Annotated in this window: 72 protein-coding genes and 2 pseudogenes (2 of these 74 running past the window's edge); 60 read left to right on the top strand and 14 right to left on the bottom strand. The window is 50.5% G+C overall.

Features of this window, described 5'->3' with window-relative positions; translation table 11 throughout:
* The 11 genes in view from ACKKE8_RS25380 to ACKKE8_RS25330 are tightly spaced (at most 43 nt apart) and all read left to right on the top strand, a layout consistent with a single transcriptional unit that may run on beyond the window.
* Positions 1-1,705: the end of an SDR family NAD(P)-dependent oxidoreductase gene (locus ACKKE8_RS25380; protein ID WP_409175460.1), read on the top strand. It extends 13,901 nt beyond the left edge of the window; only the last 1,705 of its 15,606 coding nucleotides appear in the window; its start codon lies off the left edge, out of view; it ends in the stop codon at positions 1,703-1,705.
* Between the two features lie 24 nt (positions 1,706-1,729).
* Positions 1,730-7,255, top strand: coding sequence for an SDR family NAD(P)-dependent oxidoreductase (locus ACKKE8_RS25375; RefSeq protein WP_409175459.1), 5,526 nt, complete (start codon positions 1,730-1,732; stop codon positions 7,253-7,255).
* 18 nt (positions 7,256-7,273) lie between these two features.
* On the top strand, positions 7,274-20,629 hold the full coding sequence (locus tag ACKKE8_RS25370) for an SDR family NAD(P)-dependent oxidoreductase (RefSeq protein ID WP_409175458.1): 13,356 nt from the start codon (positions 7,274-7,276) through the stop codon (positions 20,627-20,629).
* Positions 20,626-20,868 (top strand): acyl carrier protein, encoded by a 243-nt coding sequence (locus ACKKE8_RS25365; RefSeq protein ID WP_106780905.1) that lies wholly within the window; start codon positions 20,626-20,628, stop codon positions 20,866-20,868. Before ACKKE8_RS25370 ends, ACKKE8_RS25365 begins: the two co-directional genes overlap by 4 nt.
* The gene (locus tag ACKKE8_RS25360) at positions 20,846-22,084 is read left to right on the top strand and encodes a beta-ketoacyl synthase N-terminal-like domain-containing protein (protein ID WP_409175457.1); all 1,239 of its coding nucleotides are present in this window, start codon (positions 20,846-20,848) and stop codon (positions 22,082-22,084) included. Before ACKKE8_RS25365 ends, ACKKE8_RS25360 begins: the two co-directional genes overlap by 23 nt.
* Before the next feature lie 24 nt (positions 22,085-22,108).
* Positions 22,109-23,359, top strand: coding sequence for a hydroxymethylglutaryl-CoA synthase family protein (locus ACKKE8_RS25355; RefSeq protein WP_409175456.1), 1,251 nt, complete (start codon positions 22,109-22,111; stop codon positions 23,357-23,359).
* On the top strand, positions 23,359-24,123 hold the full coding sequence (locus tag ACKKE8_RS25350; protein WP_409175455.1) for an enoyl-CoA hydratase/isomerase: 765 nt from the start codon (positions 23,359-23,361) through the stop codon (positions 24,121-24,123). Before ACKKE8_RS25355 ends, ACKKE8_RS25350 begins: the two co-directional genes overlap by 1 nt.
* Positions 24,124-24,129: 6 nt before the next feature.
* Positions 24,130-24,876 (top strand): polyketide synthase, encoded by a 747-nt coding sequence (locus ACKKE8_RS25345; protein ID WP_409175454.1) that lies wholly within the window; start codon positions 24,130-24,132, stop codon positions 24,874-24,876.
* Positions 24,877-24,898: 22 nt separating this feature from the next.
* Positions 24,899-30,748, top strand: coding sequence for an SDR family NAD(P)-dependent oxidoreductase (locus ACKKE8_RS25340; protein ID WP_409175453.1), 5,850 nt, complete (start codon positions 24,899-24,901; stop codon positions 30,746-30,748).
* Complete coding sequence (locus tag ACKKE8_RS25335) at positions 30,745-41,106, top strand: SDR family NAD(P)-dependent oxidoreductase (RefSeq protein ID WP_409175452.1); 10,362 nt, start codon at positions 30,745-30,747, stop codon at positions 41,104-41,106. The genes ACKKE8_RS25340 and ACKKE8_RS25335 overlap by 4 nt, the downstream gene beginning before the upstream one ends.
* A gap of 43 nt (positions 41,107-41,149) precedes the next feature.
* Entirely contained in the window at positions 41,150-55,492 is a 14,343-nt protein-coding gene (locus ACKKE8_RS25330; RefSeq protein WP_409175451.1) for an SDR family NAD(P)-dependent oxidoreductase, read from the top strand.
* Between the two features lie 728 nt (positions 55,493-56,220).
* Here the strand turns inward: ACKKE8_RS25330 and ACKKE8_RS25325 are convergent.
* Together ACKKE8_RS25325 and ACKKE8_RS25320 are read right to left on the bottom strand one after the other, a co-directional pair.
* Entirely contained in the window at positions 56,221-56,559 is a 339-nt protein-coding gene (locus ACKKE8_RS25325; protein ID WP_409175450.1) for a hypothetical protein, read from the bottom strand.
* Positions 56,560-56,596: 37 nt separating this feature from the next.
* A complete protein-coding gene (locus tag ACKKE8_RS25320; protein ID WP_409175449.1) occupies positions 56,597-56,836 on the bottom strand; it encodes a hypothetical protein in 240 nt (79 codons plus the stop codon).
* A 136-nt stretch (positions 56,837-56,972) separates the two neighbouring features.
* Here ACKKE8_RS25320 and ACKKE8_RS25315 point away from each other — a divergent pair, with 136 nt between their 5' ends.
* The 3 genes from ACKKE8_RS25315 to ACKKE8_RS25305 all read left to right on the top strand — a co-directional run bounded on the left by ACKKE8_RS25315 (position 56,973) and on the right by ACKKE8_RS25305 (position 59,466).
* On the top strand, positions 56,973-57,566 hold the full coding sequence (locus ACKKE8_RS25315) for a YdeI/OmpD-associated family protein (RefSeq protein ID WP_409175448.1): 594 nt from the start codon (positions 56,973-56,975) through the stop codon (positions 57,564-57,566).
* 273 nt (positions 57,567-57,839) lie between these two features.
* Positions 57,840-58,415 carry a sigma-70 family RNA polymerase sigma factor gene (locus ACKKE8_RS25310; protein ID WP_409175447.1) on the top strand — a complete coding sequence of 192 codons (576 nt, stop codon included), beginning with the start codon at positions 57,840-57,842 and terminating at the stop codon, positions 58,413-58,415.
* On the top strand, positions 58,405-59,466 hold the full coding sequence (locus ACKKE8_RS25305) for a hypothetical protein (RefSeq protein WP_409175446.1): 1,062 nt from the start codon (positions 58,405-58,407) through the stop codon (positions 59,464-59,466). The genes ACKKE8_RS25310 and ACKKE8_RS25305 overlap by 11 nt, the downstream gene beginning before the upstream one ends.
* A 158-nt stretch (positions 59,467-59,624) precedes the next feature.
* On the opposite strand, the gene hcp is transcribed toward ACKKE8_RS25305, so the two are convergent.
* Positions 59,625-60,920: a hydroxylamine reductase gene (gene hcp / locus ACKKE8_RS25300; protein WP_409175445.1), complete on the bottom strand. Its 1,296-nt coding sequence runs from the start codon at positions 60,918-60,920 to the stop codon at positions 59,625-59,627.
* Positions 60,921-61,064: 144 nt separating this feature from the next.
* Here hcp and ACKKE8_RS25295 point away from each other — a divergent pair, with 144 nt between their 5' ends.
* Positions 61,065-62,564 carry an MFS transporter gene (locus tag ACKKE8_RS25295; protein WP_409175444.1) on the top strand — a complete coding sequence of 500 codons (1,500 nt, stop codon included), beginning with the start codon at positions 61,065-61,067 and terminating at the stop codon, positions 62,562-62,564.
* Positions 62,565-62,647: 83 nt separating this feature from the next.
* Here the strand turns inward: ACKKE8_RS25295 and ACKKE8_RS25290 are convergent, their stop codons facing one another.
* Positions 62,648-63,355, bottom strand: coding sequence for a Crp/Fnr family transcriptional regulator (locus ACKKE8_RS25290; RefSeq protein WP_409175443.1), 708 nt, complete (start codon positions 63,353-63,355; stop codon positions 62,648-62,650).
* A gap of 186 nt (positions 63,356-63,541) precedes the next feature.
* Here ACKKE8_RS25290 and ACKKE8_RS25285 point away from each other — a divergent pair, with 186 nt between their 5' ends.
* The 10 genes and pseudogenes from ACKKE8_RS25285 to ACKKE8_RS25240 all read left to right on the top strand — a co-directional run.
* Positions 63,542-64,582 (top strand): hypothetical protein, encoded by a 1,041-nt coding sequence (locus tag ACKKE8_RS25285; protein WP_409175442.1) that lies wholly within the window; start codon positions 63,542-63,544, stop codon positions 64,580-64,582.
* Positions 64,569-66,743, top strand: coding sequence for a molybdopterin oxidoreductase family protein (locus ACKKE8_RS25280; protein ID WP_409175441.1), 2,175 nt, complete (start codon positions 64,569-64,571; stop codon positions 66,741-66,743). Before ACKKE8_RS25285 ends, ACKKE8_RS25280 begins: the two co-directional genes overlap by 14 nt.
* Positions 66,736-67,305, top strand: coding sequence for a 4Fe-4S dicluster domain-containing protein (locus ACKKE8_RS25275; protein ID WP_017251305.1), 570 nt, complete (start codon positions 66,736-66,738; stop codon positions 67,303-67,305). The genes ACKKE8_RS25280 and ACKKE8_RS25275 overlap by 8 nt, the downstream gene beginning before the upstream one ends.
* 16 nt (positions 67,306-67,321) lie before the next feature.
* The gene (locus tag ACKKE8_RS25270; protein WP_409175440.1) at positions 67,322-67,855 is read left to right on the top strand and encodes a Rieske 2Fe-2S domain-containing protein; all 534 of its coding nucleotides are present in this window, start codon (positions 67,322-67,324) and stop codon (positions 67,853-67,855) included.
* The gene (locus ACKKE8_RS25265) at positions 67,839-68,042 is read left to right on the top strand and encodes a hypothetical protein (RefSeq protein WP_409175439.1); all 204 of its coding nucleotides are present in this window, start codon (positions 67,839-67,841) and stop codon (positions 68,040-68,042) included. The genes ACKKE8_RS25270 and ACKKE8_RS25265 overlap by 17 nt, the downstream gene beginning before the upstream one ends.
* A 28-nt stretch (positions 68,043-68,070) precedes the next feature.
* Complete coding sequence (locus ACKKE8_RS25260) at positions 68,071-68,388, top strand: hypothetical protein (protein WP_409175438.1); 318 nt, start codon at positions 68,071-68,073, stop codon at positions 68,386-68,388.
* A gap of 57 nt (positions 68,389-68,445) precedes the next feature.
* Positions 68,446-68,958: a hemerythrin domain-containing protein gene (locus ACKKE8_RS25255; protein ID WP_409175437.1), complete on the top strand. Its 513-nt coding sequence runs from the start codon at positions 68,446-68,448 to the stop codon at positions 68,956-68,958.
* A gap of 164 nt (positions 68,959-69,122) precedes the next feature.
* A complete protein-coding gene (locus tag ACKKE8_RS25250; protein ID WP_409175436.1) occupies positions 69,123-69,407 on the top strand; it encodes a DUF4183 domain-containing protein in 285 nt (94 codons plus the stop codon).
* A 108-nt stretch (positions 69,408-69,515) separates the two neighbouring features.
* Entirely contained in the window at positions 69,516-69,917 is a 402-nt protein-coding gene (locus ACKKE8_RS25245; protein WP_409175435.1) for a DUF4183 domain-containing protein, read from the top strand.
* A 125-nt stretch (positions 69,918-70,042) separates the two neighbouring features.
* A pseudogene (locus tag ACKKE8_RS25240) lies at positions 70,043-70,162 on the top strand (SDR family oxidoreductase); the annotation flags it as partial.
* 7 nt (positions 70,163-70,169) lie between these two features.
* Here the strand turns inward: ACKKE8_RS25240 and ACKKE8_RS25235 are convergent.
* The 3 genes from ACKKE8_RS25235 to ACKKE8_RS25225 form a co-directional block, all read right to left on the bottom strand.
* On the bottom strand, positions 70,170-70,769 hold the full coding sequence (locus ACKKE8_RS25235; protein WP_409175434.1) for an undecaprenyl-diphosphatase: 600 nt from the start codon (positions 70,767-70,769) through the stop codon (positions 70,170-70,172).
* Between the two features lie 164 nt (positions 70,770-70,933).
* Entirely contained in the window at positions 70,934-71,581 is a 648-nt protein-coding gene (locus tag ACKKE8_RS25230; RefSeq protein ID WP_409175433.1) for a hypothetical protein, read from the bottom strand.
* A 15-nt stretch (positions 71,582-71,596) separates the two neighbouring features.
* The gene (locus ACKKE8_RS25225) at positions 71,597-72,220 is read right to left on the bottom strand and encodes a hypothetical protein (protein WP_409175432.1); all 624 of its coding nucleotides are present in this window, start codon (positions 72,218-72,220) and stop codon (positions 71,597-71,599) included.
* 273 nt (positions 72,221-72,493) lie between these two features.
* On the opposite strand from ACKKE8_RS25225, the gene ACKKE8_RS25220 reads away from it, so the two are divergent.
* From ACKKE8_RS25220 to murQ, 7 genes are all read left to right on the top strand, one after another.
* Positions 72,494-73,339, top strand: coding sequence for a MurR/RpiR family transcriptional regulator (locus tag ACKKE8_RS25220; RefSeq protein WP_409179198.1), 846 nt, complete (start codon positions 72,494-72,496; stop codon positions 73,337-73,339).
* 172 nt (positions 73,340-73,511) lie between these two features.
* Complete coding sequence (locus ACKKE8_RS25215) at positions 73,512-74,843, top strand: ABC transporter substrate-binding protein (protein WP_409175431.1); 1,332 nt, start codon at positions 73,512-73,514, stop codon at positions 74,841-74,843.
* Positions 74,844-74,872: 29 nt separating this feature from the next.
* Complete coding sequence (locus ACKKE8_RS25210) at positions 74,873-75,820, top strand: carbohydrate ABC transporter permease (RefSeq protein WP_017251294.1); 948 nt, start codon at positions 74,873-74,875, stop codon at positions 75,818-75,820.
* Positions 75,821-75,837: 17 nt separating this feature from the next.
* Complete coding sequence (locus tag ACKKE8_RS25205; RefSeq protein ID WP_015892945.1) at positions 75,838-76,665, top strand: carbohydrate ABC transporter permease; 828 nt, start codon at positions 75,838-75,840, stop codon at positions 76,663-76,665.
* Between the two features lie 23 nt (positions 76,666-76,688).
* Complete coding sequence (locus ACKKE8_RS25200) at positions 76,689-77,651, top strand: GNAT family N-acetyltransferase (protein WP_409175430.1); 963 nt, start codon at positions 76,689-76,691, stop codon at positions 77,649-77,651.
* Positions 77,652-77,681: 30 nt separating this feature from the next.
* Positions 77,682-79,295, top strand: a complete 1,614-nt coding sequence (locus tag ACKKE8_RS25195; RefSeq protein ID WP_409175429.1) for a glycoside hydrolase family 3 N-terminal domain-containing protein — start codon at positions 77,682-77,684, stop codon at positions 79,293-79,295.
* Positions 79,296-79,333: 38 nt separating this feature from the next.
* Positions 79,334-80,248, top strand: coding sequence for an N-acetylmuramic acid 6-phosphate etherase (gene murQ, locus ACKKE8_RS25190; protein ID WP_409175428.1), 915 nt, complete (start codon positions 79,334-79,336; stop codon positions 80,246-80,248).
* A 33-nt stretch (positions 80,249-80,281) separates the two neighbouring features.
* Here murQ and ACKKE8_RS25185 read toward each other — a convergent pair whose 3' ends face one another.
* Positions 80,282-80,671 (bottom strand): hypothetical protein, encoded by a 390-nt coding sequence (locus ACKKE8_RS25185; protein ID WP_409175427.1) that lies wholly within the window; start codon positions 80,669-80,671, stop codon positions 80,282-80,284.
* Between the two features lie 178 nt (positions 80,672-80,849).
* Here ACKKE8_RS25185 and ACKKE8_RS25180 point away from each other — a divergent pair, with 178 nt between their 5' ends.
* A complete protein-coding gene (locus ACKKE8_RS25180) occupies positions 80,850-81,785 on the top strand; it encodes a cation diffusion facilitator family transporter (protein WP_409175426.1) in 936 nt (311 codons plus the stop codon).
* A 122-nt stretch (positions 81,786-81,907) separates the two neighbouring features.
* Positions 81,908-82,525, top strand: a complete 618-nt coding sequence (locus ACKKE8_RS25175; RefSeq protein WP_409175425.1) for a DUF3267 domain-containing protein — start codon at positions 81,908-81,910, stop codon at positions 82,523-82,525.
* Here the strand turns inward: ACKKE8_RS25175 and ACKKE8_RS25170 are convergent.
* Positions 82,522-82,863: a DoxX family protein gene (locus ACKKE8_RS25170; protein WP_409175424.1), complete on the bottom strand. Its 342-nt coding sequence runs from the start codon at positions 82,861-82,863 to the stop codon at positions 82,522-82,524. The genes ACKKE8_RS25175 and ACKKE8_RS25170 overlap by 4 nt on opposite strands.
* 109 nt (positions 82,864-82,972) lie before the next feature.
* On the opposite strand from ACKKE8_RS25170, the gene ACKKE8_RS25165 reads away from it, so the two are divergent.
* The gene (locus tag ACKKE8_RS25165) at positions 82,973-83,716 is read left to right on the top strand and encodes a Crp/Fnr family transcriptional regulator (protein ID WP_409175423.1); all 744 of its coding nucleotides are present in this window, start codon (positions 82,973-82,975) and stop codon (positions 83,714-83,716) included.
* Positions 83,717-83,794: 78 nt separating this feature from the next.
* On the opposite strand, the gene ACKKE8_RS25160 is transcribed toward ACKKE8_RS25165, so the two are convergent.
* Entirely contained in the window at positions 83,795-83,998 is a 204-nt protein-coding gene (locus ACKKE8_RS25160; RefSeq protein WP_409175422.1) for a DUF2892 domain-containing protein, read from the bottom strand.
* Between the two features lie 138 nt (positions 83,999-84,136).
* Between ACKKE8_RS25160 and ACKKE8_RS25155 the strand changes: the two genes are divergently transcribed.
* Positions 84,137-85,141, top strand: a complete 1,005-nt coding sequence (locus ACKKE8_RS25155; protein WP_409175421.1) for a D-cysteine desulfhydrase — start codon at positions 84,137-84,139, stop codon at positions 85,139-85,141.
* Positions 85,142-85,219: 78 nt separating this feature from the next.
* On the opposite strand, the gene ACKKE8_RS25150 is transcribed toward ACKKE8_RS25155, so the two are convergent.
* Both ACKKE8_RS25150 and ACKKE8_RS25145 read right to left on the bottom strand, forming a co-directional pair.
* Entirely contained in the window at positions 85,220-86,473 is a 1,254-nt protein-coding gene (locus tag ACKKE8_RS25150) for an MFS transporter (RefSeq protein WP_409175420.1), read from the bottom strand.
* 191 nt (positions 86,474-86,664) lie between these two features.
* Positions 86,665-87,040 (bottom strand): annotated as a pseudogene (locus ACKKE8_RS25145) (DinB family protein).
* A 170-nt stretch (positions 87,041-87,210) separates the two neighbouring features.
* Between ACKKE8_RS25145 and ACKKE8_RS25140 the strand changes: the two are divergent.
* The 4 genes from ACKKE8_RS25140 to ACKKE8_RS25125 all read left to right on the top strand — a co-directional run bounded on the left by ACKKE8_RS25140 (position 87,211) and on the right by ACKKE8_RS25125 (position 92,426).
* Entirely contained in the window at positions 87,211-88,509 is a 1,299-nt protein-coding gene (locus ACKKE8_RS25140; protein ID WP_409175419.1) for a hypothetical protein, read from the top strand.
* A 234-nt stretch (positions 88,510-88,743) separates the two neighbouring features.
* Positions 88,744-89,976, top strand: coding sequence for an MFS transporter (locus ACKKE8_RS25135; protein WP_409175418.1), 1,233 nt, complete (start codon positions 88,744-88,746; stop codon positions 89,974-89,976).
* 25 nt (positions 89,977-90,001) lie between these two features.
* Complete coding sequence (locus ACKKE8_RS25130; protein ID WP_409175417.1) at positions 90,002-91,423, top strand: M20 family metallopeptidase; 1,422 nt, start codon at positions 90,002-90,004, stop codon at positions 91,421-91,423.
* A 19-nt stretch (positions 91,424-91,442) separates the two neighbouring features.
* On the top strand, positions 91,443-92,426 hold the full coding sequence (locus ACKKE8_RS25125; RefSeq protein WP_409175416.1) for a glutaminase: 984 nt from the start codon (positions 91,443-91,445) through the stop codon (positions 92,424-92,426).
* A gap of 51 nt (positions 92,427-92,477) precedes the next feature.
* Here ACKKE8_RS25125 and ACKKE8_RS25120 read toward each other — a convergent pair whose 3' ends face one another.
* Positions 92,478-92,810: a hypothetical protein gene (locus tag ACKKE8_RS25120; protein ID WP_409175415.1), complete on the bottom strand. Its 333-nt coding sequence runs from the start codon at positions 92,808-92,810 to the stop codon at positions 92,478-92,480.
* A 124-nt stretch (positions 92,811-92,934) separates the two neighbouring features.
* Here ACKKE8_RS25120 and ACKKE8_RS25115 point away from each other — a divergent pair, with 124 nt between their 5' ends.
* From ACKKE8_RS25115 to ACKKE8_RS25050, 14 genes are all read left to right on the top strand, one after another.
* Positions 92,935-93,900 carry a carbohydrate kinase family protein gene (locus tag ACKKE8_RS25115; protein WP_409175414.1) on the top strand — a complete coding sequence of 322 codons (966 nt, stop codon included), beginning with the start codon at positions 92,935-92,937 and terminating at the stop codon, positions 93,898-93,900.
* A gap of 12 nt (positions 93,901-93,912) precedes the next feature.
* Positions 93,913-94,806 (top strand): AEC family transporter, encoded by an 894-nt coding sequence (locus ACKKE8_RS25110; protein ID WP_409175413.1) that lies wholly within the window; start codon positions 93,913-93,915, stop codon positions 94,804-94,806.
* A 29-nt stretch (positions 94,807-94,835) separates the two neighbouring features.
* Positions 94,836-95,612 (top strand): GNAT family N-acetyltransferase, encoded by a 777-nt coding sequence (locus ACKKE8_RS25105; protein WP_409175412.1) that lies wholly within the window; start codon positions 94,836-94,838, stop codon positions 95,610-95,612.
* A gap of 135 nt (positions 95,613-95,747) precedes the next feature.
* Complete coding sequence (locus tag ACKKE8_RS25100) at positions 95,748-96,731, top strand: helix-turn-helix transcriptional regulator (protein ID WP_409175411.1); 984 nt, start codon at positions 95,748-95,750, stop codon at positions 96,729-96,731.
* A gap of 98 nt (positions 96,732-96,829) precedes the next feature.
* Positions 96,830-98,035, top strand: coding sequence for a PQQ-binding-like beta-propeller repeat protein (locus ACKKE8_RS25095; protein WP_409175410.1), 1,206 nt, complete (start codon positions 96,830-96,832; stop codon positions 98,033-98,035).
* Positions 98,036-98,365: 330 nt separating this feature from the next.
* Positions 98,366-98,641, top strand: a complete 276-nt coding sequence (locus ACKKE8_RS25090; RefSeq protein ID WP_007718101.1) for a DUF2277 domain-containing protein — start codon at positions 98,366-98,368, stop codon at positions 98,639-98,641.
* 183 nt (positions 98,642-98,824) lie between these two features.
* The gene (locus ACKKE8_RS25085) at positions 98,825-99,154 is read left to right on the top strand and encodes a mannose-6-phosphate isomerase (protein ID WP_409175409.1); all 330 of its coding nucleotides are present in this window, start codon (positions 98,825-98,827) and stop codon (positions 99,152-99,154) included.
* 196 nt (positions 99,155-99,350) lie between these two features.
* Positions 99,351-100,043 (top strand): FHA domain-containing protein, encoded by a 693-nt coding sequence (locus ACKKE8_RS25080; RefSeq protein WP_409175408.1) that lies wholly within the window; start codon positions 99,351-99,353, stop codon positions 100,041-100,043.
* Between the two features lie 168 nt (positions 100,044-100,211).
* Positions 100,212-102,263, top strand: a complete 2,052-nt coding sequence (locus tag ACKKE8_RS25075) for a penicillin-binding transpeptidase domain-containing protein (protein WP_409175407.1) — start codon at positions 100,212-100,214, stop codon at positions 102,261-102,263.
* 10 nt (positions 102,264-102,273) lie between these two features.
* Positions 102,274-104,283 (top strand): peptidoglycan D,D-transpeptidase FtsI family protein, encoded by a 2,010-nt coding sequence (locus ACKKE8_RS25070; RefSeq protein ID WP_409175406.1) that lies wholly within the window; start codon positions 102,274-102,276, stop codon positions 104,281-104,283.
* A 140-nt stretch (positions 104,284-104,423) separates the two neighbouring features.
* A complete protein-coding gene (locus ACKKE8_RS25065; protein ID WP_409175405.1) occupies positions 104,424-105,275 on the top strand; it encodes a helix-turn-helix domain-containing protein in 852 nt (283 codons plus the stop codon).
* A gap of 109 nt (positions 105,276-105,384) precedes the next feature.
* Positions 105,385-106,365 carry a Fe(3+) dicitrate ABC transporter substrate-binding protein gene (locus ACKKE8_RS25060; protein WP_409175404.1) on the top strand — a complete coding sequence of 327 codons (981 nt, stop codon included), beginning with the start codon at positions 105,385-105,387 and terminating at the stop codon, positions 106,363-106,365.
* A 73-nt stretch (positions 106,366-106,438) separates the two neighbouring features.
* The gene (locus ACKKE8_RS25055; RefSeq protein ID WP_409175403.1) at positions 106,439-107,431 is read left to right on the top strand and encodes a FecCD family ABC transporter permease; all 993 of its coding nucleotides are present in this window, start codon (positions 106,439-106,441) and stop codon (positions 107,429-107,431) included.
* Positions 107,428-108,414, top strand: coding sequence for a FecCD family ABC transporter permease (locus ACKKE8_RS25050; RefSeq protein ID WP_409175402.1), 987 nt, complete (start codon positions 107,428-107,430; stop codon positions 108,412-108,414). The genes ACKKE8_RS25055 and ACKKE8_RS25050 overlap by 4 nt, the downstream gene beginning before the upstream one ends.
* A gap of 227 nt (positions 108,415-108,641) precedes the next feature.
* Here the strand turns inward: ACKKE8_RS25050 and ACKKE8_RS25045 are convergent, their stop codons facing one another.
* The gene (locus ACKKE8_RS25045) at positions 108,642-109,520 is read right to left on the bottom strand and encodes a proline iminopeptidase-family hydrolase (RefSeq protein ID WP_409175401.1); all 879 of its coding nucleotides are present in this window, start codon (positions 109,518-109,520) and stop codon (positions 108,642-108,644) included.
* 174 nt (positions 109,521-109,694) lie between these two features.
* Here ACKKE8_RS25045 and ACKKE8_RS25040 point away from each other — a divergent pair, with 174 nt between their 5' ends.
* The 6 genes from ACKKE8_RS25040 to ACKKE8_RS25015 form a co-directional block, all read left to right on the top strand.
* Positions 109,695-110,612 (top strand): hypothetical protein, encoded by a 918-nt coding sequence (locus tag ACKKE8_RS25040; RefSeq protein WP_409175400.1) that lies wholly within the window; start codon positions 109,695-109,697, stop codon positions 110,610-110,612.
* Positions 110,613-110,632: 20 nt separating this feature from the next.
* Complete coding sequence (locus tag ACKKE8_RS25035) at positions 110,633-112,090, top strand: sensor histidine kinase (RefSeq protein WP_409175399.1); 1,458 nt, start codon at positions 110,633-110,635, stop codon at positions 112,088-112,090.
* Positions 112,087-112,782: a response regulator transcription factor gene (locus ACKKE8_RS25030; protein ID WP_409175398.1), complete on the top strand. Its 696-nt coding sequence runs from the start codon at positions 112,087-112,089 to the stop codon at positions 112,780-112,782. The genes ACKKE8_RS25035 and ACKKE8_RS25030 overlap by 4 nt, the downstream gene beginning before the upstream one ends.
* Positions 112,783-112,940: 158 nt before the next feature.
* Positions 112,941-113,936 (top strand): beta-ketoacyl-ACP synthase III, encoded by a 996-nt coding sequence (locus ACKKE8_RS25025; RefSeq protein WP_409175397.1) that lies wholly within the window; start codon positions 112,941-112,943, stop codon positions 113,934-113,936.
* On the top strand, positions 113,926-115,101 hold the full coding sequence (locus ACKKE8_RS25020) for an ATP-grasp domain-containing protein (RefSeq protein ID WP_409175396.1): 1,176 nt from the start codon (positions 113,926-113,928) through the stop codon (positions 115,099-115,101). The genes ACKKE8_RS25025 and ACKKE8_RS25020 overlap by 11 nt, the downstream gene beginning before the upstream one ends.
* Positions 115,102-115,116: 15 nt before the next feature.
* A protein-coding gene (locus tag ACKKE8_RS25015; protein WP_409175395.1) for an NAD-dependent epimerase/dehydratase family protein crosses the window boundary here: on the top strand, positions 115,117-115,343 show its 5' end (the start). It continues 775 nt past the right edge of the window; 227 of the gene's 1,002 nt are visible here — the first part of the coding sequence; the start codon lies at positions 115,117-115,119; its stop codon lies beyond the right edge, outside the window.

The raw sequence follows: 115,343 nt of genomic DNA, 5'->3' as shown, positions 1-115,343 counted from the left end.
CGATCCGCTTTTCTTTAACATCACCGGCGTGGAAGCCGATTACATGGATCCTCAGCAGCGCATCTTTCTTGAGGAATCGTGGAAAGCGCTGGAGGATGCTGGATATGCGGGACCGGGAGAGCATACGCGGCGATGCGGCGTCTATGTCGGAAGCTGCGGCAGCGATTACCCGAGATTGTTTGGAGACGAAGCGCCGGCTCAGGCGTTCTGGGGCAATGCAGGATCCGTCATACCTGCACGGATCGCTTATTATCTGAACCTGCAGGGGCCTGCGGTAACGGTGGATACAGCCTGCTCCAGTTCGCTGGTTGCGATTCATCTTGCCTGTCAAAGCCTGTGGACAAGGGAAACGGACATGGCGCTCGCGGGCGGTGTATTCATCCAATCAACGCCTGAATTTTATACCGTCTCCAATCGTGCCGGTATGCTTTCTCCCACCGGCCGATGCCATGCTTTTGACGAAAGGGCAGACGGCTTCGTGCCTGGAGAAGGCGCCGGTGCGGTTGTTCTCAAACGTTTGAAGGATGCGCTTGCAGACGGCGATCATATTTATGGCGTGATCCGCGGCAGCGGCATCAATCAGGACGGCACGACAAACGGCATTACGGCACCAAGTGCGAATTCACAGGAGCGCCTGCTGCGGCATGTGTATGATACCTTCAGCATCAATCCGCGCCATATTCAGTTGGTGGAGGCGCATGGAACAGGAACGAAGCTGGGAGATCCGATCGAGTTTCAGGCGCTGACCCGGGCGTTCCGACATTATACGGACGATAACCGCTATTGCGCGGTCGGTTCGATTAAATCGAATCTCGGCCATCCGGCTGCTGCCGCAGGCATTGCGGGCTTGTTGAAAGTTATTCTGTCATTGCGTCACAAAAAACTGCCGCCTTCGCTCCATTTTGAAAAGGGCAACACAAACATTGCTTTCGAAAATAGTCCCTTTTACGTCAATACGGAGCTTAGGGATTGGACACTTGGCGAGGGAACGAAACGAATGGCGGCCATCAGCTCATTCGGATTCAGTGGAACGAATGCGCATCTTGTTCTTGAGGAAGCTCCTCAGCCGGTTCGCAGACGGGAGGCGAGATCCGCATACTTGTTCGTGCTGTCGGGACGGACCGCGGTACAACTGCGCCAACAGGTTGAAAGGCTGGCTGCGCACTGCAGACACTCCCCGCAGTTGGACTGCGCCGCGGTCAGCTTTACGCTGCTGGCAGGACGTAAGCACTTGAAACACCGGTTTGCATGCGTCGCCCCCTCCCGGCATGAGCTACTCGAACGGCTTGGCGAATGGTTGGATAACGGCCATGCGCAAGACGTTGTCCAAGCAGAGCTCCAGCCTGTCGGGGTGCGGGATGAAGAAGAGCGGCGAATCGACGAAGTAAATCAAAGCATCCAGGCATACCGAGAAAATGTCGACGGCCTGGCACGAGAGCATCTGCTGGCTTGTGCCAAGCTGTTTGTTCACGGTTATCCGCTGGACTTACGCAAGCTGTTCCTGGAAGGGGAGCAGCAGCGGATTCCATTGCCGACATACCCCTTTGCCAAAGAATGCCATTGGGTAAAGAAAGCGGAGCAACGGGAAGAGGCGAAGACGGATGAAGACGGCTTCAGTGATCTTCTAGATCAGTTTCTCGACGAAACCATAACGTTGGAGACCGCCGTCCAGAAAGCGGAACGAATCCTATCATCTTTGTCTTAGCAGGCTTCTAACCGGGAGGTCAATATGAGAGATTTTTTGCAAGATGTGTTGAGTGGAGTCCAAGAGGGCCGTCTGTCCAAGCCGGAGGCCCTTCGAATGTTGAACAAGTATAAGCAGAGCGCCCCATCCGAGGCAAATGATGAATACGGCGTGCTGCTTTTTCGGCCGTCCGAAGAGGAAACTGCAAAGCTTCCATCGGACCCCCCTGGGCTCAATCAGGACCGATTGATCATATTTGGCGAGTCGATCGAGGTCCGCGCAGATAAATTAGAATGCATGACAGGCAAAGCCGAATGGCTTGTTCTTGAATTCTCAGAGCAGCCGATCGAGCAGCGGTATGAGGCTTATACACTCCAAATCGTCGACCGCCTCCAGCGCCTTCTGCATAATCACACCGGCCGGGAAACGCTTGTGCAGCTTTTCATCGCAAATAAAGAGGAGTCGCCATGGCTTGTCGGATTATACAGCTTACTGTTAACCGCATGTGCAGAAAATCCGAAGCTCACGGTAGAATGTCTCGAATGGTCGGAAAATGGTAAGGGAGATATTGTCGGTGCGCTCGAGGCAGGTGCTTGGGGGGGCGGCAGCACAAGTGCTGTCCAATCCCGGCACGGTCGCTGCTACCGCTTCGTGTGGAAGAAGGAGACGATCCTGCAGGAGCAGGTGCGAATGCCATGGAAAGACCGCGGCATCTATTTAATAACAGGCGGAGCGGGCGCACTCGGCCTGTTATTTGCTGAGGAAATCGCAAGGCAGGTGAGCCTGCCTGTTCTTATACTAATCGGAAGATCGGCAACGCTGAATGACGAAGCATCCGGCCGAATCGAACGGATGGCGGCTCTTGGCGCTAAGGTTGAATATAGGCAAGTTGATCTAAGCGAAGAACGTCAAGTTGCTGCATTGATCGATGCAATTCGGCATCAATATGGCGGCTTGAATGGGATTCTACATGCGGCAGGTATCATCCGCGATGAATATTTGTACCGCAAAACGCGTGATCAGGTTATCGAGGTGCTCGGTCCGAAGGTGAAGGGACTCGTCCATTTGGACCGGTCTAGCAAGGATATCAAGCTGGACGTGTTTGCCGTCTTCTCATCCGTAGCCGGTGTATATGGCAATGCCGGCCAAGCAGACTATGCAGCGGCGAATGGCTTTATGGATGCTTATACCGTATGGAGACAACAGACGGACCGCAACAGGTCAGGAATGATCGCAATTAACTGGCCGCTCTGGAGATCGAACGGGATGCAGCTCGAACCCGGAGCCGAGGAAGCATTGGAACGTGAGACCGGGATGGCGGCGATGCCGGGAACGATCGGCATCCGTGCATTCTACGCTGCGCTTGCAAGCGGAGGGAGCCGAGCCATGGTACTCTACGGTGCTGGTGCTAAGCTAACCCGTTTTGTAGAAAATGACCGAAGCCGCTCTTCGGCTGATCTTGTCGAAGGAGTCAGTCTGGATCCAAACTTGGACAAGCGGACCCTGAAACGGCTGATTCATTTGTTCTCGGGCTATACGAGGCTCAATCCGGACAGCATTGATCCGGATGAACCGTTGGAAACGTATGGCATCGATTCGATTATGATTACCGAGTTGAACCGCAATCTCGCGAATGACTTCGGTGAGCTTTCCAAAACGCTGTTTTACGAATTCAAGACACTAAGAGGCGTAGCCGATTATTTGAGAGCAACGTATCCGCATCAATGTCTCAATAGGATTGGACTGGCCGAGAGAGATACACAGGAGAAAAATGACGCGGCGGCAGCTTTGTCCTCCGGTGTGACGCCCCGGTTGTCACCGATCGGTGAAAGTGATCAAACGGTCAGCAGATCGGTCGGCATTGCCGGCAAGAGCGGTCAGCCGGCAGAGAAGGAACCGATCGCGATTATCGGGATGAGCGGCAGATATCCGCAGGCCGAAGATTTGGACGCGTTCTGGCGAAATCTTGCCGCAGGCATGGACTGCATAACCGAAATTCCTGAGGACCGTTGGTCGGTCGAAGGTTTCTATGAGCCCAATTCGGAGATTGCGCTCTCCGAGGGCAAAAGCTATAGCAAGTGGGGCGGATTTCTGGAGCATGCGACAAGCTTTGATCCGCTCTTCTTTAAAATATCGCCGCTGGAGGCGTCCTGCATGGACCCTCAGGAACGGCTCTTTCTCGAAAGCTGCTGGCATGCGCTTGAGGATGCTGGCTGCACGAGAGAGCATCTGGCTTCGCAGTACGGCGGCCGAGTCGGCGTTTTCGCCGGAATAACGAAAACAGGGTTTAATCTATACGGGCCTGAGTTCAAAAAACAGGGAGAGCGCATGCTTCCCTTTACGTCTTTTAGCTCCGTGGCCAATCGAGTTTCGTACTTGTTTGACTTCAATGGTCCGAGCATGCCGATCGATACGATGTGCTCCTCTTCGTTAACCGCTATTCATGAAGCTTGCGAGCATATTTTGCGCGGGGAATGCGAATTGGCAATCGCCGGAGGCGTCAACTTATATCTTCATCCGTCTAATTATATCGAGCTTAGCGCTCATGGGATGTTGTCCACCGACGGCAAATGCAGAAGCTTCGGCAGTGGCGGCAGCGGCTTCGTTCCGGGAGAAGGGGTAGGTGTTTTGCTGCTGAAACGGCTGTCGCAAGCCATTGCCGACGGTGACCGGATTCATGCCGTGATCAGAGCCACCAGCGTGAATCATGGCGGCAAAACAAATGGCTACACCGTTCCAAATCCGAATGCCCAGGGACAGCTGATCCGGCAAGCGCTCGACAAAGCCGGCATTCACAGCAGAACCGTAAGCTATATCGAAGCGCACGGTACGGGCACTAAGCTGGGCGATCCGATCGAAATTACCGGGCTGACGCAAGCGTTCCGCCAAGATACGCAGGATAACCAATACTGCGCGATCGGTTCGGTCAAATCGAATATCGGTCATCTTGAGGCGGCGGCTGGTGTGGCCGGCGTAACGAAAATCGTGCTGCAAATGAAGCATCGGAAGCTCGTGCCGAGCTTGCATGCGCGTACGCTAAATCCGAATATTCCGATGAAAAACACGCCTTTTATGGTCCAGCAGGAGCTGGCAGATTGGGATAGACCCGTCGTTCGCCTGAACGGCAGAGAGGAAGAGTATCCGAGAATTGCGGGCATTTCTTCCTTTGGCGCAGGCGGCGCCAATGCGCATATTGTGCTCGAGGAGTATATTCCGCCTGTGAGTGAAGCCCGAAAAGAAACATCCGCTAGTGAAGAGGTGCTTATTTTGCTGTCGGCCGCCAACGAGCAGCGGCTGCGTATTCAGGCGGAGAGACTGCTTTCGGCTTTGGACAGCGGATCATTGGCGGATGCGGAATTGGCGGAAATCGCTTATACGCTTCAGATCGGTCGCGAGGCGATGGATGAAAGGCTTGCTTTTACCGCGGCTTCGATGGAAGAGTTATCCCTTCGCTTACGAAGTTTTTTGAATAAGACGTCGGATGACGGATCGATATACCGCGGCCATGCGAAATCAGATAAGGATCAGTTGGCCTCAATCGGAGCGGATGACGATCTTACAAGCCGTGTAAACCGGTGGATCGAGCTCCGGAATATTGACAGGCTTGGGGCATTATGGGTGAAGGGTCTAAAGGTAGACTGGAGCCGGATGTATGAGAACAAGCCAGCTAGGCGAGTGAGTTTGCCGGGTTATCCTTTTGAACGCAAAACGTACTGGCTGCCGGGCAGTGGCAAGCGGAAGGAAGCTGAAGCTAGTCCAGACTTGGTAGCTGAGAAGCAGCGCTTTATCCGCGAACCGGAGAACCGTCCGGAAGCGTTTGAACATGTTTTGCTTACACCTGTTTGGGAGCCTGTGCCTGTCGAATCCAGGCCTTCGTACCCCAGAGCGAACAGCCGAAGCGTTGTGATCATCGGAGGAACGGCTGAAAGCCGGGATGCTCTCTTGGTTCATTATCCGAACGCCTTTACAGTCAACGTGGGCGAAGAGGATGATATCGAGCAGATCGCTATGGTGCTGGCACGATTCGGTGTCATCGATCATTTATTTTGGCTTGCGCCGCCTTCCGAATTTTTGCTTCATGACGATTCACTCCTTGCCAAGCAAGAGGTTGGTGTCCTGTCGCTATTCCGCTTGATCAAGGCGCTGCTGCACGCCGGATATGGCGGGAAAAGGCTGAGTGTCGATGTCCTCACCTTCCAAACCCAGCGGGCATACACGGGAGACAGGATAAATCCCGTTCATGCGAGTGTGCATGGACTGATAGGTGCGCTTACAAAAGAATATCCCAATTGGCAGATTCGTTTACTGGATTTGGAGCCGGGCTGGGAGACTTCAATTGAAACGCTGTTGACGCTTCCTCCCGATACGGAAGGAAACACGTGGTGCTTAAGGGGACGGGAATGGCTGTGTCAAAGACTGGCTCCCGTGAATATCGCCTCTGGCATGCAGCACAACGGTTACCGGAAAGGCGGCGTCTATGTCGTTATTGGCGGGGCCGGAGGTATTGGTGAAGTCTGGACGGCGTACATGATCCGCCGCTATCAGGCCCAGATAGTCTGGCTTGGACGCCGCAGGCAGGATGAGTCGATCAGCGCGTCAATCGAACGGGTGTCCACTACGGGGCCAAAGCCATTCTATATAGAGGCGGACGCAGCGGATACCCAAGCGCTGGATCATGCTTATCAGGTCATCAAAGCACGTTTCGGCGCCATTCATGGTGTCGTTCATGCTGCAATCGTCCTGCGCGACCAAAGCCTCGCTAATATGCAGGAGGACGACTTCCGGGCAGGGCTGGGAGCCAAGATTGACGTCAGTGTACGGCTCGCGCAAATATTCCGCAGAGAGCCGCTTGATTTTGTTTTGTTTTTCTCAGGCATGATGTCCTTCGCCAGAAGGGCGGGTCAAAGCAATTATGCAGCTGGCTGCACGTTTAAGGATGCCTTCGCGATCCGTTTGGCCCGTGACTGGCCGTGTGCGGTGAAGATCATGAATTGGGGCTACTGGGGAAGTGCGGGCATTGTCGCTTCGGACGAATACCAGGCAAGAATGGCACTTGACGGCATCGGTTCGATAACGCCTTCCGATGCGATGGAGGCGTTGGAGGCGCTGCTTGCAAGTCCGATCGAGCAGATGGCATTTATTAAAGCCTCGAAGAGTGTCCTGGAAGCAGGCTTTGCTTCGGAGAGGCTAATAGACGTCATGTTCGACACTCCGGGCTTCAGCGGCGATTACAGGTCAATGGTGGAGCTGCCGGCACTTCCTGATCTCATTGCTGGTATGAACATAGAACGAGGCCAACCGGTTGGGCCGTCCGGTCAAGCCGAACTGATTTTGCATGATTTGATCGGGGAAGCGGCCCGTTTGTTGGATGTCCATCCCGACGAAATCGACCCGAACGCTGAGTTTGCGGAATACGGATTGGATACGGTCCAGCTGGCCGAGCTTTTAAGCAAGCTTAACAGACGCTTCATGGTGGAAGCGGAAATGCAGGCTTTCACAGATTGGACGACGTTGAACCAGATGGCACAAGCTGTGTCCCGTTTTGTCGGACGATCGGAAATCACGTCATAAGAAAGGGGCCTGTTCGTCTTGGATCAATTAAACGCGTTAACCTATAAATTGCTGTGGGGGCAGCTGTGGGAACTCGGACAGTTTACACAGCATTCGTTTGACCTGGACGCTCTGAAGGCCAAGGTGCATTCGCGCTACGGAAGCTGGCTTGAAGAGAGCCTGACAAAGCTGACCGAACAGGGGTATATCAGGCTGCCACAAGGACAGGGCCTTGCGAAAGCATCTTCTCCTGTTCATCTGAACGAGGTGTGGGAAGAGTGGGCGGCCGCCAAGAAGGAATGGCTGCACAATCCTAATTTACATGCCCAAGTCAACCTGTTGGAAACAGCACTTCGGGCGCTTCCGGCGATATTGACCGGCCGGACCGCCGCCACTGACGTTCTGTTTCCAAACGGCTCGATGAAGCTTGTCGAAGGCATCTATAAACATAATTTGGTATCGGATTATTTTAACGAGGTGTTGGCCAATACAGCGGCTGCATATGCAAAAAGTCTGGGTCAAGGGCAACGGATCCGCATTCTTGAGCTGGGAGCGGGAACGGGCGGTACGAGCGAGATGGTCTTCCGCAAGCTGGAGCCTTATCGGGAACAGATCGAGGAGTACGTTTACAGCGACTTATCGAAAGCATTTCTTATCCATGCACAAGAACAATACGGACCGGCAGTTCCCTATTTAAGCTGCCGGATCGTGAACGTTGAAGAGCCCTTGGCGGAACAGGGGATTTCATCCGGCACTTTCGATATGGTCATCGCGTCAAACGTGCTGCATGCGACAAAAAATATTCGGCTCACGCTCCGCACCGTTAAATCTGCACTGAAAAAAAATGGTTTATTGCTGCTAAATGAGATGAGCCACAACACACTCTTCGCTCACCTGACATTCGGTCTTCTGGATGGCTGGTGGCTCTATGAGGACGACTGGCTGCGCATTCCGGGTTCGCCCGCCTTAACTTCGGAGACCTGGACGAAAGTTTTGGAGCAGGAGGGATTCCGGTCGGTTTATTTCCCGGCGCAGGAAGCCCGGAGCTTGGGACAGCAAATTATCGCTTGCCAGAGCGATGGCGTTGTCCGAAAATCCGGCACATCGTCAGCAAAACAAACCGGGTCGACTATGGATACCGCTGCGGGGATGATTGTCTCCACAACGGCAGATGATACCGGAAAAGTGGAACCGAAAGCGGATTGGACTCCTCAGGACAATGACAGATACGTGCAAGCTGTCAAGCGCATGCTTAGAAAGCACATCTCGACAGCGCTTAAGGTTGACCTTGATCAGATCGCTCCGAACCATGCTTTTGCCGATTACGGGTTGGATTCCATTACGGGCGTTCACTTAATCCAATTGGTTAATGGGGAACTTGGACTGGAGCTACCGACGACCGTTCTGTTTACATACAGCTCGATTAATCAGTTTACAGGCTATTTGCTAGCTGAGCACGGCGAAGCCGTTTCCCGAGTCTTCGGAGCTGCGGACCGCATAGCGCCGCAGGCGGCTGTTAGGCCGAACGAAGTCGAATCGCCCTCTGCGTTCCAGAAAGCGGATGCACGAGCCCAAGGCCCGGCTCCTAAGGAGCCGATTGCCATCATCGGCATAAGCGGAAGGTTTGCCAAATCCCGTAGCATTGAAGAATTATGGGAGCATTTGGCCAGTGGAACGGATTTGGTCGGGGAAATCACGCGATGGAAACAGTCGGACTCCAATATCGTTCGCTATGGCAGCTTACTTGACGATTATGACCAATTCGACCCGTACTTTTTCCATATTTCGGGAACGGAAGCGGTTTACATGGACCCTCAGCAGCGGTTGTTTCTGGAGGAGTCCTGGAAAGCGCTGGAGGACGCCGGCTATGCCGGATCAGCAATGGAAGGCCGCCGGTGCGGCGTTTATGTCGGGTACAATGTCGGCGATTATATGCAGCTGATCGGCGACAATCCCCCGGCGCAGGCGATGTGGGGAAATGCCGGTTCTATCGTAGCTGCTCGAATTTCGTATTATTTGAACCTGAGAGGCCCGGCGATAGCAGTCGATACCGCCTGCTCCAGCTCACTCGTATCCGTTCATCTTGCATGTCAGGGACTGTGGGCGCAGGAGACAGATATGAGCTTGGCCGGGGGTGTGTTCATTCAGTCTACCCCGGCTTTCCACGACAGTGCACAGAGGGCAGGCATGCTGTCTGCTTCTGGACGCTGTTATACGTTTGATGAACGGGCGGACGGTTTTGTGCCGGGCGAGGGTGTCGGTGCGGTTGTTCTCAAACGGTTAAGCGATGCGGTTGCTGACGGCGACCATATCTACGGTGTCATTGCCGGATCGGGCATGAACCAGGACGGCACGACCAACGGGATTACGGCTCCGAGCGGTGCTGCACAGGAAGAGCTCGAGCGCGAAGTGTATGAACAATTCGGCATCGATCCCGGGCGCATTCAACTGGTAGAAGCACACGGCACCGGTACTAAGCTTGGCGACCCCATCGAGCATGAGGCGTTGACGCGCGCATTTAGACATTACACAGGCAAAACGGAATACTGTGCGATCGGCTCTATCAAGACAACGATTGGCCATACGATTGCTGCAGCGGGCATCGCGGGGTTGATCAAGCTGATGTTGTCATTGAAATATAAAAAGCTTCCGCCATCCCTTCATTATCAGAAGGGTAATGCGAATATCCGAATGGAAGGAAGCCCCTTCTACGTCAACACCCACCTCAAGGAATGGCCAGCTGAGTCGGGTGAAAGCCGGTTCGCGGCGATCAGTTCATTCGGCTTCAGCGGGACGAATGTGCACATGGTCCTTCAGGAAGCGCCGACGATAGATCGTCAGACAAGGCCAACGCGCAGTCATCTGTTGGTGCTGTCGGCGCAGTCCGACGCGCAGCTGCGTCAGCAGGCGGAGCAGCTTATCGCTTACTGCGGCAAGCATCCCGAAGCGGATGTCGGGGATATGAGCTATACGCTGCTGATTGGACGTAAGCATTTGCCGCATCGGCTGGCCTGTATCATTGAGGATGTGACTGCCCTTGTCGCTGTGCTGAACCGCTGGCTCCTTGAGGGGAGCGCGCCGGGCCTCTTAGCGTCGGTCGTGCACGAATGGGAACGGCAGGAGGATACGATCAAGAAGAACGAGGGTCTGGCGTGCATCATGGAATGGCGTAATTCGGAGCTCGATAAGCCGGAGATGTTAGAAAGGATTGCCCGCTTGTATCAGCAAGGCTATGAGCTGGCGTATGACGAGCTGTTTACAGCCAGTCAATACAGACGGATTTCATTGCCGGTGTATCCCTTTGCACGGGAGAGATTTTGGGTGCCGCTTAGCGGAGTAAGTGAGCCGGTGAAGCGGGATGAACGGCAGCAATCGGAAGTTCTTCATCCGCTGGTGCACCGCAATACGTCGACGCTTACGGAGCAGCGGTACAGCTCCGTATTCACGGGCGATGAGCCCTTCTTCACGGACCATGTGCTAAACGGCCAGCAGATTTTTCCCGGCTCCGCTTACTTGGAAATGGCTCATGCAGCCGTACGGCTTGCTACTGAATCGGCTGCTAACGACGGACGAATCCTGCAGTTGAAGCATGTTGGATGGGTACAGCCCCTCATTGCACGGGATGAACCGGTTGTCCTTCACATCGCGCTCGCTTCCGGAGAGAATGAGGAAATTACGTTCGAGGTATACAGCTTGTCGGGGGATAAAGACAGGGAAGAAGCGGTTGTTCATTTTCAAGGTTCGGGAAGGTGGATGGCCGCCACGCCGGAGGAGCGACTGAATGTGCGGGAGGTGCAAGCGGCATGCCGTCATACGGTTTCGTCGGAAGCATGCTACGAGGCGTTTGCACAGATCGGCTTTCATTACGGCATCACCCACACGGGCATCGAGCAGCTTCATATTGGAGAACAGGCTGCGCTGGCGAAGCTGTCGATGCCTGCTGATCGAGGAAGCGTGGAGCCTTTTACGATGCATCCCGGTCTGCTGGATGCCGCACTCCAATCGATGGCTGGTCTTGTAATCGGAGAAAATAACGTAAGCCCATTGGATGGCAGTCTTCGTTTAAGCCCGCTTCTGCCCTTCGCTATTGAAACGCTCGATATCGTACATGCCATGGATGCCGAGATGTGGGCGTATTTGCGATTCAGCCACGACTCGGGGATGCGTGGCGGCATTAAGAAGATTGATATCGATTTGGTTGACGCTCAGGGCCGTTTATGCGTACGGATCAAAGGGTATGCTGCCCGCCCGGTACAAGCAAACGCACACTCGGACGAGGGGGTGTTGTTGTTCGAGCCGATATGGGAAACGCCGGAGGACTCTATAGGTACAAACGAAGCTGTGCACCGATATGAGCGCCGAATTGTCGTCGCTACTGAAGACTGTGCCTTCGCTCTGGAAGAAATCGAAGGACAGGAGGATGACGTCCGGTGCATCGCCCTGCAGACCGAACATCAGGATAAGATCGACCTGCGTTACCATGCTTATGCAGAACAGCTGCTCGGTATCGTACAGGAAGTGCTGCAGGATAACCGTTCCACTATTATACAGCTGCTTATCGGCCATACCGATCAACAGCAATTGGCTGCGGGGTTGTCGGGAATGCTCAAAACAGCGGCCATGGAAGAGCCGAGAATAGCCGCCCAGCTGATCGAGCTTGAAGCTCAGTCGAGTGAGCAGCACCTCGCCCAATTACTAGCGGCGTACGCAAAGCACCCAGAATTGCAGCACATCCGATTGAATAGGGAGCAGCAGAGCACTCTGCGCTGGCGCGAGATGCGTACGGTTCCCGAGCCGTCTGCAGTCGTTCCTTGGAAGGATGGCGGCGTTTACCTCATAACCGGGGGAACAGGCGGGCTTGGCGTGCTGTTTGCGGAAGAAATTGCGCGAAGGACCCGTGGCGCTGCCGTGATCCTAGCGGGACGATCAGCGCTGGACCAAAACAAGCGTGAACGAATAGAGCAATTAACCAATCGAGGGCTGAAGGTGGAATACAGGCAAACGGATGTCGGTAGCCTGGAGGCGGTGGAAACGCTGATCCAAGAGATTTGCCGCAAATACGGTACATTGAACGGGATCCTGCACGGCGCCGGTGTTATTCAAGATGCGTATTTGAAGAAGAAGTCCGCTGTTGAACTTCAGCAGGTCCTTCGGCCAAAAGTATCCGGAACGATCTATCTGGATGATGCGACTCGCCATATTCCGTTGGATTTCTTCCTGCTTTTCTCGGCTTTAGCAGGTGTAATAGGTAATCCCGCTCAGGCTGATTATGCGGCCGCCAACGCTTTTCTGAATCGTTTTGCTGCCTACCGTAACGAGTTAGCGGGAGCCGGACAACGGCATGGCCGCACATTGTCGATTTGTTGGCCACTGTGGCAAGAAGGCGGCATGCAGGTTCATGCCGAGACGGCGAAGCTGTTGAAGCAAAAGAGCGGCATGCGGGCAATGGCAAGCAGCACGGGTATTCAAGCGTTTTACATGGCTTTGGCTACTGGAAAATCGCAAATCACCGTTATCGATGGTGAGAAAGAAACGTTACGTTCCTTTATGCGGATGGCACAGAACGAAGGGAAGGCGCAGGCTTTCGAAAGCGGCATAAAAGAGCCGTTCGCTTGGGATCAAAGCGATGCGCTTCAGGAGAAAGCGGTCGCGTACTTGACGAATTTGATATCCTCCGTGGCCGGCACGCCCGCCAGCCGGATGGACCCGGAAGCTCCGATGGAAACGTACGGCCTCGATTCCGTCATGGTGATGCAAATCACCAGCCGGCTGGAAGCATCCTTCGGCTCCCTGTCGAAAACATTGTTTTTCGAATACCCGAACATCGGTCGACTGGCGGCTTTTTTCATCGAACATCATCGTTTCCGTTTGGCCGAGTTAGTTGGCGCTAAAATGGCGGCGGATAATTCGATGAGTTCTATTACCGTATTATCGAAGCCAAAGAAAGCAGGCCGCAAAGCTGCACGCCCGATGTCCAAGCGGTCGACAGAAGCACGGGACGGAAGTCGTATACACGATATTGCGATCATCGGCATAGCCGGCCGTTATCCGGGCGCTAAAAATGTTGAACAATTTTGGGAGAAGCTTCGTGACGGTCAGGACTGCATAAGCGAAATTCCGCCCGACCGCTGGGATCACAGCATCTACTATGACCCGGATAAGAGCAAGCCGGGCAAGGTGTATACGAAGTGGGGCGGATTTGTGGAGGGCGTCGACCGCTTCGATCCGTTGTTCTTTAATATATCGCCGCGTGAAGCCGAGATCATGGACCCGCAGGAAAGATTGTTTCTGCAAAGCGTCTATGAAGCGATCGAAGACGCCGGATATACACGGGAAACGCTCGCTGCCGAGGGGCAAGGGAAAACGAAGCGGGTTGGCGTATTCGTTGGCGTCATGAACGAGGAATATCAGCTATACGGCGCGGAGTTGACTGCCCGAGGGAAGCCAATCGCACTATCCGGTAATCCATCGTCTGTCGCAAACCGGGTCTCTTACTTCTGCGATTTCAAAGGACCAAGCATGGCGGTGGACACGATGTGTTCCTCGTCGCTAACAGCCATTCATCTGGCATGCCAAAGCTTGCGGCAAGGGGAAAGCCGTGTTGCCGTGGCCGGCGGCGTCAACGTATCCGTCCACCCGAATAAATACATTTTCCTTTCCCAAGGCAAATTCGCTTCCAGCAAAGGCCGTTGCGAAAGCTTCGGGAAAGACGGCGACGGTTACGTACCCGGCGAAGGGGTAGGTGCAGTTGTGCTGAAACCGCTCGAAGATGCAATTGCGGACGGCGATCACATTTATGGCATTATCAAGGGAACGGCCATCAACCACGGTGGCAAAACAAACGGCTATTCGGTACCCAGTCCGGCTGCGCAGGCCGATGTCATTGGCGAGGCAATCAAGGATGCCGGTATTGATCCGCGAACGATTAGCTATATCGAAGCGCACGGCACGGGCACCTCGCTTGGCGATCCGATTGAAATCGCGGGCTTGAGCCATTCCTTCCGCGCCCATACAGCCGATGTTCGCTTTTGTGCGATCGGCTCGGCCAAATCGAACATCGGCCATTGCGAAAGCGCAGCAGGCATTGCCGGTTTGACGAAGGTATTGCTTCAGATGAAATACGGTCAACTGGCGCCTTCTCTGCATGCGGAGGAGCTCAATCCAAACATCGATTTCGAGCAATCACCATTTGTGGTACAGCGGACGCTGGATGCCTGGAACCGACCTGTTCTGACCATAGACGGGTTCGCAAGGGAACTTCCGAGAATCGCCGGACTCTCTTCCTTTGGCGCGGGAGGCTCCAACGGGCATCTCGTCATCGAAGAATATATTTCAGAAGAACATGTGACAGGAGAAAAGCAGACTTACCATAGGCACGATCCGGCTATCATTGTACTTTCAGCGCGTGACGAAGAGCGTCTACAGCTCGTTGCGCAGCGTCTCTTGTCCTTCATACGCGATCAAGGCTGTGAACACACAAACCTGGAGAATCTGGCCTACACCCTCCAAGTGGGCCGGGAAGCGATGGAGGAACGGCTGGCGATGCTCGTCGGTTCGATCGAAGAGCTGGAGAATAAGCTGCTTGCTTATTTAGCGGATCGCGAAGAAAGGGACAACGTTTTCCGCGGTCACATCCAGACCAATGAACTGATGCAAATGTGGCGGACAGACGAGGATTTATCGGAGACATTCAAGGCATGGATGAGAAAAGGGAAATTCGGGAAGATCCTCGGTCTGTGGGTGAAAGGGCTGAACATCGATTGGCGTCTGCTTTACGAAGATACGGTTCCACGCCGGATGAGCCTGCCAACGTATCCGTTTGCGGAAGAGAGGTACTGGATACCGGAAACCGACATCATATTTGCTCGGGAAGGAGAGGGCGGGAAGCCTCTTCATCCGCTGCTGCACCGGAATACATCGGAAGTGTCGCAGCTGCGTTTCAGTTCGCTGTTTACCGGTAAGGAGCATTTCCTGAGCGATCATGTTGTTCATGGGAATAAGATCATGCCGGGCGCCGCTTACCTCGAAATGATTCGCGCAGCCGCTGAGGCTGCAGCCGGAAAGCTGTTAAGTCCGGCAGGCACTCGTCTTCATCAGATCGTATGGAGAAAACCGCTTAACGACGCATCCTCCGAGGTGCATATTCGGCTCCGTAAGGAAGACGAAGAATTGGCATGCGAGGTCTTTACCAATCAGGGCGAAGACGAGAATGAGACCTTGTATTGTACGGCAACGGTATCGCTTCAGGAGCCCGAAGTGAGCCCGATTATGGATATTGAAGTCATAAGAGCACAATGTAGTGGGCCGAAGCTGTCAGGCGAGCAGTGCTATCGGGCATTCGAATCAGCCGGACTTCTGTATGGACCCGGCAACAGAGGGATCAGAAGTATCTATACTGGCAACGCTCAAGCATTGGCGAACGTGTTTGTTCCGGCGGAAGTAGCTGGAACGCCGCATGATTATGTGCTTCATCCGAGTTTGATTGATTCCGTCTTCCAGGCAACGATCGGCTTGTTTCCCCGTCAAGTTCTGGAAGCAATGGAGGGGCAGCCGCAGTCCGTGAGTCCAATCGTTCCTTTTGCGCTGGAGGAATTGGACATCCTTGGCCCATGTTCAGGAGAGATGTGGGCATGGATCCGGTTCAGCAGCGATCTTCTACCGGAGAGCCCGATCCGCAAGCTGGATATCGAGCTTATCGACAGCAGCGGAATCGTTTGTGTACGGATGAGAGGATTGACGTCCAGACAGATTGACCGTGAAGAGGTTCGTGATCAACCTGTTGCGACCCCTAAGGAAACGCTTTTGTTCCAGCCGATATGGGAACTGAAGCCTTGCCATACGGGCAAGAACACGGTGACTTATAACAGGCGGATCGTCTTGTTGGGTGGATCGGACAGCTCGCTTGCGGATCAACTCATGCAACAAGGGGGCGGGGCAGAGGTTCATCTATTGGGCGACGGCCTGGAAAGTATGACGTTGGCGTCGCGTTATACGTTTTATGCCAAACGGATGCTGAAACAGCTTCAATCCGCACTTCATGGTACGGAAGGCAGGACGCTGATTCAATTGGTGCTCCCGTATAACGACAATCAGCGTGTCATAGTTGGATTAAGCGGAATGCTGAAGACCGCTGCTCTTGAACATCCCGGTGTCGTCGGGCAGACGATTTTACTGGGTAAGGACTCTGCGGGACCTGTCATTGCCGGGCTTATCAACGAGAATGGGTCTGAACCGGAGGACGACGTCATTCGTTATGAAACCGGCAATCGGTATGTTCAAAGGCTTGTGGAAATGGGACTCAAAAACGGGGTTCCGATACCTTGGAAACATAACGGCACGTATCTGATCACAGGCGGCTGCGGCAAGCTTGGGATGATCGCTGCGCGAGATGCCGCCGCGCGAACTAGGGGTGCGAACCTGATCCTAACGGGGCGCTCCGTTCATGATGAAGGAATACAGAAGCATCTTGACGAGTTGAAAGCGGTGGGAGCCCATGCAGAGTACCGCAGCTTGGACATCAGCGACGCTTCCGCCATACAAGAAACAATCGAACAGATAGAAGCTCGCTATGGCGGTTTGTCCGGCATCATTCATTGCGCAGGCATTCGAGCGGACAGCTTCATCTTGAAAAAAACGGAAATGGACATCGATCGGGTATTCGCAGCTAAAGTGGCCGGTCTTATTCATCTGGACCGTTCAACGAGGCATATGGAGCTCGACTTTATGCTGCTTTATTCCTCTCTTGCCGGAACGCTGGGCAATTTCGGTCAAGCCGACTATGCAGCCGCCAATGGGTTTATGGACGCGTTCGCAGCACATCGGAACGATCTTACGGCTTCAGGACATCGCAAGGGCAAAGCCTGCTCGATCGCCTGGCCGCTCTGGGAGAAGGGCGGCATGCAGATCGATGAGGAAACGCTCTCCATGATGAACAGGCTGACCGGGATGTCTGTGCTCGAAACCGCCGGCGGGTTGCACGCTTTATATGCCGCAGCAGCATCTGCAGCGGACCATGTCCTGACGATAGCGGGAGATCCTTCCCGCATGCGCGCTGCCTTGACGGCCGGGAGCCAGTCTCCGCCGCAGGCTCAAGCTCGGCCGGCAGCTGTCGTGCAGCAGCCTGTAAAGGCTGCTGGCATTCCTGCCTTTCCGCAGGATGAGCTGGAGCAGAGGACCATAGCGTATTTAAAATCGCTTGTATCGGCGATAATTAAGCTGCCCATTCAGCGGATGCATGAGGATACGCCGTTCGAGAAATATGGTGTCGATTCAGTGACCATCATGCAGTTGACAGCGAGTCTGGAGCAATCATTCGGAACGTTGTCCAAATCGCTATTCTTTGAATATATGACGATCAGGGAGCTGGCCGGCTATTTGATGCGTGCTCACCTCGGCCGTCTGCCTGCTGTATTGGGCTTGGAGGACGGTTCTTCGCTCGGATCGGCAGCGTCCATCCCTGAACGCGTTGGGCTTTCGCGTCATGACAGCCGTGCTGTAGAGAAAGTGGAACCGCCTGCCGGTAATAACGATGTTGAATCGGTAGGAGCTGGAGCTACAACCGAATGGCGGTCGGAGGATATCGCGATTATCGGGGTGGCCGGACGCTATCCGGGAGCAAGAGACGTAGAGGCGTTTTGGCACAATATCCGGAACGGCGTCGACAGTATCACCGAAATCCCGGCAGACCGTTGGAATCATGAGGCGATCTTTGATGCAGAGCATGATAAACAGGGGAAAACCTATTCCAAATGGGGAGGCTTCCTGGACGGGGTGGATCGTTTCGATCCGTTGTTCTTTCACATTTCGCGCAAAGAAGCGGCGTTTATGGATCCTCAGGAGCGATTGTTTCTACAGTGCACGTACGAGCTGCTGCAGGATGCCGGATACACGAGGCATGACCTGCAGCAGCTCGATTCGTCCGGTCTTGGCGGTAATGTAGGCGTTTACGTCGGTGTCATGTACGAGGAATATCAGCTTTATGGTGCGGAAGAAACGGTTCGGGGCCGGCCGATGGCGCTGTCGGGTAGCGCTTCGTCGATTGCGAACCGCGTATCGTATTTTTGCAATTTCCATGGACCAAGCCTGGCTATCGATACGATGTGCTCATCTTCACTCACCGCGATACATTTGGCCTGCCAAAGTCTGCGGGATGGAGAATGCGATGCAGCTATAGCAGGGGGTGTAAACCTTTCCATTCATCCGAATAAGTACTTGGCGCTTGCGCAAGGAAAATTCGCGTCGAGCAAAGGGCGGTGCGAGAGCTTCGGCGAGGGAGGCGACGGTTACGTGCCGGGCGAAGGCGTCGGCGCCGTTCTGTTAAAGCCGTTGTCACGGGCCATTGCCGACAAAGACCGCATCTACGGCGTCATTAAAGGCTCAGCCGTCAACCATGGCGGTAAGACGAACGGCTACTCGGTTCCGAATCCGAAAGCGCAGGCAAGTGTGATCGAGCGGGCGATCCGGAAGTCGGGTATTGATCCGGGCGCGATCAGCTATATCGAAGCGCATGGGACCGGTACGGCGCTGGGTGATCCCATCGAAATAAAAGGTTTAAGTGATGCATGGAAAACGAGTGCCCTTCCGACATCCGTTTGTGCGATCGGTTCCGTAAAATCCAACATTGGTCACTGCGAGAGTGCAGCGGGAATTGCAGGCTTAACGAAGGTTCTGATGCAGTTGAAATACGGGGAGCTGGGGCCATCGCTTCATTCCGAGAAGCTGAACCCGAATATCGTCTTCCCGGATACACCGTTTAGGGTGCAGCAGAAGCTGGAGGAATGGAAGCGGCCCGTCGTCGAAGCAGGCGGAGAAAAGCGGGAAATGCTGCGCATAGCGGGCATTTCTTCGTTCGGCGCGGGAGGATCCAATGCTCACTTAATCGTGGAAGAATATAATCCGCCCGCAGTGGTACATTCGGTCGATCGGGACGGGAGGACCGTTCCGATTGTTTTGTCCGCGCCGAACAAAGAGGGACTGAAACGATTGGCTTCTCGCTATCTGGATGCAATAGCGATGCGGCAGATTACGGATGATAACTTGTTTGATGCGGCTTATACCCTTCAGGTGGGTCGTGAGGCGATGGAAGAACGAGCGGCTATGACCGTTTCTTCGGTTCTGGAGCTGAAACGCGGGTTGCAGGCGATTGTCGAGAACGGCCGAATGGAGAAGCTACACCTCGGCAGGGTGAAGTCAGGCGCGGCACTGTCCGAGTTGCAGGCCGGAGCGCCGGATGAGTCGACCTGGCTGGGATGGTTTGCTTCTGGGAAGTTTGAGCCGCTTCTGTCTTTATGGGTAAGCGGCATTGATTTCGATTGGCGGCTTGTCTACGGCAAAACGGCACCGAGACGCATTAGCCTGCCTTCCTATCCGTTCGCTGAAGAAAAATGCTGGTATAACATTAGCGGCAATGGACAGCAATCCGCAGGAACATATGGAAGCGAACCTGCTCCAGTTCCAAAAGTTCATACTCATGAGGCTCGAACGATGGACCGGGAAGCGGTGGAGACAATTACGTTAAGGCCGCTATCGAACATTCCCGATCAAATCGATCACGGAAGTGGACACTCGCTGCGAATCCCGCCGATTAAATTGAAGAAGATCGACGGGGTATCGAAGCAGCGCATATCGCTCGACGTGTTAACAGAGCAGCTGGCCGAGAGCTTGGCCGATTCGATGTTTATGGAACGGGCCGAATTGGACCCAGAGAGAAAGTTTGTCGAAATCGGCGTGGACTCGATTATCGGCGTGGAATGGATCAAAGCAGTAAATAAGAAGTATGACGTATCCATTACGGCGACCAAAATATACGATTACTCGACTTTAAGCGAATTTGCCGCCTATTTGCACGGCGTAATCGCTGAGAAGGCCGCTTCGGTTGGGAACGAAGCGGAAGCAGAAGCAGAACACGATTACGATCACGTAAGCAGGTTGCCGAAACAAACGGCGGCACTTACGGCAGCTGAACATAAGGACCCTGCCGAAGAAAGGACAACCCCTCCAAACAACGGTGTTTCCTTGGAGGTACTGGAAGAACAATTGGTCCAGAGCATGGCAGAGGCTATGTTTATGCAGCCTGACGAGATTGATCCTGAAATCAAATTCGTGGACATCGGGGTTGATTCGATTGTCGGCGTCGAATGGATCAAGGCGGTTAATAAGCAATACGGCACGAGCATCACGGCGACGAAAATATATGACTATTCGACGATCAGACAGTTCGCGGCGTACCTGAGTTCCGAGCTGAGCCGGGGTCAAGGCGCTTCCCCGGAACAGGAAACCGTACGTTCTCCGCTTCTGCTGGATGACATTTTACAGCAAGTAGAAAGCGGTAGGCTGGACATTCATGAGGCTAACCATTACGTCAGTCGTCTTATCCTTGAGGAGGAACGGAATTGAACAGACAAGAAATAACAGCCCTTATCATAAAAAATTTGTATGAGATCGTCCCCGAATTAGAGGGACGGGAACTGAGGCCGGAGGACCGGCTTTCGGATCTCGGATTGAACTCCATCGACCGCGCGGATCTAATTTCGATGGTGATGGAGGATTTGTCGCTTTTGCAGAATCAGAGATCGCAGTTTATTGGATTGTCAAGCATAGGGGAACTGGCCGATGGGTTCTTGGGCAAGCTGTAGGCCGGACGATATCGTCATCTCAGGCATCGGCATCACATCGGCCATTGGTCAAGGACAGGCGGCCTTCGCGGCAGCCCTCCTTGACGGCCGGCACGCCTTTGCTGTGCTGAACCGTCCAGGTCGCCAAAAAGGAAGCTCTTCTTTCCTGGGGGCGGAGATCGAATCGCTGGTTATGCCGGAACGTCTTTCTAAACGGCTGCTGCGAACGGCTTCCTTCTCCGGGCAGGCTGCGATGGCAACGATGCATGAGGCTTGGGAGGATGCAGTTCTGGATCAGGTTGAGCCAGAGCGTATCGGCCTCATTATCGGCGGTTCCAACTTACAGCAGCGGGAGGCTCTCCAAGCCTATGCCTCGTATTCGGAACGTCCTTCGTTTCTGAGGCCCACTTATGCGATGACGTACATGGACAGTGATTTATGCGGACTTTGCACGGAGCAGTTTGGGATTCGCGGATTTGCGTTTACATTGGGAGGCGCATCCGCAAGCGGTCAGGCTGTTATCGCTCAGGCCGTTCAAGCTGTTAGCTCCGGGGAAGTCGATGCTTGTATCGCAGTCGGGGCATTGGCCGACCTTTCCTATATGGAGCTTGCGGCCTTTCGCAGCCTGGGCGCAATGGGCTCCGATCAATATGCCGACAGACCGGATCTGGCCTGCCGACCATTCGACCGCGGCCGGGACGGCTTCATCTACGGGGAAAACTGCGCTGCTGTCGTCATTGAGCGCTCGTCTTGTGCTGGTAAGAGAGGGGTTCGTCCTTATGCGGCCATTACCGCTACGGCGATCGCGATGGACGGCAACCGAAATCCGAATCCGTCCTACGAGGGAGAAATGCGCGTGATCCGCGAAGTTCTTCGCCGGGCCGGCATTGCAGCCGCCGACGTCGACTACGTCAATCCGCATGGGACGGGCTCCCCGGTCGGCGATGAAACGGAGCTGCGCGCGCTTAAAGACAGCGGATTGTCGCATGCCTACATCAATGCGACCAAATCCATAACAGGCCATGGCCTCAGTGCGGCAGGAGCCGTGGAAATTATTGCGGTATTGCTTCAGATGCGCAACTCCCGCCTTCATCCGACGCGTAATCTGGAGCTTCCGGTTGACGAGTCGTTCAATTGGGTGAAGGAACAATTCGTCCCGCATTCCATTTCTCGTGCTTTATGCCTCAGCATGGGCTTTGGCGGCATGAATACAGCGGTCACACTGCAAAAGATTTAAAACGAACGGAGAAGGAGAATGGCCTTGACTCAAGTTGGAATAGAAGCGATGAATGTTTTTGGCGGCACTGCTTTTTTGGATGTCCCGGAACTTGCAGCAAGGCGTCAATTGGATAATGCCCGGTTCGAGAATCTGATGATGCTCGAGAAAACCGTTGCCTTGCCTTACGAGGACCCAATTACGTTTGGTGTCAATGCCGCGAAGCCGATCGTGGATTCGCTGTCTGAAGAAGAGCGGAACCGGATCGAACTGGTGATTACCTGCACGGAATCCGGTATTGATTTCGGCAAATCGATGAGCACGTATATCCATCATTATCTCGGCTTAAACCACCGCTGCCGGATGTACGAAATCAAGCAGGCCTGCTATTCGGGAACAGCAGGCCTGCATGCCGCAGTTAATTTTATTCTCTCCGGCACATCCCCGGGGGCCAAGGCGCTGGTGATCGCTACGGACATATCTCGTTTTTTCGTGGCTGAGGGCGGGAGCTCGCTGACCGAAGACTGGTCCTATGCAGAGCTAAGTGCGGGAGCTGGAGCTGTTGCCCTTCTGGTCAGCGATACACCGTATGTCTTCCAAATCGATACGGGCGCGAGCGGTTATTACGGTTATGAAGTGATGGATACGTGCCGTCCGATGCCGGACAGCGAAGCAGGCAATTCCGATTTGTCGCTGTCCACGTATTTGGATTGCTGCGAACAAACCTTTATGGCCTACAAATCGCGGGTGCCTGAAGCCGACTATAAAGATACGTTTCAATATTTAGCGTTTCATACTCCCTTCGGCGGTATGGTGAAGGGCGCGCATCGCACGATGATGCGAAGAATCGCGAAGGCCAAAGCGCCGGAGATCGACGCGGACTTTAATCAACGTGTACTTCCTGGCATTCGATTTTGCCAGCGTGTCGGCAATATCATGGGCGGCACCGTTTTCCTGTCACTGGCGGGCCTAATCGAGCATGGGACATTTGATACGCCCAAGCGGATCGGCTGTTATTCGTACGGCTCCGGCTGCTGCTCGGAATTTTACAGCGGTGTCGCCACAAGTCAAAGCCAGGAGGCACTGCGTAAATTCAAGCTAAGCGAACGTCTGCAGGAGCGACGTCTGCTCGGCTTTGACGAATATGAAGCGATGCTGAGAAGCGGTCACGGCATCCGGTTTGGAACTCGTAACGCGAAGCTCGACTTGCAAGGGATTCCCGCATCTGTACGGGGCGAGCAGCGGCTCTACCTGGAAGAGATCCGGGACTTCCATCGGATTTACAGGTGGCTGTAATGGAGTTTAAGACGCTACATGTTCGATATCAGGGAACCGTATGCTTTATCAAACTGCACCGGCCCGAAGCGGACAACGCGATCAATGACCAGCTTGTCGAGGAACTGGGCTGCGTGCTGGACCAATGCGAGGAAGAAGTGACGGTTGTCGTGCTGGAAGGTCTGCCTCATGTATTCTGCACGGGCGCAGATTTCCAGGAGATTCACGCCCATATGGCAGAAGGCCGATCCATACGAAGCAATCCTGAACCTCTGTATGCGTTATGGATGAGAATGCGCACCGGACCGTACATCGTTCTTTCTCACGTCAAGGGTAAGGCAAATGCCGGGGGGCTTGGCTTTATCGCCGCAAGCGATGTCGTTCTGGCGGACGGGACGGCCCAATTCAGCCTGTCCGAGCTGCTGTTCGGCCTGTATCCCGCTTGTGTGATGCCGTTTCTTATTCAAAAAACGGGCATGCAGCGCGCGCATTATATGACGCTGATGACGCAGGCCTTCGATGCGGAAACCGCACTCCGCTGGGGGTTGATCGATGCCTGGGAGCCGGAAAGCGAGTCGCTGCTGCGCCGTCATCTGCTTCGATTGAAGCGTCTGCCGAAGGCAGGGATTGCGAAGTACAAACGCTATATGATTGAGTTGCAGCCTTTAATCCGGGAAGGCAGGGAGCTGGCAATAACTGCGAATCAAACCATGTTTGCCGACCCGGATACGCTCGTAGCTATCTATAATTTTGTCAATAAAGGCCAATTTCCATGGGAAGGTTGATGTGTAATGCAACCGGTTGTAGAGCTGCGTGAAATCGAGCCGGGTATCGCACTGATCACAATGCAGGACCGCGTATACAAAAACACGTTCTCCGACGACCTGGTAAAGGGTTTGGCGCATGCTTTCCTAACTGTAAAGGAAACAGAGCGGTATAAAGCCGTTATTTTGACCGGGTATGATACTTATTTTGCTTCCGGCGGGACGCAAGAAGCTTTGCTTGCCATTTTCGAAGGGCAATTGAAATTTACGGACAGCAACATTTACAGCCTTGCGTTGGAATGTCCGGTTCCCGTCATATCCGCTATGCAGGGCCATGCGATCGGAGGCGGGTTTGTGATCGGATTGTTTGCCGATTTTGTTGTCATGAGCCGTGAGAGTGTCTATACGGCCAATTTCATGAAATACGGCTTCACACCGGGAATGGGCGCAACGTACATCTTGCCGCGAAAGCTGGGATTGAGCCTGGGCAATGAAATGCTGCTCTGCGGTAGCAATTACCGCGGGGCGGATCTGGAGAAGAGAGGCGTGCCTTTCGCAGTCCTTCCCCGGGATCAAGTGATGAGCCATGCTCTGGAGCTGGCGCGGCAGCTCGCGGAAAAGCCGCGCCTTTCGTTGGTTACTTTGAAGGACCATCTGGTTGAGACGGTGCGAGCCGAGCTCCCGAATTATATTGCGAAAGAAGTCGCGATGCATGAGCAAACCTTCCATCAGACAGAAGTTCGGGACAAGATTCTGTCCTTATTTGGTAAATAGCGAACAGGCAGGGGGTGTGAGGGTGAATATTCAAGAGATACTTCGCGCTTTGCAAGCGGGAGAGGTTAGTTCTGAAGATGCTAAGCATCGAATTATGGCGCTGAAGGCTGGAGACGGGAGGAAAACCCCGTCTTCAGCAGACCATGCTGATTCCCGCAGTCCGGAACCGGAGAAGGCGGGATTGAAAGTCGACAGCCAGCAGTCAGCGAAATCGGATTCTGCCGGCCTGGTTGTGTCGAACGTTCATCACATCAGCGAGGTTTCTTTGCGGCCATGGTCTGTATCGGAGCCCGGCTTTGGTGAAATGACGATACAAGTCATGGCGTCGGCGGTTAATTTTCCGGATATCATGTGCGTAAACGGGCTATATCCGACGATGCCCGACTATCCATTCGTGCCGGGGTTTGAAGTAGCCGGAATCGTCACACGCATCGGCAAAGGCGTAGAGGACTTCCAGATCGGCGATGAGGTCATCGCTCTTACAGGCAGGCAGCTGGGCGGCCATGCCAGCGAAGTGAACGTTGCCGCCGCTAATGCCGTCCGGAAGCCTGTCAACATAACGTTTGAAGAAGGGTGCAGCTTGCCTGTTGTTTTCTCCACAGTTTATCACGCTTTCGAGACAGGGAAGCTTGCGCCCGGCGAGCAGGTGCTCATTCAGACGGCGACAGGCGGCTGCGGCCTTATCGCCCTGCAGCTGGCGAATTTGAAAGGCTGCAAGATTTACGGCACGAGCAGCAAAGCCGATAAGCTCGCCCTGCTTGATAGGCTTGGCGTTACTGCGGCGATCCATTACAGCGCCTCGCCCTTTGATCGGGAAATCGCCTCCTTAACCAATGGCCGCGGGGTTGATGTTGTGCTTAATATGCTGTCCGGGGACGCGATTCAGAAGGGCTTGAATTGTTTGGCCCCTTCAGGCCGCTACCTGGAGCTGGCCGTGCATGCGCTGAAGACGAGCGGAAATCTGGATCTTTCCGGACTTGTACATAACCAAACAATTCATAGCATTGATTTACGGCGGTTAAGTGCCCAAAAGGGATTTAACAAGGAATTGCTCCATGTGATGGTTGACCTGCTTCAAACGGAGAAAATCGTACCCATTGTGTCCAGGATTTACCCCTTTCAGCGAATTCAAGAGGCACTTGAATATGTCAGCCGCGGACAGCATATTGGCAAAGTCGTCATAAGCCGTACGGCGGAGGACATGACGGACCAGACCGACGAGCTGATCGAGCGGATGCGAAGGCAGAAAAGTCAGAGGCAGGAATCCTTTGGATTGCACAGTGCACAAGTGGCCGTCCGTAGCCAGGAAGATATGCCCAAGGAGAAAAGCCGGAAATCGCCCGATATGGATGGCATTGCCATCATCGGGATGTCAGGCCAATTCCCCAAGGGCGCTAATATTGACGAATTATGGGACAACATTTGCAAAGGTGAAGATTGCGTATCCGAGATTCCTGTAGAACGCTGGCCTCTCGAGCGATACTACGATCCCGATCCGAAGAAGCCGGGCAAAACATATTCGAAATGGATGGGCGTCTTGGAGGATGCAGACAAATTTGATCCGTTATTTTTCCAAATATCGCCCGTGGAAGCGGAATACATGGATCCGCAGCAGCGGCTATTCCTGGCGAACAGCTGGGCATGCATCGAGAATGCCGGACTGCGTCCGTCCGACTTGTCTGGCAGCCGCTGCGGGGTCTTTGCCGGATGTGGCACCGGCGATTACGGACGTATGGATAGTGGAGAAGAGCTCCATGCGCAAAATTTGATGGGGACCTCGGTTTCCATTTTAAGCGCACGCATCTCCTACCTACTGAATTTGAAGGGTCCCTGCATGGCGATCGACACCGCTTGCTCCTCATCGCTTGTCGCGATTTCAGAGGCTTGCAGTAGCTTGCTCCTGGACAATTGCGACATGGCGTTGGCCGGCGGCGTTAATGTCATGAGCGGACCGGCCATGCATATTATGACGAGCAAATCCGGGATGCTGTCCAAGGATGGGCGCTGCTATACGTTCGATAACAGGGCGAACGGATTCGTTCCGGGGGAAGGTACGGGCGTGCTGCTGCTTAAGCGGCTGTCCGACGCGGTCCGCGACAAAGACCCGATTTATGCCGTCATACGCGGCTGGGGTGTTAATCAGGACGGGAAGACAAACGGAATTACAGCGCCCAGCGCCGCTTCCCAGGAAGAGCTGGAGAAATCCGTCTTTGATAAATTCGGCATTAACCCGGAGACCATTTCGCTTGTCGAAGCACATGGTACAGGAACAAAGCTCGGCGATCCGATCGAGGTCGAAGCCCTTACGGCATCGTTCGCCGCATATACGGACAAGAAGGGCTACTGCGCACTCGGTTCCATTAAGAGCAATATCGGTCATTTGCTCGCGGCATCCGGCGTATCGGGCGTCATCAAGGTTGTACAGTCGCTTAAGCACCGTATGCTGCCGCCAACCATTCATTTCGATTCCTTGAATGAGCATATCCGACTTGATGGAAGCCCCTTCTTTGTAAACACGTCCTTGAAGAAGTGGGAGATCGAATCTGGCATTCGACGGGCCTCCGTCAGCTCCTTCGGGTTTAGCGGAACGAACGCCTATATGGTCATTGAGGAATACAATCCGGAATCGCCCGGACATTCGGCCCCACCTATGGATCAACCGCTATTATTCCCGGTATCGGCCAAGACCGAAGATCAGCTGGACGACGCTGTCGCATCCCTTAAAGCCTTCCTTCTGCGGGAAACAGACATCTGTTTGTCAGATGTGGCGTTGACGCTGCAAGCGGGGAGGGAAGAGATGGATGTCCGTGCGGCGTTCACGGCAAACACGAGGGAGGAGCTACTGCAGGCAATGGAGGACCATTTGCTGCGGAGGCCTTCTTCTTTTGTATTCTCTGGGAAAGTAAACAGGCGGCAAATAAGGAATGCGCTCGCATCAAGCGAAGAACTGCTATCGGAGCATGAGACCGGTTCCTCTCAAGAGGTAAAGCTTGCCGATGCAGCAAAGAAGTGGGTGCAGGGCTTACAAGCGCTGCCTTTGGTGAACGGGGGGAAGCGCATCCACATGCCGACCTATCCGTTTGCGAAGGAGCGGTACTGGCTTGAAGCAAAGGCATCGGACCGGGAAGCGCTCCATACGAAGATTTCGACTGAGCGTCTTCATCCGCTTGTGCACAGAAATACGTCGGTGTTAGGAAAGACCCGGTTCAGCGCTTCTTTTACAAATGAGGACACGCTGCTGCGAGACCATGTTGTCGCCGGACAGCCTATCATGCCAGGAATGGCCTTCCTTGAGATGGCCCGCGCTGCAGTCGAGCTTGCGACTGATTACGTGGATAAGGGACAGGCCATTACGCTGGAAAATGTGGTATGGCTGCGGCCTTTTATTGCGAAAGAGACGGCCGGACACATTCATGTTTCCTTAACGCAGGAGGGTGACAACCAAGTTTCATTTTGTATTCTGGCAGAACCTTCGAAGGCTGATGCGGATGAAGGCCCGATTTATAGCAAAGGGACAGCTGTTATTCATGCGGCTTCTGTCCATCCTCAGCTGGACGTGCAGGCCATTCGCGCCCAATGCTCGGTCGCAAAGCTGGATACGGAAACGTGCTACGGAGCTTTCGAAAATATGGGAATTGCATATGGTCCAAGTTATAGAGCAGTAAAGACGATTGAAATCGGCGAAGATTGTGCGATCGCTAAGATTCATTTGCCGGCCGCGATGAGTGACGAGACGCAGTGGATTGGATGCAATCCGGTATTGCTCGACGCTGCCGCTCAGTCCACGATCGGCTTCGCCCTGCACAGTCATGGACGCCAAATCGACGCTGAGGCAAACGGGCCCTATGTGCCATTTGCGATTCAGGAGCTTACGGTCTACCGTCCTTGTCCTTCAGTGATGTGGGCGGTCACCCGTATAAGGAAAACAGGAGCTTCAGGAGATTTGCTGCGCGTCTTCGATATCGATTTGTGTGACGAGGAAGGCTATGTTTGTGCGGCCATGCGGGGAATGACAACCAAGAGTGCAGGGAAATCAGGGGCCTGGAGCTTTAACCCCCATCAAGCCGAGACTGATGGTTCTCACCGATTACCTGATGGATTGCTGCTGCTTCCTACCTGGGAACTTGCCGCATTCAGCGAAGCACCAGCCCTGCAGCATGTTCCGGATGCCGACATCGTGATCGGCGGAACGCCAGAACAAATAAATCAAATCAACCACAGGTATCCCGCGGCTCAGCTGCTGTCGTTTGAAAACGAAGCTTCGATTGAGGATATGGCTCAGAAGCTGAGCAACTATAACGATCTGAAGCATATTATATGGATTTCGCCGGTTCATCCGATTCAAACCGTGCGGGACGAAGGTATTATCAGCGAACAAAAGGATGGGGTATTCCAGCTATTTAGGCTCATAAAGTCACTGCTCGAAATCGGCTTCGGATCGAGGTCCTTGCACTGGTCCATCATCACCGTGGAGGCTCAGCCGATTCTTACAGGCGAAACATCTGGCTTTGCACATGCCGGTGTCCATGGTTTGGTCGGGTCGATGGCGAAGGAATATCCGAGCTGGAGCGTACGTCTATTTGACATAGGCCTGAAGGACGAACTGCCGTTAGACGTTCTGCCATCGCTGCCAAGGGATGCCAAGGGAAACGCATGGGGCTACCGAAAAGGCAGTTGGTACAAGCAGATGCTGGTTCCTGTCAAAAGCTTGCCGATGGAGCGTACCGCTTACCGACACGGCGGCGTTTATGTCGTCGTCGGGGGAGCCGGAGGTATTGGCGAGGTATGGACCGAGTATATGATCCGTACCTATCAAGCACAAGTCGTGTGGATTGGCCGCAGAGAGATGGATGAAGCCATTCGGGCTAAGATCGCACGGTTAGGGGATCTTGGACCAGCGCCATCCTATATCCGGGCGGATGCGGCAAATTTGGCATCGCTCCAGGAGGCCTACGAGACGATAAAGTCGCGGTATACGCGTATTCATGGCATTGTTCACTCCGCGATCGTCCTGCTCGATCAAAGTTTGGCAAAAATGGACGAGCAGCGGTTTGAAGCGGGGTATGCAGCCAAAAACGACACAGCTGTAAGAACAGCTCAAGTATTTAATCGTGAACAGTTGGATTTTGTTTTGTTCTTTTCATCCTTTAATTCGTTTCTGAAATCGCCTGGCCAGAGCAATTACACAGCCGGGTGTACATTTAGCGACGCTTTCGCAGCGAAGCTCGCCTCTGAATGGTCTTGTGCCGTCAAGACGATCAATTGGGGGTATTGGGGAAGTGTGGGGACGGTTTCAACCGAGGCTCTCCGCGAGAAAATGGCCCGGATCGGAATGGGGTCCATCGAGCCGGACGAAGCCATGGACGTCGTGGAAAGACTGCTTGCTGGGAAGGTGAATCAACTGTGTTTCGTCAAAACGACCAAGCCGCTGCATATGGAGGAAACCGCCGCAGCCCAGCATATAACGGTTCTGCCTGAACGCTTCGGATCAGTCATCAGCAGGATCAAAAGTGTCTTCGCTCCGGCTCCCTTTCAAGACCTCTCATCTGCAGCACGACCTATAGAGGAAGAGACGGGAAGCATCCCGGATGCGAAGCAGCGGGCAGAGGTGCTGTCTCTCGTGAGGGAAGCGGCAGCAATGTTCTTGAAGGTCGACGAACAGGACATAGAACCCGACGCGGAATTAGCGGAATACGGCCTTGATCCGGTTAAGATGGGTTTACTCACGGAAATGCTCAATCAACGGCTCGGAATAGATGTAACGCCGGAGCTGGTCATCCGGCACCGGAGCTTTAGGGAGCTGGCGGATAAGATCGCAGATATAAGAGGGAAGTCGGGTGTATCGCAATGGACGAAAGGAGCGGTCAGGTGAACGATATGGAGGAGAGCATACGGGATGTGAAACGCCTGGAAGAAGAGGTTCTGGTCAAGCTTCTTTGGGTGCAGCTGCAAGCTGCCGGCTTCTTTAACCGAGAGCGGCAATCCAAGGAGGAGTTGGCCGGATTGCTGGGCCAATCTCGGCTTTACGACAGATGGTTGGAGACTAGCATCGAATATTTGCTTCGCTATGGCTTTATATCGGAGGTTGTCGGCGAATACGTCGTCGATCCGAATCGGAAAGAAGATCATGCAGCCGTCTGGGCCCAATGGGATCGGCATTTGGAGCAGTGGAGGCATCACCCGGATTCCGGCGCGCAAATGATCCTTGTCGACGCTGCACTCCGAGCGCTTCCACAGGTGCTGTGCGGAAATACGGCCGCTACGGATATTATATTCCCGAACGGATCGATGACGCTTGTCGAGGGTGTCTACAAAAACAATCATATCGCGGATTACTTCAACAAGATCGTATCGGATCTTACGCTTGCTTTTATTAGGGAGCGGGTTCAAGAAGATCCTGATGTCCGCTTGCGCATTTTGGAAATCGGCGCAGGAACGGGCGGAACAAGCGCACGGGTGCTGGCCGGACTTAAACCGCTACAGGAGCATATTGCAGAATACTGCTATACGGATATTTCTCAAGCGTTTTTGCTTCATGCCCAGCACGAGTACGGACCGCATTACCCGTTTTTGACCTATCGTCTATATGATGCCCAGAAGCCGGCGGCGGTGCAGGGCTTCGAGGAAGGCGTATTCGATCTTGCGATTGCAACCAATGTGCTACATGCAACCCGAAATATGAAGACAACGATCCGAAGCGTCAAGACGGTCCTGAAGCGCAGCGGTCTGCTGCTCCTCAATGAAATGAGCAGCAGCAATCTGTTCATCCACCTGACGTTCGGTCTGCTTGAAGGCTGGTGGCTGTATGAGGATCAAGAGCTTCGGATGCCGGGATCACCGGGCTTGACCCCCAATTCGTGGCGTTCGCTGTTGGAGGAGGAGGGCTTCCTCGATGTGTTTTTCCCTGCTGAGCATTCACACGGTCTTGGACAGCAGATTATAGCAGCCGAAAGCAACGGTGTAATCCGGATACGAAGTCAAGAGGATGCATCGGATAACGCTGAAGAAGAACAACCCCAGCGGAAGCCGATTGCTCCTACAACACTGCCCGCCCAAAAGGATGAACAAAGCCAGGAGGTGCTCCGCGAGAAGGGGAGAGAACGACTGAAGGCGCTCATCTGCGAAACGCTGAAAATTCCATACCAGCGCATGGAAACATACGTGTCGCTAGAGACATACGGAATCGATTCGATTCTAGTCGTGCAGCTTACGGAAGCACTCCGGCCTCATTTCGCCAAAATAAACAGTACGCTATTTTTCGAGCACTCAACGATTAATGCGCTAGCCGACTATTTGCTGCAAGCCCATCCGGAGGAGATGCTTCGTTTCACGGGAATGGAGAGACAAGCAGTAGGCAGCTCAATTTTCGATACGCAAGAAGTGCCCGATAGCAATCTACCGCCAGATCGTCATATGGAACCAGCAGCACTTGAGCCGATCAACGAACAGCAAGCGATTATCGAAATGTCGGAGAGCGAAGCGGCAGGCAAACAGGATGTGGCGATCATCGGCTTGGCCGGACGTTATCCGGGGGCACGGAATGTAGAACAGTTCTGGGAAAACCTTAAACACGGAACAAATTGCATTACCGAAATCCCATCCGACCGGTGGGATTGGAGACTCTACTACGACGAAGAGCGGGGCAAGGAGGGCGCTGTCTATAGCAAATGGGGCGGATTCCTGGACGATATCGACAAATTCGACCCACTATTCTTTCAGATTGCGCCCAAGGAAGCCGAACGAATGGATCCGCAAGAGCGGATTTTTTTGGAAAACGCTTATGCGAGTATAGAGGATGCCGGTTATACTCCGGAACGTCTAAGCCGTTCCGGGAAGGTTGGTGTTTTTGTCGGGGTAATGAACGGCAATTATTCGACTGGGGCGAATTTCTGGTCCATTGCAAACCGGCTATCTTATCTTATGAATTTCCAGGGGCCGAGCCTGGCTGTCGATACGGCATGCTCCTCCTCGCTCACTGCGATCCACCTTGCGCTTGAGAGTATCTATTCCGGTACCAGCGAATGCGCGATTGCGGGCGGCGTTAATTTGATCGTAGATCCCGTCCACTACAAGAGGCTAACTTCGATGAATATGCTCTCCTCCGGCGATCAATGCAAATCCTTCGGTGCACAAGCCGACGGATTCGTCGATGGAGAGGGTGTAGGCGCGGTTGTCCTCAAGCCGTTGCATGCGGCGATTGCGGACGGCGATCATATTTACGGCATCATAAAAGGAAGCATGCTGAATGCCGGCGGCCGGACGAACGGCTATACGGTACCCAGCGCTTCCGCTCAAGCGCAACTGATCCAAGACGCATTAAAGCGGTCTGGCGTACATCCGGGTGCCGTCAGCTATATCGAAGCTCATGGTACTGGAACGGAGCTCGGTGACCCGATTGAAGTCGAGGGGCTGACACGAGCATTCTCGCCGCTGACCGGAGAACATGGCTATTGTGCGATCGGATCTGTTAAATCGAATATCGGCCACTGTGAGAGCGCGGCCGGCATAGCGGGACTGACCAAGGTGCTGATGCAAATGAAGCATGGACAGCTTGCGCCGACTTTGCACGCGGACGAAGTGAACCCGAATATCGCCTTCGAGCGGACGCCTTTTGCGGTGCAGCAGCGGCTGACGGAATGGAAACAGCCCGTCGTCGTCTTGAACGGGGAAACGATCACGTATCCTCGTATCGCCGGCATATCCTCCTTCGGTGCCGGAGGAGCGAATGCCCATCTTGTCGTCCAAGAGTTCACAGAGAAGGCCGAAGACCGTCCGGACTTGGCACAGCACGCTTCAATCATAGTTTTATCCGCGATGAACGAGGAGCGTCTGGAAGCGAACGTCCGCCAGTTCTCCGAAGCCATCGGGGCAAGGACATGGCGGAATGAGGAGCTTGCAAGTATTGCGTTTACGCTTCAGATTGGACGGCAGGCAATGGAGGAACGTTTAGCCTTCACCGCAGCGTCAATTGTGGAGCTAAAGGAAAAGCTGGAACAGTACAGGATGTATGGCGCCGGCCCCGGCATTTATCGTGGACAGGTTAAGCGGGGAAGAAATTCGTTTCAAGCACTGGCTGCGGACGATGATATGCAGACGGCGATTGATGCCTGGTTTGCCAAGGGAAAGTACAGCAAGCTGCTTGATCTTTGGACGAAAGGGCTCGAAATCGATTGGCAGAAGCTCTACGGCGGCAAACCTCCGCGCAGGGTGAGCCTGCCGACTTATCCGTTTGCCAAGGAACGCTATTGGCTCGCTGCTTCTAAACCGGATGCGGTTAAGGTCCCTTTTGAAGTGATGACGTTTCAGGAAACGTGGCAGTCGGCTGAATGGAAGGAAGTGCTGTGTGAACAGCCGCGGACGGTCGTTTGCTTCCTTTCGGATTCACACCGTCAACTAGAGCTGACGGAAGCCGTTAACCGCTTAAGTCCGAAGACGAAGCTGGTTTTTGTGTCACGTTACGAGGGCGGAGCGTTGAATACATGGCCGCATTCCATAGATAAGTGGGATTCATCCGGCTTCGGACGTGTGCTGGCGGACGTCAACCGGACAGAGGCGGTAGAAGCCATTCTGTTTTTATGGCCTTTGGAGACAGTGCCTTCAGCTCAAATGACGGACGAACTAACCGCTCTCATCCAAGGGATGCATGCCTCTGGTCTTACATCGATCAGGCTGCTGGCCGCGGCGGTGTGCTCCACGGATATCGAACGCTGCCATGCGGAGTCTTGGATCGGCTTTGAGCGTTCGATCGGCCCGCTTATGAAGGATGTGCGGATGTCTGTTCATCTCTTTACGGACGGTTTTCAGGCGGAACGCAGTTCGGGTCGAAATCTTTGGGAGTCGTTGTGGATGGAGCTTGGACAGGACAAGATGCGAAGCTCTTTATATGCAGGGGGAGAACGGCATGTTTGTTCCGTGCGCGAAACCCAGCTTCAGCCGAAGGCGACCAAATTCCGCCGGGGCGGCATTTATCTCATTACAGGCGGCTTCGGCGGAATCGGCATGGTCGTTGCGGAGCATTTGGCCAAAACGTATCAGGCCAAGCTTATCCTGACTGGTCGGTCATCCATTGATGCTCGCAAAAGATCGATGATGAAAAAGCTTGAAGCGGCAGGCGCCGCCGTATTCGCGATCGAAGCGGACGTATGTGACTATGCCGCCATGAAGCAAGGACTTGCTGAAGCTCGGGCTGCTTTATCGGGAAGCATAAACGGCGTTATCCATGCAGCCGGTACGGAAAGCGGCCGTAGCATTCTGGAGAAGAAAACGGAGCAATTCCACGAAGTCATACAACCGAAGATTACCGGCACGCTCCTGCTCGATGAGCTGCTTCAAGAAGAACGCGAGCTTGATTTTGTTGCTTACTTTTCTTCGATATCCGCTGTACTGGGCGATTTCGGATCGTGCGATTACGCTGTCGGTAACCGGTTCATGACCGCATACGCGGAGCGGGCTTCCCGCGTTCGCAGGGGAGATCGACGACATGGTGGGTCGATTGTTTCCATTCAGTGGCCGCTGTGGAAGGATGGCGGCATGAGTGTCGGGGATCCGGCTATGACGAAAATGTATCTTCAAGCAAGCGGCCAGCGTGCCTTGGAAGCCGAGCAGGGGATCGCGCTGCTTGAGCTTCTGTTAGCACAGGATGAGCCCAATCATCTTGTGATGGTTGGGAATCGGGAGAGCGTCCGCCGCTCTCTAGGTCTGGAGCCGGCAGCTGAACAGGAAGCGGTAAAGCCGCTGAAGGCGGAGCCGTTGACATCAATCGCGAAGCGGGCAGAACGTGCCGAGTCGAATGTAGAGCAGCTGCTGGAGGAAGACCTGAAGGCGCACATCAGTCGAATAGTAGCGATCCCGATTGACCGGATCGACAAGGAACAGTATTTTTCCGATTTCGGCTTCAATTCCATCAGCTTTGCCGAGCTGGCTTCATCGCTGACAAAGCATTACCACATTGATCTTACGCCAGCTGTCTTCTTCTCCTATCCGACCGTGGAGAAGCTTATCCATTTTTACTTGCGGGAGCATTGTGACGAGCTGACCGGGTTTTACAAGGACAGATATGAGCTTCGTCCTGATGATGGACTGGATTTTCATCAGGAAGCGGCTGCTCTGGAATCCGTTCATACGGAGCCAGCTAAACCGATTGAAGAACCCGCCGCTGCGGTTGAAACACAAAGCCATCCATTTCCGGAGCCCATCGCGATTATCGGCATGAGTGGACGGTTTCCTGAGGCCCGTTCGGTTGAAGACATGTGGCGTATTCTCCGGGAAGGCCGCGATGTGGTTCAGCCGATGCCGGAAGAACGAAGCACTCTCATGAACGGTGAGAACTGGACGTGCGGATGGGTGCCGGGCGTCAGCGAGTTCGATCCTGCCTTCTTCGAAATCTCTCCGCGCGAGGCGGAGATGATGGATCCAAGGCAGCGACTGTTATTGCAGGAGTCGATGCGAGCGCTGGAGGATGCAGGATACGGGAGCAAGCAGCTGCGGGAAGGAAATATCGGCGTATTTGTCGGAGCCGAGGATGGCGACTACCAGTTTATCGCTAAAGGGGCAGGCAGCGTGACATCCACGAACAATGCGATTCTGGCATCTCGCCTTTCGTACTTCCTTAACCTGAGCGGACCTGTTATGTCAATCAATACCGCTTGTTCCTCCGGGCTGGTCGCCGCCCATCAGGCATGTGTCAGCCTTCGCAACCGTGAATGCGATACGGCTATCGCTGCCGGTGTTAACCTTATGCTGACGCCGTTGTATTTGAACGGGATGAGGGAAGCGGGCATGCTCTCGCCGGACGGCAAATGCTATGCCTTTGACAACCGGGCGAACGGTATGGTACCGGGCGAGGCGGTCGTGGCCGTCGTGATGAAAAGATTGTCTTTGGCGGAGAAAGATGGCGATCCGATTTATGCTGTCATCCGCGGCAGCGGCATCAATTATGATGGCAAAACGAACGGAATTACGGCGCCGAATGCAGCAGCACAGGCCCGCCTCATCCGTTCGGTGTACGAGCAGGCCGGCGTGAATCCAAAGCAGGTCGAGTATATCGTTACGCATGGAACGGGTACAAAGCTGGGGGATCCTGTCGAGATCCACGCGCTTCAGGAAGCGTTTAAAGGGGCAGCGTTGAATGAAAGTACATGCGCGTTAACCTCTCCCAAAACTAATTTTGGTCATAGCTTCGCAGCTTCTGGCCTGGTCGGCCTCGTTAATCTCGTCCAGGCGTTCCGTCATGAGACGATACCTGCAAGTCTTCATATGGATAAGGTAAACGATTATATTCGATTTGAAGGGAGCCCGTTTTATGTGAACCACGAGCCGAGGCCATGGCGTTCCAGTTCAGGCGCGCCGTTAACCGGTGCCGTAAGTGCGTTCGGCATGAGCGGTACGAACGCCCATTTCGTCCTTCAGAGCTACAACGAGAAGCGGCACAGCAGCAATTCCGGTCAAACAGCGTATTATATGCTTCCCCTTTCAGCAAAGAGCGAAGATGCGCTTTTGCGGAGAATAGAAGATATGCGCCATTACATGGCGAGCCAGCCTGCATCGGTGGAATTATCACAAATTTGCCTTACGCTTCTCGAAGGCAGACAGCCGTTTGCTTATCGCTGCGTAATCGTTGCCTCCAGCAAGGAGGAAGCGGTAGAAGCCTGGTTGGCTGCGGCTGAGAAGCGGTCTGCCCCGCACATTTTGTTCGGACAAGTAGAACGGATGTTTAAAGCCGACAAGGCGAAGGAGCAGGAAAGGGTCGATTGGCTTCATAAAATCCAGTCTATGGACAAGGCTTCGAGTGAATTCCGGGGAGCATTGATCGCGCTGGCAGAGTTATACTGCCAAGGCTATAGCCTGGACGGGGATTTATTATTCGGGGACGAGATGCAAAGTCGTATCCATTTGCCGGTATATCCGTTCTCTCGGGACCACTATTGGGTGCCGGGAGAACGGCTTGAGGTCTCAAGCGGTGCTTCCGCAGACTCCCTTAAGCCCGATACGACACGTTTGCTCTGCAAAGAATGGATAGAAGAGCAGGCAACGGCCGAAGGTGAATCGCCAGGTAAAGTCGCTATCGTTACTGAGGATGGAACCCGCGAGCTTGCGATGGAGCTTAAATCCCGGCTTCCCGGCGCTGTCGTCCTTCATCCTCGTCAACTCGATGAGATGACAGCGGGAGAGGTCGAGGAGATGGATTTCGATGCTTGCATTGACCTTTTAGGCTGCAGCAGCGAAGCGGATCGGAATCTGGAAGGATTGCCTTGGCTCCAGCGGCTAATAGATGTAAGACGAAGCAAAGGGATCAAATTGATCGGCGTAACGAAAGGTCTTGAGCGATTCCGCAGCGATGCCGTGCGATTACCCGGAGCTTGCAGAGCCGGACTATACCGTATGCTGCAAAGCGAATACGCCAATATTCATTCCAGGCATGTCGATCTGGATGCTTCAGATAATGGTAAAGCCTGGGCGGAACAATTGATTGCTGAACTGCATTGTAACAGCGAGTGGCCGGAAATTTGTTACCGCAAATCCGTACGTTACCGCGCATACCTACGGGAGCAAGAGACGGTACAGAATGCCAAGCCGTTTTCGTGGCCGGAGGGGCATGTGCTGTGGATTACCGGCGGAACGCGGGGACTAGGTGCATTGTGTGCACGCCATTACGTTGAAACCATGGGCGTGAAAAGGCTTGTCCTGCTCGGGAGAGAAGCGCTGCCTCCCCGGGAAACATGGGAATACGAGGCGGTCCAGACTTCACCAATGGCGAATAAGATCCGTTTGGTCAAGGAATTGGAGAAGATAGGGGCTGACGTGCGGACGCTCGCCATCCCGCTAACGGATACCGGTGCACTAAAGCAGGCGCTTCTTGATATTCGAGATGAATGGGGACCGGCAGGAGGTGTGATCCACTGCGCGGGCGTCGGCGATCGGGAGTATCCAGCTTTTGTTCATAAGCCAACCTCTGTTATACGGCAGGTATTGGAGCCGAAAGTGGAAGGCTTAATGTCCGTATGGGAATGTTTCAAGGATGAGCCGCTTGCCTTTTTTGCTCTATTCTCGTCCGTATCGGCGGCTGTTCCATCGCTGGCTGCGGGACAAAGCGATTATGCGATGGCCAATTCTTTTATGGATTATTTCGCGCAGGCTCATGCGAATCAAAAGCCCATTATCAGCATTCAATGGCCGAGCTGGAAAGAATCGGGCATGGGCGAGGTGCAAAGCGGCGCCTTCCTTGCCACCGGTATGCATAGCCTGACCGACCGGGAAGGGCTGAGATTGCTCGATCATATGATTGCAAAGCCGCCGGGAGCGGTCGTTCTGCCTGCTGTCGTTCAACCTGACAAGTGGCAGCCGGAGCGTCTGCTTATGCGACGGCTTGAAAGCAGCCTCACCACGCGGACTCCCGCTTCCGGCCCATCGGAAGTGCGCTTGGAGTCACAAGCATCGCTGCCGGGAGCCGTACGTTCATGGCTGTTGGATTTATTTGCAGCGGAATTGAAGCTTGAGCGATCCAAGCTGGAGCTTCACATACCGATTCAAGATTATGGTGCAGACTCGATCATATTGGCGCAATTAATACGGACCATAAGCCGCACCGTAGGCAAGGATATTGACCCATCGGTGCTTTACGAGCATACGACCATTCAGTCGCTCGCAGATTGGCTGACGGCCTCATACGGCGAGCCGCTGAACCGGGCATTGCTGTCGGGGAGCCAGGAGTGCCAGGAGCATGAACGGTCAATGCCCATTCATGATTTTAGCGATGCTCCTTCAATGCCTGAAGCGGAGATCTCCCGTCAGTCCATTCATCAGGAACGAACCGGCGAGGAGGATATAGCGGTCGTCGGGATGTCCAGCCGATTTCCAGGAGCGAAAGACTTGACTCATTATTGGTCGCTGCTCTCGGAAGGACGAAGCGCGATACGTCCGGTTCCGAAGGAGCGATGGGGGAGCGCCCATCCTTATTATGCAGGGCTGCTGGATGAACTTCGCCATGCCGATCCGTCGTTTTTTCATATTCCGGACGAGGATGCCAGAGCGATGGATCCGCAGGCACTGCTCATCTTGGAGGAAAGTGTGAAAGCGCTTCATCACGCAGGATATAACCGTGCGGACGTAAAAGGAAAGGCCGTTGGCGTTTATATCGGTGCCAGAACCCAGTATTGGCCGGGCGAGGAACTGCTCCTTCAAACGAGAAATCCGATCGTCGCGGTCGGCCAAAATTACTTGGCTGCCAATATATCCCGTTTCTTTGACCTAAGGGGTCCCAGCATGGTGATCGATACGGCCTGTTCCTCTGCCTTGACCGGGATGAGCATGGCCATTCAAAGCCTGCGGAGCGGGGATACGGTGTCCGCATTGGTGGGAGGGGTCAGTCTGCTGAACAGCGACTTCTCGCACAAACTATTCGGTCAGCGCGGCATCCTGAGCAAAAGCTCGACATTTCACGTCTTTGACGGCCGGGCTGATGGCGTTGTACTCAGTGAAGGCGCCGGCGTTGTCCTGTTAAAAACAGTGAAACAGGCGCTGGCTGACGGAGACCGGATCTACGCGGTTATCAAGGGAATCGCCGTAAATAACGATGGGAGAACCGCGGGGCCGGCGGCTCCAAATATGCAGGCGCAGAAGGACGTCATGCTCGCTGCCTTAAAGAAGAGCGGCAGAAATCCGTCTGATGTCTCTTATATCGAAACGAACGGCTCAGGCTCGGAAGTAACCGATCTGTTGGAGCTCAAGACGATCCAGCAGGTTTATGGCAACGGTGGAAATGCCGCTATCGCCTTGGGCTCCATCAAGCCCAATATCGGTCACCCGCTAAGCGCCGAAGGGATTGCGAGCTTCATTAAGGTTGTGCTGATGCTCGATCATGACCAGTTTGTACCGTTTTTATCGGGCGAGATCCCGATGCAGCATTTTGATTTGGAAGCGTCCCCGTTTTTCTTTCACCGAGAAACGAAGAACTGGAGTGAATCGGTTCGAACAGCGGCGATAAACTGTTTTGGCGACGGAGGCACCAATGTTCATGCGGTTATAGAATCTTGGCAGGAAGAGCGCTCAGGCGACGCCATACGGAAGCCACTGCCTTGGCCGGAAGAATGGCAGGAGTGCGGAAAACCGGTAAGCGTATCATCGTCTGATTCGCAGACGGTCAAGAGCCGAACGAATATATGGAAAATGAAAGCGGAAGAGCGGAAGGTCAGCAGTCCGAAATCATTCTGGGGCGGAACTAAACCCAAATAACCCCATAGGGCTTAGGGGTAGCGCATTCAAGGGGGACTATTTCATGAAAGAACAATTTTTATTAAGCGGCGATCATCCGATCCTGAGCAACCATAAAGTCTTTGGTCAGGAACTGCTGCCCGGTCCGGCTTATGTCGACCTGATCTACCAAGCATTTCAGGATAACGGGTACGATTGGAGAGAGCTGGAGCTTTGCCATGTATCGATCTATCATCCCTTGGCGGTGGGTCACGATTACGAGGTGCTGATCGATATTGTTGTGGAAGAGAAGGAAGCGGGATGCTGGAGCATCGTTGTAGAAGGCCGCGAATCGCGGGATGGAGCAGTCAGCCCGGAGGCGAAACGATATGCCGATGCCCAAATGCGGAAGATTCAACCCGTTTCATTTGATAAGACGATCAATCTCGGGCAAGCCATGAATCAGGCGGAGGCTTCCGTCGATCTGGAGGAGGCCTATGCGCAGTTTCGTGCGCTGGGCCTCATCCATACCGGCATGATGAAAGCGGAAGGGCATACCTTCCAAACATCAACAGGCGTGCTCATCGAGCTTGCATTGGATCGCAATTCGCGCGACAGCGCCGAAGACGTGCTGTTTCATCCCACCTTGTTAGATGCTAGCTGTGTAGGTGCCTCGATATTGCTGCGAACGCATGTCGGGGAAGAGCAGCAATTGTTTCTGCCCTTATATTTTGAGTCCTTTCGTGCGGAGCAGCTCGTTCAAGAGCGCTGCTATACACAGGTTCTCGCTCCCAGTGTTCAACGAAAGAACGAATTGCTCAGCATGACGCTGGAGCTATTCGACAGCCAGGGCCGCAAAGTAGCAGAAATGAAAAACTACACGATGAAGCTGGTGAGGGCGGCATCCGGGATTGGTTCATCTGCCGTCTCCGGAGGTGGAGATGTCCCGTCCGTCACAGAACCGGCGCCGGCGCCGGCTCCAGCTCCAGCTCCAGCTCCAGTCAAAGCGGGGCATGCTTTCAGCGGGGAGCGCACTCCCGCCGTTCAGGCGGCCGTTTTTCTGGCCGGCATCTTGGCTGAGCGCTTGGATATGGCTGAAGCGGATCTCGATCCGAACGCGGGCTATTATGAGATGGGATTGGATTCCCCAGGCTTGCTGGAGATGGTTAAGAGAATTGAAGCGAAGGTAGGCGCATTGCTTCCGCCTACGCTGCTTTTTGAATATACGACGATTGCAGATTTATCCGTTTACTTGGCCGAACACTACGCTTCGGTATTCGCGGATGAAAGCTTCGCACCGGCACCGGGCGATGGAATCAATGCCCCCCGATTACAGCTTGATGAACATCCGGACAACAGGATGACATCAGCGGATTCCAGCAGCCGCGCAGAGGCATCTACATCGCAAGAAGAGGATATTGCAATCATCGGAATGTCAGGCCGTTTTCCAGGGGCAAGCGATCTCCGCGAGTTTTGGCAAAATCTGAAGGACGGTAAAGACTGCATCAGCGAAATTCCCCCGTCACGATGGGATTGGAAACAGTTTGAAGACTTAAAGTCTCCTTCGGGCAAAGGGGTTTCCAGATGGGGCGGCTTCATTGACGACCCGGATTGCTTTGATGCGCCGTTCTTTCGCATATCGCCTCGCGAAGCGGAACTCATAGACCCGCAGGAGCGGATTTTTCTTGAAACGTGCTGGGAAGCCATTGAAGATGCTGGATACCGTCCGTCCAGCCTCGTAACGCCAAGAGGACCGAACAAACGGAACCTTGTCGGCGTGTTCGCCGGTATTATGCATAAGGATTATGCGCTACTCGGGTCGGAGCTTATGGCGCAAGGCTTGCTATTCCCGCTTTCTTTGAGCCACTCGTATGTGGCGAACCGGGTTTCCTATTCGCTTAATTTCCATGGCCCCAGTCTGGCAGTCGATACGTTGTGCTCCGCATCGCTGACAGCTGTCCACATGGCGGTAGAGAGCATCCGGCGCGGAGAATGTGAAGCTGCAATTGCGGGCGGTGTCAACTTGTCGCTTCACCCTGGCAAATATAAAACGTTCGGCATGGCCAACATGCATTCGAGCGACGGTTATTGCCGTACGTTCGGTAAAGACGGCGACGGGTTTACATCCGGAGAAGGGATTGGCGCGGTCGTACTAAAACCGCTCAGTGCGGCCGTCAAGGATGGCGATCAGATATATGCCGTTATCAAAGGCAGTTCAATCAACCATGTGGGTACGGTTAGCGGCATTACGGTGCCCAGTCCGGTTGCACAAGCTGAATTGATTGAAGACTGCCTGAATAAGGCTAATATTCATCCGAGAACGATCAGCTATCTGGAAGCGCACGGCACAGGCACGTCGCTCGGCGATCCTATCGAAATCCAAGGACTGGTTAAAGCTTATTCCCGCTACACGGATGACCGTCAATATTGCGCTATCGGTTCGGTCAAATCCAACGTCGGTCACGGCGAGTCCGCCGCCGGGGTTTGCGGGTTGATTAAGGTTGCGCTGCAGATGCATCATAAAACGTTAGTGCCGTCGCTGCATTCCGGCGAAACGAATCCATATATCGATTTTGAGCAATCACCATTCTATATCCAGCGACAGGTAGAGCAATGGGAGCAGCCTCGGCTGATCGAAGCAGGAAAGGAAACGGTATACCCGAGAAGGGCAGGGATCAGCTCCTTCGGCGCCTACGGCTCAAATGCGCATGTCATTTTGGAGGAATGGGTGCCGCAGCCTTCTTCCGCGAGCGGCGAGCCGTCTGCCGTCATTGTGCCGTTATCGGCCAAAAATGAAGATCGCTTGAAAGCGTATGCGGATCGGTTAGCGGGGTTCCTTGCGGATGAGACTGGATACGTGGCTAGCGTTAAGGAAATGGAATCACAGAGCGGGCTGGCAGCCAATATTCTGCGAATGGTTTCAACTGTTCTGAAGGTGGAAGAACAAGACATCGATTCCGATCAAGACTGGTCGGAATACGGCATGGAGACGGCTCACCTGTCTGCTGTCCGGGATCAGCTGCTGCGGGAATATGAAATCGAGACCGACAGCATCGATTGGTACGAGCTTCGATCAATCTCTGATGCCGCCGAATCGCTCCATCTGATCCTGAATCGCAATCGTCATGCGGAGGGCGGGGCATCTCAGGAGATGAGCTTGTCGTCCATTGCGTATACGCTTCAGACCGGACGCGAAGCAATGGAAGAGCGGGTTGTCTTTCTAGTCAGCAGCATCCAAGAACTGGCCGAGAAATTGAAAGCATATGCGGATGGTAAACCTTCCATTCCGAACTGCTGGAGAGGTCAGCTGAAGAAGAAGTCCGGCGTGTTGGCGGAAGTGGCGAAGGCTGACGACCGTTGGTTCACAGAAGGAAACATGGCTGAAATCGCACAGTCTTGGGCTCAGGGTAGCGATATCGAATGGGGACGGCTTTACCGTGCCGATAAACCGAGAAAAATGCATCTTCCGGCCTATCCTTTTGCGAAAAAACGATACTGGCTGCCGGTTGCGGCGAAACCGCAGGACAGCCTGCCAACAGTGGTACAGCAAGCAGGAAGCACAACCCAAGCGGCAAGTCCGATCTCGCCTCAGGGAGAAAGCTCAGCTGTAATTCCGGCTTCGAACCGGAACGTGGAGAATGACGCTAACCAACGTATCGTGGAAGCTGACGCAGGTGCCGGTTCCCAGGATATGCTGCGGCAGTTTACTCCGGTGTGGGATACGTTCGCCGTTGAGTCGGAAGGCGACTATTTCCCTGCCGTAACGGAACGGATCGCTGTATTTGGTCTCTGCAACGAACGTTTCGCGCAAATCCTAGCCCTATATCCGGGTTCCGTAAATTTGGGTAATGACGAAGACGCATCCGTGGCTGATATCAAGCGGAAGATTTCCGGCTTTGAGGATATCGGACATTTTATATGGGCAGTTCGTGATCCTGCTGCTATAGACGGTGGCTTGAATGATGCGTTAATTACCGCTCACAATCAGACTACGCTCAGCTGCTTCCGGTTTATTCAAGCGCTGTTGCAATCCGGCTACGGTTCAAGGCCGGTCAGCCTCACGGTCATCACGACCCAGGCCCAAGCGGTATACAAGAAAGACATCATAAAACCGGCACAGGCAGGCGTTCACGGACTGATCGGCTCGCTTGCTAAAGAATATCCAAACTGGATGATTCGTCTCATCGACTTGGAGTCGGATTCGACATGGCCCGTGTCCGAGATGTTCCGGATCCCTGCAGACCGGAGGGGCGGGGCTGCAGTATACAGAGGGCGTGAGTGGCACCGTATGCAGCTGATTCCAACTATTCTTCCCGCTCCGAAGGCGCCGGTGTACCGGAATGGAGGTGTATATGTCGTCATCGGCGGCGCCGGCGGGATCGGCAGCGTTTGGTCGGAGTATATGATTCGTACCTATCAAGCGCAAATCGTATGGATTGGCCGCAGCCCGATGAATGACGCCATTCGAGCCAAAATTCACAGTCTTTCAGATTGTGGTCCCGAGATTCGGTATTGGAGTGCAGACGCATCGGACATCCATTCGCTCTCTCAGGCTTATGCCGAGATTAAGCAGCGCTTTGGCTCTGTAAACGGCGTCGTCCATTCGGCAATGGTATTAAACGAGTACAGCTTGGCTGAAATGGATGAGGTTGCTCTTCAAGCTGCGCTCTCCGCTAAAGTTGACGTGAGCGTCAGGATGGCGCAGGTATTTCGCGAGGAACGGCTGGATTTCGTACTTTTCTTCTCATCGCTCATCAGCCTCATTAAGAATCCGCAGCAGGCCCATTATGCGGCCGGTTGTGTCTTTAAGGATGCTCTCGCGCACTTGCTGGCACAGCAGTGGTCTTGCAGCGTGAAAGTGCTGAACTGGGGATTCTGGTCAAGCGACAAGGTCGAGGATACGGAACAATACCGGCTGCTGCAGGATCTTGGAATCGGGCTGATCGAGCCGGAGGAAGGGATGAAGGCGATCGAGAGAGTACTTGCCCAGCCGCAATTGCAGCTGGCCGTCATGAAAACGACGAAGCCGATCCCCGTCGAAAGCATGAATCCCAAAGAAGAAATTACGGCTCTTGCTGCAGGGCAGCGGTCAGCTGAAGCGGGCCGAAGCCTGCCTGCCGCCTCTGAGCGACCCGATATCGGACAGCTGAAGCGTGAGAACGAGGAGAAGACGGATGAGATGAACGGACTTCTTGGCAGGCTGTTGTTCGTGCAGCTTCGGCAAACGGGGTTATTCGCTTCCGGAACGTTCGATCTGAAACAGGCAATGGCTGTTTCAGGAATCGCCGAAGAGCTGTATGCCGAATGGCTAAGTCAGAGCGTTACTGTTCTCGTAGAGCTCGGGCTGTTGTCCCGCAGCGGCCATCTTCTATCGGTTACCACGGTCACGGCAAGCACCGATCACGGGACGGTATGGGAGCAGTGGAGGCAGCATACCGCTAAATGGCGGGAGGACGAGAAAACAAGAGCGCAAATCGTATTGGTAGAAACAACGCTGAAGTCCTTGCCGGCCGTCCTTACAGGGAAAACCGCAGCGACCGACGTGCTCTTTCCGAACTCGTCAATGGAACTTGTCGAGGGGATTTACAAGAGCAATCCGGTAGCCGATTATTTCAACGATGTAGTGGCCGAGGCAGCCCTGCATGTTGTCAGACAGCGTGTCCAGGAAAATCCGCAGGCGCAAATTCGTATTCTGGAAATCGGCGCGGGCACAGGCGGTACGACTGCGGGGGTGCTTGCCAAGCTTGCTCTCTATAAGACCCATATTGCGGAATACTGCTATACCGATTTATCCAAAATGTTCCTGCTCCATGCGAAGAAGGAATACGGCCCTAGCTATCCGTTCCTGACGTACCGCACGTTCAACGTAGAGCAAGCTCTTGCGCAGCAAGGCGTTGATGCCGGTCAGTATGATCTTGTCATAGCCGCGAACGTCCTTCATGCTACACGTAACATGCGGACGACGGTTCGCAACGCCAAAGCGGCATTGAAGCCCGGAGGTTGGCTGCTTTTAAATGAAATTAGCAGCAGCGCCCTATTTACCCATCTTACGTTCGGACTGCTGGAAGGCTGGTGGCTGTATGACGATCCCGGCATTCGGATCCCGGGCAGTCCGGCGCTCTCGCCCGAAAGCTGGCAGCAGCTGCTTGAGAGGGAGGGCTTCGGTGCGGTCGGCTTCCTGGCCCGGGATCATCACGACCTGGGACAGCAAATCGTTGCGGCGCAGAGCGATGGAATCATCAGGCAGTCTAGATGGGAACAACGGAAAGGAATAAGCGCTCAGCAGTCTGCAACCCAATCCGTTTCAACATTGACGAAAGAGCGGAATGATGCAGCACATGCGGATTCCAAAAGCGAAAGAGAAGACAGCTTATTTGCCTTGAATGAGCAGATGCTCCAGGATGAAATCAAATCGTTGATCGCCTCCCAGCTGGCGGAAACGCTGAAGCTGGATGCGTCATCGCTCGATATGGATGACTCTTTCGCAGACTACGGGCTTGATTCCATTTCCGGCGTGCATATCGTCAATACGCTTAACGAACGTTTGCAGATTGAGATGAAGACGACCATTCTTTTTGACTACAGCTCGATCAATCAACTGGCCGGTTATTTGCTGTCTGCGCATAAAGAGGCTGTCGTGTCCGCATTTAGCGACCGACTCGCCGCCGTTTACGAGCAAGGTTCAATGCCTCTCGAAAGGGAGGAGCAGGCTGTCCATTTCGAATCCTTGCAAACGAAGGCGTCCGCGCAGCCGGCCGAGGCCGCTGTATCCGTTCGGGCTGCGGAAGCAGCAGTTAAAGAGCCCATCGCCATAATCGGAATGAGTGGCCGCTTTGCCAAATCGAACACGCTGGATGAATTGTGGGACCATTTGGCTCAAGGTCATGATCTTGTTGAAGAGGTTACCCGGTGGGATCTATCGAAGTATGCACCCAAAGGCATGCCTTACTGCAATCACGGCAGCTTCTTGGATGAGATCGATAAGTTCGATCCGTCCTTCTTTAATATTTCCGGACTCGAGGCTACCTATATGGATCCGCAGCAGCGCATGTTCCTGGAGGAATCATGGAAGGCGCTGGAGGATTCGGGTTATGCGGGCCAGAGCGTAGAGGGTCGTGCCTGCGGCGTATATGTCGGCTACAATATCGGCGACTATGTGCACCATATCGGAGACAACTCGCCTCCGCAAGCGATGTGGGGGAATGCTCCATCCATTATTCCTGCCAGAATCGCCTATTATTTAAATCTGCAGGGCCCTGCCGTTACGGTGGATACCGCCTGCTCCAGCTCGCTCGTATCCATCCATCTTGCCTGCCAAGGCTTATGGACCGGAGAGACCGAGATGGCGCTGGCAGGGGGCGTGTTTGTCCAAACGACGCCAACGTTTTATATCAATTCCAACCGGGCCGGCATGCTGTCTCCTTCGGGCAAATGTCACACGTTCGATAATCGGGCGGACGGCTTCGTGCCTGGCGAAGGGGTCGGGGTCGTCGTTCTGAAGCGGTTGAAGGATGCCATTGCCGACGGCGATCATATCCACGGGGTTATTAAGGGTTCGGGCATTAACCAGGACGGGACGACAAACGGCATTACCGCTCCAAGCGCCAATTCGCAGGAACGGCTGGAAAAGTCCGTCTATGAGCGTTTCGCCATTCATCCGGAGCAAATTCAAATGGTGGAGGCGCATGGCACCGGAACCCGTCTCGGCGATCCGATCGAGTTCGAAGCATTGAACAGTGCCTTCAGCCATTACACGGATAAAAAGCAGTTCTGCGCGATCGGCACAATAAAAACAAATATTGGTCATACAACTGCAGCTGCAGGTGTCGCAGGCGTTTTCAAAATTTTGCTGTCGCTGCGAAACCGGCAAATCCCGCCTTCCTTGCATTATGAGACGGGCAATGCGCATATCAAGTTTGCCAGCAGCCCGTTCTATGTCAATACGGAGAGTAAAGATTGGGCGGTTCCACCGGGCTCAAGGCGGATTGCAGCCACCAGCTCCTTCGGCTTCAGCGGCACCAATGCGCATATGGTCATTGAGGAGGCTCCAGATCCTTTGCGGATGCATGCATCGAGGCCGTTTTATCTCATTACGCTGTCAGCCCGCAGCCGGGAACAGCTGAAGCAGCAAGCCGAGAGGCTGTTGGAGCATTGCCAGCGAGTACCTGGCATTGATGCGGGAAACATCAGCTATACACTCCTGGTTGGACGCCGTCACATGAATCACCGGTTGGCCTTTATCGTCAAAGACGCTGAAGAGCTAAAACAGCTGCTCTCCAACTGGCTATCGCGCGGTAAAATGGCGCAGGTGTACGTATCCGAGTTAGTAGAAAACGACGTTCGCGAGCAGCAATCGTTAAAGCGGTTCGGCAATGCCGCGATCGAGAGCTGCCAAACGTGCACGAATCCAGGCTTGTATCTGGAGCATCTGTCCACGGCAGCCGAATTGTATGTTCAAGGCTATGCGCTGAATTACAGTCAGCTGTTTGCCGGCGACTCCTATTCGCGTGTTCCGCTTCCGACGTATCCGTTTGCCAAAGAGCGTTACTGGGTTTCGAATACTGACTATCCGCCGCAGGATCCACAAAGACGCGAACCTATGAAAGCGTCTAGCGAATCTTTGCCTCTGAACCTTCAGCGCGCTTCGTTGAAGGACACTTCAGGCCTATTGTTTCAAACGGTTCTGACGGGGACGGAGTTTTTCTTGACGGATCATTCAGTTCGAGGTCGAAAGGTGCTGCCTGCCGTCACCTATCTGGAGATGGCCCGGGCGGCTGTGACGGCAGCATGCGAAAAAGGATCAGGTTCGCCAACGTCCCCCGTCTTGCTGCGGCATATCGGATGGGCACAGCCAATCATCGTGGAAGATCGTTCTGTCACGGTGAACATTCATCTGCAGCGTAATTCCGAAGCGGACTTCTTCTTCGAAATTTATACGGAAGCATCAGGTCATCCGGAGGGAAGAACGGTTCACTGTCAAGGAACAGCGGCATTAGGCGAATCCATTCAAGTGCCGCATACCGAATTGCTCGAAGAACTTCAGGCTAGATGTGACGTCGGACTGATCACCGGCGCCCAATGTTATGACATGCTTGGCCAGCTAGACATGGATTACGGACCTGGCCATCGTGCTATTGACCGAATCCAGGTCGGTAAAGGCGAGCTGCTGTCCCGTTTGGAAATTGCGGATTCCGCCTTGTCCACACTGGAGCATTATGTGCTTCATCCGGGCATGATCGATTCGGCGCTGCAAGCATCAATCGGAATGGCCGCATTACCTGTAGATTCGGAAGGAGGAACCGGTTCGGAAGCAGCATTAAGGCCGGGACTTCCTTATGCACTGGACCGTTTGGTGATTTTGGGTCCAAGTACAGCGGTCATGTGGGCATGGATTCGAAGAAGCTCCGGAAGCACCACAACAGGAGCGATTCAAAAGCTTGATATCGACATCTATGATGAGCATGGAAAACACTGCGCGATGCTGCAAGGCCTCTCTTCGCGTCAATTGGAAGAGGAAGCGGCAATGGCTATGGCTATGGAAGAAAACGCTCCGCTTCTATGGAATCCGGCATGGGCCGAACGCAATAATGAAGACCGAAGTGAAGCGTGCACAATCACCCGGCGGTATATGTATCTGCTGGAAGAAAACCAAAGCATGAACGCGCAGCTGGCCCGAGAATTCCCTGAGGCGGCGTGCAAGGTGCTGAAAGCAGAAGGGCCGGTGATCGAGAAACGGTATGCCGGCTATGCGGAGCAGCTCTTGGTTGACATTCAGAAGATCTTAAGGGACAAGCGTGGCGGTCAGACACTGATCCAGCTGCTGATCCCCGCTTGCGGCGAGCAGCGGCTATACGCCGGCTTAGCCGGTATGTTGAAGACGGCGCATCTGGAGAATCCGAATGTATGGTGCCAGTTAATCGAATTCGATGCGGCCGTCTCATCCGAGCAGCTGCTTTCCTTTATAGAGATTGACGGCCGTCATCCATCGGTCAGCCATATTCGCTATGAAGGAAGCAAGCGGTATGAAGCGGTAATCGAAGGCCTGAATACGGCGGATGTTGTGGTGGAAGCGCCGTGGAAGGACAGAGGCGTTTACCTCATCACCGGCGGTGCCGGGGGACTTGGATTGATCTTCGCACAGGATATCGCTAGGAAATCCCGTGAAGCGGCAATCATTCTAACCGGAAGGTCAGAGCTTGACCGTAACCGTCAGTCCCAATTGGAAACGATTCGCCAGTTAGGCGTACACGTGGAGTATCATACCGCAGATGTCCGCAAGGAATCGGACATGGCGGCACTGATGAGTGGAATCGTAGCACGACATGGCCGATTGAACGGCATCTTACATGCTGCAGGTATGAAGAAGGATAGCTTCCTGATCCATAAAACAGCAGACGATTTGATTGCTGTCTTGGGTCCTAAAGTGGATGGGCTCATAGCATTGGACAAAGCAACAAGCGGGCTGGAGCTCGACTTCTTTATTCTGTTTTCCTCGCTTTCTGGATGCCTCGGAAACTATGGGCAGGCGGATTATGCGGCAGCAAACGGGTTTATGGATGCCTTCGCCGCTTATCGGAATAAGCTGGCAGCGGCTGGCCAGCGGCAAGGACATACGCTTTCGGTGAATTGGCCGCTGTGGCAGGAAGGCGGCATGACCGTCGATCCCGCAACGGAAGCGATGATGGAGCAGCGCGCGGGAATGAAAGCGATGCAGAGCCAGCAGGGCATTCAAGCGCTTTACGCTGCGCTGGCAAGCGGGAAGCACCAAGTTGTGGTGACGAACATGGCTTTGAGCACAACGCCACTCATGGAAGAGTTGGCGCCAGCGCAGCAAGCTCCCGCGGCCGAGTGGCAATCAGATAGAGATAACCGGCTCGGACCAGACGAGCTGTATGAGAGAACGATGCACTACTTAAGGGAGACCCTGTCATCCTATATACGCATGCCGCTGCATCGCATGGATACCAAGACCTCTTTCAGCAAGTTTGGCATTGACTCGATTATGGCGATGCAGCTTACGGCACTGCTTGAGAACGAATTAGGCTCGCTGCCGAAAACCTTGTTCTTCGAGTATGAAAATATACAAGCGCTGTGTGAATATCTTCTCGGTCACTATGAGCGTGAGCTCCGTCAGCTGCTTGCGCCCGAGCTTACACAAGTGATAACAAAGGCAGCTTCACCGGTCTTAGCGGCTTCTCATTTATCCGTTACGCCGGCTCCAGCGGCGACAAAACCAGCGTTAAAGCAAGCAACGCTGATCTGCGAGGAGATATCCGAGCGTCAACCTGCGTCCGATATCGCGATCATCGGATTGTCGGGCCGCTATCCGGGAGCGGACGATTTAGACCAGTTCTGGGACAATCTGAAGAGCGGGAAGGATTGTATTGAAGAAATACCCGCTGTTCGTTGGCAAAGCGGCAAGTATTATGATCCTGAGAAAGGCAAGCCGGGCAAGAGCTACTGTCAATGGGGCGGGTTTCTGAAAGATATCGATCAATTCGATCCGATCTTCTTCCAGCTCTCACCTCTTGAAGCGTCTTATATAAACCCGCAAGAGCGGCTGTTTCTCGAGTCTGTATGGAACACGCTGGAGCAAGCGGGATATACAAGCCAGACGCTTGAGCATGAGTACGGCAGCAAGGTCGGCGTGTATGCCGGTTGTATGTACAATCATTATCATTTGCTTAATAAGGACCCGGCGAAGGAGCCACTTCTTGCTCTGTCCTCGTATAGCTCCATCGCCAACCGGGTGTCCCATTTCTTTAATCTCAAAGGTCCGAGCATCGCTGTCGATACGATGTGTTCTTCCTCGGCGGTCGCGATCCATATGGCATGCGAAAGCTTGCGGAAGGGTGAATGCGAGCTGGCGATCGCCGGCGGCGTCAATCTTTCGCTTCATCCGCAAAAGTATGTCGGCTTAAGCATGTCGCGTTTGGCTGGCAGCCATCCCGGAAGCAGAAGCTTCGCAGACGGTGACGGTTATTTGCCATCGGAAGGAGTCGGTTCGGTCCTATTAAAACCGCTGGTCAAAGCCATCGAGGATGGTGATTCCATATTAGCGGTCATTAAATCAACCGCCGTCAATCATGGCGGGCAGACAAACGGCTACGGAGCGCCGAATTCGAATGCGCAAGCCCAACTGATGGAAGAAAGCATGCGCCAGGCCGGCATAAAACCAGAGTCGATCAGCTATATCGAGTGTGCGGCTAACGGTTCATCCATCGGCGATGCAGTTGAAATGGCGGCGATGAACAAGGTGTACCGCAGCCATTCCGGTACGAAGCGTGCTCTGCCGATTGGGTCGGTCAAATCCAACATCGGGCATGGGGAAGCTGCCTCGGGCATCGCCCAATTAACAAAAGTCGTTCTTCAGTTAAAGCATCGGCAGCTTGTTCCGACAATCGGCTCGGACACAGCCTTGAATCCGAATTTACGCCTTGAGGAAACGAATTTCCGTATTCAGCGGCGTTTAGAGGACTGGCAGCAGACGGAAAATGAAGCGCCGCATGGCGGGAAATTCCCGCTTTGCGCGGCGATCAGCTCCTTTGGTGCCGGCGGTACGAATGCTCATCTGATTGTCGAGGAATATGTGCCGCCTGCTGAAGAGCCGTCTGTACAGGAAACTGGAAATCAATTATTGATCCTCTCGGCCAAAAGCCGGGAACGTCTGAAGGAAGTCGTGTACCATGTACGTCAGTATGTGAAGCGAAATGAGGAGCTTTCGCTGGACGATCTGGCCTATACGCTGCAGGTCGGTCGTGAATCCACAGACTTCCGCCTTGCTGTAACAGCGAGCAGCAGGGAAGAATTGATGGCCGCGCTCTCGTACTATCTTGATGATACCGGCAGTTCGGATCTTCCACTATCCGGGAGCTTCGGGTTATACGAAGGAAATGCGGGGGGACCTCCGGATGATATGCTCAGGCTCCTTTCTGGTAAGAACGGCCGGCTGTATATGAAGCACTTGATGGATGAATATGATGTCGAGAAGCTTGCCATCTACTGGTCAAAGGGCGGCGATATGGACTGGAGGGAATTGTATCGCAGCCGAAGAAAGGGGAGAATCGTACCATTGCTCACTTATCCGTTCGTCAAGCAGCGCTGCTGGCTTGAATCCCAACCGGAAACGGGCTTAGAGTGGACGGAAGCTGAGATGAGCAAGAACGATGAGATGAGCGCACAAAAGGCTCAGCTTGCCATGAACGGGAATGATGCAAAGACGATCGTCTTAAACAGCGTCTCTCTACTTCTTGGCATGATGCCGACAGAGATTCAACTCGACAAGCGATTGATGAATTACGGATTGAGTTCGCTTCATCTCGCGCAATTGCTTGCAGGCCTGCGGAAAGTGGCTGCTCCGTCGATGGAGCTCCCCGATCTGTTGACTTGTGAAACGATTCAAGACTTGATCGACAAGGTGCAAGCGAACTTCCCGCCGGAAATCGATGTTCTTCATGTTGACGGCTCTTTTTTGGAGGAGAACTTCAACCAGCAGATCATTCGGCTAAATTCTATTACGGATGGAAGGCCGGTATTTTGGATTCATGGCGCATCCGGAGGCGTGGAAGTATATCGTTCTTTGGCGGCGTATGCGAAAAGACCGTTCTACGGTATCCAATCGTTCGGTGGTACCGGCGACGAAGCACCTGAGGGCATAGTTGCTATTGCATCACAATATGTCCGACTCATCCAAGCGATTCAACCGGAGGGCCCTTATGAGCTTGGCGGATATTCGCTCGGCGGTATGTTGGCATACGAAATGACGCGTCAGCTGCAGGAAGCGGGTGAGACCGTATCGTCTTTGGTCATGCTGGATACGATGTTTAGCCCGGAGGTCCAGAGGACGACCCTCGATCAGAATTCTATAGCCCTGCAAACCGTTAACATGGCGTTGGCTGCTATCCATGGCTTTGCCCCGACCGATGAGAAAGGTCTTCTCATCCATAGGGATGAGATTGACTGCGACAATGGATTCGATGTATTCTTTGAACGTCTAACCGAGCTAGCCGGGCATAGAGGACTGGATATTCCTAAGCGGCTGCTGGAGAAGCAATTTGAGCGTCAGTTTTCCATGCATCAGCGCTACGGGTTGATAGACTATAAGCTTCTGCCTCTACCTCGGCCTGATGAGGTGACCTGCTATTACTTCCGCAACCAGAGTGGGGTGTTCATGGGACCATGGGAACCTTATTTAACGGCTAAAGAAGGGGCCGTTCCGTTTGACCATCTGCCTTACTGGGAGGAATGGGTTCAACAGATCCCGCAGGCGTACGTGATGGACGTTGAAGCCTCGACACATATGACAATGCTCGAAGACGAAGCCGCAAGGCAAACGATTTATGCGTTCTGCGAGAAACTTTATGGAAAGCGGCCGCTTTCGGCACGTTTTTTTCAATCCTTCTATAAGCAGCACGCCATGTTCGTATAATACACTGACAAAAGCGAGGTACGCAGATGCGTATCTCGCTTTTTTTGTTTCGTCAAGCCAAAATTTCCTACGGTGGCTATAACAATATTGCGAACTTATGGAGAAAAATGGGGATATTTCTGGTTTAATCCTCACAAACTCCCTTGGTACGATAGTTAAATCGTTACAGACAAAACGGCGGTAGTCTAGGACTTTATTTTCTGGTCTATGGCTACGGCTGTTTTGATTGGTTGGGTCAGTCTAATACTTATTTCTAACGAGCGACGAATAATTCTCCCCTATAACCTGGGATACAAATGAAATGACTGGATTATTTCCTACATCCATCGCGCGTTTATAGGTCGGATTTGAAACGTTGAGATCACCTAATAAATCAGAATGTGCTAGAATGCATTCATCTATTACTTTTCATTACTCATCGATAGACGGGTATAACTGAAACCGGTGAAATGATTCTCTCGAATGAGGTAGAAATTACCTCACAAAAGAATGCATTGAATTCCGTTCTTCCAGAGGAGATCAAACCATTAAGAAGACCTGGTCCTGTCGAAGACACGATCGGAGCTTCAGGCTATAACTGGTATTCTATCACGTTACAAGAGAGTCACACGTTTAGCGTATTTACACCAGATCTTCAGGGGAGTGGGACCTCTAAAACACCCAAAACCACCGGTACTTACTATATTACTAATGGATTCAACTCACCTTGTAAAACCATCGAATCCGATTCAACAACCCGATTTTCCTCGATTGTATTTGCATAAGCCAAGAGGTTGATTCTTGTGTAAAAAGGCAGGATCGAGGTTGTTGTGTACATAATGGCGATAAGCTTGTTTCATTTCTACAATAGCATGACCATGCGTAAGGATATGCCCCAACTGCATATCGTCTTTCTCCATTTGCAGCGGTCTCTGAAAGTCATGGAGCAAGTCAAGCACAGTCTCCGGAGTCAGCTGTAATCTTACACCTGTATTTGGTATGTCGCCAGGATCAATGACGATATTCTCTCCATTCACAGTAACAAAACCGGGACCTGATGCTACGAAACCACTATTAATTTTCCCCATGGCATGTATGTTTCTTTTGGACAAGCAGTCTTATCATTTAAGCTGAAAAGTCCTCGTATTCTTTGATTACCCGATACTGCTGTTCGTTTGCATGTTCTTCCACAGTTTTAACAAGATTTTTACGAATCAAATCTTCCAACTCGGCAGGTACAAGTTTTTCTTCCAAGAGTTCAGTTAAAGCTATTACCGCACACGCCCAATGACCTTCCCACATATTGCTTTGTGACGATTCGGTCATTTTCTGGCAAGCCCATTTCCTATAGAAATCGATATCCAAATCAATCACCTCACAATCTGATAGAGCGTATTCTTTAAAAGAAGGAACCTCTATACATGATGATAGAATAATACAAATACCATAATGTCAAAACTAAAAATTGACATGACACCAACTAGATGAGGGGTGTTCCTTGATGACAACAAGTAAAACGAATCCTAAGGTTGATGAATTTTTAAGCAAGGCGAAAAAGTGGAAGGCAGAATACGAGAAGCTGAGAAGTATTGTTCTTGACTGTGAGCTGACCGAAGATTTTAAGTGGATGCATCCTTGTTACACGTTTGAGAAAAAAAACATCGTTTTAATACATGGATTTAAAGAATATTGTGCGCTGCTGTTTCAAAAAGGTGCCTTGTTAAAAGATCCACACGGGATTCTCATTCAACAAACGGAGAATGTACAGGCTGCGCGCCAGATCCGGTTCACCAATGTGGAAGAAATCATGGAAATGGAATCTATTTTGAAGGCCTATATTCAAGAAGCCATTGAAGTTGAAAAAGCCGGCTTGGAAGTGGACTTTAAAAAGCATGAAGAGTACATCATTCCTGAAGAATTTCAAAATAAATTAAATGAAGTCCCTGCCTTGAAAACTGCTTTTGAAGCATTGACTCCGGGACGGCAAAGAGCCTACCTTCTTCATTTTTCAGCACCCAAACAAGCCAAGACGCGAGAGTCAAGGATTGAAAAATGTATGCAGCAAATTCTCGATGGAAAGGGATTAAATGATTAGTATATTTGATGAGGAAATGATGAAGAAGCGGCGGAAGAACCGCTTCTTTTTTGTTTTTGTATACGTTCCATTACGATATCAGGAATAGTATACTTTTTCTATTTTATATAATGTCTTCTCGATGGTTGGGCAGAGTGAGATGTAGTAGCACGAACACGCACAAGAGACGCTGAGGCACTCACCCTTGTAAAAAAAAATAAGAAGAGAACCGAACCTTTTTCCGGTCGAGAGACAATATAGGGTGTAAGCCGCTTACTCAGGAGGGCCCTCTGAATGAAGAATGAAGAGATGTACGAATTACTTATAAAAATGAAAGAGGGTGATCAACAGGCGTTTCATACGATGTATGATGCCACCTTTCAGGACGTCTACCGGACAGTTTCATTTCTGGTGGATCATAAGCAGGATCGGGAAGATGTCATGAATGAAATCTATATGCAAATGTGGACCTCACTTGCTAATTACGATACGAACCGTCCTTTCCAGTTCTGGCTGCATGGTCTGGTAATCCGTCAAGTGCAGAGATTTCGGGTCAAGAGCTGGAGGAGATTCCGCATTTTTGAACGCATCCGTGTCTTCTCCCATGAAGAGTCTTATTGGGATGAACATACTGCGTTGATGGATGGTACAAACCAATTGATATCCCAGTCCATACGAAAACTGACCGACAAACAGCGGACAGTGATTATCTTTCGCTTTTATCACGACTATACTCTTGAGGAAATTGCGACATTGCTCGATATTCCGCTGGGTACAGTCAAGTCCAGATATCATGCTGGCCTCCAGGCGCTTCGAAAAAACTTAGGGAATCTCCCCCTGGAAAGGATGGAAAAGATCAATGAATATTGAACACAAAATCCGTGAACATCTGCACGAAGAGGCAGAAACGATAGAGTGCCCGCCGGCCATTTCCAAACGAATCGAACAATCTTATTCTCACTATTTGAAACGAAAAAGGAGCGAAATAACCATGAATAAACGATTAATTGGTGGAATTGTTGCTGCTGCGATTTTGATTCCAACCGCAGCATTTGCGGCCCCTGTTGTGATTGACATGCTTACTCGAGCACCAATGACTTCTGAACAAGTCAAGCTGGATGAGGCTGGGAAAGCAACACTTGAGAAGCTGTATCGTGCCATTCCTGAAACAAAATCGTTTGAGATTACAGATGCAAGCTACCTTGGAGACCCCAATGACACAACCAAAAAGGTCCAACTAAGCATCGTCTTGCAGGAAAAAGGGGGAACTGGCAAAAAGATTACCCTCCATACAAACGGTATTACGGATGAGATTCAAGACCTGACGCAAGAGAATTGGGAGCCTAAGGAGAAGCCACTCATTACTTTACCCGATCAGGAAATCAAGGGGAAGGTAGATCAACTCATTGATAATTTGCATGGCAACATCAAAGATTACGAGGTTGCCATGGAGCAAATGGATAATCCAAATCAAAAAACATTTATCTTGAATTACACCAAGAAGGGATCAGGAGGAGAGGGTTACCAAGTATTTGTTCAGGGGAATACAATTAGTCTTTCTCCGGTAGCTCCTGCACCTTCAAACAATGAAGTAGAAGGTTATTTCTCTAGAGACGGTAAGCCTGATTATTCCGCTGATAATTTTTTAAACGATGAAAAACTGTTTGCTTTACTAAAAATGAGCCCAACGGAGTTAAAAGAAGAACTAGCAAAAGGGAAATCTGTTGTAGAGATTGCAGCATCGAAAAATATCTCGAAACAACAAGTAATCGATGTGATCGCAAAAACACAGGCTGAAGGACAACTTCAAGATGGAAAAAATAAAGTAACGATCAGCGATGATTTACTGAAACAGTTGATGAAAGAAGTTGAACCAAAAGTCATACACGTAATTGAACACAAAACGGAAACGGAATGGTAGTAATAGAGAAGAGGCGGGAGAACCGTCTCTTTTTTTGTTTTGTATGTGGAGATTTGAAGGACCCGGGAATAGGAAAAATGGTGCTTCTATTACGAGAATGAGGCACCTTCTTGTTAGAAGAAGGTGCCTCATTTTGATTTGCGGTCACAGACGACAGCCTATTGAGTGATTCCGAGCATTTGCTTCATATCTTCCTGAGCATCACCAATCAACTGAATATGGAACAAGTCTTGCAATACTTGCAGAACACCGGGCTGAATGAACTCAGGCAATTTTGGACCAATCCGTATATCTTGTATGCCCAGGCTAAACAGTCCGAGCAGGATGGCAACCGCTTTTTGTTCAAACCAGGAAAGAACGATACTTACCGGCAACTCGTTCACTTCACATTCGAAGGCATCGGCTAATGCAGCCGCGATCGTAATGGTAGAAACCGAGTTATTGCACTGTCCCAAATCGATATATCTTGGGATGTCGGTACCTGGCACGGTGCCGAAATCTACATCGTTAAAACGGAATTTTCCGCAGGAGGTAGTAAGAATGACTGCTTCTGGCGGTAAGGACGTAGCCAATTCACGGTAATACTCGCCTCCCTTGCCAGGAGCGTCACAACCAGCGATGACGAAGAAGCGTTTGATCTTTCCTTCCTTGACTGCCTGAATAATTTCAGGGGCGATGCCGAGGACCGTTTTGTGATGAAACCCGGTTGTCAATGTCAACTCCGATTCGATGGAAGCCTCAGGAAGCGACAATGCTTTTTCGATGAGCGGCGCAAAATCGTTATCTACAATCTTCGTCACGTTCTCCAAACCGGTTATATCATACGAAAAGAAACGATCGGCGTAGCTGCCCCGAATGGGCATCACACAGTTTGTTGTAGCCAGTATGGCGCCAGGAAATTTCTCAAACAATTGGCGTTGATCGTACCATGCTTTCCCGATGTTACCTTTCAAATGAGGATATTTTTTCAGTGCGGGATAGCCATGTGCAGGCAGCATCTCGGAATGCGTATACACATTGATTCCTTTGCCTTCTGTCTGTTTTAACAGCTCTTCGAGAGCAAACAGATTATGCCCCGTAACAACGATGCATTTTCCTTCTATTTTATTTTGCGAGACTGTGATTGGCTGCGGGACTCCGAAATGATCCGTATGAGCCCGATCCAAAAGCTCCATGACTTTTATTGCGGCACTCCCTACTTTCATGGCCATTTGCAAATGTTCTTCCAAGTTAAAATTCACATTCGTCAATGTAAAATAGAGAGCTTCCTGTGTAATCCCATCCACTTCAGGATCGATATATCCCAGTTGACGAGCATGTGTGGCATAAGCTGCAATTCCTTTTAAAGCAAAGATAATTGTATCCTGAATACTCGCAAGATCTTCATTCTTTCCGCAAACGCCGATGACCTTACATCCACCTGATGGAGTCTGTTCACATTGATAACAAAACATGTATAATTCACTCCTTCGATTCAAGATTTCGCTTTGATTATAAGTGGATTGCTTGGAAGGAGCTGTGATTAAAATCACAACGAAAAAGAACTTTGCCTCTTATCATGGTGGTGGAAGAAGATTTCCCAAGTGAGGGGTGTTGTTATGGTACGAAAATGGCAGTTGCCGCTACAGACGTTAAGTCTAACGGTCGGTTTCATGGTATGGGTCATTCTGTCATCGCTCATGCCTTTTATCAAAGAAACCGTACCCATGAGTGCAAGCGAAGTGGCGTGGGTGACAGCGATTCCAGTCTTGCTTGGATCGTTGCTGAGGATCCCCGTTGGATATTGGAGTAACCGATTTGGCGCGAGAATATTATTTAGCATAAGCTTTCTCTTGCTGTTGGCTCCAGTTTTTTATATTAGCCAGGCGACCACTTATACAGATTTGTTAATTGGCGGGCTATTTTTGGGGATAGGCGGAGCGGTGTTTTCCGTTGGTGTCACGTCTCTACCTAAATACTATCCGAAAGAGAAGCATGGTTCTATAAACGGAATCTACGGTATGGGGAATATTGGTACAGCGGTAACCACTTTTGCAGCGCCAGTTCTGGCTAAATCGTTGGGATGGGCCAATACCGTACAGATGTTTATGCTATTGCTTGCGGGTTTCGCTGTACTTACCTTCTTGATGGGGGATAAAAATGAACCCAAGGTAGTGACTCCTCTTGGTCAGCAGATCAAGAGTGTCTACAAAAACGAAAAGCTATGGTTAATCAGTTTGTTCTACTTTATTACGTTTGGTTGCTTCGTCGCTTTCACCGTGTATCTCCCGAATTTTTTAGTGAGCCATTTCCAACTAGATAAAGTAGATGCAGGGATGAGAACAGCAGGGTTCATTCTTTTGGCGACACTGGCAAGACCATTGGGGGGCTGGCTAGGAGATAAGTGGAATCCCTTCAAGGCATTGATGATTGTGTTTGCCGGGCTCGCCTTGTCTGGTATTGTCTTATCGTTTTCGCCATCGATTTTGATGTATACGGTAGGATGCTTGTTGGTAGCGGCATGTGCCGGAATTGGTAACGGTGCCGTGTTCAAATTAGTGCCGATGTATTTCTCGCGACAAGCGGGGATTGTAAATGGGATCGTATCTGCCATGGGGGGATTAGGAGGATTTTTCCCGCCGTTGATATTAACGATGTTGTTTAATCTGACCGGGCATTACGCGATCGGTTTCATGGCGTTATCTCAGTTTGCACTGGCAAGCTTGGTCTTGGTGATGTGGATGTTTTATCAAGAGAAGCTGCAGCTCGCCGCCACCATTATGGAAAAGACCGGAGAGGCGATACTGATTACCGATACACGAGGAGTCATTAAAAGTGCGAACTATGCTTTTACGAAAGTGACCGGTTATGAGATGAATGAGGTGATTGGCAAGTCTCCCAATATTTTAAAATCAGGCAGACAGGGTGCCGACTTCTATCAAAAGATGTGGGATTCGATCAAGAAGAATGGCTACTGGCAAGGAGAGATCTGGAATCGACGGAAGAATGGGGATCAGTATCTCCAATGGTTAACGATCAGCGCGATTCTGGACGATGCAGGAGACGTCGAGTACTATGCGGGCATGTTCAGCGAGCTCGCGGAGCAAAGACATGGATAAAGAAGCTTGAATCCCTTATGAAAAAAAGTCTTGGACGGACAAGTCCAGGACTTTTTTTGTGCAGGAAAGGATGTAGAGTTTGCTCACATTTGGCAAATATCAGGAGGGCAGTCATCACAATAAATCGCTTCTTTTAAATAGGCAAGGTCCTTAATCAAGATATGTCCGTGGGGAAGCAGATCGATGGTGTCCTGTTTTTTTAGATCGGAAAGCATCCGGTTGACACTTTCTCGTGTCAGACCAATGAATTGTGCCAAATCACGATTGGTAAGGGAAAGGTCGATGAGGATTCCGTCGGGGTGTGGCTTGCCATACGTGTTACTCATGCGGATTAGCGTTGAATACAAGGCACCGATTTTGCCATTGAGTAGCAAATCGCGAAATTTAGACTGCATCCGCCTGTTCATCAATCCCATCCAACGCAGGAAGTCTACGCAAAATTGACCGTTTTTGATGAGCATTTTTTCCAACTCTTGTCGCGGGATGATCCATATCTCACCCTCCATCAACATGGTGCCTGTGGAGGTGTACGTCAATTCCTGTTCGAAGAGCCCGGAGACGCCGACTAGCTCTCCTGCACCAAATACTTGCAGTGTCAGTTCTTTTCCATCGTTCGTGTTTTTAGTGAGCTTAATTTGGCCCGACGAAATTAAGAATAGCTGATCGGCTCTCTCACCATCCAAAAACAGAACGGCTCCGGGAACGAATTTTTTCCTAACAGAAAACGTTTCAAGGCTATTCACAAAATCGGAAGAAATCTGCTGTACAAACGTTGTGCCATTTCCGGTCATGTGGTTCCCCCTTACAACAAGGATACATAGGTAACTCATTATATCATTTGAAATCAATGGTTTGGGAAGAGAAAATCGTCCTGATTGTGGCAATGGTGTGAGGTAAATCACAACCTGGGTTACGAGCCATTGCTACAATGATCTCGAGCGAAAGGAAAAAATGAGCAGCAGCAGGGAGGGTGTTGTATGAACTATCTATTTGCTTCCAAGGTGGCGAAGCGTGCTTTTATCATCATTGCTTGCTTGTTCGTCCTAAGTTACGTGGGAACACGTTTTTTCACGCATATTGATTTGGCGCTTTACGGCTATATGGTGGGGACTCTTGTCTTTATTGGAGGTTTCCTATACCGATTTTCTGCGTGGGCAGATCGCCCGCCAACGAATGTCATTTTGAAAAAGGGGCTACGACTTCTCTTTCGTAAAAGCACGGCGAATACAACGGTAGATCATCTGGCCATCTATCGCTTTATTTGGAATCGGGGATGGTACCGCTGGACACAGCACATTTTGCTGGGATGGGGATGTATCTTGGCCGCATTTGTCACGTTCCCGCTCGTTTTTGGCTGGATGTATTTCACGATGACGGACAACGGCTACTATCAGGTCGTGTTCATGGGTGTGGATGTTCTGACCGTACAAGCGGATGGCTGGGTTGCCTTTCTCTTTTACAACGCGTTGAACATTACTGCTTTTATGGTCATCAGCGGAGCAGTCATGGCTTTGTATCGCAGACACAAGAACATGCAGGCACGGGCTGAACAATCCTTTGTCTACGACTTTTTGCCTTTATACCTGCTATTGTTTATCAGCATAACAGGCTTGATGTTAACCGCAAGCAACATGTTCTTAGGGGGCTTTGGGCACCCAGTTATATCAGTCACTCATCAATTTGCAGTGATTGTGACATTGATTTATCTGCCATTTGGAAAACTGGCTCACATACCGTTCCGTCCCATGAGTGTGTTTGCACGTAATTATCGCGAGCACTATGGCGAGCAGGAAATGAAAAAGTGCAAAGTGTGCAGCAATGAGTTTGTTTCTGCGGAACAGTCGGCAGATGTAATCAACGTGCTGGGTAAAAACGAAATGGCTTTTCAAATGGAAGAAGGATTCCACTTGGCTGAACTTTGCTTGCCGTGCCGCAGAAAATACCGGATGTTCCGCTTCACAGGAGTTCCTACGCACGAGATCAATGCCAGGGAGGCAAATCAACATGCCAAAGGATAAATTTTTTAAAGTCATTGAAAACAAGATACATCCTAATGAAAAATTGGTCAGCACACACTGCTGCTACTGCGGTATGCAATGCGGGATGAACCTGCGTGTAGATACAACGACGAACAAGATCATCGGAGTGGAGCCACGGTACGATTTCCCTGTCAATCTGGGTAAGATGTGCCCAAAAGGGGTGACGGCTTACCAGCAGGTGAATCATCCAGATCGGATACAGCGGCCGTTGATTCGAACAGATGCATCATTAAAAGGCACGGCGGAAGGATTTCGGGAAGCGTCATGGGAGGAAGCACTTGACTTGATCGTTTCCAGGTTCAAGGAATTGCAACACAACTACGGCAAAGATACCTTGTCTGTTTACTCTGGCGTTTCCATGACGAACGAAAAATGCTACCTCACAGGTAAGTTTGCACGAGTCGCCTTGCAAACCCGCTATATCGACTACAATGGCCGCTTCTGCATGTCCTCTGCTGCGGCAGGATTGAATCGAAGCTTGGGGATTGATCGCGGTTCTACCATTCCCTGGACGGATATTCATCAAACAGACTGCTTGTTTTTGGCCGGTTCAAATGCGGCTGAATGTCATCCAACCAGTATGTTTCGTATTTGGGAAGTGCAAAATCGAGGCGGTTATCTGATTGTAGCCGATCCACGGGAAACGCCTTTGGCACGTCGAGCTGATATCCACCTGGATCTGCGGCCCGGTACAGATTTGGCACTGGCAAATGGAATCGTTCATCTCCTGATCAAGAATGGGCATATTGATGAAGACTTTATTCGAAATCATACGAATGGTTTTGAAGAAACAAAAGAAGTGGTTGCTACCTTCACACCGGAGTATGTCAGTGAAATAACAGGGGTTTCGGTGGAGAAGATTGTGCGGGCTGCTGACATTTTCGGGAGGGCACCCGAAGCGATTGTGATGTTTTGCCGTGGTGTGGAACAGCAGGCGAAAGGGACAGACAACGTATCGGCCTATACCAATATGTCGCTCGTCACAGGCAAGATTGGTCGTCCAAAATCAGGTGTTGCAACCCTTACTGGTCAAGGAAACGGGCAGGGGGGGCGGGAACACGGGCAAAAAGCCGATCAATTGCCTGGCTACCGCAAGCTCGACAATCCTGAACATGTGCGTGAAATAGCATGTGCCTGGGGCATTCCCGCGGAAGAGATGCCACAGAAAGGTGTCTCTGCCTATGAGATGTTCCAGCTGATGAAGGATAAAACGATTCGCAGCTTATACCTACTCTGCTCCAATCCGGTTGTAAGTGCGCCAAATCTAAACCATGTTCGAGAGTCCCTGAAAAGTCTGGATTTTATGGTTTGCTGCGACTTTTACTTGTCCGAATCAGCTGAATACGCCGATGTCGTTCTTCCCGTTACGACTTGGGCAGAGGACGATGGAACGACAACCAATCTCGAAGGTCGCATCATTCGTCACCGTCAGGCACAGGAATGGTTTGCCGAATCAAAGCCTGACTGGTGGATTCAAATAGAAATCGCCAAAAGAATGGGGCGCGGACAATTCTTTACTCACTTGAAGTCTCCCCAGGATATTTTCAATGAAATCCGTCAGGTCTCCAAAGGCGGGATAGCTGACTACTACGGGGTCACCTACGAGAAAATTGATCAAAACAATGGTGTTTTCTGGCCATGCCGCGAGGAGGGTGACGAGGGACAGCCTCATTTATTCCTGGATAAAAAATTTTATCACCCGGATGGCAAAGCCAAAATATGTGCGCTGCCTTACCGCCCGCCAGCGGAGGAGCCGGATGAAGAATATCCTTTGCGGTTAACGACGGGACGAGTTGTGTTCCACTATTTGTCCGGGAACCAGACAAGACGAATCCCGTTTTTGAAGGACATGTATCCTGATCCTCTGCTAGAGGTTCATCCAAAAACAGCGACACGTTATGGTATTGAACACGATGAGCTGGTCACTCTGAAAACGAGAAGAGGCGAGGCGCAGTACCGCGTGAAAGTTATTGAGGCAATTCGAGAGGATACGGTGTTCGTTCCGTACCACTGGGGAAAAGCGGCGTCTATCAATCTGCTGACCAACCCGGCATTGGACCCTTACAGCAAAATGCCTGAGTTTAAAGCGTGTTCCGCGAAAATCATCAAGCACAAACATGGAGGAGTTCGCCATGGGTAAACAAGTCTTATACATCGAAATGGACAATTGCATCGGTTGTCGAAGCTGCTTGGCGGCGTGTACACAGTGTGGAGGTCACGACAACCGAAACCGAAACTACGTACTGGATGTGGACCCGTTTATCAATAGACAAACGATTCCTCTCATGTGCTTCCATTGTGTCAATCCTGCTTGTGCCCGCAGCTGTCCTGCTCAGGCGATTCAAATCGCAGATAATGGGGCCGTATTGTCAGCCTTGGTAGAGAAATGCATCGGTTGTCAAAATTGTACCATTGCTTGCCCCTATGGGATTCCCAAATTTGATGAAGAGCAGAATCTCATGTACAAGTGCGATCTATGCTACGACCGTACGAAAGAGGGAATCCCGCCGATGTGTGCTTCGGTTTGCCCGACAAACACCTTGCAGTGGATTGAGGAAGCAGAGCTGGAAGAAAAACGGGCACAGATTCCTTTGGCCAATGGCAAATGGACTGCCAGCCACGACCCGGATGTGCTAGAAGGCGAAACCAATGTGAAAATTAGCCTGCCTGGCATTCTGCAGGGCAAACAGAAGCTATTCTAGAGGGGAGATATACCTTATGGAGAACGAGAAAACCCGCCCAATTCCGTTGAAGGATGACAATTATACACATAACATCAATCGTTCCAATGAGCGTAGTCTGGATCGACGGAGTTTTATGAAAACAATGGTAGGAGCAGCCGGGCTTTTCGCGGCATCTACTCTGCCATGGGGGGCATTAGCTGCCAAGGAGCTGATGAGTTCATCCAGCAAGTCGTATCCCACACAAAAAATCGCGAATCTCAGCGATATAAAACTCGGAGATGCGATTGAGTTTAACTATCCAGGAGAGCATGACAGCGCGTTGTTCGTGTATGTGAAGGAAAAGGAATTCAAGGCGTATCAAAATGCATGTACCCACCTGCGTTGTCCGGTATTTTGGGACCGAGATGAGAAAGAGCTGCTATGTCCTTGCCACCATGGGAAATTTGATATTGCTACAGGTAATCCGCTCGCTGGTCCGCCGAGAAGACCACTTCCGGAAATTGTGCTTCAAGAGAAAGATGGAGCCGTATACGCTGTAGGGGTGAAGAGATATGAAGAGCAGCTATAGAGGGGTCATCCTATTAGCATTGATCTTGTTCGCCAGCATTGTGTGCACCCAGTACACCGTCAATATGTATTTTGCACAGCGATATATGGAGGTGCTATTGCTCAGCGGTGCAACGGTAGTGTTGTTCCCGCTGGCATGGATGGTATTTAGAAGAGACCAGCGAGATCGAAGAGGACAAGGGAAATAATCCGGGGAAGGAAGTGTGATCAGTTGCCATGAATCCTAGTAAGCGAACGATTGCCGAGCTTCACCAAGAGCTGCCTTCCTTGGTGGATAAAAAAATGGGGATACTCATTCAAGATTTGGCGGATGATGCCGAGCCACACAGTCCAGCTCTCTTGGAAAGGCAGCTGGCAAAATGGGAGATCACGGAGGATGAGGAACATTTGCGACTCTATTTTAATCCTTGCCAGTTTGTTGCGATTCCCATTCAGAATGGACCGGTTGTTTTTTCGCAAGAGGATGACTGTATTCGAATGGTTGCCAGGGACAATCGGGGACAGCTAGCGTATCGCATTTCTTTTGGTAACTAACTCCCACTAGTAGATGGAGGGATTGTAATGGGACCACCGCCTATAGGATGTATGGGGATGATGCAGGAGTTTGAAGGGAGAAGGAAGCTGTGTCCAGCTCTGGAAAAATTGAAAGACGACCACCTATCATTAGCTGAGCAGCTGAATGAGCTCGTACATCTAGCTAATAACCTGAAATATACTGCTGATCCTACTAAAAGAAAGAAGGGCTTAACGGAGCTTCATGAGCTGGCGTCCTCGTTTCGGGCGGAACTGGAGAAACACTCCAGACGTGAGGAGGAAGATCTGTATCCCCTGATGGCTAACTATATCGAACGGGAGATGGGACCGATTGCTGCCATGGAGGAAGAGCATGATCTAATTCATGAAAGCCTGATGTCGTTCATTGGAATCGTAGAAAAGGAAAAGTCTGAACCTGTTGAAGTAGAAGCTGTCCACACTCATTTGCTGAAGTCAGTAGAAATCCTCATGGAACATTTCTTTAAAGAAGAGAGTGTGCTGTTCCCGATGGCAGAATACGTACTGAGTGACGCAGAGAAAGAGCAGTTGCGAGTACTGTTTCAAGATTAGAAATCACGTCACCCTCCTACTGGTAAAAGTGGGAGGGTGATTTTATTTTCCAATTATATTCTTTTGAGGGTAAATGTGCAGATCTCTGCTGGCATTTGTCGGTTTCAATCGGATGAAACCAATCATTAACTAGTAGGGATTAAATAGAGGAGGAGGTGTTCTAAGTGCCGATTGTTAAACCATATTTAAACTCATTGAGATTTACGTCCACCATGGGTGCCGGAACTGGTACTGGTGCTACGTTTGCCATTGCGGCAACTGCCTTTACCAATGACGCGGGTGCTGCCGCGACAGCATTTCCTGGTACGTTTGCTTTTTACAATCTCTACATTAATGGGGTGCTTCAGGCAGGTAATACTTCCACAATCACAACGACGGCGATTACGATTCCAGATGGAGATGCCGAAAACGCTGGTACACCCTTATGTGTAGAATTTGTTGTGAACTAAGGTGAAAAGAATGGTGGCCCCAGGTGGATGGAATGTGCCTGGGGTTCACTCATGTGAATATATTCGGAGTGAACGGTCGAAGCACTTCGAGAAAGGACGAGTGATTTTATGAGGCGCTATGTTGCACAGTCATACCCAGTGAGGAGACAGAGTCTGCAAATCGTCCAGCCATTAGGTTCTCCCGGAATTTTTCCAGTAAACCCCTCTCCAACGTGTCCGCCATGCCCCCCATGTCCATGTACGCCTGGTTTAATACGAACAGAAACCTATCAGTATACGGCCATTTCAGATGGAGCCAAAAACATGTATACCAACAGTGATGCTGTCATGCCATTCAGCACTTCCGGCATTCTGGACCCGAATGAAGTTTCTGTTGTGAATCTGTTCATCAATGGAATGCTTCAACCACCCAACCTATATGTTGTCCAGCCGGGAGTATTGATTCTAAGTGACATACCTGTTCAAGGTGTTCCTCTTATTCTTCAGTTCATCAAGATGATTGTCTCCTAAATGGTTGGTTCCATAATGGGAAAAGGTCATGTCTTACATACATGTCATTTTCCTTCCATGTTGTGCCCTACCAGGGATATGTTCGGCTCGACATACTAGGGAGGTTCGATGGCGTACACGGCGCACAGAAAGGAGGGCAGCCGTTTGAGCTCGCTCCGATCTATGTCTACCTGGCCTCGGATGATTCGGGATATGTCACGGGCCAGGTATTGAATGTCAATGGTGGAACGATGACAGAGACGTAGCGGTGAATCAAAAGTCTCTCGTCTTCGATTTGGCCGGCAAGATCGCTTGCTCACCTTTTTCATAGAAAGCAAGTAGAGTTTGGACAAAACTCAATCTCGGCACGATCATGAAGACGGCCAAGGCAGACCCAATGCTGATCAGGGCACCCACGATGACATCTGCTGGATAATGAACGCCTACCAAAATGCGAGAAAGGCCGACAAAAGCAGCGAGCAGCATCCAGAGTGGCCCCGTCGTCTTTCTAAAAAGCCAGTAGGTCATGCAAAAGGAAAAAAACAGGATCGTATGGTCGCTGGGAAACGAATTGTCGACTGCTTTCTGTACCAATTGATTGACGTCAGCAAGCTCTGCGAATGGCTGATTATTCGCATGAAAGCTTCCAGCTACTTTCCCGAATAGCTCAGCGAGAACAAACGTAAACGTCGCACAAACGACCATGATGCGATTCTCATGTTTTCTCGTAAACCAATACACCAAAGCACTCAATGCCAGAATAAACACCGTATATTCAGCTACGTAAAAAGCCACGGGATTGAGAGCCGGATACTCTTTCCCCAAGTCATTAATCAAGCGAAAGTAGTGAATGTTGATTTCCATGCCATTCATTTTTGCTGATCCTCCTTTACATGTAACAGGAGAATCGTAATCGATAGGAGAGAAATGGGAAATTGATTTACCTTACAGAATATTACAGGGTTGTAAGGTTGGTTTCGTAGCATCAAAAAAGAGACGGCAGAACCGTCTCTTTTTCATTGGACAAAAGGTCCCTATTATTTGTTGTTGCCCTCTAATTCGGCTTTGGGGTAGATGTCTTTTTTGATGGTCTTTAATTTTCCGACACTATCCATGGTCACGTTGATGTAATGATTCGGAGAAGTGTAAATCACGAGAATCTGTGTCTTGTTATCCTGGACAGTAGAGGAGTGGATCTGTGAGAACTTGTATTTTTCCGCTTGCTTTCCAAACAAAAGTTTGAGATGCGCCTTGCCTTTTTTGATCACTTCCTCATCACCTAAAACTTTCGAAGCGGAGAGTCCGTTTTGAATGTCGACGCTGATCAGCTCTCCTGTATTTGCGTTTACATGGACAACTCCGAAGTCTGGGGTAGTACCCTCTGGTGTGCTCGACAAGATCACTTCCAGACGTTCGATAGGACCAGAAGTGGTGGCGACGTTCTCTTTTAAGATGGAGGTGATGTGATAGTTCTTCAGGTCAGGGATGACTTCTTTGACGTGATTCAGAGTCGCTTTTGCTTTTTGATTCAGATCATTTATGGAAAGCTCTGCTAACTTGGTCGCAGTTACAGTTGCTTTCGCTTTGTGGGAAGAGGCTGCTGCGGCTTCGTTTGACAGAAGAGGTGTGTTTAACAAAAGGAGTGCCGTAATCAAGGTGAAGGGTAGTGCTTGGTGTTTGAACATTCGAAGCAACCCCTCTTATTCTTCGATATACATATCTTTTTTGGCAGCCTTGAGCTCCCCTTCGCTATCCATAGACACGTAAATGTCATGGTCCGGTGCGGTGTAAATCACGAGAATTTGTTTTGATCCATTTTCGAAAACATAATTACGAACATCGGATACCTCATAGATGTCTGCTTTCTCCCCAAAAAAATGTTTCAGGTACTCGAAGCCCTTCTTGGTTGCTTCTTCGTCGTTCAACGTGACTTCTGATTTAAGCAGACCGTTGGCTATTTCGGCGCCAATGAGTTCTCCCGTTTTTGCGTTCATTCTGACAAGTGCGTGATGAGGTTTCTCACCTTCAGGGGTGCCCATCAGTTCCACTTCTAACTGGTCGATTCTATCACCGCTTCTGGTTTTTAAATTTTCATAGACTCTCACGTGGATAATGTCATATTTCTCCATATCTGGCATGACTTCTTTGACCAGTTCTAGTGTCGCTTTTGCATTGTCATCGAGGTCTTCTGCTGTCAATTTTTTGCTAATGACTTCTTCTTCGGTGGAGGATGCTTTTGCGGCAGCTTCGGTTGTCAAAACGGCAGAGTTCGACAAAAGTAAAGCCGCCATCAGTGTGAATGCTAGTGCCTTACGCTTGGACATTCTCAATCAGCTCCATTATTTGTAAATTGGGCATACATGAATTAATACGGGAGAAGATCTACATAAGTAACTGTAAAAATTGTAAAAAATTATAATGGATCGAATAAAGGGAGAAAGTGTCGAAAAATAGTTTTGAAATTTTATTTCAAATCTGACAATTCATATTGATATTTTATTTCAAGTGTCTATAATACAAAATATGTAACGAATTACCAAAGTCACACTCGAATGTAAGCGCTTAACAATTTCGTGGACTAAAGGGGTGGTATCGTGTTGAATGGCGGGTTGCTGCGCATCCGCGAATCGTTGCACAATATCAAGCGTTCTGAACAAAACGCAGCGCATTACATTTTAGCTAATCCGGATGAGGTGATTCGTCTTTCCATCAAGGAACTCGCGGAAAGAAGCGAATCCAGCCAAGCTGCCATCATACGCATGTGCAAAAGTATCGGTGTAGATGGTTTTCAGGAGTTGAAAATCAGAATAGCGGGTGATCTGCAATCGTCTACCATTCAGGATGTGTACAAAGAGATTCTTCCCGATGCTGATATGTACACCTTGATTGAATCGGTTTCGCTCAACAACATCCTCTCTTTGCGGGAAACGATCAAAATTTTGGATACAGAAGCAGTGGAGCAGGCGATTGGTGAGCTGTTCCGAGCCACTCGGATTGATTTTTACGGAGTGGGTGCTTCGCAATTAGTTGCCCAGGATGCCCAACATAAATTTTTGCGCATCAATAAAATGTGCACAGCCCATTCGGATTCCCACTTGCAGCTTACTTCGGCAGTCACCTTGACGGCTGGTGATGTGGCAGTCGGCATCTCGAATTCGGGGGAAACCTCGCAGATCATAACCACGATGAAACAAGCCCGCAAATCGGGTGCTGTGACCATCGGCATTACCAAATACGGCACAAACTCCTTGGCGGAATGCGTGGATATTCACTTAACTACGTTTTCAACAGAAGCGGATGAACGCAGTGCCGCCACTTCCTCACGAATCGCACAACTCAATGTGATCGACATCTTGTTTAGAGGTGTTGCTGCCAAAAATTACGATGTCTCTGCAGCGTACCTGCGCCAGACGCGTAAAGCTGTTCGGGAGCAATACAAATAAGCAAATCCTCCTTAGACAACACACACTCCTGCCTTTATCCTTTTATCCTTATCAGTCAGTAAAGAGTACCTTACCTTCACCGTATCCATCATGTGGCTAGAAGTACGTTATGTGTTTGGAACTATCGTTAGCTATGCAAGTTTTCTATATATTGCAATTGGGGAGGTTTTCCATGAAAAAGAGAAGGTTTCTCTCAGTACTCGGTTTGATTGGCTTAGCTGCGACATTGCTTATTTCCGGATGTAGCAGCCAGTCCTCCACACAGCAGGGGGACAAAGTCGAATTGTATATGGGATACAGCTCTGATCCGCCCACGAAGAAAAAGATGGAAGAAATTATTGCAAAATTCGAACAATCACATCCGCACATCAAAATCAAAACGATGACGGCTCCTTATGATGACTTCTATCAAAAGCTGACGACTCAGATCGCGGCTGGGAATGCGCCTGATCTTTGGCAGAGCGACGGGACAAAAGTATTTGGTTACGCCCAACGCGGCGCGATTCTCGACATCACCGACTACGTCACGAAAGAAATCAGCAAAGAGGAGCTCAACGGTCTGGAGTTCAATAAAGACTCAGATGGGAAGTATTGGGGCGTGCCGCAGGGCATCCAAGTCGGAGCTCTTTTCTACAACAAGGATTTGTTCGACAAAGCGGGCGTACCATACCCTACGGCTGACTGGACCTGGGATGATTTGAAGGCGGCTTCCGTCAAGCTGACCCTCGATGCCAACGGGAAAAATGCAGACGATCCTGCTTTTGACAAACAATCAGTGAAGCAGTACGGCTTCGCGTTTTTCGGTAGTTCACGCGGTGCGTTTAACATCTTGAAAGCGTATGGTGGCGGGGTATTGGACCCGACGTTGAAAAAATCGATTATCAACAGCCCAGAGAACAAAAAAGCGGTCGAGTGGATGGTCGACGGCATGCAGCGCAAGCTATTCCCGAATCCGGCTGATCTAAAGGCATTCCAAAGCAACTTCAAAGCTTTTTTGAGCGGGGCTGTGGCGATGCAAATCGATATTTACGCAGCAACAACCTCGATGAATGGGGCAGGGTTGAATTACGATGTCGCTCCCATGCCAAAAGGACCGGACGGCAAACGCTTCGCACCCGTAATCGCCAACTCATGGGTCATCAACAAAAAAGCAGAGGAGCAGAAGGTCAAGGCCGCCAAAGAATGGATCACCTACTGGACGACATCTGATGAAGCACAAAAAGAGTGGACGGAAGTAGGGGAAGCCATTCCGGTGAAAAAATCAGTGGCGAATTCCGAAATGTTCCTAAACCCTGCCACGAAGCCGGAAAACAAAAAAGTGTTCCTCGACACCTTGGAGTTCGCAGGCACGATTGATACCAACGCTGTCTTTACCGAGTGGGTGAAGGTGTTCACGGATAATCTGGCGGAACTGTTCATGGATAAATACGGAACGGATGAATTCATCACGAAAACAGACGAAGGCATTCAAAAAGTTCTGGATGACTTCTTCAAGAAGCAGTAGTCATCAATCAGTGAGGATGTGTGCCAACCATGCTAGAGCTGCAAACCAAGCAACAGGCGAAGCCTGCTGTGAAAAAGAGAAAATGGTTGGATAGCGAGGGGAGATGGGGACTGCTCCTGGTCTCCCCTTATCTCATCCACTTTCTCGTATTCGTCGTGGGAACATCGGTCGCGTCATTGTACTTCAGCTTTTCGGATTACGATATTTTAAATCCGCCTAAATGGACTGGCTTGGACAACTATGCAAAGCTGTTTGAAGACCCGCTGTTTTATCGCGCGTTATGGAATACGGTCTATTTTACGATCCTGTACGTTCCGGCAAAAACGTTTTTGGCGTTGCTATTAGCAGTGGCCCTGAATCAAAAGCTGAAGGGCCTGAAATTTTTCAGGATGGTTCACTTTTTGCCGGTTATCTCCTCATGGACGGTGATCGCGTATGTAGCGGATGCGGTGTTTAACCAGCGAATCGGTTTTGCCAATGCTTTTTTGTCTAAACTTGGGCTAGCCCCGCAAAACTGGCTGATTGATGAATTCTGGGTCATCCCGGTCTTGGTTCTCATCGCCATCTGGAAGTCAGTCGGCTATATGATGATTATTTTTCTCGCTGGGCTGCAAGGAATTTCTTCTGACATGTACGAGGCAGCCTCGATTGATGGAGCAAACGCTTGGCAAAAGTTTTGGCGGGTGACAGTCCCGATGATTTCCGGCACGACGTTTCTGGTCGTCATCTTGAATACGATTTACTCCTTCCAAAACTTCGAGCAGATTTTTGTCATGACCGGGGGCTCTACGGAGGCAGGCTCGACAGGTGGTGCGAACAATGCCAGCCTCGTCCTGATGCTGTTCATGTTTCGCCAAGCATTCAGCTTTTTCAAAATGGGCTACGCCTCTGCCATCGCGTGGGTGTTGTTCCTCATCCTGCTTGCCATTACGCTCATCCAATTCAAGCTGCAAAAGAAATGGGTTCATTATGATTAAGAGGCAAGGAGGTAGCCATGCAAAAGCGTTTCCCTCTAAATAAAATCGTTGGATACCTGTTTGTCATAGCGAGTGCGTTGATTATGCTGGTTCCGTTTTTGACGACTGTGTTTAACTCGCTGAAAACTTACAAGCAGTACATGCAATTTCCGCCAGAATGGCTGCCCAATCCAACACAGTGGAGCAACTATACAACCGTGTGGGAACAGGCGAATTTTAGCAGCTATACGATCAACAGTCTGATTGTCGCGATTCTTTCGGTTATCGGGGCCTTATTGTCCAGCTCGATGATTGCCTTTGCCTTTGCCAGGCTGCGCTTTCCTTTCCGCGACACGCTGTTCATGATCGTGCTGGGAACGATGATGATCCCGGGGATCGTCACGATAGTCCCGCAGTTTATTATCTTTAAAAATTTGGGACTGCTCGACACGTTGGCTCCGCTTTGGATATTGGAGTGGCTCGGACAGCCATTTGCCATTTTTTTAATGAGGCAAGCATTTTTGAACATTCCGAAGGATTACGAGGAAGCGGCAAAGCTCGATGGCTGCAATCCGTTCCAGATTTACTGGCGGGTGTTTTTGCCGATGTGCAAGCCTTCCTTGGCAACACTGGCGGTCTTTACGTTTATGGGGAAGTGGAATGAGATTTTGGCGCCAGTCATTTATCTCATTTCGGATGAGAACTTTACGCTGCCAATCGGAATTTTGTCTTTGAGCGGTCAGTACAAGACAGAGGATCAGCTGCTGGTAGCAGGGGCCTTGATCAGCTTGATTCCGATTTTGATCGTGTTTTTGTTTGCGGAGAAATATTTTGTGGAAGGCTCCAAAACTTCTGGCTTGAAATAGGGCGTAAAGGAGGCTAGCATCCGATGCAATACGTACCTTGGGACGATCTATATGCGGACGCTCTGTGCGAGCTGTGGAATCAGGAGTTGGGTGATCGCTTTCCCATGAGGCCAGCGCTCATGCGGCAAAACAGCTTCGAGGATCAGAATGTAGTCAAAGCCGGGTCGTGGATTGCGATAGATGCTGTGACGCAGCGTCCCGTCGGTTTTGTCGTGGCCAAATGCTGGCAGGAAAAGCTCGACATTCAGTTGGGGAAAGGCATTGGCTGGATACAGGTCTTACTCGTGTCTACATCTCATCGCGGGCAAGGGGTCGGGCGTCAATTGCTGGCAAGGGCAGAAAATGCGTTGCGAGAGCAAGGGGTGGAAAAGATTTTACTGGGGCGCGATCCGTATCATTATTTCCCGGGCATACCCGATGAATCTGCGGACGTAAAAGCGTGGTTTGAGAGACAAGGGTATCACTCGGAGGATCGGTTGGAGAACGATCTGTTATGCCAGTATCTCGAATCAGCCGAGCTGGAATTGCCAGAGGTACCAGATGGCCGCTTTCGACTGTTGACGAGGGCGGACGAAGATGCCTTTTTGGCCTTCTTGCATCGATGCTTTCCCGGACGCTGGGAGTATGAAGCCATTCACTATTTTCAACGAGGAGGAACCGGACGCGAATTCGTCGTGGTGGAGCTGCACGGTGAGATCGTCGGTTTTTGCCGGATCAATGATGCCGACTCTCCGTTTGTTGCCCAAAACGTCTACTGGGCACCATTGTTTGCAGATGGGCTGGGCGGTATCGGTCCGTTGGGAGTGGATGCGGAGTATAGAGGACGAGGCTTGGGACTGGCGATTGTGGAGGCGGGCATTGTGGCTTTGCGGAATCGCGGAATCGCAAACATTGTCATCGATTGGACGACGCTGGTCGACTTCTATGCGAGGCTCGGGTATCACAGCTGGAAGCAGTATGCGAAGTACGGCAAAGCATTCTCTTAACAAGAGCAAGACGGTAGGGAGGAGGATTCCATGCAAGCCGAACATATGACTGTGGAACAGAAGGTCGGGCAACTGCTGATGATCGGTTACCCTACACTGGATATTCCTGAAGAAATGGAAGTGTGGATCAAACAAAAACAGATTGGCAACGTGATTCTTTTTAGCCGCAATATCGGGACACCGGAGGAGACCTATCAACGCGTACAGAAACTCCAGAGCTGGGCGTATGAGTCTTGGCATCCCTATCCGCTGTTGATCGGGACCGATCAGGAAAATGGCGTGGTTTCCCGTCTGCAAAAAGGAGCGACGCGCTTTCCCGGAGCGATGGCTTTGGGTGCCACAGGCAATCTCGATCAAGCCAAGCGCATTTATCAGGCAACAGGTGAGGAGCTGCGTGCAGCAGGGATTTCGGTCAATTTCGCCCCGACGGTCGATGTGAACAACAATGCGGACAATCCGGTCATTGGGGTGCGGTCTTTTGGAGAAGCTCCAGAGCAGGTGGCGCGGTTTGGTGAGGCCGCCATTCAAGGCTTGCTTACGAGTGGTGTCATTCCCTCTATCAAGCACTTCCCGGGTCATGGTGATACGACCGTTGATTCTCATGAAGCCGTTCCTGTGCTCGGACATGATCGGACGCGACTGGATCAGGTTGAGTTGGTCCCATTCCAGCGCAGTATCGCGGCAGGAGTCCCCATGGTGATGGTTGGACATATCAGTTTGCCCAGTATGGATGAGTCGGGTTCTCCTGCTACGTATTCCAAAGAGATCGTGACGGGAATATTGCGTGAGTCCCTCGGCTTTGATGGGGTCGCGATTACGGATTGTATGGAAATGGCTGCCATTGCGGGTACGATCGGGGTTCCGGAAGCGGCGGTGCGTTGTGTACAGGCTGGGATCGATCTTGTTCTGGTTTCCCACACGCATGAAGTTCAGCAAAAAACGTATGAACGACTCGTTGCGGCCATTCATTCGGGGGAGCTGTCAGATGAGCGGGTCAACGAAGCAGTCAATCGCGTGCTTCAATTAAAGCAGCGATTTCTTTCCTGGGAGCATTGCTTGCGAAAAACAGGCCCTTCCTTTGACCGTGTCCATCATGCAGACATGGCGAGAAGTGCGCTCGCCCAAGCCATAACCTTGGTGAAAAATGAACATCAGCTCCTTCCTTTACAGAGAAGCACGCAACCGCTTGGCGTGATTTTTCCGGGGATTACCAACCTTACTTTGGCAGAGGACGGGCAAGCAGCTTCTGGTGATCTGGTCGCACCATTGAGAAAATATCGTGAAGTTGAATATCATATGATGTCGACGCTCAACCCGACAGAGGATGAAGTGGAGCTTGTGGCGCATGTGATGTCATCCTTGGGGCACATCGTCGTTTTTACGTACAATGCCCATATCTTTAAAGGCCAATCGCTGCTGGTGAGTCGGCTCGTTCAACAGGGGAAAAAGGTCGTGGCTGTCGCCCTGCGAAACCCGTATGATCTCTTGGTAATGCCAGAGGTAGATGCGTATCTCGCTGTTTACGACCATACGTACCATGCCATAGAGCTTGTGGCAGACATTTTGTTCGGGGAACGAAAGGCCGCTGGACATCTTCCGGTCAGCCTGTTTCCAGCGGAGAAAAAGCAGCATGGTGTGGGGTAGAATGAGAAGATGAGTGTAGATGGGTGGGAGGTAACTGGATGAAGTTTCACCTGCGTGATTTAACGACAGAAACAAGAAATCGGAATACGGAAGAGCTGGATAAATTCTCTACGATGGAAATTATCCAGACTATGAATGAAGAGGATAAAACAGTTGCATTTGCCGTTGAAAAGGAGCTGGCTTCGATTGCAGCGGCCGTTGATTTGATCGCAGAATGTCTGGAAAACGGCGGAAGACTCTTTTATTTTGGAGCAGGAACGAGCGGGAGATTGGGCTTGCTCGATGCGGCTGAATGCCCTCCAACCTTTGGGACGGACCCCTCATTGGTGCAGGGAGTCATAGCAGGCGGGGAAAAAGCTATCGTCAGGGCCGTCGAAGGAGCCGAAGACATTGAGCAGAATGGCAGGGAAGATGTGATCGCCTATGGTGTAAAGGCAGGAGATGCCGTGGTAGGAATTGCGGCGAGTGGTCGGACACCTTATGTCATTGGAGCATTGGCGGAAGCAAGAAGGCAGCAGGCAAAAATCATTTCGTTGTCCTGCAATCAGGTGGCGCAGATCAGCCAAGGTGTGGATGTAGCAATTAATGTGGTAGTAGGGCCAGAGGTAGTGACCGGATCGACTCGCTTAAAAGCAGCGACGGCACAGAAGATGGTTCTCAATATGATTACGACCGGATGCATGGTGCGGTTGGGGAAAGTGTACAAAAATTTGATGGTCAATGTGCAGGTAACCAATGAGAAACTGAAGGAACGGGCAAAACAAATCGTGGCAGAAGCGACCGATGTCTCCACCGATGAGGCGGACGTACTGTTGCACAAGGCAGACGGTGACGCAAAACTGGCGATCGTGATGCAAAAGACCGGGTTGCCAGCAGAGGACGCAAGCCGTTTGCTCACCCAGTATAAGGGCAATATTCGACGGATTTTAGAAGGGAATCACAATCAGGAATGATCAGCCTAATCCTTTTGGATGAGGCTTTTTTTGTTATTCGAGGTCTTTAAGATAGCGGAGTGTTTTATCAAATTGTTCTACTTTTGAATTCGCCTTACTTAGCCACTGCAAACCATTCTTTCGAGGACGATATCCGCCCTCGCTAAATTGGTACTGTTTTATCCATGAAAGTATGTCTTGTGCGTTGTCCAATCCCCAATAATATAAAGGTTCGATCGCTTTTTTTAACAATTCTTCTTCCAGCTGAGGCCGAAAGTGAAGAACTGTCGACACAACCATAAAATAACCTTCGGCTGCAGTGGGACAAGTATAGCTTGGAATCCATGAGTGGATTTTTTGGATGATTTCTTGGTCTGAAGCTGTGCATGTATGAGATTCAATGGAATAAATCAAAGTCATGATTTCATCGAAGTTCGTTGACAAATTCTCCGCCTCCCAATAATACTTTTTCCATCATTATAAGACATACGTCACAACTGGTAATGAAAATCACTTGTATGATCCATAAAATGTTCATTTGAATATTGGCGAAAAAGAGGATATGATTACATTAATTCTTAGATTATAATTCTTATAATTTAAATGGACAGAGGTGATACGTATGAAAAAGGGTGATTTTCACCATCTTGATCATGTGAAAGAACAGCAAACATCGAAGAAAACATTGTGGATTACGCTCCTTTTGACGTTGTTTTTTACGATCGTGGAGGTTGTGGGAGGCTTGATGTCCAATTCACTCGCGCTCCTGTCCGACTCCGCCCATATGATTTCTGACGTCTTTGCTTTAGGGTTGAGTATGACCGCTATTTATATGGCGACACGTAAGCCGACTAAGAAGTACACGTTCGGATTTCTCCGTTTTGAAATTATTGCTTCGTTCTTGAATGGCTTGGCTCTTGCTGTAATTTCGATCGGGATTGTGATTGAAGGGATCAAACGGATGATCAATCCGCAAGACGTTGATTTGCAGTTGATGCTGACCATTGCATCCATTGGTTTGGTTGTAAACATCGTGCTGACCATCGTGCTTTCCCGCAGTATGAAGGAAGAAGACAACCTCAATGTAAAAAGCGCGTTGTGGCATTTTATTGGGGATTTACTCAGCTCCGTCGGTGTGATTACGTCGGCGATTCTCATTTACATGACAGGCTACTACTTGTTCGACCCGTTGATCAGCTTGGTGATTGGGGGAATAATTTTTACAGGTGGTGCCAAAATCATTCGTGAGTCGCTGCTCGTGTTGATGGAATCTGTCCCAGAGCAGTTTGATCTCGAGCAAATCCGTCAGGACCTCAGTGAGGTAGAGGGCGTGGAGGATGTTCATGAGCTGCACCTGTGGGCGGTATCCACGGAACATTACTCCCTGACAGCGCATGTGTTCGTTCGTGAAGGCATCCAGCCGTATTGTGTCATTCTGGCGATTAATCACATTTTGCAAACGAAGTACGGAATTGACCATTCGACGATTCAGATCGAGCACCCGACGATTTTGGATCACGGGGAATATGGCAAGCAGTTTTTGCTTCAACAAGCATAAATGACCATGAGGAAAAGGCTAGTCTCCAAGGAAGCTCAGGAGATTGCCTTTTTTGTTTACTTCCCCTCAAAGAAACTGAACACAAAGGGTGAACGTCTAACATAGAAGAAGGAGGTTTTTTTATGAGAATTACAACCAAATTGCCACAGTATCATGAAAATGTACATGTCGAGTTGATAAAAAATGAATGGATACCACTAAAAGAACCACAGAGTTTGGGCAGGGCAACCCTTTTATCGATTCCTTTTATGCTGATCAATGCCCTCATCGCCTTTGGGATCATCCATATTTTTTCGCCAATAACCTTTCAGGAAATTGGACTGACATCTGACTCTCTATCCATATCCATTGACTTCAGTGTTATTTTCTTCTTACTCGCCTTGGTCATTTTTCATGAATGCTTGCATTTGATTTTTATCCCCAATTTCTTAAGATCAGAAAAAACATGGATGGGGCTTACCTTGTTTGGAGGGTTTGTAGCAACCGAAGAAAAGATTACAAAATCAAGATACATACTGATTACCATCGCCCCATTCATTATTCTTTCGATTATCTTGCCATTCCTTTTAGGTTTTTTGGGACTGTTCGCTACCGTGTTAAAATTTTTGATTTTGATAAACGCAATCGCTTCATCAGTCGATATGCTGAATCTTTTCCTAGTGATGAAGCAAGTTCCGAAACAGGCAATCTTGATCAGTAACGGACAAAAGACGTATTGGAAAGCGCTCGGAAACGATTAAAACCAAAGGAGAAGCAACGAACAAATAAGCATAAATACCGCATTTATCGCCATGATGGGCTTATGTTTTGCCCGGAAAAGATGGGCATGGATAGCACCAAGCATGAGGATGGCGAACAGGATGCAAGCGAGTGTTAATACTCCAGGAATCCAAAAGGAGCTAATTACGCCGATGACTCCGACCAGCTCAAGTGAGGCAATCATGTCCATAAACCAAAGGGGGTACCTGTATTCCTTCCAGTGCTGGAGCATAGATTTTGCACGTAAAAACTTCATTAACACAGAGATGGAAAACATCAAAGCCAAAATCAGTGAAAGAATCATCATGAATGTGTTCAACGGTTTACACTCCTTTGTTCATTCGAAATTCATCGCTTAACGAGGAGTATAATGGGAGTGATCCATACAATATGTAGTCCAGCCTACAGTGAGCAGGAGGAAGTGCACGGTGATCGAAAAGGAGAAGTTTTTATCCCGCATCAATTTGTTTCAGTCGTTAAGTGAAGCGGAGCTAGCCCAATTGGAGCCGGCGACCCCAATGGAAATGGTTAAAAAAGGAACGATGATTTCCTCCCCTCACCTGGAGCAGAAAAGGTTGTTTTTGATCAAGGCCGGGAAGGTTCGCTTATACAAGCTTTCGGCTGACGGCAAAGAGCTAACGATTGATTTGCTCGGCACAGGCCATGTGTTTGGAGAGATCGGCTCGTTTACGATTAGTTCAACCAATCTGTACACCGAAGCGTGGGAAGATTCGGTGATTTGTTCGATTGATAAAGCACAATTTGAAGAGCTGATGCTAGAGAAGCCGAGGCTTGCCTTGCATTTTATCGAGATTGTCTCGAATCGTTTGCAAGAGGTAGAAGAAATGATGGAGCTCATGGCGTATGGAAGTGTGCGACAGCGTCTTGTATATTTGCTCGGCAGGCTGTGCGAAAAATTCGGGGGAGAGCGCCAGGCTGACGCACCAGAATGGGTCGAGCTGGCAGTGAACCTTACGCATCAGGAGCTGGCGACGATGATGGGGTGTATTCGTGAAACCGTCACAGAGGCGCTCCATGAGCTAACAGTCGAAGGTATCGTGAAGAAGGCGGGTCTGCGTAAGCCGTTATGGGTGCATCGGGAGCGGTTGAGAGATAACGGATGCAAGCAAGGAAAGTGGGCTGAGAACGACAATAATGGTCGGCCAGATTAACCAGCCGCCCAATCCTTTTGTCTTCTTTACAGTTGCTTCTGCTTGGACATTCATAAGGGGTAAGGTCAATTGAGAAACTTACGATTTTTGCGAAGGAAGTTGGCAAGAGTTAATCCCAAAGATACGATAGAAGAAGCACTGTTTGGTCAAGGCTGTATAGAGGAGCGGAATGCCCATCAACGAAAGGTATTGATAGCCTCCGTCCAGAAAGAAGAACAAGGAAAGAAAGGCTAACCCAGCAACAATACGAAACATTTGATCAAAACGACCGACGTTTTTCATTCTGATTCCTCCGGTTATGGTGTTTGTAATTGATGAGACTTATTGTACCGGAGTACTTTTTGGTTGCATGTAACAAAGTCACATAACGCAAAGATTTTTCCACCCCATAACAAACGTCAAGCAGAAGGGAAGAAAAGCATGAACCAAATCCGTTACCATCGCAGAAAATATACGCAGGGTCAGACACCAATCGAAAGGCTGGAGCGACTGTCCAAGGAGTTAGGCGGACCGAGCATTTCTATCAAGCGAGACGACATGCTTGGTTTGACAGCAGGGGGAAACAAGACGCGAAAGCTGGAGTATTTAGTGGCGGAGGCAATCGAACAAGGAGCAGACACGTTGATTACATGTGGAGCTGTCCAATCCAATCACTGTCGGTTGACTCTGGCGGCGGCAGTTCGCGAAGGTCTGCACTGCCAGCTCGTGCTATCCGCGCCTGAGACGGGCGACTACCAACCGCAAGCGAGTGGCAATCATCTGTTGTTCCACTTGCTCGGAGCAGAAAAAATCGAGGTTATTCCCGCAGAGGCAGATTTGCTTGCAGCTATGGAAGAACTCGCTGAAAGTCTGCGAAAACAAGGCAGAAAACCATATCTGATCCCTGTAGGAGGCTCCAATGAAGTCGGGTCATTGGGGTACATGGCGTGTGCGGAAGAAATCGAGCAGCAGGCTTGGGAAACGACAACTCCGTACGATTATGTCGTGACGGCAACGGGAAGTGGCGGTACGCAAGCCGGTCTGCTTGCCGGTTTTATGGCGCGCCAGTCCAACACAAAAGTAATCGGGATCAATGTCAGCCGAGATCGGGCTGCACAAGAAGCCAAGGTGATGGGGTTGCTCCGCAGTACAGCTGCACGGATCGGTTTGCAAGGGGACATACGAGCAGAAGCTGTGCTTTGCGACGACAGATTTGTCGGGCCAGGCTATGCGATTCCGACGGATGGCATGATCGAAGCCGTTCGGCTGGTCGCTCGGACAGAGGGAATTTTGCTAGATCCTGTCTATACCGGAAAGGCGATGGCAGGGTTGATCGGCTTGATTCGCGAAGGGCATTTTAACAAGAGTGATCACGTATTGTTCTTGCATACGGGGGGTTCCCCAGCGCTGTATACCGTTCCGCAGCTGTTTTTGCCATCCAAATAGCGTAGCAGGCAGCGGTAGTCTAGGATGTACTTTCACGTCCATAGCTACCGCTGTCTTTTTATAGGAAAGCTGACAGACTTAGTGCTTCACAGTGCCTTGGTCTGCCACAACATCGGGGGTGTCTACCTGCTGCATCAGCATACGCATGGAAAAGACGATTCCTAGTGTGCCCGTTACCAAAAGACCTGCCAATACAAGGTAGCCGACTGATGCGCCGGTTGAATCTAGCATGAGAGTAAATAGAGCGAGTAATAACAGCCGCATGCATGTACCAATCGACCGAAAGAAGCTCAGGACCCTGCCCATAAAACGATTAGGTAGCAGTTCCATATAGATGGTCTGTCGGATCAGTCTGGTTGATACATTGCACCAGCCCATAAACGCAGAGAGCAACACAAAAACCAAGCCCATTGGGATCACAGCGGTCATTACAAGAGCAATCGCCATCAAGATGAAATTCCCTACCATATAAGGAAAAGCACCGATTTTTCCACGAAACCAGGTAAGAAGAAATCCCGCCAGCACTGCGCCTATGGAATACGTAACCTCTCCCATGGAATAGATCGCCACATCTTCCCCCAAAACTTGGCTAACAAAGATAGGGTTAAGCAGGTTCGTCAGCATAACGGCGAGGAATGGTATCAGCGCAGCAATTCCGAATACGATAAACCCTCGTTTTTCTTTGATATAGACCCAGCTTTGCTGAAATTGTGACACCCAGGATGTTCGGACGTATTTTTCTACTTGTTTTTCTTGTGTAAACACATAATCGATTCCGGTTAAGGAGAGAAAAGCGATCAGATAGGTCAAAGTGTTAAGGATCAGCACTATATGTAGTCCGTATTTCCCCAATAGCAAACCTGCGAAAGCTCCTGCGAGGACCAAAGCGGTCTGGTTTTGAATTTCCAGGGTAGAATTGATCACATTGTAGTGCTTTTGCTCAAAGGTTTCCTGTATGAAGGCTGACTGTGTAGGTTCGTGAACCTGAAACATGAACATCGACGCCAAAAAAACGAGTACCATCATCCACTCTTGATAAGTCCCCAAAAATCCCCAAGCTGCTACAAGAGCGAGAACCGAGAAGCCTCCTAGCTGTTCCAGCTGTAGAATGGCCTTGCGGGAAAAGCGGTCAATCAATGTACCCAAATAAGGTCCGATGAGAAGTGTCATTATCGAGGAGAGAAGCATGGTGGAACCAAGTAGGCTGGCTGAGCCTGTGGATTCTACCAAATACCAAGATATCCCGATCATGGTCATCCCCTGGCCAAAGCCTGAAAACAAATTGGAAAGAAACAGCTTGCGAAAATTGCGATTGCGAAAAATCTCGTTCACTCTCGTCACTCCCTTTTTCATAATAGGCCAGATGAGCAGCCCTATTACAAACATAAAGGAGCCTGATTATTCACGAGGGTCACCCTTCATCAATAATCAGGCTCCGGGAAGTTCCGAGAGCTCTTTTATGAAATCTTATACCATAAATCGTATCACTTTTTTCTTACGTTAGCAATATGGAGAACCAAGCGTTACTTTTTCAAGATACCTAAATATTCCCGCCAAGGTCCAACATCCGCCGTGTACCGCTTGGCCAAGACCCGTACGATCTGCGCCATGTGGGTTTAATCGTGAACCACCCATGAAGAGAGCAGCTCTCTTGCCTTGACTACGCCAAATGCAGGGTGTATCCCTGTTAATTCGAGATTCTTTTCTAGTTCTACGAGTGCTTGTAGCTTTGCGAGATTTTCTGTTCGAAGTGTTTTGAATTCCTGGAGTTTTTGTGCGAACGACCTTTCGGAAGTCTCGTGTAAGTGAGAGAAACGATCATAAGCCCACTAAAAAATACTCCAATGTTTGCGGTGTACGCTCCAGAACCTCAATCGCTTGTTTCAGATTAAAATTCATCGTACGACTCCTTTCGGTATGGAAACCCGTAGTATTCTCCCAACATTTCTCTTTCGTTTCACGTAGTCCTGCCCATTTTGTGTGGCGAAGGGTGGATTTGTGCCAGAGAATACGTATAGAATGGTCGTAGGCAAGGTTCGATAAATAGAGGGCAGAGGTTGGATTGATGGATGTTTAAAATCGGCGTGGTGGGTCCCCAGCAATCGGTAGAGAGAATTCTTGCGGTTGCCAAGGAATTCGATGAAGGAATGAATTTTATTCCCTATATCTATACAGAAACAAAAGAGACCGAAAAAATCGTTTTGGAAAATGACCAGTACGTGGATCATTGGCTTTTTTCGGGACCACTTCCGTATTTGATTGCCAAAAATGTCCTGGACGATGAAAAGCGGATGGAACATATTTTTCCGACGGAATCCAGCATCTATAAAGGCTTTTTGGAAATGGTGTACACACGGGGAGAGCTTCTGGATCGGGTCAGTGTCGATATGCTCTCATCTACCAAGTTCATGGAAGATTCCCTGTACAACAGCAGCATATCCGTGAGCCAACTATACATGAAGACATTTGAGGTTACGATTGATCCGCAAGAGCTGCTGGCATTTCATCTCGATCTATGGAACAAGAAACAGATTGATGCTGCGATGACCTGCTATCCGAACGTTTATCAGGCGCTTGTAGAAGCGGGCATCCCAGCCTATTGGATCTCGCCAAGCCGAATGGAGATTCAGCAAACGGTACGTGTGTTTGTCGAGAAAGTGCGGACATCCTACTTCAAGGACACACAAATCGGGATCGAAATGATTGAGGTCGAGCAATTCGACAGAATCAAGGAGGGCGCGAAGACCCCATATCATTTGCAATATTTGGAGCTACGTATAAAGGAAGCGTTGATCAAGCTGTGCGAGCAGGTAGATGGATCGCTCCTGGAGCAAGGGAATGGCCGATACGTCATCTTCAGCACGCGTGGGACAATTCACAGGGAGATTCCTACCTTGCAACAAACAGTCGAATATTTGGCGAAGGAAGCAGATACGACCATCGCAGTCGGTATCGGTTTTGGCGAGACGGCGTTTGCAGCAGAGATGAATGCCCATCGTGCGCTGCGCCAATCGAAAGAAAAAGCAGCGCGAGATATCGTCATGATTCAGGATGACGGTACGATCGTAGAATGGGTCGGTCAGGAAGAGGAGCTCATCTACTCGTATCGTGCCGACGATGATGAGGTTTTGGAAAAGCTGAAAAAGGGGAACATCAGCGTCAAAAGCTATAAAAAGCTCGATGCCTTGCTGCAAAAAATGGGCTGGACCGATTTCACGACAAAGGATCTGGCCAAGTATTTGCAAATGAGCGAGCGCAATGCACAGCGAATTGTCGCGGATTTGTGCGCCGTTGAGCTGGCGGAAAGCTCGGGGGAGGAATCGCAATTAACGAGAGGAAGACCCACCAAGCGATACCGACTTTTGTAAGCACCCTGTTACGGGTGCTTTTTTCATTGCCAAGAAATCAAAATGTTAAAAAAACCGTTGCCAATAGTCTCAACATTTCGTAGAGTATATATAACGACATGTCGTAATATATGCGGTAAATAAGGGAGCTGGACCATATTTGCGCGGATCGTCAGTCATCGAACGAGATGAATGCGCTTTCGGCAAAATGAAAGACTAGCTTAGTAATGCATCTAGAAGGAGGTATCCACACATATGGTATCAGCACGCACGAGAAACTGGATTTTAGCGCTACTCTTCTTGGGCTGGGCATTAGGGAACCTGGATCGATACGTCATGAACTATGCCATTTTGTCGATCACACAAGACTTGCAGCTTAGTGCTTCATCCACGGGATTATTGCTCAGTAGTTTTTTTGCTGGTTATGCACTCATGCAAATGCCTGGAGGCTGGCTGGCAGACCGGTTTGGTTCCAGAAAAGTACTCATCGCTTCTGTTGTCATGTGGTCTATTTTTACGGGGCTGACCGGAGCCGCTTGGTCTATGGCTTCAATGATTCTCATCCGTTTTCTGTTCGGGATCGGCGAAGGTGGCTTCCAACCAGCCAGCTCGAAGATTATCGCTACGATTTTTCCTGTAAAGGAACGCTCGCGAGCAATGTCCGTGATGCTCTCCTCTAGTGCCATTGTTGGGCTTTTCTCCCCGATTTTATCCGTTTGGATGATTCAAACTATGGGCTGGCGAACCATGTTCGTCGTCATTGGTGCAGTTGGTGCCGTGATTGCTTTTCTGTACTGGCGCCATATTAAACTTCCGCAAGATGAGTCTGCAACGAATACAATGAATGGCTCCGAGCAACCAAAAAGCTCCTTGTCCTTGTTGTTAAAAACGCCTTTGCTATGGAGTCTATTAATCGCTTACTTTAGCATTTATGCAGTAAACTGGGGCCTCGTAACCTGGATGCCGACTTACTTGAGCAAGGTACGCGGACTGGATATGATTTCGCTCGGCTGGCTGCAAACGATTCCAGGCTTCGCTACGTTGGTAGGTATTTACGTGAGCGGCTATGTACTGGACAAGCTGCCTAAAGGTCGAGAAAAAATTATTGGTAGTCTCTCCTGTGTGGTAGTCGCGGTCCTCTTGTACTTCATGTTTACTGCATCGAGCGTGACGATGTTTATTACGTACCAAGCAATTGTGTCGCTGTTCCTTTCCTTTGTGATCATTCTGTTGCCATCTGTTGTCCTGAAAAATCTTCCGGCTGCGGTAGCGGGAACAGGGATGGGCATCGTGAATACAGGTGGACAGCTAGCTGGCTTTATCACGCCAATGGCGATTGGTTTTATCGTAGAAGCGTTTAACGGTTCATTTGATGCAGCGTTCTGGATGCTGATCGGCTTCGCGGTCATCTGCATTGGCGCACTATTATCGTTGAACTATGAAAAAGGCGAGCTGTTACAGCAAAACGCCGACAGTGCATCCGCTTGAACAACTAGAGAAAGGAGCGTATGAAATGAACAGAACCGAGATCATTTCTGCGTTAATTGAACAAAAAAGAGACGCGTTTATTCGCGTTAGTGATAAAATTTGGGAAACGCCAGAGATTTACTTCGAGGAGCATCGCTCTGCCGAGTATTTGTGTCAAGCGCTGGCAGCAGAGGGCTTTGAAGTGGAGAACGGAATCGCTGGACTGGGTACTGGCTTTGTTGCCAGCTTTGGAAGCGGCAAGCCCGTCGTAGCCGTCCTGGGCGAGTATGATGCGCTGGCAGGTTTGAGTCAGAAAAAAGGCGCGATCAGCCATGAGCCGATTGTCACTGACGGTCATGGGCATGGATGTGGACATAATCTCTTAGGTGCCGGAGCAATGGCAGCAGCGGTTGGCATCAAGGATTACATGGAGCAAACTGGCTTACAAGGTACAGTTCGCTACTATGGGTGCCCAGCTGAAGAAGCGGGCTCTGGAAAAGCGTATTTGGCAAGGGCAGGCATGTTTGCTGACGTAGATTTTGCACTCTCCTGGCATCCTGCGACAGCGCCAAATATCATGAACATCAGCTCGCTTGCGAATTACTCTGTTCGTTTTCAGTTTCACGGAAAAAGCGCGCATGCAGCAGCCGCTCCGCATTTGGGACGCAGTGCCCTGGATGCCGTGGAACTGATGAACGTAGGCGTGAACTACATGAGAGAGCATATGATTCCGGAAGCACGGGTTCACTACGCCATTACGAATACAGGCGGAATTTCGCCAAACGTCGTCCAGCCGTTTGCGGAGGTCGTGTACTTGATTCGCGCTCCGAAAAAGCAGGAAGTGAAGGAATTGTATGAAAGAGTCTACAACATCGCACGGGGAGCCGCCTTGATGACGGGAACCACCATGGAAGCGGTGTTTGAGGGTACAGCTTCTGATTTGGTACCGAATACGGTATTAGCAAAGCTCATGCACAAAAATCTGGTTGAAGTCGGCGTGCCTACGTACGATGAAGCAGATCAGCAATATGCCAAACAAATTCAGGCAACGTTAACAGCTGAGGATATGAGAGCTTCACTGTTCGGGTTGGATCGTGAAACAGCGAAGCAACTGAAGAACAAAGCGATTGCAGATGTGATCGGGCCACTTTCTACGCACGAGTTTACGCTTGCTGGGTCTACGGATGTGGGAGATGTCAGCTGGCAAGTTCCGACGATGCAATGCATGACGACATGCTGGGCACTGGGAACGCCTTTCCATACGTGGCAGGTCGTCTCGCAAGGGGCCATGCCTATCGCACACAAAGGGATGCTGCAAGCAGGTAAAGTCATGGCTGCTACAGCGATCGAGGCGATGGAAAACCCGGCGCTAATCGAACAGGCAAAAGCCGAATTGCAGGAACGTTTGGAAGGAGAAGAATATTTCTCGCTCATTCCTGACGATGTTCAACCACCTCAAAAAGCTTAAATCGACGGTAAAAAGGAAGATGGTTAGTCAAGTGCCGCAGCAAACAAGAACGATCGAAACAGACAGCTTGGAACAATGGATCGAGCAATATCGCGGGGAGTCCAGCAAGGGCAAATGCGCTGCTTATATCCCTGCTTTGAAAGAGGCTGACCCAACACTGCTAGGGATTTGTGTGATGGGACCAGATGGACAAATCAGCAGGGCAGGCAACTACGATGCTCCTTTCACCCTGCAAAGCATTTCCAAGGTCATCAGCTTTCTCGCAGCATGTACGCACCACGGGATTGCGAATGTATTGGAGCAGGTGGATGTAGAGCCTACTGGAGACGCATTTGATTCGATGGTTCGGCTGGAAATGCACAAGCCGGGAAGGCCTTTTAATCCCATGATCAATGCAGGAGCCATTACGGTGTCTTCCTTGTTGCAGGGGAACGGAGTCCAGGAAAAATTTCGCTCCTTTCAAGACATGGTCGAGCGCATGACAGGACGCAAGCATCAGATCAACGAGGAAGTGTATCGCTCCGAGTTGCAAACAGCCAACCGCAATCGTTCCCTCGCCTACTATCTTGCAGCTACTGGCTTTTTGGCCTGTCCGGTAGAGGATGCTTTGGACGTGTACATCCGGCAATGCTCTCTGGAGGTAACGGCAGAGGACATCGCAAAAATCGGCTTGATCCTGGCCCATGATGGCTATGATCCGATACGCAAGGAACAGCTTTTCGGCAAAGAGCTGGCTCGCGTGACCAAAGCACTGATGGTTACATGTGGCATGTACAACGCTTCCGGCAATTTTGCTGCTTTTGTGGGTGTGCCAGCGAAAAGCGGCGTGTCAGGAGGCATTATGGCTGCCGTTCCTCCGCGTGGGCGTTCTGGGGAGCTGCCTTTTGCTGGCGGCTGCGGAATCGGTGTGTATGGTCCTGCTATTGACCAGTACGGAAACAGTGTAGCGGGTGTGGGGCTGCTCAAGCATATGGCAAGTGCGTGGGATTTGACGATCTATTAAAAAGAAATGGCTAGAGATCACAGATCATGTCTGGATCTTTAGCCATTTCTTTTATTTCCTTAATTGATTTTTTATGAGCTGCTCCTCGTGTTCTGTAGGATTCGAAATTCTGTTTTCAATAAAGAATTCAGCTTGGCTCTTTATGATGCTAATTTCTCTCTCTTCATCTACGATCTTCATTCCATCTGGAGTAGTGAGGTGAGCAATTTCTGATAGATTTCCTTCCTTTTGAATATGATCTGATCGTAAATCAACGAGCACCGTCATCAGAAGTTTATCTTTATAGAAGATTCTTGCTGTCACCTGTTTTTTCTCCAAATCAACCAAAGGATAATCAGTTCTTATTCCAACTGGTTCAAAAATGGTAAACCCAAAACTTTTCACAGCGAATCACCTCGTTTCTTGATTTTACCAAATGGGAACATCAACATACAGCCGCTGGCTTTCATTGGCAAAAAAAAGAACCTGTGACATACTGTAGCTATCACGGTCATCGGAGGAAATCAACATGGTAGATGTGGTTGCATGTGGCGAATTATTGATTGATTTTACACCTGTACAGCAGAAGGAAAAGCCGGGCGGCATTGCATTTGAGCAAAACCCTGGAGGAGCGCCTGCCAATGTGCTTGCCGCCCTGTCGCGCTTTGGGAAACGGACTTCCTTTATCGGTGCGGTGGGAAATGACGGATTCGGTCGGTTCTTGAAGTCAACGCTTAGTGGTCTGAATATTGGCACAGAGAGACTCGTACTCACAGAGGAAGCGCCTACAACGTTGGCTTTTGTCCATCTCGATGAGACAGGCGATCGTTCTTTTCACTTTTATCGCAATCCGGGTGCAGACATGATGCTGCGGGAGCAAGACGTGAGCGAGGCGCTGATTGCACAGGCAGCCGTTTTTCATTTCGGTACGTTGACCTTGACGCATGAGCCAGCCAGATCAGCAACATGGAAAGCCGTCGCATACGCGAAAAAGCATCAGCGGCTCCTTTCATTTGACCCGAATATTCGAGCGTCCTTATGGGGGGATCTGGAGGAAGCGAAGGCTATGGCCCTTAAAGGAATGGCGCAGGCCGATATCGTCAAGCTGTCCGAGGAAGAGCTGGTTTTTCTCATGGGGAGCGAGGATGTCGTGGAAGCGACAGCGTGGATGCTTCCGCAATATGATCTGCAAGCTGTTTTTGTCACGCTGGGGGAAAAGGGGTGTTTTTACCGCACACGAAATCAATTCGGTACAGTCAGTGGATTTCAAGTAACCACGATCGATACGACTGGAGCAGGAGATGCGTTTGTGGGGGCGCTGCTCTATCAGCTTCTTGAGGCGGGGGAAAGTATGCTGGATATCCCACAAGCCACGTTAGAGGACATGGTGCGCTTTGCCAATGCGGCAGGTGCGCTCACGACAACGAGATCAGGTGCCATTCCCGCCATGCCGACGCTGTCTGAGGTCAAAAGCTTCATGGAAGCAGCACGGTAGGAGGGAAGAGTTATGATATTTGTGGAAGTCATCCTACCTGTCCTGCTCATTTTTCTTAGCGGCTATATTTTGCAGCGCATTTTCAAAATGGATTTGAAGCCGATCTCTTCTTTGGCGATTTACATCTTGTCGACGGCGCTCGTCTTTCGTACCTTTTACAAAACACAGCTCGACTTGCAATTATTTTATATCGTTGTGATTTCGCTGCTTTTGCTAGCTGCTCTCGTTGTGATCACGCAGTTGACGGCACGGTTGTTCAAATACGACAAGCAACAGGAAAGCGCACTGATGCTCGCGACCGCCTTCATGAACAGTGGCAACTACGGGACGCCGATTATTTTGTTCGCCTTCGGAGAGGCTGGCTTTACGTATGCGGTGCAAATCATGGTTTTCCACTCGATTATGATGGGCGTATTCGGCGTGTACTTTGCCTCCCGAGGCGGAAATGGGATGGGGACGGCCGTCAAGGCGATCTTCAAGCAGCCGTCCAATTACGCTGTGGTTCTCGCGATTTTGCTGCAACAGCTGCAAATCGTCATCCCGCAAAGCTACTACCAGGCAATTGATCTCGTTGCACAGGCGGCGATTCCGGTCGTGATGCTCATCTTGGGCATGCAGCTCGCCAATGTATCTACCAAAGCGCTAGAGTGGCAGGGACTCAGTGCTGCGAGTGTCATTCGGTTGGTGGCGTCACCACTTTTGGCGTACCTCATCTGTCTGTTATTCCCGATTGATCCGCTTCTGCAAAAGGTGTTGGTCGTTCTGGCAGCCATGCCTTCTGCCGCAACTACTGCGATCTATGCGATCCATTTCAACATGCGTCCACAATTCGTTTCCAGCAGCGTGTTGGTGACGACGGTTATCAGTATCGGTACTTTAACGTTTTTGCTGAACATTTTGCACTAGTCCTGACGTAGACAGAGGAGGAAGAAAACATGAACAAGGCAGAAGTATTGCGGCTTTTTGACAAAGAAATGAGAGTGGAAATCACCTATCCGCCACTCCGACGGGAGGAGACAGAACACCTCGTTCGTCACGTCTCACCCACCCCGGATGATTCAGGAGTCGTCTTGTTTTCCAGGCTGTCTGAAGAAAATGCAGAGGAAGTGATCAAGCAGGAACTTGCCTATTTCTCAAGTCTTCAGCAGTCCTTTGAGTGGAAGCTGTTTGATTATGACCAACCGGCTAATTTGCTTGAGAGGCTGAAAGGCCATGGTTTTACAGTTGATGAGGAGGAGGCGCTGCTTGTGTTGGAGGTGGCGCAGGCAGAAGAGTTGCGAAGCCTTGTCATTCCGCAAGAGATACGGCAAATCACGGACTCAGCGGGCATTGATGATATCATGCAGTTGAAGGAGCAGCTATGGGGAAGTGTGAATGCGGAGCTTGCTGCGAGATTAAAACGGGATTTGGCGGAAGATCCTGAGCACCTGCTCGTGTACGCTGCGTACAGTGGCGATCAGGCAGTGAGTGCAGCTTGGATGTATTTGCATAAGGATACGTCCTTTGGCAGTCTATGGGGAGGCTCTACTTTGCCTGACTTCCGAAATAAAGGCTATTATACGGCCCTCGTAGCAGTACGGGTACAAGCAGCACAGGAACTCGGATATCCACTGTTGATGGTGGATGCGAGTCCGATGAGTCGACCGATTTTGGAGAAAAAAGGCTTTGAATTTCTCGCCTATTCTTATCCTTGTTTTTATGAGTATAAATAGTATCCGTGTAAAAAGAAGCTGCCCATTGCTCTGAGGGGCAGCTTTTGTAGTTGCAGATAGTCGCCTGTGTAACTATTATGAGAATAAGAATCATTTGCAAAATAATCCTACATATGGTTAGGCAGGGAGAAGGTCATGGAGCAAGCATCTGTACATTCCATATACGATAGCTATATCAATGCATTGCCCTCTACAAAAAGTGATCGCATTGTGTCCGAAGCGAATCGGTATACATTGACGAATAATGATGGCTACCTTCGGAGAGTGATTCCTCGACCGGGATTGGAGCTGGTCGAATCGAGCTATTCCCTTCAGGAAAACCGCGTGATGGATTTACAGTCGCAGGCAGCCATGGTTGAGCTCAGCTTTTGTTTGGAGGGGAGCGGAGAGTTCGTCGTTTCGGGAAGTCAGCACGAGTTTTTGCCTGGGAGCTGCTCCCTTCAATTGATGAACGATTTTCATGCGCATTTTATGTACCGGGCGGATGTTCCTCATCGATCTGTCGGCATCGGTATTTCCGTGGAGCAATTTAATGATTGGGTGGCGGAGAGCGATGTGGGAGCAGCGTATTCCTTTCAAGGGCTGCTTGGCAATCAAGCCTATCGTCTGTTTCGGATGCCGTTGCAACCGAATATGGCTCGGATGCTCCAGCAGTTGAACGATTTTTCATCCTCCCATCTGAAGCTGCGGAGATTGCATACAGAAGGCAAGATTCTGGAGATTGTGTCGTCGGCGCTGGATACGTTTTTGTTCGAGCGGGAAGAGAATCGACCGAGGTCACAGTTATCTCGGAGTGATCGGGAAAAGATTCACAACGCCCGTGACATTTTACTCGAAAATATGGAGTCCCCGCCTTCTCTGATCGAACTGGCGCGTATGGCGCAGCTCAATGAATACAAGCTAAAGATTGGCTTCAAAGAAGAGTTTGGGACGAGTGTATTTGCCTATTTGCGGGAAAGGCGTTTGGAAAAAGCGCTTGGATTACTGCGGGAGGGCAATCTGAATGTCAGTGAGGTTGCACTCATCGTGGGATTCTCCAATTTCAGTCATTTCTCCGAGGCGTTTCGCAAGCAGTATGGACTCAATCCTTCCGAAGTGAAACGGGGGAGATTTTGCTAGTTTTACGATCTGGAACGGATACCTTTGCGCATAAGGGGTATCCGTTTTCTGTAACAAAAAGGAAGTAAGTAGCCGAAATAGGAAGGAAGGGGGCTATTATGAAAATACATCATACGATTGTCGCTTTGGCACTGGGTGTTAGTCTCGCATTTCCCATAGGGACAGCTGCGCAGAGCATGAGCAGTGAACAAATTACGCCGATTACGGTTTTGGAAGATGGGGTAAAGAAGAACCTGAAGATGCGAGGAGCCGATCAATTCGAGATCGCATGGCGCTATGATGGGGGACAAGAGTACTTCTCAGAGGTCGTCGATGAGGATACGGGTACGATGTATTTACTTTCGGGAAATGGTGTGCTCCATGCGTTGAATCCGAATGGAAAGGTTATTTGGCAAAGTGATCTCGGACTAGATTGGTCGAATTCCCTTAAGCTAGGCAAAGACGGGGTGTTGTACATTCTGGACCATAACAGCTCTGAATTTGAATACGGCACGCCTGCTTGGATTTATGCCGTAGACAAGGATGGTAAGGGACGCTGGTCGATGGAGCTCCCGCATATGTATAGCTACTACACGGAATTTGATGTGTCAGCGGAAGGGATCATGTTCATGCTGACAGATGAAGAGGTAACGGCAGTCGATCAGGAAGCGAAACTGGTTTGGGCAAACGATCAAGTGGTCACTTATGAGTACGAGCCGTATCTATCCGATGATGTAAGGCAAATGACTTGGATTGAATCGATTCAAACCTTGCTGGTTGAACGGTATCACAACAAGCTAGCAGCTCTCGATCAGAATGGGAGAATTAAGTGGCAGCGGGAAAACGTCCAGCCGGGGACGAGATATGTTTCAGACGATGGCATGGTGTATACCTTGGGAGAAAAAGGGCTGACATTTCTTCATGCTTCCGATGGTAAAGACCGTGCAGAAGCACCAGTGGATGCCAATACGCTCAATAAAGTGGGAATTCCACATGATGGCGCTGGAAATTTTTATCGAGAATATAATGAATACACGATCTGGAAAATAGATCACACGGGTAAGAAGATATGGAGCTACAATCGACCTAAGGAACAAACGGGAACATTGGGATTTCAGCCCATTTCAGATCGTCAAGGGAATGTTTTCTTTGCCGATACGGGCGGAAGTATTTTTTCGCTAGACCCAAATGGCAAGGAACGCTTTACCGTATTACGCAATGATAGGATGTCCGTTTACGCGCACTTATGGACAGGTCCTGACGGGGTATTGTATGCGAGTGCGGATGGAATGGGCATAATAGCGATCGCGCCGAAAGGGAAGTAGCAACATAGAGGGTACATAAAAAATCAGTACGAAGGTTCATTTGGATGAAAAGGTAACTCTTCTACAACAGGCACAAATTTATCAGGCATGGGCTTCACCGTCACCCATACACTTTCTTGTTTTTGACATCATAGACTCTGGTGAAATATCGATTCATCCCGTAACGAAATGAGGGCATCCTCCTACAATAACAGGAAGGGACATGATCAGGAGGGCGTAGGTTAGTGACCGTTTAACCATCATTGCGCTTCACTCCGTTTCCTCTCATCTAGCGATTCATTGATCGCGTATAGTAAAATGATACAAAAAAAGGAACAGAAGGTGTAAGCGATGTGCCGAAACATCAAAACCTTGTTCAACTTCGACCCACCCGCGACAGAAGATGAGATTCAAGCAGCAGCCCTGCAATTCGTGCGAAAGCTCTCGGGCTTCAACACGCCTTCGAAGGCCAATGAAGAGGCTTTTCACCGCGCGGTCCAAGAAGTCTCCGTTGTTGCGAAAAATCTCATGGATTCGCTGGTGACGAATGCAGAGCCACGCAATCGAGAAGTCGAAATCGAGCGTGCTCGCGCGAGAAACGCCAAACGGTTTGGCACGACAGAGTAGTAAGATAATAAAGTCAAGCAGTCTATTTAACGGGCAGGCCTTCAGGGGAACTGCCTATTTTTGTTTCCTATTTCAGAAATTTCAGCATCTTATCATCGTCTTATGAGATGATTTATCATTTCGCTACTATGTCTCTCTCCTACAAACTATATTATCGTAGAGTGCAAAGGGGAGAGGATCATCATGGAAAAGGTGAACGTCGCACAACATTTATCACTCTTGCAAGATTCCTGGGGCTCTCTGGTTGTCGGAGAGATGAATGATACATCTATTACGCTAGAGAAGCTGCAAGGTGAGTATCCTTGGCAACAAAATGACCAGAAAGATGAACTGCTGTTTGTCGTCAAAGGCAGACTGCTGCTGATGTACCACGAGCGTAATATATGGGTGGAAGCCGGAGAGTTTATCGTTGTGCCAAAGGGAGTTTCCTACAAGCTGTTTATCCCGAATGGCGATTGTCATCTACTGGCGATTGAACCGAAAAAATTCGCTGCTCTCAAGCGCTGCTCCTAAGACGATCAACATAGAAAATCGAGCGCTATTCGTTCGTGGATAGCGATGATATAGAGCTGTCAATCGACCGGTCACTTTCGTTGGCTGGACAATTGGCGGCTTTTTTGCTATTAATATATGTTCAAAAAAGTGTTGACTTATGCGCAATTTATTATGTAATAAATACTGATAGCTCCAACTCTTTTCGAGGTGATGAATGTTGGACGACGGCATATATGTATTGATTAAAAAAGGAGACCCCGAGCAGCTTCAGAAGCGTCAGTTTCTACATAAGGAAGAGTGTACGATTGGGAGACGGGGCAATCAATTACAACCAGACATTGCTTTTTCCAGTCCGTATATTTCCAGAAGGCATGCAGTAATACGGAAAATCAATAACCAATATACGATTTCTGATTTGCAAAGCAAGCACGGGACAGAAGTGAACGGAATGCCGATACAGCAAGCACCACATTTTCTTTATCACGGTGATCATATTACGCTGGCTAAAGGCGTGGTAGAGATGATCTTTTTCGCAGAGGGTAGCGAGATGGATGTGACGCGGGAGTTCTCATTCCCTTTAACAATTCCAAAAGAAACTTCCTCCACGTCCGGCTTGGTCATCAATCTGGAACGCAGAGAAATACGTCTCGATGGCGCGAGAATCCATTTGACCGGAAAAGATATGGACTTGCTCATGCTTCTGTACCAACGTTCGAATCAGGCGGTCAGCTATGATGAAATCATGGTACTCGTCTGGCCGGAACGGTTGCTGAATACGGAGAGCAGCGTCCCGGATGTTGGACGAGCCGAGATCAACGCTCTCGTTTATCGCTTGCGTAAGCGGCTGGGCAGATATGGAGAGAACGTCACCACGATCCCGCGCTTCGGTTACATGTGGGAAGAGTAGTAGGCAGTACGACAGACACAGGATGAATTTCCTGTGTTTTTTGCATTTGATGTAACTATCTGACACTTATCATCGTCCTATGAGAATAGTCTCATCTTGTCATCATCTTTTTTCCATATATTATGGTATCCGACTGTAATATCGTGTGGTAGGGAAGGTGAATGACTAGTGAAAAAGACATGGATAGTATTTTGGACGGTTTTTGTCGTTGTTCTTTTAGGGTTTTTCTATCTTTTCTGGGACTTTTGGAAGGACAACACGCAGTCGGATGGCGAGAGGGCAAAGGCAGCATTCACCGCGTATACGACAAAGTGGGGAGAACAGAAATTCTCTGACATGTACGAGCAGCTTTCTTTACATACAAAAAAGACCATCAGCAAAGAAGAATTCGTTTCGCGTTACCAAAACATTTACGGCGGAATCGAGGCCAAAGCGATTGCGGTCGAGCCGATGTACAATGGCGACGTCATGCCAGGTGAGGATGGGCAGATCAATTTTCATTACCGGCTGACGATGGAAACTTTCATTGAACCGATTTCCTTTACGGGGAAAGCGATACTTGTCAAAGAAACGCAGAATGACTTGGAGGACTGGTACATTCATTGGAATCCTTCTTTTATTTTTCCAGAAATGAAAGAAGGGGACAAAGTAAGAGCCAATACGGTGTATCCCAGACGAGGTGAAATCACGGATCGGGCAGGGCGTCCATTGGCAACAGAGCGTGTCGTGGTAGATATCGGGATAAATCCGGGAGAATGGAGCCAGGCTTCACAGACCGGGAAAATGGAGGTCAGCAAGCTTTTGCAAATTCCGTTGGATGACCTCACCTCCAAGGTCCAAGCTACGACAAGCAAGTCGGCCAAGTTTATCCGGATCTCCACGCTGCCGCAGGACGATGCACGAATCAAACAATTAGAAAAAACTGAAGGGCTCAAACTGCACAAAAAGAAAGTCCGCTACTATCCCTATCAGGACGCGACGGCCCATCTGGTTGGCTATGTAGGAGCGATTAATCAGGAAGAGTATGAGAAACGAAAGGATCAGGGCTATAAAACGTCTGATGTGATTGGCAAATCAGGACTGGAACAGATTTTTGAGGAGCAGCTAAGAGGGAGTGTAGGTGGGCGTATCGTCATTACGGATGCAGATGGAACAGAAAAAAAGACCGTGGCGGAACGCTTCGCCAGGCATGGACAGCCACTGGCATTAACCATAGATGCTGAAGTACAGCAGACGATTTACCAGGAGCTGAAAAACGAAGCAGGCACGGCAGCGGCGATCTCACCAAAGACCGGGGAAATACTGGCCCTCGTCAATTCTCCGTCCTTTGATCCGAACGCGTTTGTGCTTGGGATGTCGGCTACAGAGTGGAAGCAAATGAATGAAAACCCGCAAAAGCCGCTTCTCAATCGATTCGCGCGCGGGTTTGCGCCGGGCTCGACCTTCAAGCCGATTACGGCAGCGATTGGCCTTGCGTCAGGAGCCATTACCCCTGTGGATAGTATCCACGTCCGCGGACTGCATTGGCAAAAGGATGCGTCCTGGGGTGGATACGAGGTAACGCGGGTCAGCGATTACGGGGGACCTGTCAATTTGGAAAAAGCATTGGTGTACTCCGACAATATTTATTTTGCGAAAGCGGCACTTTCCATGGGGGAGGAGCAATTCGTGAAAAAGAGCGAGTTGTTTGGATTCCATGAAGCTCTCCCGATTCCATATCCACTGGACAAATCGAAGCTGTATAACGACGGTTTCAAAAACGAGATTCAATTGGCAGACTCCGGATACGGTCAGGGCGAGGTAACGATGACGCCGCTTCACCTCGCGTTGGTGTACAGCGCTTTTGCCAATGACGGGAATATTGTCTATCCATCACTATTGCAGGAAGACAAAAAAGGCGGGTATTGGAAGACGAATGTCATACCTGTCGATGTGGCGAGCACGGTGAAGCAGCATTTGCTAAAGGTCATGGAAGACCCGCGCGGCACCGGACGAGGAGCACGCGTGCCTGGTATTCGCATGGCGGGCAAGACTGGAACAGCTGAGCTGAAACAGAAAAAAGGCGAGCTCGGAGTGGAAAACGGATGGTACGCCGTTTTTAATGTAGATGATCCGCGTTTGCTGGTTACCATGATGATCGAAGATGTCCGTGGTCGGGGTGGCAGTCATGTACTCGATGCACGTATCAAACGGATTTTCACGAAGGTACTGAAAGAGTAGGAGAGCAAGGATGAAGGAAGAAAAAAATGATCGTGTGAAACGGTTGCAAATCGTCTATATCGTCGTATTTCTGATGTTTGTGGTCATCATTTTGAGATTGGCGCAAATCCAAATCCAGCAAGGGAGCGATTATGCAAATGAGCTGGCAGACAGATCGTATAAAAAGGATTACATTCCCGCTATGCGAGGAAACATTTATGACCGCAACGGGTATGTCATTGCCGAAAGTCGGCCTTCCCATCTCGCTGTCTTCCGTGAACAAGAGATCATGGAGAAGAAAGCGTACTTTGAATTGGTGGAAAAGCTGGAGAAAATATTGAGCCTCGACAAGGCCACGCTGTTAAAAAAGATGGATGTCGGATATGCCTTCGAGAAAGGCAATTATGTGGAAGCGGCACGACAATTGCCGCGCTATTTGGAAAAAGAGCTGAAGGTGGATTTGACGGAAAAAGAAATCGCAGTGCTGGGTGAGCATCGCGGTGATTTGCCGGGGATTGAAGTAGTGACAAAACCGATCAGGAAATACGATCCCAAGCAAATCGCCGTACAGGCGGTCGGGTATGTCCGGCCTTTTCATATTGCTGAAAATGTGAAGCTCGCCTCCTACAAGGATGAGAGCACGCGGTATTTGCCGAACCAGTTAGTCGGGCTCGATGGAATTGAGCTATCTTACGAAAAAGAGCTTCGCGGGAGCAACGGTTACCGGATGTATGAGGTAGCAGCAGATCAGACGGTTGTGAAGCAAGCGGAGGAAGTTCCATCCGTTCCGGGCAATCATGTGTATCTCACCATTGATCAGCGGGTACAGCTGGATATCCGGGATTCCATCCGAGCGTTTCTTCCGAAGATGCGTGCAACCATCCCTGAGGCGAGGGCTGCAAAGGGAGCGTACGTCGTGGCAGTCGAGGTCAAGACAGGCAAGGTCGTCGCGATGGTCAGTTATCCGGAATACGATCCAAACGTGTGGATTGAGGGACCGGATCAAAAAACGTATGACGAGATCAAGCTGGCGGTGACGAATGGGACGATTCGAGAAGCGCCATACGATACGCGGCCATTAACGGGCGAGGCGGCCATTCAGGAGGGCTACAAGCATCCGGGTTCAATTGTGCCGTCAGGGTCTGTCCTCAAGCCGATTACGGTATTGCTTGGTTTGCAGGAAGGCATCATCACTCCCGCCGATCGATGGAATGATGGAGGGGTGTATCACTATGGACGTGGAACAGACCGGATTAAGAACGACAATTCCAAAGCGCATGGCACGATTTCCCCTGCGATTTCCCTGCAAAAGTCATCGAATACGTACATGGCGAGAATCGGGGAGGAATTGTCCCGTCGAAAAGGAAAAGAGTCAGCGTCCGTGCTGCAATCGTACTATCACGCATTCGGATTAGGGGTTCAGACTGGCGTGGATTTGCCGAATGAAAACAAAGGCAAAGAAGACTATTTGGTGATGGATGAAAACTACGGACCATTAGCAGCGATGGTGCAAGCTTCCTTCGGGCAGCAAGTTCGTGCAACGACGATGCAATTGGCACAATATGCAGCGACGCTTGCGAATAAAGGTGTACGTTTGCAGCCGCAGATGGTAGATAAGATCACAGACGCAGAAGGAAAATTGGTAAAAACGTACACGCCCAAAACCATGAGCACCTTCCCTCACCCTGATAAATATTGGGACATTCTGGAGCAAGGCATGGTGATGGTGACGAAACCAGGGGGAACAGCAGTCCGCGCGTATGAGGGCATGCCGTTTCAGGTAGCTGCAAAGACAGGAACATCTGAGCAAGATATTTATGTACCGGTGACGGTGACAGATGAGAAAACAGGACAGAAAAAGACAAGGTGGAAAATGCATGGCCGCATTACGAATGGTGTCAGCATTTCGTATGCCCCAGTCGACGATCCTGTCCTGGCAGTAGCTGTAATCGTTCCCGAGGGTGGTTATGGGGGAAGATCGGCTGCGATCATTTCTCGTTCCGTATACGATGTGTATGACAAGCATATCGGATTGAAATAACAGGCTGTTCGAAGTGGTTCCGTCGAGGATCTACTTCGGGCAGCTTCTTTCATTTACCATGGCCCTCAAATCCCCTCAAATAATGCGTTAGATAGCGTATACAAGCTATAATAGAAGGAATATGAGAGGGGGAAGCACCGTTGATTGCAAATGAAACGTATCGACAGTTAAAACAGATGATCTACTCCCTCGACACGGTCAGTCTTGAAATTTGCCGTCACAATGAACCACTGATCCTTTCACCTGCTCATTCTCATCGAATCGGGTTTGTCAAAAATATAAAAGGAACAATGGAAGAGAACGGGAAGAGACAGTTAGTTGAGGCAGGGGATGTATTTTTTATCAAGCCGAAGACGAGCGTTTCTTTGCGGACGGAACAAGACAAAGAGCTGGAGGTCTTTTTCATTGCGTTCTCCTATTGGATCGAACAAAACGAGACAGGGAAAGAGAGAGTATTTGTTCCGGGCAAAGAAAATTTTCCTCTGGAAGGGACTTTCCGTGTACGCAGCCATTCGCAGGTCTTGCATTTAATGGAGGAACTTCATCAAAGCTATGCGTCTAATGAGGAGAGAGAGCAATTTCGGCAGAGGCTGTTATTCGAGCGCATTCTGTACATCCTGGTGAAAGATATTTCTTCGATTGAGAGCAGCGAAAATACGATGGCTAGCATCGAGGAAACGATTCTGTATGTCGACCAGCACTATATGCTCAATCTCACGCTGGAGATGTTGGCAGGAAAGGCGAATGTCAGTCCCAGCTATTATTCACGTATGTTCAAAACACTAAAGGGTGTGAGCTTTTCCGATTACATGACAAGCCTTCGAATCAATCGGGCAAAGGTGCTGCTCCGATTGTCGGGGAGTCGATTGCGTGAGGTGGCTCAAAGCGTAGGGTATAACGATGAGTTTTATTTCAGCAAGATGTTTAAAAAAGTGGTTGGCTTATCCCCATCGGAATACGTGAAGACGCATATGAGACAAGATAATTCATGAAATCGAGCAAAATTCTTCATGGTATGGTGCAGTGGCTATCGATATAATCTCTATTGAAAATGATTTTCAATTTCGATAGAGTTTTATTTTGGTAGGAGGTTTTCTCATCATGAGAGCAAGACTGTTGTTACCCGGCTTTCTTCTTATTTTTATGGTATCTGTCTTTTTGAGTGGTTGCGGTACAGCGACACAAAATGCACAGGGAACAGCTCCAGCAGCTGCGACCCATACAGAGTCTACACCAGCAGCTTCAAGTGAAAAGCGAGTGATCAAGCATGAGCTGGGGGAAACGGAAATCGTTGGCAAGCCTGCGCGTATTGTCGTGATGGACTTTTCCTTTGCAGATGCTTTGGCTACATTGGGTGTAGCTCCTGTCGGAATCTCCGATGACAGTGATGCGAATCTGATCATTCCAGCGGTAAAAGAAAAAGTAGGCACTTATACATCGCTCGGTTCTCGTTATGAACCAAACATGGAGCTGATCAGCTCCCTTGCTCCTGATCTCATCATTGCAGATCTGAACAAGCACAAGGCTGTATACGACAAATTGAAGCAAATTGCACCGACCATTGTACTGAATGACCACCAGGCGAACTACGAGCATATGCTAGCCAATTACGCCGTAATCGCTGATGCAGTGGGCATGAAAGAAGAAGGCAAAAAACGCTTGGACGAGCATCAATCGAAAATGGATGCCATCAAAGCGAAGCTGCCAAAAACCGATGCTAAGTTGAAGGTTCTGCCGGCAGTAGTGAACCCGACCGGATTCTTCGCTCACTCCAATGCTTCCTATGCTGGTTCTTTGATGGAATACCTCGGGTTGGAGGATGCGGCAAAAAGTGAAGAGGCGTATCCAAAAACTAATCTGGAACAGCTGGTTGCCCTCAATCCAGACGTATTGTTTTTGATGAAAACAGGTGACAAGACGATTGTGGATGAATGGAAGACGAACCCACTTTGGCAAAACATCAACGCTGTAAAAAATGGCAAGGTGTTTGAAGTAGCACGTAATAAATGGGCACTGTCGCGAGGTTTGATCGGATCGGAGTTAAGTTCGGAGGAAGCCGTAACGCTTCTTTCTGGCAAATAAAATAGGAAGCTTTTCGGGATGGGTGTCGTAGCTGACATCGATCCCGTCGTTTTTGCGGGAGGAGGTTGTACCTATGGAGGGAGCTTCAAAGGCGGGCATCGTTTTTGCGGCAGGAATGCTCCTGCTCGTTTTTGGTTTAGTCGTCAGTATCTCGGTTGGTTGGACAGACATGGGGTTGGTGAGTGGCGTAAAATCCCTTTTTGCCCCCTCTACATCGCAGGAGCATTTGATTGTGACGACGCTCAGGCTTCCAAGAGCACTATTGGCGGTAATCATTGGGGCGGGTCTCGGTGTGGCTGGTGCGATTATGCAAGCAATGACAGGAAATCCACTTGCTTCGCCGCAGACGTTTGGGGTTAATGCAGGTGCATCGATGGCGGTCGTAGCTGCCTTGGTACTCTTGCCAAATCTCCCGGTGCCATTTTTAGCGCCACTCGCTTTTGGCGGGGCTGTTATAGGTGGATTTGCGGTGTACTATCTCGGTGCGGCTGGGGGGATGACTCCTGTTAAGCTGGCTTTGGCTGGTACTGCTGTCCATCTGTTTCTCGCTTCGATTACAGAGGCATTCATCTTGTTTCATCAGCACTCTACCGATCAAGTCCTGTTTTGGCTTGCGGGGTCATTGGATGGGGCAGATTGGACGGATGTGAACCGTGTGCTCCCTTGGTCGATCGCTGGGCTCGTGGTTGCCTTTTTTATGGCTCGCTCCATCGGGATTATGCGTATGGGTGAGGATGTGGCCAAAAATCTTGGACAACATGTATTTCGGGTACGGACGATCTGTGGAATCATTGTCATCGTACTCGCAGGCTCGGCTGTTGCCGTTGCTGGTCCGATCGGCTTTATCGGATTGATGGTGCCACATTTGACCCGACTTTTGCTAGGAAGAGAGAGTCAGCTATACCTACCGATTACAGCGCTGCTCGGCGCATTGCTGCTGGTCTATGCGGACATTCTTGCCAGGTTCATCGCGTATCCATATGAGTCGCCAGTAGGCATCGTGACCGCTTTTCTGGGCGCTCCCTTTTTCCTCTATTTAGTGGGTAAGGAGAGGAGAGCCTCATGACACGCAGACAAAGTATTGCACCTGCCTTACTTCTATTGCTCATCGTCACCGCTGTTATCAGCATCGGAACTGGGGCGGTGTCCATATCGCCGCGGGAGGTAGTCGAGTCGCTTTTCGGGACGGGGCCGAAAAATCATCGCTTTATTATTGGAGAGTATCGTTTGCCGCGTGTTGTCCTCGGCATGCTGGCTGGAGCGGGATTGGCGGTATCCGGGGCTATTTTACAAGGAATGATTCGCAATCCTCTGGCCTCTCCTGACGTAATCGGTATCACCAAAGGTGCGGGACTCGCATCTGCCATCGTCATTTTTCTTTTTCCCAAATCCCCGGCTTATTTGCTGCCGTTGGCGGCATTTGGAGGTGCGGCAGTTGTCGCTGCTATTTTGTATGTATATACCGCGCGAAAACGCGTCCAGCCCGCTACTCTAGCACTGGTAGGGATCGCCATCGGGGTCATTTGTCAGGCGGGCATCCAATACCTGATGGTCAAAAATCCGGGGGATGTCAATGCGGCACTGCTCTGGATGGCAGGCAGCTTGTGGGGGCGGGGATGGGAACACGTATGGGCGGTGCTTCCGTGGATACTCGTCTTTCTACCGATTGCATTCTTATTGGCGTACCGGCTCGACGTATTGTCTCTCGGAGATGATGTAGCAGAAGGCTTGGGCGAGGATGTGACGAGACTGCGTGTTGTCCTTTTGGTAACCTCTGTCGCACTTGCAGGAGCATGTGTGGCGGTTGTCGGTTCCATCGGGTTCGTGGGTCTGCTCTCACCGCACATCGCTCGTCGATTGGTAGGTGGGAGGCACGCACTTCTTCTCCCGGTCGCTGCTCTGCTCGGTGCTACGCTCATGGTCGCCGCCGATGGGCTAGGCAGATGGCTTTTGCCGCCGATGGAGGTTCCCGTGGGAATCGTGACAGCTGTCATTGGGGCTCCGTATTTCTTGTATTTGATCGGACGAGAGAAAAGAAGAGGAGTATAAAAGAAGGGACCGAATCTTGCAAAAGGACTTGCTTGCGAGATTCGGTCCTGCTTGTTTCTCTTAAGAGAACCTATGGTAAAATAAGGTGGGTAGAGGATTGGTAGGGGGATGACTATGGTAGGGATGGAGATAAACGATTTATTAAGAATCGAACTCGCATCGTTCGGCGATACGAAGTCTTTCCGTTTTTTTATATGTCAGGTTAAGCCAGCGAGACAGCGGCGTTTTTATTTCGTATCTGCTTTTTGCAAAAAGCTGCGGATAACCTGCACGTATTCATCTGTCTCTTCCAGATAGCCGACATGCGAGCTGTTTTCAAAGACATGGAGCTCGGCGTTTGGTACCAGAGACTGATAATAACCTGTCGATTCAGGCGTCGCTTCATCATAACGGCCACAAACGAACAGGGAAGGGATGTTGATTTGATGCAGCTTGGGTGTGTAGTCGAATGTTTTCAGATTCCCTGTCGGGCAAAACTCAGACGGTCCCCACATCGTCATGTACACTTCTTTGTTCGCTTTTGGACGGCTTTCTGTCATGACTGTTGGCATTGGATCAAGGCGGCACACATGGCGCTTGTAGTATTCTTTCATGGCATCCTGGTATTCTTGTGAATCAGTTGTGCCCTGCTCTTCTTGTGTGGCGATGGTTTGTTGTACATCCACTGGCAATTGCTCGATTAAACGATCTGCATCCTGTTTCCAACGCTCTGCACTCAGGCATGGGCTGGAGAAGATGATGCTCTGTACCCCTTCCGGCTTGGTATCCACCAAATAAGCTGCTGCCAGCATCGTGCCCCACGAATGCCCCAGAATGTGAACCTCTTTTAAGCCAAGGGCTTGCCTGATGCAAGCCAGCTCTTCCACAAAGCGTTCGGTTTTCCAAAGAGTCAGATCAGTCGGGCGATCGGAATTTCCTGACCCGAGCTGATCGTAGAAAATGACGGGTCTGCCGTTGCCTAAGACATGAAGCGTTGATTTGAGCGGATCATGCGTATTGCCAGGTCCTCCGTGAAGGACGATCAGAGGCGTTTTCTCCCCTTCGCCGACACGACTGTACCATACCCTTCCGCCAGGAACTTCAATATAGCCTTCTTGCATACTCATCGATAATGCCTCCACTTCAGGTTCATGCTGATCTCTTCTTCTTTCAATATAGCATATGGTAATGTTTTTATACTTTTTTTAGAATTGATTTAGAGCGTGTTTAGACCCTCAATTTATCATCACTGGTATAGAAAGCGACGACAGTTGCTTTCGATGAAAATAGGAGGGATCATCATGCGAAAAAAATGGTTGGGTATCGGCTTGTCGGTTGGAATCACAGGAGCATTGATTTGGGGATACGGGGCATCAGCGAGTGCAGATAGCACGACGATGGGCGTATATGAATCAGCCCTGCATCAAACGAAGGAAGCGAAGAGCATGACGGCTCACGCGCAGCTAGCACTCACAGACAACGGAGTGAAGCTGCTCGCACTGGAGGGAGTCGCAAAGATTGATCATAACCAGCACATCGGAAATGTGGATGCGACTTTTACAGACATGCTGGGCGAGAAAAGCATGCAAGCTTTTCTGGAAAAGGATCAAGTTGTGGTTAAAAAAGGGGATAGTAACGTTTATCGGGTCATGGAAAAAATGGATAGAACACACCAACCAGAAAATGACGCCGAGAACAAACGAGGGGCCATGATGCATAAGCTGTTTGCTTCGGTATTCGGCGATCTTGGAAAAAACGCGACCGTTGAGAATCTACCGGATGGAGGCAAGCGTACGTCGCTTCAGCTCTCCGAAGAGCAAATACCGGCATTTATCCAGGCAGCCGGACCTATTATCTACGATAAGCTCGCTGAACATAGTCAAGAAGCGTCTTCCTCTGAAAACCATCTATCTGTGAAGCTTCCTCGCTTGCAAGAGGATTTTCAAGTGGACACAGTATTGCTGAACGCCAAGATCGACGAAAAAAATCAAATCGAACAGCAATCTGCTGTGGTACACCTCTCGGGAACGGACGCGTCCGGGAAAGAGCACAAGCTCCAGCTTTCTTTGGATATCCGCTTGTCCGATCTGGGTACGACCATACCTGATCGCATCGATCTTACTGGCAAGCAAGTCGAGAAGGTTTCCCGCGAGGACATGAAGAACAAATGGAGAAAAGGCTGGACGAAGCATTCCGATTTCGAGTCGAGTAAACCATGACTGCAAAGGGGTGATGAACCATGTCGATCAAAACAAGACTTTTGCTTTCCTATATTGCCATGATTATCATCCCCCTTGTTTTGTTTGGATTGATCGCATCGGGATTGGCGAATTACTTCTGGGGGGAACGAGAAGCAGGCAAACCGTTCCTGCGTGATACACTCAATAAACGAGACGAGTTGTTTGCTGGTGTCACATTCATGGCCAAATACGCTCCCAATCAATTGACGAACCAGAAGATGCTAACAGAGACGGATGAGCAGCTACAAACAGTTGGCGGAGCATTGATTCTGACAAAGGACGATAATGTGTTATTTGTCTCCCCGTCGATTGATAGCGCTGACTTGCCTGATTATTTGCAGGATCAGCCGGATCAGGGGAGCATGCATAGCTGGAAGCAATTGAAACAGGACGCCAACACGTTTGATACGTACGAGTTTACTTTTGCTGATCAGAGTAAAGGAAAGCTCTACTTCCTTGCGAATTCTTTCCCATATATGCAGACAGGCATTTATTTTTTTATCGCATTGATTCTCAGTCTTCTAACGATTGTGGCGCTGACGAACGGTGTACTAACGTTTCTTGTTTCACGCAGTATCATTCGACCTTTGTACGCCTTAAAGCAGGCAGCGAACGAAATTAAAGAAGGCAATCTGGAGCGCCCTGTTCAACTCCATCGCAAGGATGAGCTGGGAGAGCTGGGAGAAGCATTTGAAGAGATGCGTGGCAGATTGTATGATTCTATCCATTTGCAGCTTCAGTATGAGGAAAATCGTAAACAACTGATTTCCAGTATTTCGCATGATCTAAAAACACCTATAACAGGAATCAAAGCATGTGTGGAAGCGGTGCAGGAAGGGATTGCGGACACGGAAGCGAAGCGGGAAAAATATATGAAGATGATTGCCATCAAATCAGAGCAGATGGACCGTCTGATCGATGAGCTGTTTTTATTCTCGAGACTGGATTTGAACAAGCTGCCTTTTCACTTTGAAGAAGTCGATATGCGAGCTTACATGGCTCAGTTTGCCGAGGAGCTGCGGCTAGACCCTCGGATGCACGGCATTCCTATTCGCTATGAAGAGCATCATGAAAGTCCGATTCCAGTCATGGCTGATCAGGAAAAACTCCATCGCGTGCTCATGAACATCGTGGACAATAGCCTGAAGTACTTGAACAAGGATGAGAAGCTGATCCGATTGGAAGTGGAGAAAGCCGACGGTGAAGTGATCGTGGCGATCTCCGACAATGGGACAGGGATTGAAAAAGAAGCAATGCCCCATATTTTTGACCGCTTTTATCGGGCTGACCCTTCGCGTAATTCGGCCATGGGAGGCAGTGGGCTTGGACTCGCCATCGTCAAACAAATTGTGGAGGGGCACGGTGGTCGTGTATGGGCAAAGAGTGAGAGCGGACGCGGGACCCGCATTTGTTTTACCTTGCCAGATTTGAAGAGAGTCGGGGGTGACACGGAATGAAACACATTTTAATCATTGAAGATGACACGGTGATCGCAGAGGTGCAAAAGGATTATTTGGAGGCAAACGGCTACTCGGTCGATGTCGCTACTTCCGGCGATACGGGCTTGCAAAAGGCACTGCAAGAGGAGTATGACCTCCTGATTCTAGACCTGATGCTCCCAATCGTGGATGGCTTCGAAATCTGCAAGCAAGTCCGGAAAGCCAAAAATATTCCGATCCTGCTCGTCTCCGCGAAAAAGGAAGACATCGACAAGATCCGTGGTCTGGGTCTGGGAGCCGACGATCATATCAGCAAGCCTTTTAGCTTAGGAGAACTGGTAGCGAGGGTCAAAGCCCATCTGGCCCGTTACGACCGTCTCGTCTCCGATTCCAAACCGCGTACGGCAAAAGAGGAGATCAGGCTTCGGGGGATTCGCATCGACAAGCTGGCGAGGAGAGTTTACATCAATGGAACCGATGTAGCGTTCACTTCCAAGGAATACGACCTCCTGCTCTTTTTGGTAACTCACCCCAACTGGGTATTTAGCAAAACAGAGCTATTTGAAAAGATTTGGGGTCTCGACTCGTACGGGGATATCGCGACGGTGACGGTGCATATCAGCAAGCTGCGGGAAAAAATAGAAAGCGATCCGGCTAAGCCGCAATACATCGAGACGGTGTGGGGTGTCGGTTATCGATTTTTACTATAGTAGGTGGAAACGAGTGAACTATCTTGCCGCAAACGGAAACACTTGGGTAATTAGTACCAAGTGTTTATTCTGTTTACCATGAATCGACAAACTTAGGTAAAATAAATGGCAGACGTGGAATAGTGTGTGAGTAACGCGAGCTAAGGGAGACACAGATCATGAACAGAAAAATCAAAATCCTTGGAACAGGGAAATACTTGCCCACTCGGCGTGTGACAGCAGCAGAGCTAGAAGAAAAGCTGGGACTTGCGGCTGGATGGGTAGAGAAAAAGTCCGGGGTAAGCGTCAGGCATTTTGTGACGAATGAAACGGCAGCACAGATGGGAGCTATCGCTGCCAGGCGTGCTTTGGAAGCGGCGGGCCTCTCCCTTCACGATGTTGATTGTATCGTATGTGCAAGCGGGACGGCGCAGCAGGAAATCCCATGCACGGCTGCCTTGATTCAGGAAGAGCTTCAACTAAGCAAAACAGGTATTCCTTGTTTTGATATAAATGCGACATGCCTCAGCTTCGTCACTGCGCTGGATGTGATGTCGTGCCAGATGGCGGTTGGTATTTACGAGCGAGTCTTGATCATTTCATCGGAGATATCCTCCGCAGGTTTGAATTGGGAGCAAAAAGAGAGCTGCGTGCTGTTCGGAGATGGAGCTGCGGCTGTTGTCATCGGTAGGACGCCAGAAACAGAAAACTCCCGCATCTTGGGTTCAAGCATGAAAACATATAGTGAGGGCGCGCACTATTCCGAAATAAGGGGTGGCGGTACGCTGATCCACCCGAGCCAATTTGCGCAAGGAAGAGAAGCTGACTTTGCATTTGATATGGACGGACGAAAAATTTTTCGCCTGACCTCGCAGTTGATTACCGGATTTGTGGATCGCTTGCTGTCCACAGCCTCCGTAACCAAGGAGCAAATTCGCACAGTCATTCCTCATCAGGCCAGTGGGATGGCGATGCGGATCATGGCAGGCAAGCTCGGTTTTAGCGACCAGCAAATGGTGAACATTCTGGCAGAGCACGGCAATGTCATCGCAGCTTCGATCCCGATGGCTCTACATGAAGCGATTGGGCAGAATCGGGTACAGCGAGGCGATCATCTGTTGCTGCTGGGCACATCTGCCGGCTTGTCTCTCGGAGGAATTGTGCTTGAATACTAAACAATCAGTCTTGCTGACGGGAGGACGAGCTCCAGCTACGTTAGAGCTGGCGCGCTTGCTGGGTTCTGCGGGACATCGGGTCATTGTAGCGGAGAGTGCGCGGCGACATTTATGCCAGCACTCTCGTTATGTAGAGCGCTCTTACCGAGTGCCTCCTCCCCGTCAGCAGCCCGATGCTTATATCGAAAAGCTGTGCGAAATCATGCGGCGTGAGCGCATCAATCTGTTGATCCCGACTTGTGAGGAAATATTCTACGTCTCGCGCGGGCGGGATCGCTTACTTGACTTTGGTGAAGTGCTTGTAGAAGGAATCGAGGTACTGCGTTCGTTGCACGACAAATGGCTTTTTGCCGAAATGGCGCGCGAGGTGGGAGCACTGGTCCCACAGACGGTACGCGTACAATCTCCTGCTCAATTGCGGGAGGCCATGCTACAAGCAAGGGGGCCTGTTGTGCTGAAGACCGTCTATTCTCGCTTCGCCGCTCATGTACAGATCGTGGCAGACCTGTCCTCTGCGGCAGCGCAGTCTACGCTACCCGAACCGACAGTTGGGCAACCATGGCTAGTCCAACAGTTTATCAAAGGGAAACAGGTGTGCAGCTACGCGGTTGCTCAGGATGGACAGCTCGCCTTGTACGCCGATTACGAAACAACACATACAGCAGGGCAGGGTGCCTCGATTCACTTCGCCTATTCAGCCCATCCACAGGTAAGAGAATTTGTTAGTCGCTTCGTACAACGGTACAAATTTAGCGGGCAAATCGCATTTGATTTCATAGAAAATGAGCAGGGAGAACTATACGTCATTGAGTGCAATCCACGCCTGACAAGCGGTGTGCATTTGTTTACAGGGCAGCAAGAGGCTGCGAATGCTTACTTTTCTGATCGGGGAAAAACCGTTGTTCCTGCTGGAAAACAAGCTTGCATGCTAGGGATGGCGATGCTGACATACGGCCTTGCTGGCATGACGAATGGCAAGAAGGCAAAGCGTTGGTTGAGCGACCTGCTTTCTGCGAGGGATGTACTGTTTAGGCGGGATGATCCACGGCCTTTTTTTGATCAGTTCTCCATGCTGGCAGATTTGGCTTGGCAGAGTTTTCGAACGAGAAAAAGCATGATCGCTTGCAGTACGAGCGATATCGAATGGAACGGAGAAGAGGCGTAAGGATGTGAGGAAGAAATGAACAAGCGAGTTCTAGTAACAGGGGCGACAGGGTTTCTCGGACAGAAGCTGACTACACGACTGCATGAAATGGGCTATGAGGTCACAGCGCAAGGACGAGACGAGCGAATCGGCCAGCAATTGCAGGAGCGAGGCATTCGATTCCTTCGGGCAGACCTAAGAGACAGAGAAGCCATGTTGGAGGCTTGCCGCGATCAGGACATCGTTCATCACGCGGCTGCTTT

Source organism: Brevibacillus fortis, assembly GCF_046196545.1.
In the GTDB taxonomy this organism is placed as follows: Bacteria; Bacillota; Bacilli; order Brevibacillales; family Brevibacillaceae; genus Brevibacillus; species Brevibacillus fortis_A.
Note: the sequence above shows the minus strand (reverse complement) of the source record. Positions and strands in the feature narration are given on the sequence as shown.

Coding starts and splice junctions, on each gene's coding strand:
- ACKKE8_RS25375 (WP_409175459.1), top strand. CDS start 1,730: ATGAGAGATTTTTTGCAAGATGTGTTGAGTGGAGTCCAAGAGGGCCGT.
- ACKKE8_RS25360 (WP_409175457.1), top strand. CDS start 20,846: ATGGGTTCTTGGGCAAGCTGTAGGCCGGACGATATCGTCATCTCAGGC.
- ACKKE8_RS25350 (WP_409175455.1), top strand. CDS start 23,359: ATGGAGTTTAAGACGCTACATGTTCGATATCAGGGAACCGTATGCTTT.
- ACKKE8_RS25345 (WP_409175454.1), top strand. CDS start 24,130: ATGCAACCGGTTGTAGAGCTGCGTGAAATCGAGCCGGGTATCGCACTG.
- ACKKE8_RS25330 (WP_409175451.1), top strand. CDS start 41,150: ATGAAAGAACAATTTTTATTAAGCGGCGATCATCCGATCCTGAGCAAC.
- ACKKE8_RS25325 (WP_409175450.1), bottom strand. CDS start 56,559: ATGGGGAAAATTAATAGTGGTTTCGTAGCATCAGGTCCCGGTTTTGTT.
- ACKKE8_RS25315 (WP_409175448.1), top strand. CDS start 56,973: ATGACAACAAGTAAAACGAATCCTAAGGTTGATGAATTTTTAAGCAAG.
- ACKKE8_RS25310 (WP_409175447.1), top strand. CDS start 57,840: ATGAAGAATGAAGAGATGTACGAATTACTTATAAAAATGAAAGAGGGT.
- ACKKE8_RS25305 (WP_409175446.1), top strand. CDS start 58,405: ATGAATATTGAACACAAAATCCGTGAACATCTGCACGAAGAGGCAGAA.
- hcp (WP_409175445.1), bottom strand. CDS start 60,920: ATGTTTTGTTATCAATGTGAACAGACTCCATCAGGTGGATGTAAGGTC.
- ACKKE8_RS25295 (WP_409175444.1), top strand. CDS start 61,065: ATGGTACGAAAATGGCAGTTGCCGCTACAGACGTTAAGTCTAACGGTC.
- ACKKE8_RS25290 (WP_409175443.1), bottom strand. CDS start 63,355: ATGACCGGAAATGGCACAACGTTTGTACAGCAGATTTCTTCCGATTTT.
- ACKKE8_RS25285 (WP_409175442.1), top strand. CDS start 63,542: ATGAACTATCTATTTGCTTCCAAGGTGGCGAAGCGTGCTTTTATCATC.
- ACKKE8_RS25280 (WP_409175441.1), top strand. CDS start 64,569: ATGCCAAAGGATAAATTTTTTAAAGTCATTGAAAACAAGATACATCCT.
- ACKKE8_RS25275 (WP_017251305.1), top strand. CDS start 66,736: ATGGGTAAACAAGTCTTATACATCGAAATGGACAATTGCATCGGTTGT.
- ACKKE8_RS25270 (WP_409175440.1), top strand. CDS start 67,322: ATGGAGAACGAGAAAACCCGCCCAATTCCGTTGAAGGATGACAATTAT.
- ACKKE8_RS25265 (WP_409175439.1), top strand. CDS start 67,839: ATGAAGAGCAGCTATAGAGGGGTCATCCTATTAGCATTGATCTTGTTC.
- ACKKE8_RS25260 (WP_409175438.1), top strand. CDS start 68,071: ATGAATCCTAGTAAGCGAACGATTGCCGAGCTTCACCAAGAGCTGCCT.
- ACKKE8_RS25255 (WP_409175437.1), top strand. CDS start 68,446: ATGATGCAGGAGTTTGAAGGGAGAAGGAAGCTGTGTCCAGCTCTGGAA.
- ACKKE8_RS25245 (WP_409175435.1), top strand. CDS start 69,516: ATGAGGCGCTATGTTGCACAGTCATACCCAGTGAGGAGACAGAGTCTG.
- ACKKE8_RS25235 (WP_409175434.1), bottom strand. CDS start 70,769: ATGAATGGCATGGAAATCAACATTCACTACTTTCGCTTGATTAATGAC.
- ACKKE8_RS25230 (WP_409175433.1), bottom strand. CDS start 71,581: ATGTTCAAACACCAAGCACTACCCTTCACCTTGATTACGGCACTCCTT.
- ACKKE8_RS25225 (WP_409175432.1), bottom strand. CDS start 72,220: ATGTCCAAGCGTAAGGCACTAGCATTCACACTGATGGCGGCTTTACTT.
- ACKKE8_RS25215 (WP_409175431.1), top strand. CDS start 73,512: ATGAAAAAGAGAAGGTTTCTCTCAGTACTCGGTTTGATTGGCTTAGCT.
- ACKKE8_RS25210 (WP_017251294.1), top strand. CDS start 74,873: ATGCTAGAGCTGCAAACCAAGCAACAGGCGAAGCCTGCTGTGAAAAAG.
- ACKKE8_RS25205 (WP_015892945.1), top strand. CDS start 75,838: ATGCAAAAGCGTTTCCCTCTAAATAAAATCGTTGGATACCTGTTTGTC.
- ACKKE8_RS25200 (WP_409175430.1), top strand. CDS start 76,689: ATGCAATACGTACCTTGGGACGATCTATATGCGGACGCTCTGTGCGAG.
- ACKKE8_RS25195 (WP_409175429.1), top strand. CDS start 77,682: ATGCAAGCCGAACATATGACTGTGGAACAGAAGGTCGGGCAACTGCTG.
- murQ (WP_409175428.1), top strand. CDS start 79,334: ATGAAGTTTCACCTGCGTGATTTAACGACAGAAACAAGAAATCGGAAT.
- ACKKE8_RS25180 (WP_409175426.1), top strand. CDS start 80,850: ATGAAAAAGGGTGATTTTCACCATCTTGATCATGTGAAAGAACAGCAA.
- ACKKE8_RS25175 (WP_409175425.1), top strand. CDS start 81,908: ATGAGAATTACAACCAAATTGCCACAGTATCATGAAAATGTACATGTC.
- ACKKE8_RS25160 (WP_409175422.1), bottom strand. CDS start 83,998: ATGAAAAACGTCGGTCGTTTTGATCAAATGTTTCGTATTGTTGCTGGG.
- ACKKE8_RS25155 (WP_409175421.1), top strand. CDS start 84,137: ATGAACCAAATCCGTTACCATCGCAGAAAATATACGCAGGGTCAGACA.
- ACKKE8_RS25140 (WP_409175419.1), top strand. CDS start 87,211: ATGTTTAAAATCGGCGTGGTGGGTCCCCAGCAATCGGTAGAGAGAATT.
- ACKKE8_RS25135 (WP_409175418.1), top strand. CDS start 88,744: ATGGTATCAGCACGCACGAGAAACTGGATTTTAGCGCTACTCTTCTTG.
- ACKKE8_RS25130 (WP_409175417.1), top strand. CDS start 90,002: ATGAACAGAACCGAGATCATTTCTGCGTTAATTGAACAAAAAAGAGAC.
- ACKKE8_RS25125 (WP_409175416.1), top strand. CDS start 91,443: ATGGTTAGTCAAGTGCCGCAGCAAACAAGAACGATCGAAACAGACAGC.
- ACKKE8_RS25115 (WP_409175414.1), top strand. CDS start 92,935: ATGGTAGATGTGGTTGCATGTGGCGAATTATTGATTGATTTTACACCT.
- ACKKE8_RS25110 (WP_409175413.1), top strand. CDS start 93,913: ATGATATTTGTGGAAGTCATCCTACCTGTCCTGCTCATTTTTCTTAGC.
- ACKKE8_RS25105 (WP_409175412.1), top strand. CDS start 94,836: ATGAACAAGGCAGAAGTATTGCGGCTTTTTGACAAAGAAATGAGAGTG.
- ACKKE8_RS25100 (WP_409175411.1), top strand. CDS start 95,748: ATGGAGCAAGCATCTGTACATTCCATATACGATAGCTATATCAATGCA.
- ACKKE8_RS25095 (WP_409175410.1), top strand. CDS start 96,830: ATGAAAATACATCATACGATTGTCGCTTTGGCACTGGGTGTTAGTCTC.
- ACKKE8_RS25090 (WP_007718101.1), top strand. CDS start 98,366: ATGTGCCGAAACATCAAAACCTTGTTCAACTTCGACCCACCCGCGACA.
- ACKKE8_RS25085 (WP_409175409.1), top strand. CDS start 98,825: ATGGAAAAGGTGAACGTCGCACAACATTTATCACTCTTGCAAGATTCC.
- ACKKE8_RS25080 (WP_409175408.1), top strand. CDS start 99,351: ATGTTGGACGACGGCATATATGTATTGATTAAAAAAGGAGACCCCGAG.
- ACKKE8_RS25070 (WP_409175406.1), top strand. CDS start 102,274: ATGAAGGAAGAAAAAAATGATCGTGTGAAACGGTTGCAAATCGTCTAT.
- ACKKE8_RS25060 (WP_409175404.1), top strand. CDS start 105,385: ATGAGAGCAAGACTGTTGTTACCCGGCTTTCTTCTTATTTTTATGGTA.
- ACKKE8_RS25055 (WP_409175403.1), top strand. CDS start 106,439: ATGGAGGGAGCTTCAAAGGCGGGCATCGTTTTTGCGGCAGGAATGCTC.
- ACKKE8_RS25050 (WP_409175402.1), top strand. CDS start 107,428: ATGACACGCAGACAAAGTATTGCACCTGCCTTACTTCTATTGCTCATC.
- ACKKE8_RS25045 (WP_409175401.1), bottom strand. CDS start 109,520: ATGAGTATGCAAGAAGGCTATATTGAAGTTCCTGGCGGAAGGGTATGG.
- ACKKE8_RS25040 (WP_409175400.1), top strand. CDS start 109,695: ATGCGAAAAAAATGGTTGGGTATCGGCTTGTCGGTTGGAATCACAGGA.
- ACKKE8_RS25035 (WP_409175399.1), top strand. CDS start 110,633: ATGTCGATCAAAACAAGACTTTTGCTTTCCTATATTGCCATGATTATC.
- ACKKE8_RS25030 (WP_409175398.1), top strand. CDS start 112,087: ATGAAACACATTTTAATCATTGAAGATGACACGGTGATCGCAGAGGTG.
- ACKKE8_RS25025 (WP_409175397.1), top strand. CDS start 112,941: ATGAACAGAAAAATCAAAATCCTTGGAACAGGGAAATACTTGCCCACT.